The organism is Bradyrhizobium daqingense, assembly GCF_021044685.1.
GTDB lineage: Bacteria > Pseudomonadota > Alphaproteobacteria > Rhizobiales > Xanthobacteraceae > Bradyrhizobium > Bradyrhizobium daqingense.
Genome location: NZ_CP088014.1, coordinates 1,757,133 through 1,867,590, shown reverse-complemented (window position 1 = coordinate 1,867,590; position 110,458 = coordinate 1,757,133). Strand labels below are relative to the sequence as shown.

At 64.8% G+C, this 110,458-nt stretch carries 114 protein-coding genes, 2 tRNA genes and 5 pseudogenes (2 of these 121 only partly in view); 41 read left to right on the top strand and 80 right to left on the bottom strand.

Annotated elements, in window-relative coordinates; all coding sequences use genetic code 11:
• Together LPJ38_RS08830 and LPJ38_RS08825 are read left to right on the top strand one after the other, a co-directional pair.
• Positions 1–392, top strand: partial view of a peroxiredoxin gene (locus LPJ38_RS08830; RefSeq protein ID WP_008543132.1) — the 3' portion only. The gene continues 94 nt to the left of window position 1, outside the view; 392 of the gene's 486 nt are visible here — the last part of the coding sequence; its start codon lies off the left edge, out of view; it ends in the stop codon at positions 390–392.
• A gap of 175 nt (positions 393–567) precedes the next feature.
• Entirely contained in the window at positions 568–1,914 is a 1,347-nt protein-coding gene (locus LPJ38_RS08825) for an IS5-like element ISBj5_B family transposase (RefSeq protein ID WP_011084757.1), read from the top strand.
• Positions 1,915–2,060: 146 nt separating this feature from the next.
• On the opposite strand, the gene rnhA is transcribed toward LPJ38_RS08825, so the two are convergent.
• From rnhA to ispH, 3 genes are read right to left on the bottom strand one after another with little or no spacing between them, the layout of a single operon-like run.
• Positions 2,061–2,525, bottom strand: a complete 465-nt coding sequence (rnhA, locus tag LPJ38_RS08820; RefSeq protein WP_145640259.1) for a ribonuclease HI — start codon at positions 2,523–2,525, stop codon at positions 2,061–2,063.
• Complete coding sequence (locus tag LPJ38_RS08815; protein WP_145640261.1) at positions 2,522–3,505, bottom strand: homoserine kinase; 984 nt, start codon at positions 3,503–3,505, stop codon at positions 2,522–2,524. The genes rnhA and LPJ38_RS08815 overlap by 4 nt, the downstream gene beginning before the upstream one ends.
• Before the next feature lie 6 nt (positions 3,506–3,511).
• Positions 3,512–4,480, bottom strand: coding sequence for a 4-hydroxy-3-methylbut-2-enyl diphosphate reductase (gene ispH, locus LPJ38_RS08810; protein ID WP_008543125.1), 969 nt, complete (start codon positions 4,478–4,480; stop codon positions 3,512–3,514).
• A 263-nt stretch (positions 4,481–4,743) separates the two neighbouring features.
• On the opposite strand from ispH, the gene LPJ38_RS08805 reads away from it, so the two are divergent.
• Both LPJ38_RS08805 and LPJ38_RS08800 read left to right on the top strand, forming a co-directional pair.
• Positions 4,744–5,439 (top strand): DUF1013 domain-containing protein, encoded by a 696-nt coding sequence (locus tag LPJ38_RS08805; RefSeq protein WP_008543124.1) that lies wholly within the window; start codon positions 4,744–4,746, stop codon positions 5,437–5,439.
• Positions 5,440–5,578: 139 nt separating this feature from the next.
• Positions 5,579–5,764 (top strand): hypothetical protein, encoded by a 186-nt coding sequence (locus tag LPJ38_RS08800; protein ID WP_060734723.1) that lies wholly within the window; start codon positions 5,579–5,581, stop codon positions 5,762–5,764.
• An 86-nt stretch (positions 5,765–5,850) separates the two neighbouring features.
• Here LPJ38_RS08800 and LPJ38_RS08795 read toward each other — a convergent pair whose 3' ends face one another.
• The 4 genes from LPJ38_RS08795 to LPJ38_RS08780 form a co-directional block, all read right to left on the bottom strand.
• Complete coding sequence (locus tag LPJ38_RS08795) at positions 5,851–6,117, bottom strand: hypothetical protein (protein WP_145640263.1); 267 nt, start codon at positions 6,115–6,117, stop codon at positions 5,851–5,853.
• Positions 6,118–6,301: 184 nt separating this feature from the next.
• Complete coding sequence (locus LPJ38_RS08790) at positions 6,302–8,212, bottom strand: propionyl-CoA synthetase (protein ID WP_145640265.1); 1,911 nt, start codon at positions 8,210–8,212, stop codon at positions 6,302–6,304.
• 362 nt (positions 8,213–8,574) lie between these two features.
• Positions 8,575–9,960: a tetratricopeptide repeat protein gene (locus tag LPJ38_RS08785; RefSeq protein WP_145640267.1), complete on the bottom strand. Its 1,386-nt coding sequence runs from the start codon at positions 9,958–9,960 to the stop codon at positions 8,575–8,577.
• Positions 9,961–10,146: 186 nt separating this feature from the next.
• Positions 10,147–10,908: a tetratricopeptide repeat protein gene (locus LPJ38_RS08780; protein ID WP_145640269.1), complete on the bottom strand. Its 762-nt coding sequence runs from the start codon at positions 10,906–10,908 to the stop codon at positions 10,147–10,149.
• 117 nt (positions 10,909–11,025) lie between these two features.
• On the opposite strand from LPJ38_RS08780, the gene LPJ38_RS08775 reads away from it, so the two are divergent.
• Positions 11,026–12,603 (top strand): cation:proton antiporter, encoded by a 1,578-nt coding sequence (locus tag LPJ38_RS08775; protein ID WP_145640271.1) that lies wholly within the window; start codon positions 11,026–11,028, stop codon positions 12,601–12,603.
• Between the two features lie 68 nt (positions 12,604–12,671).
• The gene (locus tag LPJ38_RS08770) at positions 12,672–13,442 is read left to right on the top strand and encodes a hypothetical protein (RefSeq protein ID WP_145640273.1); all 771 of its coding nucleotides are present in this window, start codon (positions 12,672–12,674) and stop codon (positions 13,440–13,442) included.
• A 179-nt stretch (positions 13,443–13,621) separates the two neighbouring features.
• Here LPJ38_RS08770 and LPJ38_RS08765 read toward each other — a convergent pair whose 3' ends face one another.
• From LPJ38_RS08765 to LPJ38_RS08755, 3 genes and pseudogenes are all read right to left on the bottom strand, one after another.
• Positions 13,622–14,428, bottom strand: coding sequence for an SDR family NAD(P)-dependent oxidoreductase (locus tag LPJ38_RS08765; RefSeq protein WP_145640276.1), 807 nt, complete (start codon positions 14,426–14,428; stop codon positions 13,622–13,624).
• 56 nt (positions 14,429–14,484) lie between these two features.
• Positions 14,485–14,688: pseudogene (locus LPJ38_RS08760) on the bottom strand (DUF1850 domain-containing protein); the annotation flags it as partial.
• A gap of 70 nt (positions 14,689–14,758) precedes the next feature.
• Entirely contained in the window at positions 14,759–15,238 is a 480-nt protein-coding gene (locus LPJ38_RS08755; protein ID WP_167520689.1) for a hypothetical protein, read from the bottom strand.
• 193 nt (positions 15,239–15,431) lie between these two features.
• Between LPJ38_RS08755 and LPJ38_RS08750 the strand changes: the two genes are divergently transcribed.
• The gene (locus tag LPJ38_RS08750; RefSeq protein ID WP_145640279.1) at positions 15,432–15,737 is read left to right on the top strand and encodes a hypothetical protein; all 306 of its coding nucleotides are present in this window, start codon (positions 15,432–15,434) and stop codon (positions 15,735–15,737) included.
• Between the two features lie 166 nt (positions 15,738–15,903).
• Here LPJ38_RS08750 and LPJ38_RS08745 read toward each other — a convergent pair whose 3' ends face one another.
• Together LPJ38_RS08745 and LPJ38_RS08740 are read right to left on the bottom strand one after the other, a co-directional pair.
• A complete protein-coding gene (locus tag LPJ38_RS08745; RefSeq protein ID WP_145640282.1) occupies positions 15,904–17,118 on the bottom strand; it encodes a hypothetical protein in 1,215 nt (404 codons plus the stop codon).
• 55 nt (positions 17,119–17,173) lie between these two features.
• Positions 17,174–17,803, bottom strand: coding sequence for an NUDIX hydrolase (locus tag LPJ38_RS08740; RefSeq protein WP_145640285.1), 630 nt, complete (start codon positions 17,801–17,803; stop codon positions 17,174–17,176).
• Between the two features lie 63 nt (positions 17,804–17,866).
• Between LPJ38_RS08740 and LPJ38_RS08735 the strand changes: the two genes are divergently transcribed.
• The 6 genes and pseudogenes from LPJ38_RS08735 to LPJ38_RS08710 all read left to right on the top strand — a co-directional run bounded on the left by LPJ38_RS08735 (position 17,867) and on the right by LPJ38_RS08710 (position 22,518).
• Entirely contained in the window at positions 17,867–18,292 is a 426-nt protein-coding gene (locus tag LPJ38_RS08735; RefSeq protein WP_167520691.1) for a PaaI family thioesterase, read from the top strand.
• A gap of 203 nt (positions 18,293–18,495) precedes the next feature.
• Positions 18,496–19,506 carry an aldo/keto reductase gene (locus LPJ38_RS08730; protein ID WP_145640291.1) on the top strand — a complete coding sequence of 337 codons (1,011 nt, stop codon included), beginning with the start codon at positions 18,496–18,498 and terminating at the stop codon, positions 19,504–19,506.
• A 15-nt stretch (positions 19,507–19,521) separates the two neighbouring features.
• Positions 19,522–20,835: a tetratricopeptide repeat protein gene (locus LPJ38_RS08725; protein ID WP_145640293.1), complete on the top strand. Its 1,314-nt coding sequence runs from the start codon at positions 19,522–19,524 to the stop codon at positions 20,833–20,835.
• 195 nt (positions 20,836–21,030) lie between these two features.
• Positions 21,031–21,609, top strand: coding sequence for a hypothetical protein (locus LPJ38_RS08720; RefSeq protein ID WP_145640295.1), 579 nt, complete (start codon positions 21,031–21,033; stop codon positions 21,607–21,609).
• A gap of 56 nt (positions 21,610–21,665) precedes the next feature.
• Positions 21,666–22,012, top strand: a pseudogene (locus LPJ38_RS08715) (DUF3088 domain-containing protein).
• Between the two features lie 191 nt (positions 22,013–22,203).
• Entirely contained in the window at positions 22,204–22,518 is a 315-nt protein-coding gene (locus LPJ38_RS08710; RefSeq protein ID WP_167520701.1) for a hypothetical protein, read from the top strand.
• Positions 22,519–22,568: 50 nt separating this feature from the next.
• On the opposite strand, the gene LPJ38_RS08705 is transcribed toward LPJ38_RS08710, so the two are convergent.
• From LPJ38_RS08705 to LPJ38_RS08605, 21 genes and pseudogenes are all read right to left on the bottom strand, one after another.
• Entirely contained in the window at positions 22,569–23,846 is a 1,278-nt protein-coding gene (locus tag LPJ38_RS08705; protein ID WP_145640297.1) for a flavin monoamine oxidase family protein, read from the bottom strand.
• Positions 23,847–23,854: 8 nt separating this feature from the next.
• Positions 23,855–24,564: pseudogene (locus LPJ38_RS08700) on the bottom strand (RibD family protein).
• Positions 24,565–24,579: 15 nt separating this feature from the next.
• Positions 24,580–25,242, bottom strand: a complete 663-nt coding sequence (locus LPJ38_RS08695; RefSeq protein WP_145640299.1) for an FABP family protein — start codon at positions 25,240–25,242, stop codon at positions 24,580–24,582.
• Positions 25,243–25,447: 205 nt separating this feature from the next.
• The gene (locus LPJ38_RS08690; RefSeq protein WP_167520692.1) at positions 25,448–25,987 is read right to left on the bottom strand and encodes a hypothetical protein; all 540 of its coding nucleotides are present in this window, start codon (positions 25,985–25,987) and stop codon (positions 25,448–25,450) included.
• A 146-nt stretch (positions 25,988–26,133) separates the two neighbouring features.
• Entirely contained in the window at positions 26,134–26,382 is a 249-nt protein-coding gene (locus tag LPJ38_RS08685) for a hypothetical protein (RefSeq protein WP_145640301.1), read from the bottom strand.
• 252 nt (positions 26,383–26,634) lie between these two features.
• Positions 26,635–29,262 carry a bifunctional diguanylate cyclase/phosphodiesterase gene (locus tag LPJ38_RS08680; protein WP_145640303.1) on the bottom strand — a complete coding sequence of 876 codons (2,628 nt, stop codon included), beginning with the start codon at positions 29,260–29,262 and terminating at the stop codon, positions 26,635–26,637.
• 285 nt (positions 29,263–29,547) lie between these two features.
• Positions 29,548–30,327, bottom strand: a complete 780-nt coding sequence (locus LPJ38_RS08675; protein ID WP_231088594.1) for a DUF2182 domain-containing protein — start codon at positions 30,325–30,327, stop codon at positions 29,548–29,550.
• Between the two features lie 59 nt (positions 30,328–30,386).
• Positions 30,387–31,019 carry a DUF1326 domain-containing protein gene (locus LPJ38_RS08670; protein WP_145640305.1) on the bottom strand — a complete coding sequence of 211 codons (633 nt, stop codon included), beginning with the start codon at positions 31,017–31,019 and terminating at the stop codon, positions 30,387–30,389.
• Positions 31,020–31,261: 242 nt separating this feature from the next.
• Positions 31,262–31,337, bottom strand: a tRNA-Phe gene (locus tag LPJ38_RS08665).
• 186 nt (positions 31,338–31,523) lie between these two features.
• Positions 31,524–31,706 carry a DNA gyrase inhibitor YacG gene (gene yacG, locus LPJ38_RS08660; RefSeq protein ID WP_145640307.1) on the bottom strand — a complete coding sequence of 61 codons (183 nt, stop codon included), beginning with the start codon at positions 31,704–31,706 and terminating at the stop codon, positions 31,524–31,526.
• 144 nt (positions 31,707–31,850) lie between these two features.
• Entirely contained in the window at positions 31,851–32,483 is a 633-nt protein-coding gene (locus LPJ38_RS08655) for a Maf-like protein (protein WP_145640309.1), read from the bottom strand.
• A gap of 155 nt (positions 32,484–32,638) precedes the next feature.
• Positions 32,639–33,106, bottom strand: coding sequence for an arsenate-mycothiol transferase ArsC (locus LPJ38_RS08650; protein ID WP_060734707.1), 468 nt, complete (start codon positions 33,104–33,106; stop codon positions 32,639–32,641).
• A gap of 6 nt (positions 33,107–33,112) precedes the next feature.
• Entirely contained in the window at positions 33,113–33,610 is a 498-nt protein-coding gene (locus LPJ38_RS08645; RefSeq protein ID WP_008543010.1) for a UPF0262 family protein, read from the bottom strand.
• Positions 33,607–34,902: a histidinol dehydrogenase gene (gene hisD, locus LPJ38_RS08640; protein ID WP_145640311.1), complete on the bottom strand. Its 1,296-nt coding sequence runs from the start codon at positions 34,900–34,902 to the stop codon at positions 33,607–33,609. The genes LPJ38_RS08645 and hisD overlap by 4 nt, the downstream gene beginning before the upstream one ends.
• 125 nt (positions 34,903–35,027) lie before the next feature.
• Positions 35,028–35,477, bottom strand: coding sequence for a DUF2948 family protein (locus LPJ38_RS08635; RefSeq protein WP_145640313.1), 450 nt, complete (start codon positions 35,475–35,477; stop codon positions 35,028–35,030).
• Positions 35,478–35,559: 82 nt separating this feature from the next.
• Positions 35,560–36,219: an NAD(P)H-binding protein gene (locus tag LPJ38_RS08630; RefSeq protein WP_145640315.1), complete on the bottom strand. Its 660-nt coding sequence runs from the start codon at positions 36,217–36,219 to the stop codon at positions 35,560–35,562.
• 56 nt (positions 36,220–36,275) lie between these two features.
• Positions 36,276–37,100, bottom strand: a complete 825-nt coding sequence (locus LPJ38_RS08625; RefSeq protein WP_145640317.1) for an alpha/beta fold hydrolase — start codon at positions 37,098–37,100, stop codon at positions 36,276–36,278.
• A gap of 151 nt (positions 37,101–37,251) precedes the next feature.
• Positions 37,252–37,761, bottom strand: a complete 510-nt coding sequence (locus tag LPJ38_RS08620; protein ID WP_145640319.1) for a hypothetical protein — start codon at positions 37,759–37,761, stop codon at positions 37,252–37,254.
• Between the two features lie 289 nt (positions 37,762–38,050).
• The gene (locus LPJ38_RS08615) at positions 38,051–38,359 is read right to left on the bottom strand and encodes an EthD family reductase (RefSeq protein ID WP_145640321.1); all 309 of its coding nucleotides are present in this window, start codon (positions 38,357–38,359) and stop codon (positions 38,051–38,053) included.
• Positions 38,360–38,485: 126 nt separating this feature from the next.
• Positions 38,486–40,192: an FAD-dependent oxidoreductase gene (locus LPJ38_RS08610; protein ID WP_145640508.1), complete on the bottom strand. Its 1,707-nt coding sequence runs from the start codon at positions 40,190–40,192 to the stop codon at positions 38,486–38,488.
• A gap of 66 nt (positions 40,193–40,258) precedes the next feature.
• Positions 40,259–40,447 (bottom strand): hypothetical protein, encoded by a 189-nt coding sequence (locus LPJ38_RS08605; RefSeq protein WP_145640323.1) that lies wholly within the window; start codon positions 40,445–40,447, stop codon positions 40,259–40,261.
• A gap of 313 nt (positions 40,448–40,760) precedes the next feature.
• Here LPJ38_RS08605 and LPJ38_RS08600 point away from each other — a divergent pair.
• Positions 40,761–40,835 (top strand) — tRNA-Thr (locus LPJ38_RS08600).
• A 45-nt stretch (positions 40,836–40,880) separates the two neighbouring features.
• Complete coding sequence (locus LPJ38_RS08595) at positions 40,881–41,231, top strand: RidA family protein (RefSeq protein WP_145640325.1); 351 nt, start codon at positions 40,881–40,883, stop codon at positions 41,229–41,231.
• Positions 41,232–42,304: 1,073 nt separating this feature from the next.
• Here LPJ38_RS08595 and LPJ38_RS08590 read toward each other — a convergent pair.
• From LPJ38_RS08590 to LPJ38_RS08575, 4 genes are all read right to left on the bottom strand, one after another.
• Complete coding sequence (locus tag LPJ38_RS08590; RefSeq protein WP_145640327.1) at positions 42,305–42,781, bottom strand: cyclic nucleotide-binding domain-containing protein; 477 nt, start codon at positions 42,779–42,781, stop codon at positions 42,305–42,307.
• Between the two features lie 21 nt (positions 42,782–42,802).
• Positions 42,803–43,591: a class I SAM-dependent methyltransferase gene (locus tag LPJ38_RS08585; RefSeq protein ID WP_145640329.1), complete on the bottom strand. Its 789-nt coding sequence runs from the start codon at positions 43,589–43,591 to the stop codon at positions 42,803–42,805.
• A gap of 105 nt (positions 43,592–43,696) precedes the next feature.
• Positions 43,697–44,326 carry a ferric reductase-like transmembrane domain-containing protein gene (locus tag LPJ38_RS08580; protein WP_145640332.1) on the bottom strand — a complete coding sequence of 210 codons (630 nt, stop codon included), beginning with the start codon at positions 44,324–44,326 and terminating at the stop codon, positions 43,697–43,699.
• A 12-nt stretch (positions 44,327–44,338) separates the two neighbouring features.
• Positions 44,339–44,839 carry a peptidase associated/transthyretin-like domain-containing protein gene (locus LPJ38_RS08575; RefSeq protein WP_145640334.1) on the bottom strand — a complete coding sequence of 167 codons (501 nt, stop codon included), beginning with the start codon at positions 44,837–44,839 and terminating at the stop codon, positions 44,339–44,341.
• A 213-nt stretch (positions 44,840–45,052) separates the two neighbouring features.
• Between LPJ38_RS08575 and LPJ38_RS08570 the strand changes: the two genes are divergently transcribed.
• Positions 45,053–46,060: an LLM class flavin-dependent oxidoreductase gene (locus LPJ38_RS08570; protein ID WP_145640337.1), complete on the top strand. Its 1,008-nt coding sequence runs from the start codon at positions 45,053–45,055 to the stop codon at positions 46,058–46,060.
• 109 nt (positions 46,061–46,169) lie between these two features.
• On the opposite strand, the gene LPJ38_RS08565 is transcribed toward LPJ38_RS08570, so the two are convergent.
• The 6 genes from LPJ38_RS08565 to LPJ38_RS08540 are packed head-to-tail and all read right to left on the bottom strand — an operon-like array spanning position 46,170 to position 50,788.
• Positions 46,170–47,045, bottom strand: coding sequence for an amidohydrolase family protein (locus LPJ38_RS08565; protein WP_145640339.1), 876 nt, complete (start codon positions 47,043–47,045; stop codon positions 46,170–46,172).
• A 12-nt stretch (positions 47,046–47,057) separates the two neighbouring features.
• On the bottom strand, positions 47,058–47,453 hold the full coding sequence (locus LPJ38_RS08560; RefSeq protein ID WP_145640341.1) for a RidA family protein: 396 nt from the start codon (positions 47,451–47,453) through the stop codon (positions 47,058–47,060).
• 25 nt (positions 47,454–47,478) lie between these two features.
• Positions 47,479–48,282, bottom strand: a complete 804-nt coding sequence (hpaH, locus tag LPJ38_RS08555) for a 2-oxo-hept-4-ene-1,7-dioate hydratase (protein ID WP_145640344.1) — start codon at positions 48,280–48,282, stop codon at positions 47,479–47,481.
• Positions 48,283–48,285: 3 nt separating this feature from the next.
• Positions 48,286–49,146 (bottom strand): fumarylacetoacetate hydrolase family protein, encoded by an 861-nt coding sequence (locus LPJ38_RS08550; protein WP_145640347.1) that lies wholly within the window; start codon positions 49,144–49,146, stop codon positions 48,286–48,288.
• A gap of 55 nt (positions 49,147–49,201) precedes the next feature.
• Positions 49,202–49,819 (bottom strand): flavin reductase family protein, encoded by a 618-nt coding sequence (locus LPJ38_RS08545; RefSeq protein ID WP_145640350.1) that lies wholly within the window; start codon positions 49,817–49,819, stop codon positions 49,202–49,204.
• 3 nt (positions 49,820–49,822) lie between these two features.
• Positions 49,823–50,788, bottom strand: coding sequence for a Bug family tripartite tricarboxylate transporter substrate binding protein (locus LPJ38_RS08540; RefSeq protein WP_145640352.1), 966 nt, complete (start codon positions 50,786–50,788; stop codon positions 49,823–49,825).
• Positions 50,789–50,916: 128 nt separating this feature from the next.
• Between LPJ38_RS08540 and LPJ38_RS08535 the strand changes: the two genes are divergently transcribed.
• The 4 genes from LPJ38_RS08535 to LPJ38_RS08520 all read left to right on the top strand — a co-directional run bounded on the left by LPJ38_RS08535 (position 50,917) and on the right by LPJ38_RS08520 (position 54,441).
• Positions 50,917–51,708 (top strand): IclR family transcriptional regulator, encoded by a 792-nt coding sequence (locus tag LPJ38_RS08535; protein ID WP_145640355.1) that lies wholly within the window; start codon positions 50,917–50,919, stop codon positions 51,706–51,708.
• A gap of 81 nt (positions 51,709–51,789) precedes the next feature.
• Complete coding sequence (locus tag LPJ38_RS08530) at positions 51,790–53,085, top strand: O-acetylhomoserine aminocarboxypropyltransferase (RefSeq protein WP_145640357.1); 1,296 nt, start codon at positions 51,790–51,792, stop codon at positions 53,083–53,085.
• A gap of 3 nt (positions 53,086–53,088) precedes the next feature.
• On the top strand, positions 53,089–53,871 hold the full coding sequence (locus LPJ38_RS08525) for an alpha/beta fold hydrolase (RefSeq protein ID WP_145640360.1): 783 nt from the start codon (positions 53,089–53,091) through the stop codon (positions 53,869–53,871).
• Between the two features lie 66 nt (positions 53,872–53,937).
• The gene (locus LPJ38_RS08520) at positions 53,938–54,441 is read left to right on the top strand and encodes a DUF6496 domain-containing protein (RefSeq protein WP_145640362.1); all 504 of its coding nucleotides are present in this window, start codon (positions 53,938–53,940) and stop codon (positions 54,439–54,441) included.
• Positions 54,442–54,455: 14 nt separating this feature from the next.
• On the opposite strand, the gene LPJ38_RS08515 is transcribed toward LPJ38_RS08520, so the two are convergent.
• Both LPJ38_RS08515 and LPJ38_RS08510 read right to left on the bottom strand, forming a co-directional pair.
• Positions 54,456–55,409, bottom strand: a complete 954-nt coding sequence (locus LPJ38_RS08515; RefSeq protein ID WP_145640364.1) for an aliphatic sulfonate ABC transporter substrate-binding protein — start codon at positions 55,407–55,409, stop codon at positions 54,456–54,458.
• A gap of 21 nt (positions 55,410–55,430) precedes the next feature.
• Positions 55,431–55,664 (bottom strand): hypothetical protein, encoded by a 234-nt coding sequence (locus LPJ38_RS08510; protein ID WP_145640366.1) that lies wholly within the window; start codon positions 55,662–55,664, stop codon positions 55,431–55,433.
• Between the two features lie 390 nt (positions 55,665–56,054).
• On the opposite strand from LPJ38_RS08510, the gene LPJ38_RS08505 reads away from it, so the two are divergent.
• On the top strand, positions 56,055–56,786 hold the full coding sequence (locus LPJ38_RS08505; RefSeq protein ID WP_145640368.1) for an SDR family NAD(P)-dependent oxidoreductase: 732 nt from the start codon (positions 56,055–56,057) through the stop codon (positions 56,784–56,786).
• A 155-nt stretch (positions 56,787–56,941) separates the two neighbouring features.
• On the opposite strand, the gene LPJ38_RS08500 is transcribed toward LPJ38_RS08505, so the two are convergent.
• Genes LPJ38_RS08500 through phnG form a run of 9 tightly spaced genes read right to left on the bottom strand, consistent with a single transcriptional unit; the run spans position 56,942 to position 63,909 of the window.
• On the bottom strand, positions 56,942–57,553 hold the full coding sequence (locus tag LPJ38_RS08500) for a pyridoxamine 5'-phosphate oxidase family protein (RefSeq protein ID WP_145640370.1): 612 nt from the start codon (positions 57,551–57,553) through the stop codon (positions 56,942–56,944).
• 23 nt (positions 57,554–57,576) lie between these two features.
• Positions 57,577–58,173: a phosphonate metabolism protein/1,5-bisphosphokinase (PRPP-forming) PhnN gene (gene phnN / locus LPJ38_RS08495; RefSeq protein WP_145640372.1), complete on the bottom strand. Its 597-nt coding sequence runs from the start codon at positions 58,171–58,173 to the stop codon at positions 57,577–57,579.
• On the bottom strand, positions 58,170–59,327 hold the full coding sequence (locus LPJ38_RS08490) for an alpha-D-ribose 1-methylphosphonate 5-triphosphate diphosphatase (RefSeq protein ID WP_145640374.1): 1,158 nt from the start codon (positions 59,325–59,327) through the stop codon (positions 58,170–58,172). The genes phnN and LPJ38_RS08490 overlap by 4 nt, the downstream gene beginning before the upstream one ends.
• 5 nt (positions 59,328–59,332) lie before the next feature.
• Positions 59,333–60,031, bottom strand: a complete 699-nt coding sequence (phnL, locus tag LPJ38_RS08485; protein WP_167520695.1) for a phosphonate C-P lyase system protein PhnL — start codon at positions 60,029–60,031, stop codon at positions 59,333–59,335.
• Between the two features lie 22 nt (positions 60,032–60,053).
• A complete protein-coding gene (phnK, locus tag LPJ38_RS08480; protein WP_145640379.1) occupies positions 60,054–60,845 on the bottom strand; it encodes a phosphonate C-P lyase system protein PhnK in 792 nt (263 codons plus the stop codon).
• The gene (locus LPJ38_RS08475) at positions 60,838–61,728 is read right to left on the bottom strand and encodes an alpha-D-ribose 1-methylphosphonate 5-phosphate C-P-lyase PhnJ (protein ID WP_145640381.1); all 891 of its coding nucleotides are present in this window, start codon (positions 61,726–61,728) and stop codon (positions 60,838–60,840) included. The genes phnK and LPJ38_RS08475 overlap by 8 nt, the downstream gene beginning before the upstream one ends.
• Complete coding sequence (locus LPJ38_RS08470) at positions 61,725–62,828, bottom strand: carbon-phosphorus lyase complex subunit (protein WP_145640383.1); 1,104 nt, start codon at positions 62,826–62,828, stop codon at positions 61,725–61,727. Before LPJ38_RS08470 ends, LPJ38_RS08475 begins: the two co-directional genes overlap by 4 nt.
• Positions 62,829–62,831: 3 nt before the next feature.
• Positions 62,832–63,440: a phosphonate C-P lyase system protein PhnH gene (gene phnH / locus LPJ38_RS08465; protein WP_167520696.1), complete on the bottom strand. Its 609-nt coding sequence runs from the start codon at positions 63,438–63,440 to the stop codon at positions 62,832–62,834.
• A 4-nt stretch (positions 63,441–63,444) separates the two neighbouring features.
• Entirely contained in the window at positions 63,445–63,909 is a 465-nt protein-coding gene (gene phnG / locus LPJ38_RS08460) for a phosphonate C-P lyase system protein PhnG (protein ID WP_167520697.1), read from the bottom strand.
• 107 nt (positions 63,910–64,016) lie between these two features.
• Here phnG and phnF point away from each other — a divergent pair, with 107 nt between their 5' ends.
• The gene (gene phnF, locus LPJ38_RS08455) at positions 64,017–64,745 is read left to right on the top strand and encodes a phosphonate metabolism transcriptional regulator PhnF (RefSeq protein WP_145640389.1); all 729 of its coding nucleotides are present in this window, start codon (positions 64,017–64,019) and stop codon (positions 64,743–64,745) included.
• A gap of 124 nt (positions 64,746–64,869) precedes the next feature.
• Here phnF and phnE (LPJ38_RS08450) read toward each other — a convergent pair whose 3' ends face one another.
• From phnE (LPJ38_RS08450) to phnC, 4 genes are all read right to left on the bottom strand, one after another.
• Positions 64,870–65,685 carry a phosphonate ABC transporter, permease protein PhnE gene (gene phnE / locus LPJ38_RS08450; protein ID WP_167520702.1) on the bottom strand — a complete coding sequence of 272 codons (816 nt, stop codon included), beginning with the start codon at positions 65,683–65,685 and terminating at the stop codon, positions 64,870–64,872.
• Between the two features lie 26 nt (positions 65,686–65,711).
• Positions 65,712–66,596 (bottom strand): phosphonate ABC transporter, permease protein PhnE, encoded by an 885-nt coding sequence (gene phnE, locus LPJ38_RS08445; RefSeq protein ID WP_145640393.1) that lies wholly within the window; start codon positions 66,594–66,596, stop codon positions 65,712–65,714.
• 75 nt (positions 66,597–66,671) lie between these two features.
• Complete coding sequence (phnD, locus tag LPJ38_RS08440; protein WP_145640395.1) at positions 66,672–67,607, bottom strand: phosphonate ABC transporter substrate-binding protein; 936 nt, start codon at positions 67,605–67,607, stop codon at positions 66,672–66,674.
• Between the two features lie 65 nt (positions 67,608–67,672).
• Positions 67,673–68,482 carry a phosphonate ABC transporter ATP-binding protein gene (phnC, locus tag LPJ38_RS08435; RefSeq protein ID WP_145640398.1) on the bottom strand — a complete coding sequence of 270 codons (810 nt, stop codon included), beginning with the start codon at positions 68,480–68,482 and terminating at the stop codon, positions 67,673–67,675.
• A 173-nt stretch (positions 68,483–68,655) separates the two neighbouring features.
• On the opposite strand from phnC, the gene LPJ38_RS08430 reads away from it, so the two are divergent.
• The 3 genes from LPJ38_RS08430 to LPJ38_RS08420 are packed head-to-tail and all read left to right on the top strand — an operon-like array spanning position 68,656 to position 71,231.
• Entirely contained in the window at positions 68,656–69,324 is a 669-nt protein-coding gene (locus tag LPJ38_RS08430; protein WP_167520698.1) for a transferase hexapeptide repeat family protein, read from the top strand.
• Positions 69,321–70,514, top strand: coding sequence for an alpha-D-ribose 1-methylphosphonate 5-triphosphate diphosphatase (locus LPJ38_RS08425; protein WP_145640400.1), 1,194 nt, complete (start codon positions 69,321–69,323; stop codon positions 70,512–70,514). Before LPJ38_RS08430 ends, LPJ38_RS08425 begins: the two co-directional genes overlap by 4 nt.
• A gap of 18 nt (positions 70,515–70,532) precedes the next feature.
• Complete coding sequence (locus LPJ38_RS08420; RefSeq protein WP_145640402.1) at positions 70,533–71,231, top strand: DUF1045 domain-containing protein; 699 nt, start codon at positions 70,533–70,535, stop codon at positions 71,229–71,231.
• Between the two features lie 9 nt (positions 71,232–71,240).
• Here the strand turns inward: LPJ38_RS08420 and LPJ38_RS08415 are convergent, their stop codons facing one another.
• The 6 genes and pseudogenes from LPJ38_RS08415 to LPJ38_RS08390 form a co-directional block, all read right to left on the bottom strand.
• Complete coding sequence (locus tag LPJ38_RS08415; protein WP_145640513.1) at positions 71,241–71,828, bottom strand: hypothetical protein; 588 nt, start codon at positions 71,826–71,828, stop codon at positions 71,241–71,243.
• Between the two features lie 83 nt (positions 71,829–71,911).
• Positions 71,912–73,312, bottom strand: a complete 1,401-nt coding sequence (locus tag LPJ38_RS08410; protein WP_145640404.1) for a selenium-binding protein SBP56-related protein — start codon at positions 73,310–73,312, stop codon at positions 71,912–71,914.
• A gap of 314 nt (positions 73,313–73,626) precedes the next feature.
• Positions 73,627–74,568: a dihydrodipicolinate synthase family protein gene (locus LPJ38_RS08405; RefSeq protein WP_145640406.1), complete on the bottom strand. Its 942-nt coding sequence runs from the start codon at positions 74,566–74,568 to the stop codon at positions 73,627–73,629.
• Positions 74,569–74,691: 123 nt separating this feature from the next.
• A pseudogene (locus tag LPJ38_RS08400) lies at positions 74,692–76,772 on the bottom strand (methyl-accepting chemotaxis protein).
• Positions 76,773–76,896: 124 nt separating this feature from the next.
• On the bottom strand, positions 76,897–77,667 hold the full coding sequence (locus LPJ38_RS08395; protein WP_145640409.1) for an enoyl-CoA hydratase: 771 nt from the start codon (positions 77,665–77,667) through the stop codon (positions 76,897–76,899).
• Positions 77,664–78,113, bottom strand: a complete 450-nt coding sequence (locus LPJ38_RS08390) for a MarR family winged helix-turn-helix transcriptional regulator (protein WP_145640411.1) — start codon at positions 78,111–78,113, stop codon at positions 77,664–77,666. Before LPJ38_RS08390 ends, LPJ38_RS08395 begins: the two co-directional genes overlap by 4 nt.
• A 123-nt stretch (positions 78,114–78,236) precedes the next feature.
• On the opposite strand from LPJ38_RS08390, the gene LPJ38_RS08385 reads away from it, so the two are divergent.
• Positions 78,237–79,604 (top strand): AAA family ATPase, encoded by a 1,368-nt coding sequence (locus LPJ38_RS08385; protein WP_231088593.1) that lies wholly within the window; start codon positions 78,237–78,239, stop codon positions 79,602–79,604.
• A gap of 32 nt (positions 79,605–79,636) precedes the next feature.
• On the opposite strand, the gene LPJ38_RS08380 is transcribed toward LPJ38_RS08385, so the two are convergent.
• From LPJ38_RS08380 to LPJ38_RS08350, 7 genes are all read right to left on the bottom strand, one after another.
• Positions 79,637–81,298 carry a tannase/feruloyl esterase family alpha/beta hydrolase gene (locus tag LPJ38_RS08380; protein WP_145640413.1) on the bottom strand — a complete coding sequence of 554 codons (1,662 nt, stop codon included), beginning with the start codon at positions 81,296–81,298 and terminating at the stop codon, positions 79,637–79,639.
• Between the two features lie 77 nt (positions 81,299–81,375).
• Entirely contained in the window at positions 81,376–82,620 is a 1,245-nt protein-coding gene (serA, locus tag LPJ38_RS08375) for a phosphoglycerate dehydrogenase (protein ID WP_145640415.1), read from the bottom strand.
• Between the two features lie 150 nt (positions 82,621–82,770).
• Positions 82,771–84,003 (bottom strand): rhodanese-like domain-containing protein, encoded by a 1,233-nt coding sequence (locus LPJ38_RS08370; protein WP_145640417.1) that lies wholly within the window; start codon positions 84,001–84,003, stop codon positions 82,771–82,773.
• A gap of 74 nt (positions 84,004–84,077) precedes the next feature.
• Positions 84,078–85,268: a PepSY-associated TM helix domain-containing protein gene (locus tag LPJ38_RS08365; protein WP_145640419.1), complete on the bottom strand. Its 1,191-nt coding sequence runs from the start codon at positions 85,266–85,268 to the stop codon at positions 84,078–84,080.
• Positions 85,261–86,277: an extracellular solute-binding protein gene (locus LPJ38_RS08360; protein ID WP_231088592.1), complete on the bottom strand. Its 1,017-nt coding sequence runs from the start codon at positions 86,275–86,277 to the stop codon at positions 85,261–85,263. Before LPJ38_RS08360 ends, LPJ38_RS08365 begins: the two co-directional genes overlap by 8 nt.
• A gap of 8 nt (positions 86,278–86,285) precedes the next feature.
• Positions 86,286–88,628: a TonB-dependent siderophore receptor gene (locus LPJ38_RS08355; RefSeq protein ID WP_145640423.1), complete on the bottom strand. Its 2,343-nt coding sequence runs from the start codon at positions 88,626–88,628 to the stop codon at positions 86,286–86,288.
• 187 nt (positions 88,629–88,815) lie between these two features.
• Positions 88,816–89,700, bottom strand: a complete 885-nt coding sequence (locus LPJ38_RS08350) for a dihydrodipicolinate synthase family protein (protein ID WP_145640425.1) — start codon at positions 89,698–89,700, stop codon at positions 88,816–88,818.
• Positions 89,701–89,882: 182 nt separating this feature from the next.
• Here LPJ38_RS08350 and LPJ38_RS08345 point away from each other — a divergent pair, with 182 nt between their 5' ends.
• Positions 89,883–91,295, top strand: coding sequence for an FAD-binding oxidoreductase (locus tag LPJ38_RS08345; RefSeq protein WP_145640427.1), 1,413 nt, complete (start codon positions 89,883–89,885; stop codon positions 91,293–91,295).
• Between the two features lie 6 nt (positions 91,296–91,301).
• Positions 91,302–91,973 carry a GntR family transcriptional regulator gene (locus LPJ38_RS08340; protein WP_145640429.1) on the top strand — a complete coding sequence of 224 codons (672 nt, stop codon included), beginning with the start codon at positions 91,302–91,304 and terminating at the stop codon, positions 91,971–91,973.
• Positions 91,974–92,284: 311 nt separating this feature from the next.
• Here LPJ38_RS08340 and LPJ38_RS08335 read toward each other — a convergent pair whose 3' ends face one another.
• Positions 92,285–93,226 (bottom strand): DMT family transporter, encoded by a 942-nt coding sequence (locus LPJ38_RS08335; protein WP_145640431.1) that lies wholly within the window; start codon positions 93,224–93,226, stop codon positions 92,285–92,287.
• Positions 93,227–93,427: 201 nt separating this feature from the next.
• Between LPJ38_RS08335 and LPJ38_RS08330 the strand changes: the two genes are divergently transcribed.
• The gene (locus LPJ38_RS08330; protein WP_145640518.1) at positions 93,428–95,449 is read left to right on the top strand and encodes a YgiQ family radical SAM protein; all 2,022 of its coding nucleotides are present in this window, start codon (positions 93,428–93,430) and stop codon (positions 95,447–95,449) included.
• 17 nt (positions 95,450–95,466) lie between these two features.
• Here the strand turns inward: LPJ38_RS08330 and LPJ38_RS08325 are convergent, their stop codons facing one another.
• A complete protein-coding gene (locus LPJ38_RS08325; protein WP_145640433.1) occupies positions 95,467–95,760 on the bottom strand; it encodes an antibiotic biosynthesis monooxygenase family protein in 294 nt (97 codons plus the stop codon).
• 444 nt (positions 95,761–96,204) lie between these two features.
• Between LPJ38_RS08325 and LPJ38_RS08320 the strand changes: the two genes are divergently transcribed.
• Positions 96,205–96,663 carry an Rrf2 family transcriptional regulator gene (locus LPJ38_RS08320; protein WP_145640435.1) on the top strand — a complete coding sequence of 153 codons (459 nt, stop codon included), beginning with the start codon at positions 96,205–96,207 and terminating at the stop codon, positions 96,661–96,663.
• Between the two features lie 25 nt (positions 96,664–96,688).
• Positions 96,689–97,330: a class I SAM-dependent methyltransferase gene (locus LPJ38_RS08315; RefSeq protein ID WP_145640437.1), complete on the top strand. Its 642-nt coding sequence runs from the start codon at positions 96,689–96,691 to the stop codon at positions 97,328–97,330.
• Here LPJ38_RS08315 and LPJ38_RS08310 read toward each other — a convergent pair.
• From LPJ38_RS08310 to LPJ38_RS08300, 3 genes and pseudogenes are all read right to left on the bottom strand, one after another.
• Complete coding sequence (locus tag LPJ38_RS08310; protein WP_145640440.1) at positions 97,275–97,733, bottom strand: nuclear transport factor 2 family protein; 459 nt, start codon at positions 97,731–97,733, stop codon at positions 97,275–97,277. The two genes, LPJ38_RS08315 and LPJ38_RS08310, sit on opposite strands and share 56 nt — an antisense overlap.
• A gap of 136 nt (positions 97,734–97,869) precedes the next feature.
• Positions 97,870–98,343 carry a methyltransferase family protein gene (locus LPJ38_RS08305; protein WP_145640520.1) on the bottom strand — a complete coding sequence of 158 codons (474 nt, stop codon included), beginning with the start codon at positions 98,341–98,343 and terminating at the stop codon, positions 97,870–97,872.
• A gap of 21 nt (positions 98,344–98,364) precedes the next feature.
• Positions 98,365–99,262, bottom strand: a pseudogene (locus LPJ38_RS08300) (NAD(P)/FAD-dependent oxidoreductase).
• Positions 99,263–99,376: 114 nt separating this feature from the next.
• On the opposite strand from LPJ38_RS08300, the gene LPJ38_RS08295 reads away from it, so the two are divergent.
• Complete coding sequence (locus LPJ38_RS08295; protein WP_145640442.1) at positions 99,377–100,060, top strand: TetR/AcrR family transcriptional regulator; 684 nt, start codon at positions 99,377–99,379, stop codon at positions 100,058–100,060.
• Positions 100,061–100,297: 237 nt separating this feature from the next.
• Here the strand turns inward: LPJ38_RS08295 and LPJ38_RS08290 are convergent, their stop codons facing one another.
• Complete coding sequence (locus tag LPJ38_RS08290; RefSeq protein ID WP_158644793.1) at positions 100,298–101,326, bottom strand: phosphatase PAP2 family protein; 1,029 nt, start codon at positions 101,324–101,326, stop codon at positions 100,298–100,300.
• A 308-nt stretch (positions 101,327–101,634) separates the two neighbouring features.
• Here LPJ38_RS08290 and LPJ38_RS08285 point away from each other — a divergent pair, with 308 nt between their 5' ends.
• A complete protein-coding gene (locus LPJ38_RS08285; protein WP_208750622.1) occupies positions 101,635–103,596 on the top strand; it encodes a fused MFS/spermidine synthase in 1,962 nt (653 codons plus the stop codon).
• Positions 103,593–103,862, top strand: a complete 270-nt coding sequence (locus LPJ38_RS08280) for a hypothetical protein (RefSeq protein ID WP_208750623.1) — start codon at positions 103,593–103,595, stop codon at positions 103,860–103,862. The genes LPJ38_RS08285 and LPJ38_RS08280 overlap by 4 nt, the downstream gene beginning before the upstream one ends.
• A gap of 900 nt (positions 103,863–104,762) precedes the next feature.
• On the opposite strand, the gene LPJ38_RS08275 is transcribed toward LPJ38_RS08280, so the two are convergent.
• Complete coding sequence (locus LPJ38_RS08275; protein WP_145640446.1) at positions 104,763–105,185, bottom strand: hypothetical protein; 423 nt, start codon at positions 105,183–105,185, stop codon at positions 104,763–104,765.
• A gap of 228 nt (positions 105,186–105,413) precedes the next feature.
• Between LPJ38_RS08275 and LPJ38_RS08270 the strand changes: the two genes are divergently transcribed.
• The 7 genes from LPJ38_RS08270 to LPJ38_RS08240 all read left to right on the top strand — a co-directional run bounded on the left by LPJ38_RS08270 (position 105,414) and on the right by LPJ38_RS08240 (position 109,844).
• On the top strand, positions 105,414–105,875 hold the full coding sequence (locus tag LPJ38_RS08270; protein WP_231088658.1) for a hypothetical protein: 462 nt from the start codon (positions 105,414–105,416) through the stop codon (positions 105,873–105,875).
• Between the two features lie 169 nt (positions 105,876–106,044).
• On the top strand, positions 106,045–107,067 hold the full coding sequence (locus tag LPJ38_RS08265) for an LLM class flavin-dependent oxidoreductase (protein ID WP_145640450.1): 1,023 nt from the start codon (positions 106,045–106,047) through the stop codon (positions 107,065–107,067).
• A gap of 314 nt (positions 107,068–107,381) precedes the next feature.
• Entirely contained in the window at positions 107,382–107,726 is a 345-nt protein-coding gene (locus tag LPJ38_RS08260) for a DUF1236 domain-containing protein (protein ID WP_145640452.1), read from the top strand.
• Between the two features lie 113 nt (positions 107,727–107,839).
• Positions 107,840–108,214 (top strand): hypothetical protein, encoded by a 375-nt coding sequence (locus LPJ38_RS08255; protein ID WP_145640454.1) that lies wholly within the window; start codon positions 107,840–107,842, stop codon positions 108,212–108,214.
• 235 nt (positions 108,215–108,449) lie between these two features.
• Positions 108,450–108,983, top strand: a complete 534-nt coding sequence (locus LPJ38_RS08250; RefSeq protein WP_060734670.1) for a hypothetical protein — start codon at positions 108,450–108,452, stop codon at positions 108,981–108,983.
• A gap of 58 nt (positions 108,984–109,041) precedes the next feature.
• A complete protein-coding gene (locus LPJ38_RS08245; RefSeq protein ID WP_145640456.1) occupies positions 109,042–109,395 on the top strand; it encodes a hypothetical protein in 354 nt (117 codons plus the stop codon).
• A gap of 20 nt (positions 109,396–109,415) precedes the next feature.
• Positions 109,416–109,844, top strand: a complete 429-nt coding sequence (locus LPJ38_RS08240; protein ID WP_145640458.1) for a hypothetical protein — start codon at positions 109,416–109,418, stop codon at positions 109,842–109,844.
• Between the two features lie 68 nt (positions 109,845–109,912).
• Here the strand turns inward: LPJ38_RS08240 and LPJ38_RS08235 are convergent, their stop codons facing one another.
• Together LPJ38_RS08235 and LPJ38_RS08230 are read right to left on the bottom strand one after the other, a co-directional pair.
• Positions 109,913–110,371: a hypothetical protein gene (locus LPJ38_RS08235; RefSeq protein WP_145640460.1), complete on the bottom strand. Its 459-nt coding sequence runs from the start codon at positions 110,369–110,371 to the stop codon at positions 109,913–109,915.
• A 10-nt stretch (positions 110,372–110,381) separates the two neighbouring features.
• Positions 110,382–110,458, bottom strand: the 3' portion of a protein-coding gene (locus LPJ38_RS08230) for a hypothetical protein (RefSeq protein ID WP_145640462.1). The gene runs 142 nt beyond the window's last position; the window shows 77 of its 219 coding nt (coding positions 143–219); the start codon falls outside the window, past its right edge — the gene reads right to left on this strand; it ends in the stop codon at positions 110,382–110,384.

Sequence of the window (110,458 nt, the reverse complement as noted above, 5' to 3'; positions counted from 1 at the left end):
AGGGCAAGAAGGTGGCGCTGTTCGCGGTGCCGGGCGCCTATACCGGCACCTGCCACAAGATGCACCTGCCGAGCATCTTCCTCAACGCCTACGCCATGAAGGACAAGGGCGTCGACACCATCGCCATCGTCTCCGTCAACGACGCCTTCGTCATGAACGCCTGGAAGCGCGACACCGACCAGCGCGACGAGGCCATCTTCCTCGCCGACGGCAATGCCGAGTTCGCCAAGGCGATCGGCATGGAGCTCGACGCCTCCGCCAACGGCCTCGGCATCCGCTCCAAGCGCTATTCGATGCTGGTCGAGGATGGCGTGGTGAAGAAGCTGAACCTCGAGGCGATGCCGGGCAAGGTCGAGGTCTCCGGCGGCGATACGCTGCTCGGGCAGCTCTGAGCTTTAGTCGTCCGTGAAGAAGGACTAAGCCACTGATCGGGAATCTCGATTTGGGCTAAGGGGCATTTCCAGATTGCAAGGTTTTGATGCTTTGGGCGTCAGAACCTTGCGATTTGGTTTTCGTGGATTCCCTCGAAGCGGGAAGCATGATTCCTTGTCTGCATCGGAGGGAACGATGCGGCCGAAGAAGCACAAGACGACGGGATCGAACGATCTGTTCCGGGCTCGGCTCGACCAGATCATCAATATGAAGCACGAGCTGGTTCTGCTCGCCGGCAAGGTCGATTGGGACTGGATCGACGGCGAGATCGCGCCGCTCTACAGCGAGAACGGCAGGCCCGGGATCGAGACGCGCTTCATGATCGGTCTGCTGTTGCTCAAGCACATTTACGGGCTGTCCGATGAGGAGGTGTGCGAGCGCTGGGTCCATGACCCATACTTCCAGTTCTTCACCGGGGAAGAGTTCTTTCAGCACACGTTCCCGCACGAGCGCTCGGACCTGAGCCATTGGCGCAAGCGGCTTGGCGACAAGCTGGAGTTGCTGCTGGCCGAGAGCTTGCGGGTAGCGCACGAGGCCGGTGCATTACGCAGCCAGGACCTCAAGCGGGTTACGGTCGACACCACGGTGCAGCCGAAGGCCATCACCTTTCCGACCGATGCCAAGCTGCTGCATGCGGCCATCAAGGGGCTCAACCGCCTGGCGATCAGGCACGGCGTCAGGCTGCGGCAATCCTATGCTCGCATCGCCAAGGCCGCCGCGATGATGGCCGGCCGCTACGCCCATGCCAAACAGTTCAGGCGGCATCAGCGGCAGTTGCGTATCCTGCGTAGCCGGCTGGGCCGGATCATCCGCGACATCCGCCGCAAGATCGAAGGCCAGCCAGCACTGGAGCAGGCGTTCGCCCTCCCGCTCGGCCGGGCCACGCAGATCCGCTCGCAGCAGCAGCGCCAGCGCGGCTGGAAGCTCTATTCCTTCCATGCCCCGGAAGTGGAGTGCATCGGCAAGGGCAAGGCCAGCGCGCCTTACGAGTTCGGCGTGAAGGCCTCCATCGTCACCAACAACCGCCGGGCTCCCGGTGGCCTGTTCGTGCTGCACGCCAGCGCACTGCCCGACAACCCCTACGACGGTCACACCTTGCGGGACGTCATTGACCGCACCGAGACACTCACCGGCTGTCCGATCGAGCGGGCCTATGTCGACAAGGGATACCGCGGCCACGACGCACAAAATCCCCGTCGCGTCTTCATCTCCGGCCAGAAGCGCGGCGTTTTCGGTGTCATCAAGCGCGAGCTGCGCCGCCGCTCCGCCATCGAGCCCATCATCGGACACCTGAAGGCGGAAGGCCACCTCGGGCGCTGCTACCTCAAAGGCCGCGCCGGCGATGCCGCCAACGTCGTCCTCTCAGCCGTCGGACACAACTTCCGCCGCATCCTCGCCTGGCTGAGATATCTCTTGTGCCTGTTCCTGGCCCAGCTATGGCGCACGCTCGCCCGGCCAGCCTCGATCAATCCGGCTTCTTAACGGACGACAGCTTTAGGCACGCTCTATCCAAGGACGACGTCATGCCCGGGCTTGTCCCGGGCATCCACGTTCTTGGCTCCGCGCGGCAAGGCTTGGATGGCCGAGTCAAGCCCGGCCATGACGAATGGAGAGAGCCAGCCCCCTCGCTACTCGCTGATCCGGGTCTGCAGCCTTGCCTTCACGATCCCGTCGCGCGCCAGCTGATCGGCGCGCTCGTTCTCGGGGTGACCGGCATGGCCCTTGACCCAATGCCAGCGGACCTCGTGCTGCTTCAGCGCAGCGTCGAGGCGTTGCCATAACTCGACGTTCTTCACCGGCTTCTTGTCGGCGGTGCGCCAGCCGTTGCGCTTCCAGCCGAAGATCCAGCCGGTGATGCCCTGCCGGACATACTGGCTGTCGGTGTAGAGATCGACCGTGCACGGCCGCTTCAGCGCTTCGAGCGCGGAGATCGCCGCCATCAATTCCATCTGATTGTTGGTGGTGTGCGGCTGGCCGCCGTTCAGCTCCTTCTCCTTGTCGCCGAACTTCAGGATCGCGCCCCAGCCGCCGGGCCCGGGATTTCCCGAGCAGGCACCGTCGGTATAGATCGTGACGTTGGGAAGCTCGCTCACGCCACCAGTCCTGACGGCATCAGCCCGTAATCGCGTGCGCTCGTCACGCTCTGGTGGAAGCGCAGCTTGCGGACATATTCCAGGGGATCCTTCGGCTTCACCAGCGCCCCGGGCGGAACGTTAAGCCAGTCCACCAGCCGCGTCAGCAGGAAACGGATCGCGGCGCCGCGCGCGAGCAGCGGCAGCGCCGCCTCTTCCGACGCCGTCAGCTTTCGCACCCGGCCATAGGCGTTGAGGAAGGCGCGCGCCTTGGTGACGTTGAAGGAATGATCCGGCTCGAAGCACCAGGCGTTGAGGCAGATCGCGACGTCATAGGCCAGCATGTCGTTGCAGGCGAAGGTGAAGTCGATGATGCCCGAGAGCCGGTCGCCGAGAAAGAAGACGTTGTCGTTGAAGAGATCGGCGTGGATCACGCCCTCCGGCAGATCGGTGGGCCAGACCCCGCTCGAGAGATGATCGAGCTCGGCGGCCAGAAAACCGCGCAGGCCTGGTTGCACCTCGTCGGCACGGCTCGCAGCCGCATCGAACAGCGGCCGCCAGCCGGAGACGGAGAGCGCATTGGCGCGCTTGATCGTGAAGTTGGCGCCGGCCAGATGCATCTTCGCCAGCGCCTCGCCGACGCCGGCGCAATGGCTCACGTTCGGCTTGCGCGGCCACATGCCTTCGAGAAAGGTGATGATCGCGGCCGGGCGGCCCGACAGCTCGCGCAGCGCCTCGCCGTCCCTCGCCTTCACCGGCAGGGGGCAGTTGATGCCGTGCTCGGCCAGATGCGTCATCAGCGCGAGGAAGAACGGCAAATCGTTCTTCGCCACGCGCTTCTCATAGAGCGTGAGGATGAACGAACCCGCGCTCGTGTGCAGCAGGAAGTTGGAATTCTCGACGCCCTCGGCGATGCCCTTGTAGGAGAGCAATTCGCCGAGATCATATTGCTTCAGAAAATCCGCAAGCTCGTCGGCGGCAACGTCGGTGTAGACCGCCATAAAGGTCTACTCGGCGGCGGCTTCGGGGCGCACCTGACGGGGCAGCGGGAAGAACTCGTTCTCTTCCGCGGCCGAGACCGTCTCCACATGCAGGGTGTAGCGCTCGGCGAACGCGTCCATGATCTCCTCGACGATCACTTCGGGCGCGGATGCGCCCGCGGTGATGCCGAGGCTGGTGATGTTGCCGAACTTGTCCCAGTCGATGTCGGTGGCGCGCTGCGCCAGCACCGCGATCTTGCAGCCCTCGCGCTCGGCGACCTCGCGCAGGCGCTGCGAGTTCGACGAATTGGGAGCACCGACAACGATCAGCGCGTCCACCACCGGCGCCACCTTCTTCACCGCGAGCTGGCGGTTGGTGGTGGCGTAGCAGATGTCTTCCTTGTGCGGACCGTTGATGTTCGGGAAGCGTTCCTTGAGCAACGCCACGATCTCCGCGGTGTCGTCGATCGACAGCGTGGTCTGGGTCACGAAGGCGAGGTTGTCGGGGTTCTTCGGCGTGATGGTCTTGGCGTCCTCGGCGGTCTCGATCAGGGTCACGGCGCCGACCGGAAGCTGGCCGAGCGTGCCGACCACTTCGGGGTGGTGCGAATGGCCGATCAGGAAGATCTCGCGGCCGCGCTTGAAGTGGATCGCGGCCTCGCGGTGCACCTTGGTCACCAGCGGGCAGGTCGCATCCAGCGAGAACAGATTGCGCGACTGGGCATCGGACGGAACCGATTTCGGCACGCCATGGGCCGAGAACACCACGGGGGCGGTGGTGTTTTCGGGGATTTCGGCCAGCTCTTCGACGAAGATGGCACCCTTCTTCTTCAACCCGTCGACGACGTATTTGTTGTGCACAATCTCGTGGCGAACATAGACGGGGGCGCCGTATTTATCGAGCGCCCGTTCCACGGTGTCGATCGCCCGGACCACGCCGGCACAGAAGCCGCGGGGAGAACAAAGCACGATCTTGAGGTCTGGTTTGGCTGACATTGAGCGATCTCGGGACCGAATCACCCGTTTCGCCTTCTGGCGGGGGCGGTCGATGGATGGAATTGGCTTGAAAGGGTCGGCTCGAACCGTACGGCGGTTCAAAGGAATTGGGCCCCCCTTTCGGGCGCTGTCAAGGCACTATCTATAGCAGAACCATTGCGTGTCCACCCCCTCCGGGCTTATATAGCGCGAATTCCCTGTCATCGCTGATGACCACCGGTTTCGCCTCCAGAGGGGTGGGCGAAGCACAAAGGAGATTTGCCATGAGCAACGCACCTCTGATGCCCAAGGCGACCGCCGTTTGGCTGCTCGACAACACCGCGCTGACCTTCGACCAGGTCGCCGATTTCACCAAGATGCATCCCCTCGAGGTGCGCGCGATCGCCGACGGCGACGCTGCCCAGGGCATCAAGGGCATGGATCCGCTCTCCAATGGCCAGCTGACCCGCGAGGAGATCGAAAAGGGCGAGAACAACCCGGATTATCGGCTCCGCCTCCAGGAGAGCAAGGTGGTGCTGCCGCCCCAGCCCAAGCGCAAGGGCCCGCGCTACACCCCCGTCTCGCGCCGCCACGAGCGCCCGAGCGCCATCCTCTGGCTGCTGCGCAACCATGCCGAGCTCAAGGACGCCCAGATCATGCGCCTGGTCGGCACCACCAAGAGCACGATCGCCAGCGTGCGCGACCGCACCCATTGGAACACGTCGTCCCTGACCCCGATCGACCCCGTCACCCTCGGCCTGTGCTCGCAGATCGAGCTCGATTTCGAGGTGCAGCGCGCGGCCAAGGAAAAGCCGATCGACGCAGCCTATGGCGGCGCCACCCTGCTGCCGGCCTCCGAGACCACCCGCAAGGACGAGTACGAGCCCGCGGAGAAATCCAGCGACGACCTCAATGTCGACGCCGTGTTCGCCAAGCTGAAGACGCTCGGCGGCAAGAAGCAGGAGGACGAGGAGGAGTAATTTTCCTCCCTGCACGGACATCGGTTCGAACGCGGCGGAGCGATCCGCCGCGTTTTTGTTTGCGAGCGCAGCTTTTGCGATGCCGCGAGCAGGAACGATGTAGCCGAGCCTGCATTGTTTTCAGCGCGGAGGATCAGCGATGCAGCACGACGAAGACCATTTTGCTCCGATGCTGGGACGCGCCGTTCTGGCAGCGTGGGGCGACATGCCCCGAGATATCCAGGAAGCCTTGTTCGAAATCGCCGTCAAGGACCGCCCCGGCGATCGTGACGCTCTGGCGAAGCTGCTGCATGAGCGGCATCCGCGGACAGTGCACGCGAGCTAGTCTGCGCCCTCCTTCAACCAACTCTTCTCGCAACAGAAAACGCAATCACAGGCCAGCGCTGCGGCACGATAGTGCCGAACCGCACATCACGGCCGCACCGGATTGTTCAGCATGTATTCGCCGAGATCGCGCTGACGGCGGTCGGCGCGGGCGGTGGCGGCATTGCGCTGGACGTCGCGGTCCTTGCGGCAGGCCGCATATTCCGCCGAGCCCTGCGCATAGCCGCGGCTCTGGCACACGGCGTCATCGTCGTCGCCGCCCACCGCAACCGGCGTCTGGTAGCGCGAGGAGCAGGCGGAGAGAGCGATGGCGAGCAGCGAGATGGCGCCGTACCGCACGAGGTTGGCTGACATTGATCGGTCCTGTCTCATGGTCATTGCCGGGCTTGACCCGGCAATCCATCGAAATCAAGGCATTTGCTTGCTCATTGATGGATGCCCGGGTCCCGGCGCGCCAAGGCCATGCCGGGCAATTCAGTTCGGGGCCGGCGAAGCAGATGCGACGACGGCAAGCCCGGGCCTGACGGAAGAGCAAACCTCACACCCGCCCCTTCAGCGCCTCGCCGATCTCGTCCAGCGCCTTGGGATCCTCGATCGTCGCCGGCATGGTCCAGGCTTCGCCATCGGCGATCTTCTTGATGGTGCCGCGCAGGATTTTTCCCGATCGCGTCTTGGGCAGGCGGCCGACGGTGATCGCGAGCTTGAAGGCGGCGACCGGGCCGAGCTTGTCGCGCACCAGCGCGACGATCTCCTTCTCGATTTCGGCGGGCGCGCGCGTCACGCCGGCTTTCAGCACCAGGAAGCCGCAGGGCACCTCGCCCTTGATCGCGTCCTTGACGCCGAGCACGGCGCATTCGGCCACATCCGGATGCGAAGCCAGAATCTCCTCCATGCCGCCGGTGGAGAGGCGATGGCCGGCGACGTTGATGATGTCGTCGGTGCGCCCCATGACGAAGACATAGCCGTCCTCGTCCTTGTAGCCGGCGTCGGAGGTTTTGTAATAGCCGGGGAATTCGCTCAGATACGCTTCCTTGAAGCGCGTATCCTGATTCCATAGCGTCGGCAGGCAGCCCGGCGGCATCGGCAGCTTGATGACGATCGACCCCATGGTGTTGGGGCCGACCGGCTTTGCCGCTTCGTCGACGATGTCGACCTGATAGCCCGGCATCGGCACCGTCGGCGAGCCGTGCTTCACCGGCAGCATGCCGAGCCCGACCGGATTGCCGGCGATGCACCAGCCCGTCTCGGTCTGCCACCAATGGTCGATCACCGGCACCTTCAGCTGCTGCTCCGCCCATTCCACCGTCGGCGGATCGGCGCGCTCGCCGGCGAGGAACAGCGTGCGGAATTTGGAGAGATCGTATTTCCGGATGAATTTTCCTTCCGGGTCTTCCTTGCGGATCGCGCGGAATGCGGTCGGGGCAGTGAAGAAAGCCACCGCCTTGTGCTCGCTGATGACGCGCCAGAACGCGCCGGCGTCGGGCGTGCCGACCGGCTTGCCCTCATACATGATCGAGGTCGCACCATGCAGCAGCGGGCCGTAGACGATATAGCTGTGGCCGACCACCCAGCCGATGTCGGAGCCGCACCACCAGACCTCGCCCGGCTTGACGCCATAGAGGTTGAACATCGACCATTTCACCGCGACGAGGTGCCCGCCATTGTCGCGCACCACGCCCTTGGGAATGCCCGTGGTGCCCGACGTGTAGAGGATGTAGAGCGGATCGGTGGCGGCGACGGGTACACAAGGAGCCGCCTTGCCGTCATTCAGCGCCTTGCGGCGCAGGCTCGCCCAATCGTAGTCGCGCCCCGGCGTCAGGTCGCAGGTGTGCTGCGGACGCTGCAGCACGATGCAGGCCTTCGGCTTCGTGCCCGCGAGCCTGATCGCCTCGTCGAGCAGCGGCTTGTATTGCACGATGCGACCGGGCTCGATGCCGCAGCTCGCGGAGAGAATGAGCTTCGGCTCGGCGTCGTCGATGCGGGTGGCGAGCTCCTTGGCGGCGAAGCCGCCGAACACCACGGAATGCACCGCGCCGATGCGCGCACAGGCGAGCATCGCGACCACGGCCTCGGGCACCATCGGCATATAGAGGATGACGCGTTCGCCCTTGGCGACGCCGAAATCCTGCATGATGGCGGCGAGCGCCTGCACTTCCTTCAGGAGTTCGGCGTAGGTGAATCTGGTGACGCTGCTGGTCAGCGGAGAATCATGGATCAGCGCGACCTGGTCGGCGCGGCCACGTTCGACATGGCGATCGAGCGCATTGTAGCAGGTGTTGACCACACCGCCGGCGAACCAGCGGCCATAGGTTCCTCGGCTGGCATCGAAGATGGACTTCGGCGGCTCGATCCAGTCGATGTCCTTGGCCGCCTCGGCCCAGAATCCTTCCGGATCCGCCAGCGAGCGCGCGTGGACCTCGTGATAGATGCTCTTGCCCTGGACGTTCATGCCCGCGCTCCCGTTCCTTTGTGCGCCTGGCCCTGACCTGACGACAGGACGGGCGTCCCGCCATGACCAGGATCAATCGCCGGCCTCGTTTGGAGAGTATTCTCCCGGGAACGGGCCGCGGTTCAAGCTGAAAAGGATGGTCTCTTGGGAGAGAGACGGTCGCGGCCGCGTCGGCGGTGCGCTCCCTCTCCCGCTTGCGGGAGAGGGGTGGGGAGAGGGCTGTGTCCGCGTCGGGATTGCGCGAGTGTCATAGAGAAAGTCCCCGAGAGGAGAGAGCCCCCACCCGCCGCGCTCTACGAGCGCGTAGACCTCCCCCGCAAGCGGGAGAGGTGACCGAGCAGTCGGCGCGACTTCGTGTCCTTCTAGCTCTCCATCGCATTCAGCCGCTGCAAGCGGTCCTGCATGATCTTCTTCAGATCGTAGCCGGGGCGGCGGAAGCTCGCATTGCGCGTCATGAGGAACTCGCGCTGGGTCTTGCGCAGGTCGCTGGCGGAACGTCCCTTCGAAGCCCTCAGCACGCGTTCATAAGTCTCGGCGATCTGGCGGTCGAGCACGCCGAGCTGCGCATCGGCACAGATCACCTTCTCGACCTCGCGCCTGGCGGTGGCACAGTTGAAGGACGGGCCGTTACCCGCCTCCGCATTCAGGGCACGCGGCGGCTCGGCGCCAAACTTCGCGATCTCGGCGATCATTGCACGGCGGCCGTTCGCGGCATTCTCGTTACCGGGATCGAGCTTCAGCGCGGTCTCGTAGTCGGCCAGCGCTTTCTTGCGCTCCCCCATCTTCTTGTAGAGCACGGCGCGGTTGTTGTAGGTCTTCGCGAAATTCGGATCGAGCTTCAGCGCGGCCTCGTAGTCGCTCAGCGCCGCCCCGAGCTCGCCCTTGAACTGATAGGAATCGCCGCGGTTGGTCAGGAAGTTGGCGCGCTGCTCGCGCCGGATCGCCTGGTCGTAATCGGCAATCGCCTTGTCGTACTCGCCCATCGCGGCATAGGTCAGGCCGCGATTGTCGTAATACTCCGGAACCTTCGGATCGAGCCTGATCGCCTCGCCGTCATCGGCGACCGCCTTGTCGAGCTGGCCGAGCTTCTTGTAGGCCGCCCCACGATTGGTGTAGGTGCGCGCGCGGTTGGGATCGAGGCGCAATGCCTCGTCGAAATTCTTGACCGCCTTCTCGTTGTCGCCGCCGAGATAATAGGCCACGCCGCGATCGGACCAGGCCTGCGCATCGTCCGGCTTCAGCTTGATTGCCTGGTCGTAATCAGCGAGCGCGCGGTCGAGCCGGCGCTGATTGGTGTAGACCACGCCGCGCAGCTCGTAAGCTTCCGCATCCTTTGGGTCGAGCTCGATCGCCTTGGTCAGATCCGCCGCGGCACGATTGAGGTCGCCGCCCGCCTCGCGCAGGAGGTCACCGCGCACGCGCCAGGCCTTTGCGTTCCTGCCGTCAAGCGCGATGGCGCGGTCCAGGTCGCGCAGCGCCTGCGACAGGCCTCCGGAGGTTCGCGCATTGGCTTCGGCGCGCGCAACGAGCGCCAGGGAACGTTCAGACGCGGAATTTGTCGTCTGGTCGATGATGACGCTGCATGCGGAGATCAGGTCTGCGGGAGCAGCTTTGCTGTTCAGGACGCAATCAGCGTCGGCGAAAGCCGGGCCGATGAGGGCCACGCTCATGGCGGCGCCGAGGAGGAAGGCGCGAAGCGAGATTTTGGCAAACGCGGGCATTTGCGCGGAAGAATGCGTGCCGCACATGGCGTAGGTCTCCGGGGCGTCGGGTTCTCACCATTGTCGCGGCTGGCAAGGGATGGGTTCAAATCGGTGGCTGTCGGCGCCGTCATGGCCGGGCTTGTCCCGATCCACGCCTTGGCCGCGGACCAAAGAACGTGGATGCCCGGGACAAGCCCGGGCATGACGACCTCTCACGAGGCGAAGACCGCCTCAATACCCATCCACCCCGTTGATCCTCTGCAAGCGCTCCTGCATCGCCTTCCTTAGATCATAGCCCGGCCGCCCGAATTCTGCATTGCGGCGTGCAATGAAATCGTCCTGCTCGCGCTGAAGCGCTTTCGCCCCGGCAGGATTTCGCGCCTCGCGGATCACGCGGGCATTCGCTGCAAATATCTCCCGGTCGAGATCGGCGAGCTCACGATTGCCGCAGATCGCCCTTTCCACCGTCTTGCGCGCTCGCGCGCAATTGAAGCTGGGCTTGCCGGCCAGCGCCATCTGCGCCCCGAGCCGCTCGAGCTCACGCGCCATCGCCTTGTGATTGGCCTTGGCCTTTTCGTGATTCGGATCGATCTTGAGCGCCGCGCCGAAATCCTGCACCGCCTTGGGCTTGTCGCCCTTCTTCAGCCACAGCTCGCCGCGTGCATTGAAGACATCGGCGAGGCCCGGATCGAGCAGAAGCGCGCGGCTGTCGTCGGCGATCGCGCGGTCGATCTGGCCGCGCCGCGCATAGAGCGCGCCGCGCGCGATGAGCGCCTTGATCAGATCTTCCTTCGCGGTCTTCTCGTTCTCGATCACCGCCGCGCAGGCCGGCGCCGCCTTGTCCATGTCGTCGGCTGCGGCTGCCGCAAGGCATGGCGCGAGGTCGATCTGCGGCACCGCGACCGGCTCACCGCCCGTCCTGGCATGGGCCTCGGCGAGCGAGAGCACGCAAATGAGTCCGGCACCTGAGAGGCGAATGAGAAAGGAACGCATGCTCGTTGCAGTCGGAGATCTTGCCTTCAGCGTCGTCGTCAGGTTTCCGCCAGTCTCGCCTTCAACCTTGCTTTGCGGCCGCATGATCGAACAATACGGCCGGATTGGTGCTAGCTTGTGGCGCCGCTCACATCGGTTTCGGGGATCATCGTGTCGACATTCGAATGGATCATCGTGCTTCTGCTCGGCGCGGTTGGCTTATCGGCGCTGGCGCGGCGGATCAAGGTCCCCTACCCGACCTTCCTCGCCATCGGAGGCGCCCTGATCGCCTTCGTGCCGTCGAGCCCGTCCTGGACGTTGGAGCCGGACCTGGCATTGGCGCTTTTTGTCGCACCGGTGCTGCTCGACGCCGCCTTCGACACCTCGCTGCGGGACCTGCGCAACAATTGGGTTCCGGTCTCCACCCTGGTCGTCGCCGCGGTCGGGTTGACCACAGCGGGCGTCGCCTTCGTCGCGCACCGGCTGATGCCCGACATGCCCTGGGCCGCTGCGATCGCGCTCGGGGCCATCGTGGCACCGCCGGATGCGGCGGCGGCGGTCGCGATCCTGAGCCAGGTGAAGCTGCCGCATCGCATGGTCAAGGTCCTGGAGGGCGAGAGCCTGCTCAACGACGCCACCGCGCTGCTGATCTATCGCATCGCGGTTGGCGCGGTTGCCACCGAGCACCTGACATGGAGCCAGGTCGCACCGACCATGGCCCTCGCGCTAGTCGGCAGCGTCGTCGCAGGACTCGCTGCAGGCCGCATCATTCCGTTGTTCATGGAGCGGGTGAAGGAAGCGCCGAGCGCCATCATCTTGCAGTTCGCCACCACCTTCCTGGTCTGGATCGCGGCCGAGCATCTCGGCCTCTCCGGCATCCTCACCATCGTGGTCTATGGCATCACGGTTGCGCGCACAGCGCCAGCGCGCATCCCGGCACGGCTGCGGGTGCCGTCCTATGCGGTCTGGGAGACGATGGTGTTCGTGCTCAATGTGCTCGCCTTCATGCTGATCGGCATGCAGATGCGGCCGATCTGGACGCGGCTCGATGCCGAAGTGCGCTGGGAATACTGCGTCGCCGCCGCCTGGATCCTGCTCACCGTCGTCCTGGTCCGCCTGTTCTGGGTGACGTTCTACCGCACGACGCTGCGGGCGCTGGTCGCCCAAGGCATCTATCATCCGAAGGATCCGAAGCAGGTCGCTTCAGTCAAAGGCGGGCTCATCATCTCCTGGTGCGGCATGCGCGGCCTCGTCACGCTTGCGGCCGCCTTCGCCCTGCCGGAAAACTTCCCCTATCGCGACTTCATCGTCTTCATCGCCTTTGCGGTGGTGCTGGGATCACTGGTGATCCAGGGCCTGACGCTGCGGCCGCTGATCCTGGCCTTTCGCCTCCAGGACGACGATCCGGTCGGCACCGAGGTCGCGCGTGGACGCGCGGTCGCCTATCGCGCGGCGCTCGATGTCATCGAAAGCGATCCGTCGGAGGAAGCGGAAATCCTGCGGCTCGAATATCGCGCCATCCTCATGCAGACCGAGAACGATCCCAACGGCGGCATTGCCAATGGCGAACTGCCCGCCGATCCCCTGCGCCGCCGCGCCATCGAGGCCGCCCGCAAATCCATCTTCGATCTCCGCGCCACCGAGGTGATCGGCGACGATGCGTTTCATCGGCTCGAGGAAGAGCTCGATCGCGCAGAGTTGAGCGCGGGAGGATGATGTGAGCAGCCGCTTCGAAGTCGACAGTGGAGCTTGAACCAAACCGTTCCTCCCCAGACACACTCCAGATGACGACTCTGATCGACGACCGTCGTGTTCGCGCGCGTGATGCGTCGCCTGCACGATATTTCTACCTCCACATGTCGCTGGCCTGCGCTGCCACCGCGTTCCTCGGCTTCGCACCGACCTATTGGATCCCCCTCGCCAACCGGACACTTTCGGCCAGCCCGGTGGTTCATTTTCACGGATTGTTGTTCTTCACCTGGTCGCTCTATTTCGTGCTCCAGAGCTGGCTCGCCGCCTCCGGCCGCGTAGTCAATCATCGTTCGCTCGGCATCGCCGGCGTCTCGCTGGCAACCGCGATGACAATCTTCGGATTCCTCACCTCCGTGCACCTGATGAAGCATGCCGCCGCGCTCGGCCAGAAGGAAGCGGGCATCACCTTCTCGATCGTACCGATGAGCGGAATCGCGTTCTTCGCGGTCGTGTTCGCGCTCGCGATCGTGAGCACGCGCAGGCCGGAGATCCACAAGCGCCTGATGCTGCTCGCCGCGATCTCGATTCTCGACGCCGCCATCGCGCGCTGGTTTCTCACCTTCCTCGCGCCTCCAGGACCGCCGGGCCCGCCCCCGGTGCCGGTCACCATCGCTCCCGCCGTCGTCGCCTCCCTACTGCTCGTCGTCGCCATGGTGCGCGACTGGCGCAGCGAAGGCCGCGTGCATCCGGTCTACATCTACGGCACGCTCGCGCTGCTGGCGCTGAAGGTGCTGAACTGGCCGGTCAGCGAGACGGCGGCGTGGCATACGTTTGCCGGCGGGATATTGGCTCTGGCGCAGTAACTCTCGGTGTCGTCCCGGACAAGCGCGCCGCAAGCGCGCGCCGATCCGGGACCATAGCCACTGCCCACGGTTGGGCGAAGACTCGGAGCTACCAGGCGGCAAAAAACTGCTCGCTGTGGTTATGGGTCCCGGGTCGCGCTTTGCGCGCCCCGGGACGACGGCGGAGAGTGAGGCGACGCCTACGCCCCCGCCTTGCAGGTGATCCCGCCGTCGACCACCAGTTCGATCCCCGTCACATACTTCGACTCGTCCGAGGCCAGGAACAGCGCGGCGTTGGCGACGTCGAAGGCATCGCCCATATGGCCCATCGGCACCTGCGCGTCGCGGGCGCGCCACATCGCTTCGACATCGCCCTTGGCGTAGCTGTTGGCCAGCCCTGCGGAATGCTCGACCATCGGCGTCTTCATCAGGCCGGGCAGGATGGCGTTCACCCGCACATGGCTCTTCGCGAATTCGATCGCGGTGGAGCGCGTCAACTGGTTCATCGCCGCTTTGCTGGCGTTATAGCTGACATAGGAAATCCCGACGTGGCGAATCGAGGCGATCGAGGAGATGTTGATGATCGAGCCGCCGCCCTGCTTCACCATCACGGGGATGACATGCTTCATGGCGAGATAAGCGCTCTTGAGATTGACGGTGAAGACGCGGTCCCAGCTCTCCTCGGCGACATCGACCACGCTGCCCATTTCGGCGATGCCGACATTGTTGTCGAGCACGTCGATGCGGCCATAAGCTTTCAGACATGATGCGATCATCGCCTCGATCTCGGTCGGCCGCGAGACGTCGGCCGTGAACGCGGTCGCCTTGCCGCCTTCGCCGGCGATGATCTTGGCGGTCTCCTCCGCCGCCGCGCCATTGCGATCGACGCAGAACACCTGCGCGCCCTCGCGCGCGAAGGTCACCGCGGTGGCCTTGCCGTTGCCCCAGCCCGGACCGATCGAGCCGGCCCCCACCACCATCGCAACCTTGCCCTTGAGCCGATCCATCCCGTGTTCTCCTTGTTGTTGTTCTTGTAGCCCGCATGTCGCTCCGCTCATGCGGGCTACGGATTGTCGCAAACTTTCATCGTGGTGACGTTAGCACCGATCCGATGCCCGACAATCTCCGACAGCGTCCGGCACTGTCCATCATGGCACAGCCGCCACTCCCCCGCCGCGCCCGAATTGCCGAGCACGACCTCCGGCAACGGCGGACGCCGCGGCGTCCATTGAAACCAGCGATCGATCAGCCGATTTTTGGGAACCGGACGGTGCGGCGAGGGTAGCGCGGCGGTCGCGCCGCACGCCCAGTCCATCACGTCCGGGCGCGCGCTCCCCTCACTGGAACGTCATGTCCAGGCATTTGGAGATGTCGGAGCCAAGGCCCGAGGAGATGATGATGCAGCCGCGCACCTTCTGCGCGCCCACGTCGGCGGCCCAGACCGAATAGCCGCCGGGGCCGAAGAACGAGTTGGTGTTCGGCGGCTCGGTCTCGGTGGCGTCGAAATCATATTTGCCGTCGGTCTCGAAGATGCGCGGCTTCCTGGTGCAGCCGCCGTCGGTCTGGACGTTGATGACTTCCTTGTTGTCGCGGGTCAGCGCCAGCGAGACCTGGCAGCGGAAATATTCAGAGGTCTTGGTGTTGAAAAGATAGGTGTAGGACTTGCAAGTCGCGGTGTTCAGCTTGCCCGGAGCAAGGCCGCGGCTGCACGAGATGCGTTGATTGTGGCTGAGCTGGTAATCATCGGCACGCGCAGCCGGCGCCAGCGCAGTCAGCGACAATGCAGCAGCCCAGCAGAGTTTGATCACATGGCGCATCCGAATCATCCCTAACCAAAATTTTGTGGAGTTGCGTTCTAGACGGAAAGCGGAACATAGTCGCGAGGGAACGAAGGGAAAATCACAAACTGCTGGGCAAGCTGTGATGCGCTGCGGCGCTTTCGCGAATTGACCTTGAAGCGCCGTTCGTGATTTGTTCAAGCCTGGATGTCCCGACCGTGGGAGGATGGGAATGACGGCATTTTCAATCAATTCATTTGCAATCGCAGCCGCGCTCGGCACCTTTGCCGCGCCCGCATTGGCGCAGGCCCCGGCAACACCGTGGGAGCTCAAGTCCGATATGGGCTACGCCTATGACAAGGAGGGTAAGACCTACTCCTACAAGATGGGCACCAGCAATGCCGGCGAACTGCTCAAGGGCGCCAAGAAAGTGCCGAAGGGCACGCTGTTCTTCATCGGACACAACGGCCAGCTCTATATGCGCACGGGCCCTTATCTCGAAGGCGACGGCAAGTTCAAGTTCGGACCGGATCAGTAGCCGGTAAGGGCGAGCGTCGGCGTCGCCACTTACTCGGTGTCATCGTCCGCGGAGGCGGACGATCCAGTATTCCAGAGGCCGCAGTGATGAATCGAGAGCCCGCGGCGTACTGGATGCCCGCCTTCGCGGGGCATGACAGCGGAAGATGCGGCAAGAGCGAGCGATCTTAGAACGCGCCCGCCAGCTCCTTCGCGCCGGGCTTGCCGCTGTTCACGTCCATCCGCTCATCCGTCACCGCGAGCAGCTTCGCCACCGTGTTGTGGCGGATCGCGACCGGGTTGCGCTCGTAGCCGCCGCGCTGGAAGAAATTCGAGGTCGGCACCCGCTCGCGCATCGCCTGCGGCATCGTCACCATGTCGAGGCCGGTGCCGTCGCCGGTGAGATTCATCATCTCGAGCTCGGCGGCGGAGAGCGGGCGGGTGTAGCCCTTGGCGCGCGCGAACAGCACCGAGGTCAGCAGCTTGTGGGTCTGCAGCATAGGGCCGATGTCGACGTCGAGCACCATCGCATGCATGGCCCAACCCTGCGGGGTGGCGCCCATCTTCTCGTGATCCGACCAGGTATCGGGCACCGACTTGGCGTGTGCGACCATCTTCTTCAACACAGTGAGCTTGTGCTCCAGCGCATGCCGCGCCGGCCCCGACGTCCGCGCCACCTTCTCCGAGAGCGCGCGGATGAGTTCATGGCCCTGCTCGGCGAGCAGCTCGACGCTGTTGGTGGTGAGAAGCTGATTGTAACCCATCGCGGTGGAGATCGCGCGCTTGCCGCCGTGCTCGATTCCCGCTTGGACGTCGTAGGTCCCCGTGCCGCCGGTCTCGAACGAATAGACCCGCACCGCCTGCTCGCGCGTCAGGCCATGGGCCAGCGCGTAGCGCGCATAGGCGCGCTTGAACTCTAGCTCGCTGGAGGGACGCTGCGGCGTGAACTGGTAGAGCTCCTGCGCCGCGCGCAGGAAATCGGCGACGACGGGGATCGGTTTCCTCGCGGGACGGTCCGGCGTTTCCTCCGGCTCCGGGTTCACCGGCCGCTTCGGCCCGTTGTAGAGCGGCGGATGCTCCAGCACGTAGTCGTCGAGGGTGATCTGCTGCCCGCTGCGGCGCTTGGCGTTGCGGCCGCGACGCTTCTCGGAGATCTGGCTCCAATAGGCGCCGGCCTCGGCGTCGAAGGCCGCGCGCGCCGCCTGATATTCCGCCAGCTTGCGGCGATATTCGAGCACGGCGGGCGAGGCCCCGCCTTGCGCAAAGAACTGCGACAGCAGCTGGGCATTGGCATTGCGGACGGCCGGCGGCAGCGCGTCGGCCTCACGGCCCCGCGCGGCAGGCGCGAGCAGGACGAGCGCGAGTGGAACCAGCGCAAGGCGATGTCGAATCGAACGATGCATGCCGCCGTCTTAGCAGGCATCCGGTAACCGTCACGTTAACGTGCCGTTTACCATGTCATTTCCAGGCGAAAACCGGCTGTTCCAGCTCGGTCACGCGGGTGTGTCGCCCTGCCAGCACCTCGCGGAACTGGTAGATCAGGGCCGCCGTCGGCGCGTGGATCAGGCTCGTCTGGTGATGGAAGCGGATCACGCGTCGCGCGCTCTCGGGGATCGCGATGAAGTCGAAGGCGTCCTCGCGCTCGATCGTGGTGAGCGCGATGCGATGGACGGAGGCGACTTCGTCCGGGTTCGACCTGATCGCGGCGCTGTCGGCGGCCCAGACCACGACAGGTGTGATCAGATAGCCGGAGCGGGTCGGATAATCGTCGAGCGTGCCGAGCACGTCGGCGCTGGTGAGGCGAAGACCGAGCTCCTCGTCGAGTTCGCGCAGCGCGGCCTCGATCGGCGTCTCGCCAGCATCGCAGCGCCCGCCCGGCAAGGCCCATTGGCCGCGATGAGCGCGCAAGTGCGACGCGCGTAGCGTGAGCAGCAATGCAGTGTCATCGCCCTCGTCTGCTGCCGTCAGCGCGACCGCCACCGCGGCGCGCTTCAAGTACGACGGCGCGTTGCCCTCCGGCAGGCGCGCGAAGGCGGCGCAGGCATCAGCGATATTCCGCCGTGTGGCATCTTCGAACGGTCTCATGATGCTTGACTACACCACGTCCGGCCTCGATGAAATGAGCTCGCAAGCAGAGCAATGGACGACGGGATGACCAACAAAACCGCCGCAAGGCTGAAATCAGAGGGCTGGAGCATCCTGGAGACCACGGGCTTCCTGCACCTGATCGGCCCCTTGTGGGAGCGCAAGGTCGGCGGCCAATACGAGTTCGCGCTTGCCACCGAAGACAAGCACCACAATCGCCGCGGCATGGTCCAGGGCGGCGTGATGATGACCTTCGCCGATCGCACCTGCGGCATGTCCGCCCGCTACGTCTCCGGCAAGGAGTACTTGGCGACGGTGCAGCTCGACACCCATTTCGTCGAGGCCGGACAGATCGGCGACATCCTGATCTCCCGCCCGCGCGTGGTGCGCTCGACGCGCAGCCTGATCTTCATGAGCACCGAAGTGACGGTGGACGACCGCTGCATCGTGATGGCGAACGGCGTGTTCAAGATCCTGAAGGGGCCGGGATAGGCGCTCGGTCTGGCTGCCGCCGCGGCCAACCACACCCACCGCTGTCGTCGAGTATGGGCCCGAGCGTACCCTCACCGTCATTGCGAGCGCAGCGAAGCAATCCAGCATCTGTCCGCGGATGCATCTCTGGATTGCTTCGCTGCGCTCGCAATGACGGAGTGAGACAGCTATGCTGTTGTCAGCAGAAGCAGCAAGGACAGCCCATGCAATACCGCCAGCTCGGCCGCAGCGGCCTGAAAGTGTCGCCGATTTGTCTGGGCACCATGATGTTCGGCGGGCCGACCGATGAGGCCGGCTCCAGGCGCATCATCGCGAAGGCACGCGATGCCGGCATCAATTTCATCGACACGGCGGATGCCTATTCGAAGGGTGCGTCCGAAGAGGTCGTCGGTCGCGCCATCGCCAGCAACCGCCACGCCTGGGTGCTCGCGACAAAACTCGCCAATCCCATGGGTGAAGATCCCAATCGCGGTGGGCTGTCGCGGCGCTGGGTGTTGCAGGCCGCGGACGAGAGCCTGACGCGGCTCGGCACCGACCACATCGACGTCTACTATCTGCACAAGGAAGACCATGCGACGCCGCTGGAAGAGACGGTGCGCGCGATGGGTGATTTGATCCGCGCCGGCAAGGTGCGCTATTTCGGCGTCTCGAACTACCGCGCGTGGCGCGTCGCCGAGATCTGCAACATCTGCGACCGGCTCGGCATCGACCGGCCCGCGGTGAGCCAGCCTTATTACAACGCGATGAACCGCATGCCCGAGGTCGAGCATTTTCCGGCCTGCTCTTACTACGGTCTCGGTATCGTGCCCTACAGCCCGCTGGCGCGCGGCGTCCTCACCGGCAAGTACAAGCCCGATGCTGCGCCGGACAAGGAGACGCGCGCGGGTCGTAACGACACTCGCATGATGCAGACCGAATGGCGGCCGGAATCGCTTCAGCTCGCGCAGGAGATCAAAGCCCACGCCGAGAAGAGAGGCATCACCGCCGGCCAGTTCGCGGTCGCCTGGGTGCTGAACTCCGCGTTCGTGACCTCCATCATCGCCGGCCCCCGCACCGAAGAGCAGTGGGACGATTATATCCGCGCGCTCGACTACCGCTTCACTGCGGATGACGAACGCCTGGTCGATCGCCTGGTCGTGCCGGGCCATCCCTCGACACCGGGCTACAACGATCCTGCCTACCCGATCGAAGGCCGCCGCGCGCGGACGGCGTGAACCGAGGAGACGGCCATGCCGCTGGAAGATCGTTTGGGCCTTCCGCTCTCGACCTCTGCGCACGAGGCGGCATCCAGCTATCGCGAGGGCGTCGACCTCATGCTCGCGGGGTGGACCGGCACGGCGGAAGCGCTGGAGCGCGCGATTGCAATCGATCCGGATTTCGCGCTGGCCCATATCGCCCGCGCTCGCGTCCACGCGTTCTACCAGCAGGGCGATCTCGCACGGCAGAAGGCGGCGGTCGCGCGCAAGCTCGTCGCGCGGCGCGGCACGGAGCGCGAGCGCTCGCATGTCGAGACGCTGGCGCTGGCGATCGAGGGGCGGCTGCCCGAGGCGATTGCGGCGATGCGCGAACATGTCGAGGCATGGCCGCGCGATGCAGTGGTGCTGTCGCTGCCGCTCGGCGCCTTCGGCCTGTTCGCCTTCTCCGGCATGGCCGATCACGACCGCGCGCGGCACGAGCTGTGCGAGCGCGTCGCGCAGCACTATGGCGAGGACTGGTGGTTTCTCACCATGTATGGCTGGGCGATGACTGAGAATGGCGATGTTGCGCGTGGCCGTGGCGTTACCGAGCGCGGATTCAATCTGCGCCGCGCCAATGCCCACGCCGCGCATGCCGTGCTGCATGCGATGTTCGAGGACGGCTCGATCGAGGCGGCCGATCGCCTCGTCGACGACTGGATCCCCGGTTACGACCGCGCCGGAATTTTGCACGGCCATATCCGCTGGCACCAGGCCCTCGGCGCGCTCGAACAGGGCGATGCGGCGCGGGCGCTTTCGATCTATGCCGACGTGCTCCAGCCGTCAGTCACGCAGGCGCCGCCGCTCAATGTGGTCACAGACGGCGCCTCGCTGCTGTGGCGCCTGTTGGCCTACGGCCACGCCGTGCCAGACGCGCTCTGGCGCGATGCCGACGCCGCTGCGCAAAAGCTATTCCCGAAATCCGGCTTGCCGTTCGCCGACGTCCACATGGCGCTGTTTGCCGCGGCAACGCAGAACCACGAAGCCCTAGCCGCGCGCCTTGCCGTGATCGAACAGCGGCTGGCGGAGGGCAAGCTGCCGGCCGGCCCGGTGGTGCCAGCGATCTGCCGCGCGCTTCTGGCCTTCGCGGATGAGGACTACGCGGCCTGCGTGCAGGTGCTCGCGCCGGTTCTCACCGACGTCGTGCGCATCGGCGGCAGTCATGCCCAGCGCGAGCTGATTGAGGACACCTATATCGTCGCTCTCATGCGCAGCGGCGAGCTGCCTCGCGCTCGCGGCCTGCTGGAGGCCCGCCTGCATCGCCGGCCCTCCCTGCGCGATCGGCGCTGGCAGGCCGCGATGGGCTAGGCTCTGCCACGAAAAAAACACCAGACTGACGGCAAGTGACGACGGGTGGGGCTGGGCGATTTCGGCAAATCGCTTTGAGGTGGCGCGGTGGTATTCCAATCGGGTTCAGCAAGAAAAACGGGATCGCAACCAATTTGTGGTTCGATCGTTATCGAACGGAACTTTTCCATGGTTCCCTGGCATGTGAGCCCTCCGATGCGCCTCCGCTGGCCGGTCCTTGGTGTTGCCCTTCTCGCCGTGGCAAGCCCTTGTTTTGCCGAGCCTTCTGCTCCCATCCCGGTCAACAACCCGCCGGCGCAGCAGAACGACTTTATTGACCTGCTGGCGCTGATGTCCGGCCATTGCAAGACGCTGAAGATCGCCGGGCGGACCTTGGCGTGTAGGACGGTAGCCTACGCCCACGGCGATAAGGGCCGGGTCAATTTCGCGGTCGCGGTCGACGATCCCACTGACGCCAATCACGTGGTGTCGTTCTCCGGCGAGAACGGCAAGCGCGCCGACGACAATTCCTATGAGCTGCCGGTCGACCGCATGCTGCTCAACTCCAAGGACCGCCCCAAGGTCGACGGTCTGCCGGTACCGGCGCAGCAGACCTCCACCGGGGTCTGCCGCCAGACCGGTAATTTCGCCGCTAGGAAGGTGAACGACGTCACCTGCTCGGCGACCGACAGCGAGGGCCGCAAATATGAGCTCCTGTTCGTCTCCGATGGCACCCCCGTGAGCGTGCGCCGCATCCGCCAGTCGGCGCCGTCGATCCAGGATCCTTTCAAGTAGCGGCATGCTCTGCCGGCATCAGTGTGTACGATCGTGGTGATGCCACGGGACCAACCATGATGCGCGATCGCCTGTTTCTGCTGCGCCCCGATTTCGAGGATCCCGCCTATCCGGGCCAACGGTTCTATTGCTGGCATTGCGCGCTGATGGAGGGCGTGCTCGCCTCGTTTCCGTCGCTCGCAGCAAGCTCGACGTCGAACGCATCGCCTGGGCGCGGCCGCGGCAAGCCGTGATCGCACTGGTCGGCGAACAGAACCAATTACTGCCGCTGCTCGTGCTGGCGGATGGCGCGACGTCGCAGTACCAGACCGGCAGCCATCAGGGCCGCGCCTTCATCGCCGACAAGGATGCGATTCTCGCCGCGCTCTCCGAGCGCCACGGCTTTCCCGATCCGCATCCGTGAGGGATGCCCGAGATGGTTGCCTCATTCGCGACGAAGTGATGGCGACAACACGCCAGGATGCGGCAATAAACCTCCGCGAGACTCCGTTCATTCACATGAACGTCGCACTCTGCGTCGTTTCGACGCCCGCACTGGCCGGAACGCGCCGGATGCTCATCTGTTGTCACACGACATTCAACTGGAGTGATGACATGAAATATCTCTTTGTCGCGTTTGCCGTCGGTGCTGCGGCGCTCGCCGGCGGATCAGCGGCGAACGCGGCCGGTGGTTCCAGCGCGAAGCAGACCGCGCAGGAAAGCCAGACGACCGACATCAGCGCACACCGCAGGCATCATCATTGGCATGGTCACCGCCATCATTGGCGGCACCATCACAGCCACTACCGGCCCTATTATCGGAGCTATGGGTATTACCCGCGGCACCACGGTTATTACGGCGGCGGTCCGTACGGTTACTACGGCGGTGGTCCCGGCGTGACGTTCAGCTTCGGCGGCGGACGCTGGTAAGCCAGACGCAGCCGAGAGACAGGAGGCCCGCAGAGATGCGGGCCTTTTTCTCATCGCCTCAGCATCATTTCCGCCGTCGCGAGGCCGCTCGCCAGCGCCGCTTCAACCGTGCCCATGTCACGGCCGCGATAGAGCGCTTCTCCGGAAAACAGAATCATCCCGTCGGCGCGCGCAAGAACCGCCTGCGCCTGCCGCGTACGTGGTGTTGCCCAGGAATAGGCGCCGCGGGCGAAGGGATCGTGCGTCCAATTGATCGCCGCCGACGCCATGAGGTCATGTGCAATGACCTCGCGCGGTAGCTTGAAGATGGCGGCGAGCGAATCGAGCCCGGCCGCGATCAGTCCTTGCGGATCAAGACGCGACAGCTCCGCCGTCCGCGGGCCGCCGAACCATCCGGTGAGCAGCGGATGCTGGTCCGGATATCGCGTCCACCACACTGGAATCGTCTCCTCCGAGAGCAGGAAGGTCATGTCGGCGAGATATTCGCCTTGGTCGCGCCACCATGGTCGCGTGAAGCGGAGCAGGATCTTGATGACGTTGCCGAAGCCGATGTCGTCGGCGGCCGCGGCCCTCGCACGCGCGCTCGGCGGCAGCGCGATCTCGCGCAACAGAGGCAGGGGCACGGTGAGGATCGCGCGATCGCCGGCCAGCCCGTCGTCGCCGGCGCAGCGAATCGCCACGGCACCGCCCTCCTCCTCGATCGCCGACACCGTGCAACCGAGCCGGATCGCAACGCCGAGGCAGCGGCATTCGGCCGCCAGAACGTCGATCAGCGCGCCATAGCCGCCCTCGATGCGGGCCTGCGGCGCGTGACCGCCATCCATCCACTCCTCGCGCAGCGCCAACGTCGAGGCGCGCTCGGGGTCTGCCGCGTCATAGCCCTCGACCATGCGCTCGATCGATTGGCGCAGCGGTGCATAGTCCGCTCCGGCAAAATGACGGCGCAGGAAATCGGCCACAGGGAGATCGTCCTTCAAGACCCTGAGCATGGCTTGCAGCTCCGCCCCATGCAGATCGTGGCGGTCTTCGCGTGAAAGGCCCATGCCGTCGAAGCTCCATTGCGTGCCTGCGATCTCCCGGAGGGACAACCCGGCTTCGCGCAGCAAGGCCCGCGTGACCGGCGCCTCGCCATGGACGAACTCGGCGCCGCCATCGGCGGGGTAGCCGAACTGCGAGGCCGACAGCGGATGGATGCGCCCGCCGCAGCGCTCGCGCGCTTCCAGGATGGTCACGCGCCGGCCCGCGCGCGCCAGCTCCCGCGCCGCCGTCAGCCCGGCGGCGCCGGCGCCGGCGCCGACGATGACGATGTGCTCCGATTGTTGCGACATGCCGGCGCTCAACTGGCCCCGGCTTGCGGATCGTTCTGGATCAGATAGCGCAGCAAGAGGACACCGCCGCCGAGCTGACGCGTGCTCTCCAGCGTCATCGCCGCGAGTGGTGCACGCTTGTCGCTGTCCGCTTCCGTCGAGTCGAACACGAAGGGTGCACCCTTCGCGCCGTCGATGGCGGGGCTGAGGATCAGATTGAATTCATCGATGAGGCCGGCGCGCAGGAACGCGCCATTGGCAACGCCGCCGCCCTCCACCAGCAGGCGCTTCACGCCGAATTCGCGGCCGAGGATGTCCAGCGTGAGCGCCAGATCGATCTCGGACTTGCCGGCGAAAATGTAGGACACGCCTTCGCCGCGGAGCCCCGCGAGATGCGAATCCGGCACGCTTTCGGTGAGCACCACGACGATCGGATCGCCGCCGATGTCGGAGCGGCCCCAGCCGATCTTGCCCTGCGCATCGAGAACGACGCCATAGGTTTTCGCATCGCGTCGGACCAACCAGTTTTCGCGCGGAATTTTTCGCGCGCTTCGGTCGGGTACGGCTTGCCCTTGGCAAATTCCGAGCCAGTGACGCGGCCGATCACCCAGGCATCGCCGCCGAGTTCGTCATGGATCTTCTCGAACCAGTCCGTGCCCGCACCCTTCGGCCGCCAGCGGCTCGGATGGGTGCGGCCGTCCAGGCTCGAATGCATGAGACAAACGACGTAAGGCTTCATGTGCTTCTCCGAATCTCAAGCCGCCGACCCACCCGCCTTGGCGCGATCGTTCAGGATCACCGCCAGCGGATTGAGCTTTGGCGGCGCGACCAGCTCGAGCGTGTTGGTGTCGCGGTGATTGAACGGCGCGCCGCGCACGAACAACTCGGTCTGGATCAGATAGGTCCAGCTGCCGTCCTCGTTGAAGCTGATGTCGCAGCGATAGGAATCGGTGCGGAAGGCCTGCTCCAGGAAATCGGTCGAGCAGATCCCGTAAGCGGTGTCGCCGCGCTTCGCGCTGACGGAGATCTTCCTGTCGTCCGGTCCGGCCTTGCCCGAGGCGAGCAGCACCTGCCCGCGCGGGATCGCCAGCGTCTGCATGATCAGCCCGGTCGCCGGCTCCCACAGCCAATAGCCGACCTGGTCGTGGAAGGTGATGTCCTCCTCGGGCGTGTTGATGTGGATGTGATAGCGCAGCCCGTAGAACAGCTGCGGCCCGTTGGCCTGCGGATCGATCGGGTCCATGCGGATACGCTCGATGAAGGTGCGCCGCTCCGGTCCCGCCGCCTTCGGATTGACGTCGATACCCTTGTTCGCCTGCCAGCTGCCAGCCAGCGGGCGAAGCGGGCCGAGATTGGCAAGGCCGTCGGGCGAGACGTGCTCGGGCTCGGTGAAGATGTCGGCAGGAAGGGGAAGCATGGATGTCCTCGCGCAAGACTTACGAGAGCAGCCATAGCATGGAGGCGCGTCTGCGGCTCACGCGCGAGTCTCACAATTGCGAATGGGCTTAGGCGCTACGTGCAGACGGGCGCCGGAGTCGCGGAGCTGGCGAAGATGAGCCGAGCCAGCCTGGTTCGGCTCCGTCGCGATCCGTTAGCTTTCAGCCGCGCTCCGCGCGTCCACTTCAACGCCAGCCCGCCACGATCGCCACGCTGCTGCAATACGCCGATGTCTCGCCCGACCGCCAGCCGGTGAGCCGACCCGCCTCCTTGCACTCGTCATAGCTCTTGTAATTGCCGACGTTGCGGCATGTTGCCGAGTATACGCCGCCCGATACGTTACAGCCGACCCATGGCTTGTCGCCCGACTTGAAGCTCGACTGGCAGCCGCCGACGCAATTGTTCGTGGTGGCGGCGAGCTTGGCAAGCTTCGCGGCCTCGGAGTGCGGTGCGACCGTTGCCTGCGTCGGTGAGATTGCGGCAGACTTGGTACTGCGGCCGACCGCAGAACGCAGTGGCCTGTGAGGCCTCGCGATGTGCTTCGGCGCTTCGACCGTGACGCCAGGAAGCTCGATGTTGGCACCTGCCGGCGTCGGTTGCGACATTGCCGTGCCACCGAGGGAGCACACGAGCAGCGTGATCGATGAGACGGCGAGAGCGGGACGCGCAATCAGGCGTAACGGAAACGTCATGACGATGTCCTTCCCAACAAGAGGACGGTCCATTCCGCCCTCCATGACGAGGATATCGCATTCGCATGAAAGTTGAAGTTGGATCTCCTACAACCAGCCGACAACTCTGGTCCCGCGACAGATCAATCCGGCATCACCGGCGACGTGGCTGACGATGCCGGCGCGACCAAGGACTGCTCTCAAGCCGCTTCCGACATCGATCTCGCGCGCTGCTCGAGCACGCCGATCGTCGACACCAGATTGTCGCGTCGCGCGCGAAGGTTCAGCGCGAGCAGCGGGTATGTCGGCTGACTCGCGTCGAACACCCCGGCTCGGGCTTCTTCCTCGAGAATGTCGGTGTTGATGAGCCGGACGCGCCACCACAGATCCGCGATCAACGCATCGAGTTTGAGTTCGCCAACAGCACCAGAACGGGACACTTCCTGCATCGCTTTGCCTCAATCTGAAACGGGCCTCTCCACTGAGCCCGGCTTTGGTCACGATTGAGCAAGCAGAGTGCCAGACAGGGCGGGGCGATTGGGGGCGGAATCCGCTCCGCACGGTGCGGCCCTTCGGCGCTCAGCGGAAGCTGAACGTGCCAGGGGACCATCACGTCTTGCGTGCTTCCAAGTTGGCTTCACCTGCTCGGCTTTCCTACTCTTAGGCAGCGACGATGATGACAACGCCGGAGGGTATTCAGCTCACGCCGCCCGCCGTTTCCGTCGCGCCGGGGGGGCTTGCCACGACAGGCCAGCGAGCGGCACGGGCTTGCTGAAGTGAAATCCCTGGCCGAGCGGGATGCCGAGTGACTGGAGCCGCTTAACCTGCTCGGAGGCCTCGATCCCCTCGGCGACGATCGAGAGCTTCAAGGTCTTCGCGAGCTGCACGATGGACTTCAGCACGGCGACGGTCTCGCAGCGATCGATCCTGTCGATGAACGATTTGTCGATCTTGACCTTGTCGAAAGGAAAGGCCGTCAAATAGGACAAAGACGAGTATCCGACACCGAAATCGTCGAGGGCAATTGAGACGCCGAGCGCCTTGAGGCGCTGGAGCGTCTTGAGGTTCTCCTCGGTGTCGGCGAGGAATACGCTCTCGGTGATCTCGAGCTCGAGCCGGGTTTGCGGAAGGCCGCTCTGCGCCAACGCAAACGCTACGGTGTCGACCAGATTGGTGCTGGCAAATTGCAGGGCAGAGAGATTGACAGCGACCTTAACGTCGGCCGGCATGCTCATCGCATCGCGGCAGGCCCGGGCAAGCACCTGATTGCCGAGTTCGACGATCAAGCCCCCCGCCTCCGCAACCGCAATGAACTCAGCCGGAGGAATGTAGCCCCTGGTGCGGTGATGCCAGCGCGCCAGGGCTTCGACCGACTTTACCCGGCCGGTGCCGAGCTCGATCACGGGCTGATAAAACACCTCCATCTCATCGCGCCAGATCGCTTCGCGCAGCTCGATCTCGAGCACGTTGCGCTGATCCGCTTCCGCCTTGAGCTCCGCTGAATAGAGGTGGAAGCAGCTGCGGCCGGCATTCTTCGACCTGTAGAGCGCAAGATCGGCGTTGCGAAGGATCTCATCGACCCTGGTACCGTGCTCGGGCACGAGCGCAAGGCCAATGCTACAGCCGATCACGACGGGATGGCCATCGATGTCATAGGGCTCAGCAATGGCCTGGATCAGCCGCTCGGCTAGGCTTGCAGCGCCGTCGCGCGTCGCGGCCACGATCACGGCAAACTCGTCGCCGCCAATTCGCGCCGCCGTGTCGGCATCACGAATCTGCGCCTTGATTCGGTCGGCCACCTGCTTCAGCAACGCGTCGCCGCATTGATGGCCGAGCGCATCATTGACGGACTTGAACTTGTCAAGGTCGAGCAGGAGTACCGCGAACGCAGGCTCCGGCCGGCGCAAGCGGGCCAGCGCCTCGTCGATGCGCTCCTTGAACAGGTTGCGGTTGGCAAGGCCGGTCAGGCTGTCGTAATGCGCCAGCCGCTCGATGCGGTCCGCCGACGCCTTGCGCTCGGTGATGTCCTCATGAGTAGCGACCCAGCCGCCGCCCTCGCGCCGGCCGTAGGAGATGTAGACGACCCGTCCATCGGGAAACTGCACGGTGTTCGAGATCTGCTCCGACCCGGCGAGCCGGTTCTTCAAATCGACGAGATAGGCCTCGACGTCGAGCACGGCGGTCTGTTTTGCGAATACATCCCGGAAATGCATGCCGATCCGAATGTCTTCCGGCAGGAGGCCATAGAGTTCGAGCCATTGCCGGTTGAATGCGATCAGGCGGTCACGGCCATCGAACATGCTCAAGCCCTGGGGGAGATTCCTGAGCGCATCCTCGAACTTGCTGGCAAGATCGCGCCGTTCGCGGTGAGCGCGATCCAGCGCTTGCTGCCGTCGCCAATGGAACGTCGTCGCGGCGAGGATAATGAACGTAAGCAGCAGCGCGCCGCCGAGATAGACCTTCTGCCTAAAGGCGGAGCGAGAATAAATCTCCTGCTCCGAAATGCCGACGGTGAAGATGAGCGGAAAGGCGCGCGACCTGCGCGCCGTGATCAGCCGGTCGCTGCGGTTCGGTCGGTTCTCGTTCCAATATTGCACATAGAAGCCGTCACCGAGCTCGCGCTCAACGCGGCTGGGTGCGCGTTGTCCGAGCACAGAGCCCTGGTCCACGCCCCGGGCGGCGAGCACGACGTAGTTGGCATTTCTGAGCACCAGCGTTCCTCCCACGCCGAGCTTTGCCGTGTCGTAGAACTTGCCGACCACGTCGACGCTGATCGAGCCGACGACCACCCCGGCCGGATTCCGCGCGAGGTCGAACAACTTTCTTGCGAGCTGGATCGTCCATTTGTTCGAGGCCCTTCCCAGCACCGGCTTGGCGACGTAGAGGCGATCGTCCGCTTGCGCCGTGACACTGATGAAGTGCTCCCGGTCGCCAAGATAAAGCGGCGGGCCGGAATAGCCCGCGGTCGTCTCGATCATGTATCCGTCCGATCCGATCAGCGCGAACTGAACCACGTCGCCGGTCGCAATGCGGGCCTTGTCCGACCATGACTTCAAGCTGAAGGTGAGCGGATCCTGGGCGTAGAGCGCTCGTACCACCAGCAATGACTGATCGACGCGCTCGAAGATGCGTTCGGTGTTTTCCTCGAACAGTTCGGCGACGCTGTCGCCGTGCGAGCGCGCCTGCTCGACTGCGTCCGCCCGCTCTGATGAGGTGATCGCGAAGTAGCCGATCCAGACCAGCGGTAGGAAGAATAATGCGACCTGCAGCGGGGCATTGCGCAAGATCGTCTGCGCCGCCCTGCGGATTGCTCTCCCGAGCACCATCATGCCCGCTCCCGCGTCGACCGCAGAGGAAGTACAATGCGCATTGCCGGAAACAGCACCGCCTCTCTCCGTCTCGATTGCACAGGGACGGCCACGGCCGGAAACGGGACGCGGGCCTCTCCCTGGCCCGAAGCTAGTCAAGACATCCTTAAGTTTTGGTTGGAATCAAGCTCAATTCTTGGGCTTGCGACGCCCGTATGATCACGGAGGTTAGCCCGCTATTGAGCAACCGGGCGGTATTTGCATATTGGGCAGGCACTGTTTTTCCCGCGTGGCCGTTGCGCGGCCTCATCCCGCGCGCGCAAGAACAATCGCGCCGGACAGGATGAGGATGCCCCCTGCCGCATAGCTCAATCTTCGGCCGAACGGCAGCAGCTTCTCGCCGGCGACATAGAGCGCGATGCCGATGATCCAGGCCAGGTTCATCACGCCACCGACGAACAGCAATAGCATCAGAAACCAGCAGCAGCCGACGCAGTAGCTGCCGTGGCGAAGTCCCATTCGCAATGCGCCGCGCGTGCCGGGCCGCCAATGTCGGCTGAGAAACAACAGCGGGCTCTCGCAGTAGCGCAGGCACGCCTGCTTGAAAGGCGTGAACTGATAAAGCCCTGCTGCAATCAGAACGCAGCCGCCCAGAAGCGCGCTGGTGCTTGCCATCGCCATCGACAGCAATCCGAAGTGTTCAAACGCTCCTTGCACCAGGACCGCAGCGAGACTGAACCCCGCCCACGTCACGAGATAGCCGGCGAGAAAGATCCAGCTATCGATTGCGGCGCGGGAGGCCGTCTCCTGCTTGCGCTTGGCGGTCGCATACAAGAGAACGGTGGGCGCCGCGCTCGGCGCCATCATCGCGACCATCATCACCCACCACATCACGAACAGCAGCACGCCATAGAACGGCGTCCACGGCATCGGCGCCATGTCCGGCATGTCGGCCATCATCTCGGTGTCCATGCCGGCGCCCGCGGCAAGATAGGCCCAGGCGAGCGCCACCACTGTTACGGTCCCGATCGCGACGATCAGCCGATCGCGGTGTAGCAGGTGTTCCAGTATCGAGCGCCCGTGCATCGACTTGTCCAAGCGATAAGGAGCTGACACCGAGGTTTTGTGTCGGTGTCAGCGCCGTATCATGCGGCAACCCCCTCGGGCGTCTGCACGACATTGGCGAGCGAGCTATGCGTACCCCGGGCCTCGAACAGGATAGCGCCGGTCGAGCGGATGTTGGCGGATGCGACCTCGGCCGCCCGATGTTCGAATCCCTCCGGCATGACCACCTGAATGCGGTGCGGATCACCGGTGACCGGATTCTTGATCGGCTCGACTTCAGTCTCGAGCACGCCCTTGGCAACGAGTTTTGCGACGCGTCCGGCTTTGTCGAAGGAAAACTCGAACGGTGCGAACACCGGATCGTGGATCTTGGTAACGATCATGCTGACGATCTGGAAAAGCGTGCCTTCGGCCGAATGCTTGCCGGAAAAGATATCGAACAACGCCTGACGCTGCTCCGCCGTGGCGCGTTCGTCGATGATGGGCTGGATTGTCCCATTGCCCTCATGCAGCGGCCCTGGGAAATCGACCGTGATCGCAAAGCAGAGACCATCGAGCCTGGTCCCTTCGAAATGTCCCTTGGCGATCCGCATGGCGACCATTCCCTTGCAATAGCCTTGGGTCGGCCGTGCATTGAAATCGCAGGGGCAGCCAAACGCGCAGGTGCAGTTCTTCAACCATTCGCCTTCGAGACGCCAGTCAGACGCAGCCATGGCACATCTCCCAATGTGAGCGGGGACGCGGCAGCCTTGACGATTTGTTCAGCGTTCTATCGAGGCAAAAGGGCGCGAGCGGGATCGAGGTTCGATCAGAAGGCCGGCATCGCAGGAAAAGTATGGTGGCGAGCTGCCGTTTACCGTCCAAGGATCATATCAGCCGCCGCGGGTCACGTATAGCGAACGAGGGTCGTGCCTCAGGAGCAGCCACATCTCACGGACGTCCGACGTCACGGGCATGGTGCCCAGGGGCGGAATCGAACCACCGACACTGCGATTTTCAGTCGCATGCTCTACCAACTGAGCTACCTGGGCGTGCTCGAAGAGAGGGGCCAAAGCCCATCGAGCGGGCGGTTTATAGTGGGCTCGGGGCGGCCTGTCCACCCGGCTTCGCCAAGAGGCTTCGCCGGGCGCGGCCCGGCTGTGCACAAGGTCGGGCGGGGTTTTCGCGGCTGGCGGGCGGAGAGGCGCTCGCTAAGACAAAATATTGATATTATTCATCTATTCCACGTCGTCCACTTCATCGTCGCGGCCGGGGATGACGTAGGAGCCTTTCAGCCAGCGGTTCAGGTCGACGTCGCGGCAGCGCGGCGAGCAAAAGGGACGGGTAGCCTCTGACTGCGGCTTGCCGCAGATCGGGCAGGTTTTGAGCGGGGCGGCGGGCGGTTTGACATGATCGTTCATGGTCGCTGCAGCTTACATTGAGTAGGGCGATTCAAGCGCGTGCCGGCAAACGGGTTCCACCCGCTCCAGCGCGCCGGCATGCGGTAGCGCCATTCTACGGTGCAATGGGGTTGTTTTCGCGATTTGCGCCGCAGGCTTGCCGGCTCACACCGCGGTGGTGGCATTGAGCCAGCCGAAGCGGATCGGAAAGCCCTCGCCGCCGAGCAGCGTGGCGGTCTCGTAGAGCGGCAGCCCGACGACGTTGGTGTAGGAGCCCACCATCTTCACCACGAAAGAGCCGGCGATGCCCTGCACCGCGTAACCGCCGGCTTTGCCGCGCCATTCGCCGGAGCCGATATAGGCCTGGATGTCGTCCTCCGAGAGGCGCTTGAAGCGGACGCGAGTCTCGACCAGGCGCTGGCGGAAGGCCTCGCGCGGCGTGACGAGGCAGATCGCGGTGTAGACGCGGTGGTTGCGGCCCGACAGCAGCCGCAGGCACTGCGCCGCTTCGTCGACGAGGTTCGCCTTGGGCAGGATGCGGCGGCCGACCGCGACAACGGTGTCGGCGGAGAGGATGAAGGCGCCGCGCAGCTCGTCATCCAGCTGCACCGATTTGAGCGCCGCATCGGCCTTGGCCCGGGCGAGCCGGTTGGCGCAGGCGCGCGGCAGCTCGCCCCGCCTCGGCGTCTCGTCGACATCGGCCGGCCGGAGCGCGTCCGGCTCGATGCCGGCCTGGTTGAGCAGCGACAGCCGACGCGGCGAACCGGAGGCAAGTACGAATTTGGGGCGGCCGAGCATCAGGTGATTTGGGGGATGAAGCGGGGTGAATTGCGCGCGGAACCTATCGGAAGGGGGCTGATTTCACAACCCGGGAACCTAAAGGTTTGGTGATTCGAGCTTGCCATCACGCGTGTGCCCTTAGTCTGTGACGCGGGTGTTACGAACGCCGCTTGCTACCCGCTCGCCGCGCCCACCTTCGCGAATCGCCGGCGGATGCGCATCAACAGCTGATCGCAGACCTCGCGATAGGCGGCGAGCTTCTGGTCGCGGCTGCCTTCGATGGTGGTGGGATCCATGGTCGGCCAATATTCGACATCGGCCGCGAGGGTCCGCGTCAGCTCCAGGGCCTTGTGGTGCGCCTCAGGCGACAGCGTGATGATGAGGTCGAAGTTCAACCCCTCCCAGTCCTCCAGCTCCTCGAAGGTCTGCGGCTTGTGGGCGGAGATGTCCTGGCCGAGCTCGGCCATCACGGACACCGCAAACGGATCGAGCTCGCCCTTTCTGGTCCCGGCCGATTTGACGTAGAGCCCTTGCGGAAACATGTGCTGCAACAGGCTCTCGGCCATCGGCGATCGCACGCTGTTCATCGCGCAGGCGAACAGCACGGACTGCGGATTGCTTGCGCGTGGGGGCGCAGCCATCCGCGACTAGCCTTTCCAGTGCAGGACGGTGATGAGCGTGAACAGCCGGCGCGAGGTCTCGAAATCGACCCGCACCTTGCCCTTCAGACGCTCCTGCAGCGTGCGCGATCCCTCGTCATGGATGCCGCGGCGACCCATGTCGATGGCCTCGATCTTGTCCGGCGTCGCGGTGCGGATCGCCTGATAATAGCTGTCGCAGATCATGAAATAGTCCTTCACGATCCGCCGGAACGGCGTCAGCGACAACAGATGCGCGACGACGGGCGTGCCGTCCTCGCGGCGGATGTCGAACATCAGGCGGTTGCCCGTGATGCCGATATGCAGCGTGAACGGGCCCTGCCCCTCCGCGCCGTCGGGCGCGAACAGGTTCTGCTCGATCAGGTCGTAGATCGCAATCGCGCGCTCATGCTCGATGTCCGGGCCGGAACGGCCGATCGAGTCCTCGTCGAGCGTGACGCCGACGATGCGATTGGTCGAGTCGTCCTGTTCGGGCGGCTTTGTCATGACAGATTGAGGCGCAATCCAATCGAGCGCGAATGGGCATCCAGCCCCTCCGCTTGTCCGAGCGTCATCGCGGCAGGGCCGAGCGCACGCAGCTGGTCCGGGCCGCATTTCAGGATCGAGGTGCGCTTCATGAAGTCGTGTACCGATAGGCCTGAGGAGAATCGCGCCGAGCGCGCGGTCGGCAGCACGTGGTTGGAGCCGCCGACATAGTCGCCGATGGCCTCCGGCGTATGAGCGCCGAGGAACACCGCACCGGCGTTGCGGATCTTTGTAGCGAGCGCGTCGGGATCGACAGTCATGATCTCGAGATGCTCGGCGGCGATGGCGTCCGCGAGCGGGATGGCATCGGTCAGATTTCTCACCATGATGATGGCGCCGAAATCGTTCCACGAGGCGCCGGCGATCGCGGCGCGCGGCAGCGTCTTGAGCTGCGCCGCGACCGCCTTCTCGACGTCGGCGGCAAGCCGTGCGGAATCGGTGATCAGGATCGACTGCGCGCTCGCGTCATGCTCGGCCTGCGCCAGCAAGTCTGCCGCGATCCAGTCGGCATTGCCGGTGTCGTCGGCGATGACGAGCACCTCGGAGGGGCCGGCGATCATGTCGATGCCGACCTTGCCGAATACCAGCCGCTTGGCGGCGGCGACATAGGCATTGCCGGGGCCGACGATCTTGGCGACCGGCGCGATGGTCGCGGTGCCGTGCGCGAGCGCGGCCACGGCCTGCGCACCACCGACGCGATAGATCTCGGTGACGCCGCCGAGATGGGCGGCCGCCAGCACCAGCGGGTTGAGCTTGCCGTCAGGCGAAGGCACCACCATGACCAGGCGCGCGACGCCGGCGACCTTGGCGGGCACGGCGTTCATCAGCACCGAGGACGGATAGGCCGCGGTGCCGCCGGGCACATACAGGCCGGCGGATTCGATCGCGGTATAGCGCCAGCCGAGCTCGACGCCGAGCGGGTCAGTGAAGCGCTCGTCCGCCGGAAGCTGACGCCGGTGATAGGTCTCGATGCGGTCGCGCGCGAGCTGGAGCGCGCCCAGCGTCGCGGCATCGCAGGCCTTCGTCGCAGCATCGATCTCGGCGGCGGTGACGCGCAGGGACGCCGCATCCAGCGTCAGCCGGTCGAATTTCTGCGTGGCCTCGAGCAGGGCCGCATCGCCGCGCTTGGCAACGTCGTCAACGATCGCGCGCGCGGCGGCCTCCACATCGGCCGAGACCTCGCGCTTGGCGGCGAGGAAGGCCGAGAATCGCTGGTCAAAATCGGCGCTGCTGCGGTCGAGACGAACGGGCATTTTATGATGGTCTTTTGGCTGGGCTTTTGGAGAGCGGGCTGGCTGACCCGCCCCCCTGCTCAATGGCGCGACGGCCACCCGCCGTCAACCCTTCCACTGCTGTCGCCCCGGCGCTGGGGTCCACCTCACCCCTCCCCCTCGATCCCCACGCCCGTTCCCAGCGCGTCCGCCCCGAGGTCGGTCAGCTCGCATTCCAGGCATTCGACGTCGAGGCGGATGGCGCCGCCCTGGGCAAACAAGAGCAGGGCACTGCCGCCAGGCTCCTCGTTGCGGCCGTCCCGGGGGTGAAATTCGATGCCGACGAGGTCCAGAAGCTTGTCTGGCGCGGCGAGGTCGATATTGCGCGACTTGCAGGCGAGCACGCGGTCGAAGCGGAGCGCGGCAACCAGGCGGCGCGGCTCGGTCTCGCCTTCCAGCGTCTGCTCCCAGTCCAGCCGGCTCATGCCGACGACGAGCCGCTTCTCGTTCTGCCGCCAGATGATGTCGGAGGCCTGGACACGGGCGTCCTGCACATGGGTCGAGATGACCGCGAGATCGTCGGCGTCCAGTGCAATCAGTTTGAGCTGGGGAGACATCGCCGGCGCTCCTCCTTCAGGATGGGGGGACTCAACGCACGCGGGCGCCGAAATTTCCGCGACAAGCTAACGAGGCAGCGGCCTAGAGGCCATTGATATCCTCCATCTCCAGGACTTTCCGCTTATATCCCTCCCGGGCGACGCGGATCATGGCGCGGCCGATCTGCTCGGTCGAGGTCACGAGCGACGGCGCGATCCGGCGCAGCACCGACCAGAGTGGCCAGGTTGCGGTATACACGGCCTGCACCCAGGCGGTTTTGGACCGGGCGCCGTGCAGGGGCTGGATCGCACCGGGCCGGAACATGTAGGCGGCCCTGAACGGCAGCTTGAACAGATCGTTCTCGGTCTTGCCCTTGATCCGCGCCCACATCCGCGAACTCTGCTCGCTGGAATCGGTGCCGGCGCCGGTGACATAGACGAACGTCATCTGCGGATTGAGCTTCGCCAGCGCTGTCGCAGCGGCGAGCGTGAGATCATAGGTCAGGTGACGGTAGCGCTGCTCGCTCATGCCGATCGAGGAGACGCCGAGGCAGAAAAAGCAGGCATCGAAGCCCGTGAGCTCCGCCTCGATCGCCGAATAGTCCGTGAAATCGTCGTGGGTGATCTCGGCCAACTTGGCGTTGCGCACGCCGGTCGGGCTGCGTCCGACCACGAGCACGCGGTCGATGCCGCGATCAACCAGGCATTCGCGCAAGACGCCCTGCCCGACCATACCCGTCGCGCCGAAGACGATGACTTTCATCGGAACGGTCTCATGGGGCTCGCAGCTCCGACCGCGAGCCCCATCTTCTCGAAGCTTTACGCCTGGAAAAATGCCAGCAGGTCCGCGTTGATGATCTCAGCGTGCGTGGTCGGCATGCCGTGCGGGAAGCCCTTGTAGGTTTTCAGCGTGCCCTGCTTCAGCAGCTTGGCCGACAGCGGCGCGGAATCGGCGTAAGGCACGATCTGATCGTCGTCGCCATGCATCACCAGCACGGGCACGTTGATCTTCTTCAGATCCTCGGTGAAATCGGTCTGAGAGAACGCGACGATGCCGTCGTAGTGCGCCTTGGCGCCGCCCATCATGCCCTGGCGCCACCAGTTCTGAATCACGGCTTCCGACGGTTTTGCGCCGGGACGGTTGTAGCCGTAGAACGGGCCGGCGGGGAGGTCGCGGTAAAATTGCGTGCGGCTCGCGGCGAGTTGTTTCTGGAGATCGTCGAACACGCTCTTCGGCAGGCCGCCCGGATTGGCTGCGGTCTGCACCATCAGCGGCGGCACCGCCGAGAGGATCGCGGCCTTCGCCACCCGGCTCTCACCGTGACGCGCGATGTAGTGCACGACCTCGCCGCCGCCGGTGGAGTGGCCGACGTGAATGGCGTTCTTGAGGTCGAGATGCGCGGTGAGCGCGGCGAGGTCGTCGGCATAATGGTCCATGTCGTGGCCATCGGCGACCTGCGCCGAGCGGCCATGGCCGCGGCGGTCATGGGCGATCACGCGATAGCCGCGCGCGACGAAATACAGCATCTGCGCGTCCCAATCGTCCGACGACAGCGGCCAGCCATGGCTGAACACGATCGGCTGGCCCGAGCCCCAATCCTTGTAGAAGATCTCGACGCCGTCTTTGGTGGTGATGGTGGGCATTGTGGACTCCTTTGAATAGATAAGGTCATTCCGGGGCGCGCACCAGCGCGAACCCGGAATCTGGAGATTGCTGATCGAGATTCTCAGGTGCGCGATTGCGCACCAGGGCTCATCGCTGCGCGATGCCCCGGAATGACGAGAGATTGGGCGATCAGGCAAACGCCATCGGCTTGTAGCGGCGCCAGGCGCCGATGGTGAGCACGACGAAGAACACCAGCACGATGCCCTGCACCACGGCGAAGACCGGGCCCGATGGCGGCGCCGGTGGCACGGCGGGTGCGAGCGCGGCGAGCGCCGGCACCTTCAGGAACGACTGGATCACCAGCACGAACACGTTGAAATAGAGCGAGATCATCGCGGTCACGATGTAGACCGGACGCCAGACACCTTTGAGCTTCATGCTGTAGAGCGAGAAGCAGGCGATGGCGAGCAGCACCAGGGAGATGATGCCGATGACGTGCGAGGGCAACAGCTCCTTGAACGGAAACAGGAAGCCGGTGGCGCTGGTGAGAATGGTGAACAGCAGGAAGGTCGCGGTGAGGGCCGGCATCGGCTTCGAGCCGAGCAGGCCGAACATCACCACGAGGCCAGCAGCGATGGCGATCAGGCTGATGATGACATGGATCAGCGTCAGGGCTTGCAGGCTCAATCCAAGCATCATGGCATCTCTCCTACTCTCAGCATTGAGATGACGAGAGTAGTATTACGGTCCTCATCGGATTGCCACATGCGCTATCGCCGCATGAGCGCAACAAGCCATGCGCGGTCGTGCGAATTGACAACGCCTGCCCGGATTTTTGCAGTGCTGTCATGGATCGACAGCAGATTGTACCCCGGATGGAGCGCAGCGAAATCCGGGTTCTCGCGCTTGGATCGTACTGTCCCGGATTACGCTTCGCTCCATCCGGGCTACGAGCGCTCAGGCTTTCGACGAAAGTTGAATCGTTGCTTCAAACTTCCTTGGTGTCGAAGATCAGCAGATCGGCACCGCCGCTGGCGAATTTCGGCACGTCGGCGCCGGTCGCCTTGCCTTCCGGGCTGCCGAACGCCGCCTGGATGTCGGCGACGCTGTCGAAGGTGAGAATCGCGACGAGGTGGATTCCGGAGGGACCAGCGGGGGAGGCGACCGGTCCCTTGCTAACGGCATATTTCTTCAGGCCGGGAAGTTTCTTGGCGAGGGGAATGTGGGTCTCGGCATAATATTTGTCGAAGGCGGCAGCATCCTTGGGCGTCTTGTAGAGCACGACGATTTCGGCCATTTGGTCCTCCCGTGTGAATCTTTGTTCTTCGACGCGCCATTAGCCTCGCGACGAGGCGATAGTCTCCAGGATACGGCGCGTATGGCAAGCCGGATTCCGCTTGCCATTCGCTTGTCTTGTCCTTGCCTAAAGCGCCGGTTTTGCGGCGTCGCCGAGATAGCCGTGCAGGGACGCCACGACCTGCGCCCCTTCGCCGATGGCGCCGCCGACGCGCTTGACGGAGCCGGAGCGGACGTCGCCGACGGCGTAGACGCCGGGCACGGAGGTCTCGAGCGGCGCCACGAGCCGCCCCTGGTTCTGCTCGGACTGCGCGCCCGTCACGACGAAGCCGCCGCGATCGAGCGTGACGCCGCAGCCGTCGAGCCAGGCGGTGGCGGGATCGGCGCCGACGAACAGGAAGAGATTGCGGATGTCGGCAGCGTCCTCATCCGACGACAGCCGGCTCTTCCACCGGATGCGCCGCAGCAGCGAGGCCTCATCGCCTTCGAGCGCCGTGATCTCGGTGTTGAACATCAATTCGATGTTCGGCGTCGCTTCGATGCGCTCGATGAGATAGCGCGACATGCTGGCCCCTAAGCCGCCGCCGCGGATGATCATCAGCACTTTTTTGGCATGGCCCGAGAGAAACACGGCCGCCTGCCCGGCCGAATTGCCGGCACCGACCAGAGCCACCTCCTCGCCGGCGCAGAGCCGTGCCTCGACCGGCGAGGCCCAGTACCAGACGCCGCGTCCCTCGAACTTGTCGAGGTTCTCGATCTCAGGCCGGCGATAACGCGCGCCGCTCGCGACCACCACCGCGCGCGAGCGCAAGGGATCGCTGCCGTCGAGCGCCACCGAAAATGCGCCGTCCTTGCGCGTGCAATCGAGTGACTTCACCGTGACGGGGATCATGATGTCGGCGCCGAACTTCTGCGCCTGGGTGAAGGCGCGCGCGGTCAGGGCCTGACCGGAAATGCCAGTCGGAAAGCCCAGATAGTTCTCGATGCGTGCGCTGGCGCCGGCCTGGCCTCCGAAGGCGCGGATGTCGAGCACGGCGACGGACAGACCTTCGGACGCCGCGTACACGGCGGTGGCGAGCCCGGCCGGACCGCAGCCGACGACGGCAACATCGTAGATGCGATCCCCCTTCGCCCCGCCGATCATGCCGATGGCACGGGCAAGCGCGGTCTCGTTGGGATTGCGCAGCACCGTGCCGTCGGCGGCGACGACCAGCGGCCAGTCTTCCGGCTTCGGCGAATAGCGCGCGATCAATTCGGCGGCGTCGGTGTCATGCTCGGGATCGAGCAGATGATGCGGCTGACCGTTGCGGGTGAGAAAGCCCTGCAGGCGCACCACGCCGGCCGAATGCGACGGGCCGATCAGCACCGGGCCGCCGACGCCGCCCTGAATCAGATTGACCCGGCGCAGGATCAGCGCGCGCATGATGCGCTCGCCGAGCTCGGCCTCGGCCACCAGCAGCGCGCGCAGCCGGTCCGGCGGCAGCACCAACGTCTCGACATCGCCCTCGGCGCGGCCGTCGACCAGCGCCGGCTGTCCGGAGAGCTGGCTGAGCTCGGCCAGGAATTGTCCCGGCCCCTGGTCGATCACCGGGGTAACATGACCGAGCCCGTCGCGCTGAGTGATGGCGACATGGCCTTTCAGCACGACGAACATGCCGGGACCGGGCTTGCCGGTCTCGAACAGGAACTCGCCGTCCTGGTAGCTGCGGACCTCGCCGAAATGCCTGATGCGCTCGATCTCGGCCGGCGTCAGCGCCGGAAAGGTCTGCTCGGGGCGGGTGAACCGCGCCATCTGCGCGTCGCGGTCGGTTCGTTGCTGTTCGTCCTGCCCCATGGCCACTGTCATGCACTCCAAAAAAATTCGAGCCGGCCCCGATCGCCGAGCTTCGATTGCCGGACTTCAATTCCCGGTCTTGCCGGCGGCCCCCTCATCTAGGGAACCATCGTCGTTCTGCGAGGGGCCTGTCATTGCGGCGCGCTCGCGCGCCTGCAGCTTCCGCCGCTTCAGGTTTTCGCGCAGGGCCGATTTCAGCCGGTCCTGCCGCCCGTCCTGGCCGCGTGCCGCGGCTTTATCGGTGTCGTCGGTCATCTCTGGGCTCATCCAGATCGTCATGTAGCATGCCCAAGGAATACGACAGCTCAGGAGGCCTGCGAAGCTGATCGTGCGAACTTCAAAATGGGCCAAATCCGCCGGCACGGCCAACTGACCAGTTGGCTGGGACATCAGCGGGACCAAAATCGTCCAAAATCGGTCATTTCGGGGCAAACAGGCCGATTCCGGCCGCAACGCCGCCGATTTTCTCGATTTGACGGGGCCGCCAAGCTTGCACATGAGGGGGCCTTGTGGCATCCATCGCCCCGCTTGGCGGGCCCGGTCGCGGCCCGATTCTGTGCCAGCATTTGCTGCCGTAGCTCAGTGGTAGAGCACTCCCTTGGTAAGGGAGAGGTCGACAGTTCAATCCTGTCCGGCAGCACCAGCTTTCCCCCCATTGAAGCGTGCGCAACACCGTACGGATGCCATCGTGATCAAACGTTCCCTGCCCTATGAAGGACTGCTCCACGAGATCGTCGAGCACAATGGCGTGCTCTATCTCGGCGGCATCGTTCCCGAGGATACCGCCCTCGACATGGCGGGCCAAGCCGACGACGTGCTGCGCCAGTTGAAGACCTTGCTCGAAGGGGCCGGCTCCGATCTCTCCTGCGTTCTCCAGGTGACGATCTTCGTGACCGATCTCGCCGACAAGGCCGCGCTCAACCAGGTGTGGAAGCGCTATTTCACCGCGGACCATCTGCCGGCGCGCGCCGCGCTCGGCGTTGCGGATCTCGGCCCGGGCGTCAAGCTGGAGCTGACTGCGATTGCGGCGCGTCGCTGAGAAAGCGCACGAGGCGAGGCGCAAGCGCTCGGTCATTCTGATGTCCACACATGACGCAGCGTTCTCGCGGCTGGAAGCGCCCGAGTTTTGCCCGTTTCCTTGACCCTCTTCCTTGAAGAGGGCGCAGGGAAGGCCGGGTGCCGACAGGCACCCGCGGTCTGCTGCGCGAAATGCACACGCAGGAAGAACCGCACAGCAGCATACAGGTGGTGCCGATCACTCGGCCTTCCCTGCGCGATGGTCGGACGGCTTATGCCGTGCTCTCCCGGGAGCCGAGTTCCTTCTGGCCTCCCTCGCCCCGCGATTTGATGCAGTCTGCCCGGTTGGGCTCGCTCGCATCTCCGCGAAAGGCTTGACCGTAGCAACGACGGCCAGGACCACACGGTTTTGCCGTACGCGCATTCGTCGGCGCCACAGGGTTCGACGGCATTGTGCACATCGCCATCGAAATGTCGGCGCGACGAACTGAACAGCGCCGCTCGTCCGCACGCGGGTGTCGGGCTCACAGGGACTACCCGCCCTGCCCGCCCCAATCTCATGCCGACGCTGCCGCGTCCACCGCAAGCCCGGCTCGCGATCAAGACGACCTCGAGATCGCCCCTCTTGGTGGGCCGGGATGGGCGATACACACGCCAAAACCGAATTTCGGTAAAGTAGAATATTTTGAGGCGGGGACTTGACGGGGCCCTAGGTGTTTTGCCCGACGGGTCGCGATCGGCCGGCGCAGGTAAGGTTAATACTTCCTTTCGATTGTCGGTAAAATTTTATCCATTATCGTCTTTGTCATTCATGACGAACCAGGGGGCTCCGATAGTGCTTGCGTTTTGCCTGATCGTGATTGGGACCGCGTTGCTTCTTTCCGGCATTGTTGCCTTCGGCTTTCATCGGAACTCGCTGCATTCGATGGCGTTGCTGTAGCCGTATCGAGGCGCCGGCGCGCCGGATGAGTGCGAGCAATTTATGCGCCGGAGCGCAGCTCGTAGGATGGGTAGAGCGCAGCGAAACCCATCACCTCCTTACAGCGCGACCAAAAACGATGGGTTTCGCCAGCGCTCTACCCATCCTACGCATCGTCAATCGTCGCCGTGCACCTGACGCGCGGTGAACCGCTCATCCGCCCGGCGCAGCCGCCGGCTTAGCTCGCGGTTGATGTTCTGCAGGACGATCACATAGGCGTGGACGTCGGCCTTGTAGCAGGCGTAGAGATTCTGCGCGGTCAGCTCGTACAGCACCGTCGCACTTTCCGCGATTACGGTGGCGGAGCGGTTCTGCATTTCGATCAGCGTCATCTCGCCGAAGAAATCGCCTCGCTCCAGAACGGACATGCGGATGACGCTTCCCGCCTGCGTCCGCTTGCTCACCGCCAGCCGACCGGACCTGACGATGAACATCGAACGGCCCGGCTCGCCTTCCGCGACGACGCTCGCGCCGGCATCGAAGCGGCGCTCGACCAGCATCGAGATGAGGAGATCGAGGCTTCCGTCCGAAAGGCCGCCGAAGAATGGCGTCGCGAGCAGGAACGCTTTCAGGTCGGGAGCGCTGACAGCCATGACCATCCTCCGCGCTGCGAGCTATCCGGGCTTGCGCCCCTTGATCGCGTGCGCGCGCGCACTACAGGTGATGCGGCCATCGGCCCCCGCCGGCAGGTTCGCACGGACGCGTGAGATGAGCATCTCGACCTCGCCGGGCTTCATCGCGGCGACGGTAGGCCGAAGCGCGGGAGACTTCAGGCCTGTGATCCAGAAATCATCGAAATCTGCGAAAGTCCGGTGCACGGTGATCTCTCGCGTTTGCACCTCCTCCAGACCTGCTCCGATCCACAGGTCTTGCAACGCTTGCATCCGGGACGCGTCCATCCGCGGCGGACGGGTCGCCTCAAGACCCATGGCCTTTATCTGCTCGTAGATCGGATCAAGCGGAAAGCCGCCGCCCAACATGTCCCACATATACGTCGCGACGACGCCGCCGGGAGCAACGACTCGCACCATTTCGCTGATACCCTTGGCGGGATCCGGAACGAACACGAGAACCAGCGCCATCACAGCCGCATCGAAGCTGCCATCGGCGAAAGGGAGGGCCATGGCATCGCCCTGGCTAAAATTTGCCACGCGCGCGCCGGGCCGAGTACGTGCAAAAGCGAGTTGCTCCGCCGAGGGATCGATACCCTGGACTTCGGCGGGACTGCATCGCTCGACCAACAGCTCAGTAAAGGCCCCGTTGCCGCAACCGATGTCGATCCACCGCAAGCCCGCGGGAGGTGCCAGCCAGTCAAGGAATATATTGCCGGCGAAGCGGCTCCAAATTCCCATCATCTGCTCGTAGGCGGCACCGTCGTCGAAACGAATTGTCTGCTCTGCCATGTCGAGATCCTCCCGGCCCGATGACGATCCTTGACGCGCTCATTCTGCGCACAAAGGTTGGGATCGGGAAAGTGTCTGGTGGACCTTGGCCCGCATTGGCCTACTCTACTGCCGTGCGACACCCTCGCCGCGGAGCGTCCGCCTCCGCCAAAGATCGGCCATCACCTTTGCGGCCGCCATAACCACCAGCACGCACAGTGCCGCTTTCGAGATCGTCTCCATCGTCCCCTCGATCAAGAGGCAATGGACCACGCTGCCTGCGACGATGACGATGGCAAGCGGAATATGGATGATGCGCCAGGTTCGCAGCCGCAGGCCCAATCGCCGGCGCAGGAGCGCCAGAAGCGCGACGATGAAGATGGCCCACATCGCGGTGACGCCGAAGGGGGAGAACGGGGTCGGCGATGCATAGGTCAGCGCATCGATCATGTCGGGCGGGCTGGTGATCCAGAGGCCGGCGACGTGGATCACCACAGCCAGCACCAGCGTGCCGCCGATCCAGTGATGGGCGCGCCGGCCGCGATAGGCCGACAGGCCCGGCAGATATCCGCCGATCAGCAGCGGCTGCATCAGCACGAGACCGAGGGCGATGATCCCGGCGAAGCCGGCGAGGATGTAGACCGGACCGCGCCAAGCGAGCTGCTCGCTGGTCGCAGCCAGCGCGACCGGCACGCCGATGGCCAAGGCAAGGGCGACCCAGATCAGGATCCCCCGCGCCGAACTCCACCCCGTCATTCGCTGGCCCGATCAGGCCGGCTGCAGCACGAAGTGCGCCTCGAGGCTGGTTTCCTTTGCGCTGCGCATCACCGGCCGCAGGAACACCGTCTTGAACTCGCCGCTGTCATAGGCGAGGTGGCCGTGCGGCTGGCCGAAGATGGGAATGATCTGCGGCATTTCGAGCCGGAACTTGCCGTCCTTGTCGGTGAGCGTGGCGCCGTGGCTCTGCGGCTCGTGCTCCTGCCCTTCCACCGTGTGCGCCCAGATCTGGATGCGCTGGCCGGAGAGCGGCGCGCCATCGCCGGCACGGCGGACGGTGCCGCTCATCCAGAAGCCGCCCTTGCCGATCCGCTCCACGATCGCCGCGCCCTTTCGATAGTTGTTCGCTCCACCCGACATCGTTTCGGTCGGCGCGAGGCCTGCCGCACGGGCGGGCAACAAGAGGCCGGGAACGGCGGATGCCAAGACGCCGGTTGCGAGGACGGAGCCGCCGGCGACGAGGAGATTGCGGCGGTTGAATACCGTGGTCATGTCGGTTCCTCCTGGCACCCCTGCGGCTGCCTCCGCAGGCTACAACAACAGGCGCAAAACGCCCAGTTGCGACGAAGGGCGCCAAGGGTCGCAATAACAGTGTTGTGAACGGGGACGGGGGCTGTCCGAACCTTCAAGCGAGAGTGTCTTCCTGACACTACATGTGTCCTTACGCGCCTCGCCGCGCAGATCCCCTCACGTCAGGTTTCCCACATGATCCCCTTTTCCGTGCTCGACCTCGCGCCCATTCGCCAGGGCGGCGACGCGTCGCAGGCGTTTCGCAACTCGCTCGATCTCGCCCAGCATGCGGAGAAATGGGGCTACAAGCGGTTCTGGCTTGCCGAGCATCACAACATGACGGGGATCGCGAGCGCGGCGACGTCGGTGGTGATCGGGCATGTCGCGGGCGGGACCAAGACGATCCGCGTCGGCTCCGGCGGGATCATGCTGCCGAACCATTCGCCGCTGGTCATCGCCGAGCAGTTCGGCACGCTGGAATCGCTCTATCCCGGGCGGATCGATCTCGGGCTCGGCCGCGCGCCGGGCACCGACCAGTTCACGGCGCGTGCATTGCGGCGCGACCTCGCCACCACGTCCGAGAATTTTCCGCATGACGTGCTGGAATTGCAGGCGCTGCTCGGCGACGTGCAGCCTAATCAGGCCATCCGCGCCGTGCCAGGCATGGGCACCAAGGTGCCGCTGTGGATCCTGGGATCGAGCACGTTTGGCGCGCAGCTTGCGGCGATGCTCGGACTGCCCTTCGCCTTCGCCTCGCATTTCGCGCCGCAGATGATGATGCCGGCGCTACGCGAATATCGCGCGCGCTTCGAGCCATCGGCGCAGCTCGACAAGCCCTATGCGATGATCGGCGTCAACGTGTTCGCGGCCGACAGCGACGAAGAGGCGCGGCGGATGTTCTCATCGCTGCAGCAGCAGTTCATCAATTTGCGCCGCGGCACGCCCGGCCCGCTGCCGCCGCCGGTCGACGACATGGACACGCTGTGGTCGCCGGCGGAGAAGGCTGGCGTTGCGCAGTCGCTATCGTGCTCGGCGGTGGGCTCGCCCGCCGCGGTGGAAGAGAGGCTGAAGGCGCTGATTGCCGAGACCGGAGCGGACGAGCTGATGACGACGGGGCAGATCTACGACCATTCCGCGCGACTGCGCTCGTTCGAGATCGCGGCGGAGGTGCGGGAGAGGTTGGCGAAACAGCCGGCGGTGTGAGCGGGATCGTGCTTGTCATTACGAGCGAAGCGAAGCAATCCAGGCTGCCTCCGCGGAAACAGTCTGGATTGCTTCGTCGCTTCGCTCTTCGCAATGACGGCGGGGCCGTCTAATCCGTAAACCCGAACAGCCTGGCCGGATTGTGCACCAGAATCTTCTCCAGCTCGGCCTGGTCGGGCGCGTAGCGGTACATCAGCTCGAGCAGATCGGCATCGTTCGGCGGCTGCTTCACCGAGACCGGATGCGGCCAGTCGCTGGCCCAGACGCAGCGGTCGGGCGCGGCCTCGATATAGGCGCGCGCGATCGGGATGACGTCGTCGTAAGGAGCGCCGGCTTTTGAGGTTTTCTCGCCGAGCGACAGCATGACCCAGAAATTGCCCTTGGCGAGCAGCTCCAGCATCTTGCGCAGATTCGGATCGGCCTTGCCGGCTTCCGGATCAGGGCGCGCCATGTGGTCGATCAGCACGGGCACGTCCAGGTTCTCGTACTTGGCGACGCTGGACATGATGCCGTCCTTCTCCGGCTGGATCTTGGCGTACCAGCCGAGCTCGCGGATGCGGGCGATGGCGCGCGCAAAATCGGCGTCCGACAGCACCGCGCCGAGCTCCTGGCGGAAGCTGAAGCGGGCGCCGCGGACGCCGGCGTCATGCAGCCTGGCGAGATAAGAATCGTTCGCCTCGGCGAACACCAGCGCGTTGGCGCAGCCGCGATAGTTCGGGCCCATCGCTTTGAGTCCGTCGAGCACGACGGCATGGTCGGCGCCGTAAGTGGTGGTTTGCACGATGATGCCGCGCTCGATGCCGAGCTGCTTGTGCATGCGCAGCGCCGCTTCCCAGGTCGCGGTCGGCATCCGATAGGCCGCACCGGGCCGCTCCGGATATTTCTCGATCGGGCCCAGCACGTGAAACTGGCTGTCGATGGTCTTCGGCGGCGGAGCCTTGACCGGGCGGCGCGGATTGGGATCGAACGGCAGATAGGTCGGCATGCAGGCGCTCCTTCAGTCGATCACGGCGGTGAAGTCGCACTGCACCAGCGCGCCGCCGTCCATGTTGTCCATCGGCAGCGCGTGACGCGCGGGCCGGGAATGCTCGTCCGGAAACATCTTCAGCCACTCGACATTGACGGGCCCGCGCTGCGAGCGGTCCTTCAGCCACACCGTCATCTTGATGATGTCGTCGGTGGTGCCGCCGGCGGCCTCCACCGTCGCCTTCATATGCGCGAACATGTTGGCGCATTGGGCGTCGAGGCTCTCGGGCATCGCATTGGTCGCGGGATCGCGGCCGAGGATGACGCCCGACATCACGAGATTGCCGATGCGGCAGGCGTTCGGAATGGGGTTGACGTGCTTGAAGCCGCCGATGTGGATGCTCCTGCGCCGCTGGTGACCCGTCATGGTGCGCTCCCTGCTTGTTATTGCTTCAAACGAACCGGCACGACACCGAGCCGAACGCGCCGTAATCGGCATGGAAGGTGTCGCCGCGACGGATGTCGACCGGGCGCGTGAACGAGCCCGCCAGCACCACCTCGCCGGCCGCGAGATGTTCGTCATGCGGCGCGAGGCGGTTGGCGAGCCAGGCGATGCCGCTCGCCGGGTGATTGAGCACGCCCGCGGCAAGCCCGGTTTCCTCAACCTCGCCGTTGCGGAACAGCAGCGCGCCGATCCAGCGCAGATCCGCATCCAGGGGGCGGAACGGCCTTCCGCCGAGCACCAGCGCCGCATTCGCGGCATTGTCCGAGATCGTGTCCATCACCTTGCGCGTCTTGCCCGTCTCGGGGTCGACGCGATGCATGCGCGTCTCCAGGATTTCGAGTGCGGGCGTGACGTAGTCGGTGGCGTTGAGCACGTCGAAGATGGTGCAGTCGGGCCCGCGCAGCGGCGCCTTCAGCACGAAGGCGAGCTCGACCTCGATCCGCGGTGCGTGGAAGCGGTCGAACGGGATCGGCGTCGCGTCGGCGTAGAACATGTCGGCGAACAGCACGCCGTAATCGGGCTCGTTGATGCCGACCGCGTTCTGCATCGCCTTCGAGGTCAGGCCGATCTTGTGGCCCTTGATGACGCGGCCGCGCCCGAGCTGAAGCTTGGTCCAGGCGCGCTGGATTGCATAGGCATCCTCGATGCCGAAGTCGGGATATTCCTTCGTGAACATCGGGATCAGCGATTTGGTGCGCTCGGCCTCGTCGAGGCGCGCGGCGAGGCGTTCGATCGTGGCGGCATCCAGCATCGTCTATTGCTCCGCGGCCACGGTGTTGCGCAGCACGCCGATGCGGCTCGACTCGACCTCGACGACGTCACCCGCCTTGAGCCAGCGCGGCGGATCGAAGCGCGCACCCGCGCCCGTCGGCGTGCCCGTCACGATCATGTCGCCGGGCTTCAGCGTCGCGAAAGTGGAGAGATAGGAGATCAGGAAATCGAACGGAAACATCAGCCGCTCGGTGGTGTCCTGCTGCCGCACCTCGCCGTTGACGCGCGTGACGATGTCGTGCGGACCGCGCGGATCGAGCTCGTCCGACGTGACGATCCACGGGCCGATGCTGCCGGAGCGGTCGAAATTCTTGCCCTGCGTGACGTTGAACTTGCCGTGGCGCAGCCAGTCGCGGATCGTGCCCTCATTGCACAGCGTCATGCCGAAGATGTGCGACCACGCCTTGTCGCGCGGAATGTGGCGGCCGCCCTGCCCGATCACGATGACGAGCTCGCCTTCGTAGTCGAGCTGGTCGGAAACCTTGGGCTTCTCGAGCGGCTGGCCGGAGCCGGTCATCGAGGACATGCTGCGCACGAACAGGCTGGGATATTTGGGCAGGTCCGAATCGTCTTTGTATTCCGCATTGCGCTCGGCGTAGTTGACGCCGATGCACCAGAGCTTTTCCGGCGCCAGCACCGGCGGCAGCAGGACGAGCTCGTCGAGCGCGTGGTCCGGCTTTTGCCCGGCGACCGCTTCCTGCGCGTCGGCGAGGGCGTTGGCCGCAATCAGCGCCTTCACATCGGAATAGTCGCGGCCGATGCGCCCGGTCAGATCGACCACGCCGCCGTCGACGGCCGCGCCGTAGCGCGGCTCTCCGTCCAGGAGATAGCTCAGCACTCGCATTGTCATTTCCTCCGATGATCTCGAGGCGGCTGGGCGGGATGACCGGCCCGCGCACTCAGTCTTTTGATTTGGGCGTCTGGAACACGGTGTTGAGCGTCACGATGTCGCCGAGCCGGGCGTAGCGCGGGCCGCCGATGCGCGCGATCGGATCGAGCGCCTTGGTCTCGACCTTGCCGTCATTGACGAGCCCGTCGCGCAGGTGGAACATCACGACCTCGCCGACGATGAGCCGGCTCTTGGCATCGCCGAATTCGAGGCACTGCCGGAAGCGGCACTCCATCGCAACGGGAGCTGCGGCGAGCCTGGGCACCTTGATGCGCTCGCAGGGCATCGTCTCCAGACCGAGATGCTCGACCTCGCTGATTTCAGGCGGATGCTCGACCGATGAGTCGTGCACCGCATTCATCAGCGGCGTATCGGCGATGTGGATCACATATTCCTCGGTATCGAGGATGTTGTGCGCGGTGTCCTTGTAGTCGGCGCCCTTGCGGCCGACGCTGATGGCCAGCATCGGCGGCTTCTGCGAGACGAAGGTGAAGGCGCTGAACGGCGCGAGGTTGAGCACGCCGCTGCGCGACAGGCTGGTGACCCAAGCGATCGGGCGCGGCACCACGATGCCGGTCATCAGCCGGTAGATGCGCTCCGCGCCGAGCTCGGTGGGGTCGATCCGCATCGATCAATCAGCCCTGATGTTGGCCTTGCGCACGACCGGAATCCATTTGGCGTCCTCGCGCACGAGATAGGCCTTGAACTCGTCGGGCGTCATCGCGGTCGCTTCGCCGCCGAGCTTCTCGAACTTGTCGGCGATGGCCGGGTCCTTCAAGATCGCGACCAGCGTCGTGTGCAGCTTCTCGACGATTGGTGCCGGCGTGCCCGCGGGCGCGAACAGGCCGGTGAAGGTCTGGCCGTCGAAATCCTTGTAGCCGAGCTCGGCGAAGGTCGGCACATCAGGCAGCGACTTCAGGCGGTGCGGGCTGGTGACCGCGAGCGGGCGGAACAGGCCGGCCTTGATGTGCTGGAGGCTGACCGTGAGCTGGTCGAATGCGAACTGCACCTGGCCGCCGAGCAGATCGTTGATCGCCGGCGCGTTGCCGCGGTAATGCGCCGTGACCCATTGCAGCTCGAGGTTCGACTGCATCAGCTCGCTGAGCAGGTGGTTGGTGGTGCCGGGGCCGGGCGAGGCCATGGTCAGCTTGCCGGGCTCGCGCTTGGCGAGGTCGATGAACTCCTTGAAGCTCGTCGCCTGTACCGAGGGATGCACCTCGAGCACCAGCGGCGTCATCGAGATGGTCGAGATCGGCAGGAAGTCCTTCTTCCAATTATAGGCCTCGCGCTTGTTGATCTCGGTCGCGAACAGCACCGGGCCGTTGGCGCCGACGAACAGCGTGTAGCCGTCGGGCGCGGATTTCGCGAAGGCCTCGCCCGCGATCATGCCGCCGGCGCCGGCCTTGTTCTCGATGACGAAGGGCTGGCCGAGCTTTTCCTGGAGCTTGTCGGCGATGATGCGCGCGGCGCTGTCGACATTGCCGCCGGCCGGATACGGCACGATCAGCTTGACGTTGCGCGCGGGCCATTCCTGCCCAGAGGCGGGCCCCGCCAGCATCGCCGCCACGGCGGCAATGCCAATCCAGATTATTCTCATGTTAACCTCCCAGCAGCGCTTCTAAATTCCTTCGGTGCCCTGACGTCGTGCGGGGCAATCCGACCTCGGCGCAATCTTCAAATGCGTGCTTGTTCTGTCGAGGGAATTGTGGCGTTCTTGTCCATATTATGGACAGAACGGCACTCGCTCGCAATGCAACGGAACCGCGCGAGGGCGCGCAGGCGATCCGCCGCGCGCTCGCCGTGCTGCGCATTCTGGCCGCAGGGCGCGAAGACGGCGTCCCGCTGGCCGAGGTGGTTAGGGCCACGGGCCTCACCCGCCCGACCGTGCATCGCATCGTCCACGTGCTGATCGAGGAAGGCATCGTCGAGCGGCACGAGCGGACTGGCCGCTACGCGATCGGCAACCAGGTGCCGGAGCTGGCGCTCGCGCGTCCCCGGCCGTCGCGGCTCCTGGTTGCCGCCAATCCGTCGCTGCGACGCGCCTCGACCGAGATCGGCGACACGCTGTTCCTGACGGTGCGCACCGGCAACGACACGCTGTGCGTCGACCGCAGGATCGGCGTCTATCCGATCCAGGTGCTGTCGATCGAGGTCGGCGCGCGCCGGCCGCTCGGCGTCTCAAGCGCCGGCGTCGCGATCCTCGCCGCGATGCCGGCACAGGACGCGCGCAAAATCGTCGCAGCCAACGAGAAGCGATTCGAAGCCTACCGGACCGATGTGGCGACGGTGATGGGCGAGGTGACGGCCGCAAGACGGCTGGGCTACGGCAAGCGGGAGATCGGCCTCGTGCAGGGCACGAAATCGATCTCGACCTGGATCAAGACGCCGGACGGCCGGCCGGCCGCCGCGATGACGGTCTCCGCCGTTCGCACCAGGCTCGGCCCCCGCCGCGAGCAGGAGGTCGCGGAGATATTGCTGCGCGAGGCTGGGATCATCGAGCAGGCGATCCGAGGTTAGGCGGCGCTGTCAATGGGCTGACGCCGCATGCCATTTTGTGGCACAAGAACCACCTCCACCGATCGACCAACGAGGCCACGCATGCCCGCGCCGAAACCGCCTGCCTTCGAGACCCTGAGCCTGCATGCGGGCCAGCATCCAGATCCCGCAACCGGCGCCCGGGCGGTGCCGATCTTCCAGACCACCTCCTACGTGTTCCAGGATTCCGATCACGCCGCGGCGCTGTTCAATTTGGAGCGCGCTGGCCATATCTATACGCGCATCTCCAATCCGACCACGGGTGTGCTGGAGGAGCGGCTTGCGGCGCTGGAAGGCGGCGTCGGCGCGATCTGCACCGCCAGCGGCATGGCCGCGCTGCATCTGGCCATCGCGACGCTGCTCAATGCCGGCGACCACATCGTCGCGTCGAGCTCGCTCTATGGCGGCACCATCAACCTCCTGGCGCACACGCTGCCGCGCTTCGGCATCACCACGAGCTTCGTCAAGCCGCGCGACCTCGACGCGTTCCGCAGCGCGATCAAGCCGAACACCAGGCTCGTGATCGGCGAGACCATCGGCAATCCCGGGCTGGAAGTCCTCGACATTCCCAAGGTCGCGGCGATCGCGCATGAGGCGAAGATACCGCTGCTGATCGACAACACCTTCGCCACGCCCTATCTCAGCCGCCCGATCGAGCTCGGGGCCGACATCGTCATGCATTCGGCGACCAAATGGATCGGCGGCCACGGCATCGCGATCGGCGGCGCCATCATCGACGGCGGCCGGTTCGACTGGCGCGGGTCCGGCAAATTCGGCGTGCTGACCGAGCCCTATGGCGGCTATCACGGCATCGTCTTCGACGAGCAATTCGGTACCGCGGCTTTCATCATGCGCGCCCGCACCGAAGGCCTGCGCGATTTCGGCGCCTGCCTGTCGCCGACCAATGCATTTCAGCTGCTGCAAGGCGTCGAGACGCTCGGCGTGCGCATGGACCGGCATATGCAGAACACGCATCTCGTACTGGAGGCCCTCAAGGCCAACAAGGCCGTCGACTGGGTGCTGCATCCCTCGCTGGAAAATCACACGGACTATCAGCTTGCCAAGACGCTGCTGCCGCGCGGCGCCGGCTCCATCGTCTCCTTCGGCATCAAGGGCGGCCGGCCCGCGGGCCGCAAATTTATCGAGCAGCTGCGCATGATCAGCCATCTCGCCAATGTCGGCGACGCCAAGTCGCTGGTGATCCACCCCGCCTCGACCACGCATCAGCAGATGGATGCCGAGCAGCTCAAGGCCGCCGGCATCGGCGAGGAGCTGGTGCGGCTCTCGGTCGGCATCGAGACGGCAAGCGACATCATCGACGATCTCGCCCAGGCGCTCCGCATCTCGCAGAAGGTTTAAGCCATGAAGCTCTCCGTCAACGGCACCGAGGTGTTCGCCGCAACCGGCGGCCGCGAGTTCGACAAGTCCCTGCCCACGGTCGTCTTCATCCACGGCGCCGGCTTCGATCATTCGACCTGGGCGCTGCACACGCGCTGGTTCGCCCATCACGGCTTTGGCGTGCTGGCGCCTGATCTGCCCGGCCATGGCCGCTCGGCCGGACCGTCGCTGTCTGATATCGCCGAGATGGCCGACTGGACCGCCGCGCTGCTGGATGCGGCGGGAAGCGCAAGGGCGCATCTGATCGGCCATTCCATGGGATCGCTGATATCACTGGAAACGGCAGCCCGCCATCCCGGCAAGGTCTCCGCGCTGAGCCTGATCGGCACCGCCGCGACCATGACGGTCGGCCCGGATCTTTTGAAGGCCGCCGAGGCCAACTCGCAGGATGCCAACGACATGGTCTCGATCTGGGGCCTCGGCTTCAACGCCGAACTCGGCGGCAGCCTCGCGCCGGGCCTGTGGATGCATGGCGGCGCGCAGGCCGTGCTGAAGGCTTGCGAGCCGGGCGTGCTCTTTAGGGATCTGTCCGCCTGCAATGCCTATGCGAACGCGCTGACCGCTGCCGCGAGCGTGAAGGTGCCGACCACGCTCATTCTTGGCGAACGGGACATGATGACACCGGCCAAGGCCGGCAAGGCGCTTGCGGCCGCCATTCCGCATGCGAAGACTGTCGTAGTGCGGGGCGCCGGGCACATGATCATGGCTGAGCGCCCTGATGAACTGCTGGCGGCTTTAAGGAACTGAAAAGGATCAATCGATCATTTTGCGCGTTGCCGTGAGACATCCCTGCATCTTGAGGGAACTCGCCGCATGCCAAGTCAAGAAGTCATCCGCAAAGCGAAGCAGGACAAGCGCGCCGGAAAATCTGCGAGCACGCAGGCCGGCGAATTCGTCAAGGACCAGATCGACAAGATCAGGAAAGGAAAGCACGGCGCACGCTCGACCAAGCAGGCCATTGCCATCGGCCTCTCGGAGGCGCGCCGCGCCGGCGTCGATCTGCCGCCGCCGCGCAAAGGTCGAACCAAGAAATCGACACGCCGCAGCGCCAAATACGCTTACGAAGTCGGTCAGGGCAAGCGCACGCCGAAGCGTCGGCCAAAAGTGTCGCGCGCCGTCACGAACGTCCTGAAGAAGGAGCCGCGCTCCACCGCATCGCGCGGCGCGCTGTCGAAACAGGCCAAGCGTGCTGCAAGCCGTCGAACCGCAGCATCCCGCTCGGCCGCCGCGCGAAAGGCAAGCCACACCAAGGGCGCCAAGGTTCGCTCCGCTGCTGCCAAGAAGGCGGCACGCACCCGCGCGCGCCGCCGGAGCTGATCAGTCGCGCCGGTTCAAGAACCGGGCGTCCACTTCCAGACGATGTCGGAGACGTTGACGGGCTTCGGGATCAGGCCCAACTTTGCGAAACGATCGGCGACCGCCTGCTGGCTCCTGACCACCTCGGCGTCGAGCGGCACCACGCGGAAGTTGGAGCGATCCACGAAACGCCTGACCGCCTCGATGTCGACGCCGGTCGCGTCTGCCTGCGCTTTGGCGACGTCCTCGTGGTGTTCGTTGGCCCAGACCCCTTCGGAGGCGAAGGTGGTGTTGAGCTTCGCCACCAGCGAAGGATATTTATCAACGAAATCCGTGTTGGCGATGTAGAACGCATTCGGCCTGTGCACGTCCTTGTCGAAAGCGATGACGCGGGCGTTCTCCTTCAGCTCGGCGAGCGCCAGATACGGATCCCAGATCGACCAGGCGTCGACCGAGCCCTTGATGAAGGCGGCCGTCGCATCCGCCGGGGCAAGCGGTGCCGGCGTGATGTCGGACCAGGACAGGCCGGCCTTCTCGAGCGCAGCGACCAGCAGATTATGCGCGCTAGATCCCTTGCCGAAGGCGACGCGCTTACCCTTGAGATCGGCGAGCGTCTTGATGGCCGAATCCTTCGGTACGATGATCGTCTGGGTGTTGCCGTCCGATTTCACCGCGGCAACGTAGCGGATCCTGGCGCCGCCGGCCTGCGCGAAGATCGGCGGGGAGTCGCCGACATAGCCGAAATCGACGCTGCCGACATTGATGGCCTCCAGCAGCGGCGGACCGAACTGGAAGTCGATCCACTTGATCTCGATGCCGAGCGGCTTGAAGGCGTTTTCCAGTGTCTGGCGCTGGCGCACCGCCGGGAAAAAGCCGCCCTTCTGCGTGCCGATGCGGATTTCCGCCGGCTTGTCCTCGGCGCGCGCGGGTGCAGCTAGGGCCGTCGCAAGCGACAGCGTCGTTGCCAGAATGTGTCGTCGATTGATCATAACGCGGTCCTTTCGTTGGGATTAGTTGGCGAAAAGTTGCGAGCTCGCGCGACGGCTCCGCTCAGAGAACACCGCACGAGCGGCGCGCTCGGCCTCGCGCGCCGAGCTGAACTGGCGGCCTTCGAGGCTGTCGAACAGACGCTCGGAGGAGAAGAAGCGGAAGCCGCGCGCATCTCGCGTGACGATGCCGGCGGCGCGGTCGTGGATCTCGATGATGTAGGCGTTCGATTGGGCTTGATGCTGTGCTTGGGACATGACTGCTCATTCGCCGGAATTTCGGCGTTCCTGACTTGGATCGTGCGATGTTGGGAGCTGTTAGGAAGCGGTCAGCAACAACAACAGGCGCCCGTTGCCGCCGAGAAGCAGCGCCGCGTCATGCAGGCATGCATGTCGTTCTGATTGCGCTGGTGATCGGTTCTCATATCGCGGCGGGCTCGAGGAGCAGTTTCGTGGCCTGCGAATATCGTGCGATCGGCCTGGTTGGTCAATGAAATGGCTATCCATATTTGCCGTGAGGGCGCTTGAGCGTTTCTCCCGCGGCAAGCACCGGCAGCCGGATTCATCTCGCGATGAGTTCAACGCGTGCGCGCGGCTGGCGTGATACGTTTCAGCAGCCACAGAACAGAAGAACCGGGAGGTCCAGAGATGGCGAACGATCTGAAAGGACGCACTGCGCTCGTGACCGGCGGCTCGCGCGGGATCGGCGCAGCCGTCTGCCGCGCGCTGGCCGAGGTCGGCGCGGCCGTGGCGATCAACTGCCGCGAGCAGATCGGACAGGCCGAGCAGCTGGCAGGCGACATCGGCAAGCAAGGCGGCCGCGCCATCGTCGTTGCCGCCGACGTCTCGCGGCGCGAGGCCGTGGCCGGCATGGTCGAGCGCGTCACGGCCGGACTCGGGCCGATCGACATCCTCATCAACAATGCCGGCATTGCCATCACGCGCGGGGTCGACGATCTTACCGAGGACGATTTCGACCGGACCATCCTGGTCAATCTGAAGTCCGCCTTCCTGTGCACGCAGGCGGTGCTGCCGGCGATGCGCGCGCGGAAATGGGGCCGCATCGTCAACATCTCCTCGGGCGCGGCGCGTGGCGCCGGCTCGATCGGACCGCACTACAATGCGTCCAAGGCCGGTCTGGAGGGCCTCACGCGGGGCTATGCGGCGCGGCTGGTGAAGGACGGCATCACCGTCAACGCCGTGGCGCCGTCGCTGATCGAGACCGACATGATGAGCGGACAGACGCAGCTCGTAAGCCGCATCCCGCTCGGCCGCTTCGGCACGGCGGACGAGGTGGCGAAGGCCGTGATGCTGCTGGTCGACAACGCCTACATGACCGGGCAGACCGTCGCGCTGAGCGGCGGGATGGCGTTTAATTAGAGGGTACACCGTCATGGCCAGGCTTGTCCCGGCCATCCACGCCTTTCAGGTGGTGCGAAGAACGTGGATGCCCGGGCCTTCGCCTCGCCGAAGCGGCTTCGGCCGCGCAGGCGGGACACGCCCGGACATGACGATCATTTGGCAACTATGGGACTTCACCACATCGTCGCGGCCGCTCGTTCCGGCCAGATGCGGTCGTACTCCGCGCCGCCAACCTTGTTGTCGCTCATCTCGGCGAGGATCTGGCCGGGCGTCGGCAGCGTCTTCGGATCGACGCGCTTGTCGGGATTCCAGAGGTCGGAGCGGACGATGGCGCGGGCGCATTGGAAGTAGATCTCGTCCACATGCATCACCATGACGCTGCGCGGCGCCTTATCTTCGACCTTGAACGAGGCCAGCAGCTCCGGATCGATCGACAGATGCGCGCGGCCATTGGCGCGGACGGCGTTGCCGGAGCCGGGAATCAGGAACATCAGCGACACCCGGGGATCACGCACGATGTTGCGCAAGGAATCGACCCGGTTGTTGCCGCGGCGGTCCGGCAGCATCAAGGTCTTGCGATCATGGATGCGGACGAAGCCGGGCAGGTCGCCGCGCGGCGAGCAATCGATGCCTTCGGGACCGATGGTCGCAAGCGCAGCAAATGGCGCCTTCTCGATGAAGACGCGGTAGAGCGGCGTGACATGGTCGGCGACTTTCACGGTCGAGGCGTCATTGGTGGCAGCGTAAATGGCTTCGAGCTGCTCGACCGTTTCGATCACCGACATTCCGTTCTCCCTGGCCGTGCCGGCTATTCGTGCCAGCCTTCGTTCCTGATCACACGCAGCAGCTGGCGACCGTGATACTCCGCGCTGCCCGCATTGAGGATGGTGACATCGGCACGCGCCGAGGCGTCGTCGACGCTGCGGGTGAGACGCTCGGCAATGTCGCCGTCGCTCTTGCGCCCCCGCGCGGCAAGCCGCGCTGCCAGCACATCCGGCGGCGCGGTGATCGCGACGACGACGACGTTGGCATAGGCCTGGCGCAGTGCACCAAGCACGGTGCGCGAAACGTTGACCACGACCGTGCGTCCGGCGCGGATATCGTCGTTGATCTCGGCCGGCAAGGCGTAGGAATGCCCGTGTGCTTTCCAATGCATGGCGAAATCGCCGTGCTCCCGCGCGCGGCGGAATTCTTGGGGCGTCACCGCGACGTTGTCCTCGTCGGCGGAGGCTTCCCGCGTGACGATCCGGCGCGGAAAGACGATGTCGTGGTCATCGACGCACGCCGCCCGCGCCAGCCGCAGCAGCGTGTCCTTGCCGGCGCCGCTGGGGCCGACCACGAGCACGAGCCGGCCGGAACCGATCCCGCCTGCTGCATCCTGCGCCGTGGCGACGATCTCGCTCATGCGACGCGGTGTCCTTCGCGCCAGACGCTGCGGACCACGGGCACGCTGCCGGCCACGTGCACGCGGATCAGATCGGCGCGCTTGCCGATTGCGATCTCACCTCGGTCGGTGAGGCCGACGGCATCGGCAGGCGCCTTGGTCACGGTGCGGATCGCAGCCGGAAGACTGATCGCGGGCACGTGCTCGGGCAGCTGCAGCGCGCCCATCAACAGGCTCGACGGGATGTAATCGGACGACAGGATGTCGAGCAGGCCTTCGCGGGCGAGATCGACCGCGGCGATGTTGCCGGAATGCGAACCGCCGCGCACGACGTTGGGCGCGCCCATCAAGATGTCGATGCCGGCCTGGTGCAGGCCGCGCGCGGCTTCCAGCGTGGTCGGGAATTCCGCCACCGCGACGCCGTCGCGCACGGCGTCCGCGACGTTCTCCTCGGTGGTGTCGTCGTGGCTCGCGAGCGGGATCTTGTAGGCCTGCGCCAGCGCCACGATCTCGCGCATGTTGGTCGCGGCATATTGCTTCTGGTACTCGAAGCGCTTGGCGAACAGCTCGTCGAGCTCTGCGTCGGTCTTGCCGCCGCCCTTGCCGCGATAATAGTCGCGCAGCTTCACCTCGTCGCGGAACTGGCGTTGGCCGGGCGTGTGATCCATCAGCGACATCAGCTTGACGTCGGGACGGTCGATCAGCTCCTTGGCCTCCTCGACCACGCTCGGCATCGGGATCTCGCAGCGCAGATGCAGGAAGTGATCGGCGCGCAGCAAATTGGCGTCGCGCGCGGTCGTGATCGCGGCGGCAAGCACGCCGGAGCGGCCGTCGACTTCCTCGGCGCCGTCCTCGCGCCAGACCCGGAGCGAATCGAATACCGTGGTGATGCCCGAGGTGGCGAGCTGGCCGTCATAGGAGATGACGGCCGCGACCGGATTCCAGAACACTTTCGGCCGCGGCACGTAGTGCGCTTCGAGATGATCGGTGTGGAGCTCGATCAGGCCGGGCATGATCAGATCGCCGCCGGCATTCTCGGCGCCGGCGGGCGCCCTGCCCTCGCCGATCTCGGCGATGCGGCCATCGACGAGCGCGAGCCAGCCCTGCTCGATCACCTGGTCGGCGAGCACGATCCTGGCATTGGCGATGACGGTATCCTTGGCGTTCATGTCCATTTTCCTCAGGCCGCCGCGGCGAAGCTGGTGACGTCGACGATGCGGTCGGCAATCAGATGACGGATTTCGTCGTCATGGACAATGGCAACCATGGCGACGCCCCGGCGTTTCTTTTCAGCGACGAGCTCGACCACGACGGCGCGGTTGGCGGCATCCAGCGAAGCGGTCGGCTCGTCCAGCAGCAGGATGGGGAGGTCGGAGATGAAGCCCCGCGCGATGTTGACACGCTGCTGCTCGCCGCCGGAGAAGGTCGCGGGAGGCAGCTGCCAGAGGCGCTCGGGGATGTTGAGACGATGCAGCAGCTCGCCGGCGCGGACCTGCGCATCGGCCCGCGACATGCCATTTACGATCAGCGGCTCGGCCACGACATCGATCGTAGCAACCCGCGGCACCGCCCGCAGGAACTGGCTGACATAGCCGATGGTGGAGCGGCGGACGTTGAGGACCTGCCGCGGCTCGGCGCTGGCGAGATCGATCACCGCGCCGCGATGACGGATGCCGATGCGCCCCGAGTCACAGCGGTAATTGCCGAAGATCATCTTCAGGATCGACGATTTGCCGGCGCCCGACGGGCCCGACAGCACGACGCATTCACCCGGATTGACGTGAAAGGTCACGCCGCTGACGACGGGCAGCTCGATGCCGCCCTGCAGGTGCATCGTGAAGGCCTTTCGGGCATCGGTGACGTCGATCATGGCAGTCATCGGAACACTCATCTGGGAAAGTTCATGGCGGCAGGATCGAGGAGACGAGGAGCTGGGTATAGGGCTCGCGGGGATCGTCGAGAACCTGATCGGTGAGGCCGGTCTCGACGACGCGGCCGCCCTTCATCACCATCACGCGGTGCGACAACAGACGCGCGACCGCGAGGTCGTGGGTGACGATGATGACGGCGAGGTGCAGCTCGGCGACCAGGCTGCGCAGGAGATCGAGCAGGCGGGCCTGCACCGAGACGTCGAGCCCGCCGGTCGGCTCGTCCATGAACACCAGGCGAGGCTCGGTGACGAGGTTGCGCGCGATCTGGAGCCGCTGACGCATGCCGCCGGAATAGGTCCGCGGCGCGTCGTCGATGCGAGCTGTGTCGATCTCGACACGGGTCAACCAGTCCGACGCGGTATCGCGGATGCGGCCATAGTGATTCCAGCCGACCGCCATCAGCCGCTCGCCGACATTGGCGCCGGCCGAGACCGCCATGCGCAGGCCCTGGGCAGGATCCTGGTGCACATAGCCCCAGTCGGTGCGGAACAAAAAGCGCCGCTCCGCCTCGCCCAGCGTGGCGAGATCGCGGGTGATGCCGTCGCGCATCCGGTAGGACACATGGCCGGCGCTGGCTGCGAGCTGGCCCGACAGCATCTGCAGCAGCGTCGACTTGCCCGATCCGGACTCGCCGACGATGGCCAGCACCTCGCCGGGATAGAGCGAGAACGACACGTCGCGACACGCCGCGATGCGGCCGAAGGACTTGCTGAGCTTCTCCGCGATCAGAAGCGGCTGATCATTCTCAAGCGTATCAACCATGGGAGCCCGCCTTCTCCTTGTACGGCGCGGCGCTGAGGCTGCCGTGATGGCCTGCGGCCTGGCGGCCCTCGCAATAATCGGTGTCGGAACAGACGAACATGCGGCCGCCCTTGTCGTCGGTGACGATCTCGTCGAGATAGGAGTTCTCCGCCCCGCACAGCGCGCAAGGCGCGTTGAAGCGGTAGGGCTCGAACGGATGATCCTCGAAATCGAGCGACACCACCTGCGTGTAAGGCGGGATCGCATAGATGCGCTTCTCGCGGCCGGCGCCGAAGAGTTGCAGCGCCGCGCAATTGTCCATCTTGGGATTGTCGAATTTCGGCGTGGGTGACGGGTCCATCACGTAGCGCGCGTTGACCTTGACCGGATAGGCATAGGCGGTCGCGATATGACCGAACCGCGCGATGTCCTCATAGAGCTTCACATGCATCAGCCCGTATTCGGCCAGCGCATGCATGCGCCGCGTCTCGGTCTCGCGCGGCTCGAGGAAGCGCAAGGGCTCGGGGATCGGCACCTGATAGACCAGCACCTGATTCGCGTTCAGCTCCGCCTCGGGAATGCGGTGGCGGGTCTGGATCACGGTCGCATCATGGGTCGACGTGGTCGTGGCAACGCCGGCGGTTTTCGCAAAGAACTTGCGGATCGAGATCGCATTGGTGGTGTCGTCGGAGCCCTGGTCGATCACCTTCAGCACATCGTCAAGACCGAGGATCGCGGCCGTGACCTGCACGCCGCCGGTGCCCCAGCCATAGGGCATCGGCATCTCGCGGCTGGCGAACGGCACCTGATAGCCGGGGATCGCGATCGCTTTCAGGATCGCGCGGCGGATCATCCGCTTGGTCTGCTCGTCGAGATAAGCGAAATTATAGGCGGGCGCGTTCATTCCGCGGCCTCCTTCATGGCATCGGGCGTATTGGCTTCGGCAAATTCCTTCCGCAGCTTGCGCAGAAGACCCAGCTCGGACTGGAAGTCGACATAATGCGGCAGCTTGAGATGCTCGACGAAGCCGGTCGCCTGGACGTTGTCCGAATGGGACATCACGAATTCTTCATCCTGCGCGGGAGCGAGCGTCTCTTCACCGAGCTCGCGGGCACGCAACGCGCGGTCGACCAGCGCCATCGACATGGTCTTGCGCTCGCTCTGGCCGAAGGCGAGGCCATAGCCGCGGGTGAAGCACGGCGCTTCGGTCGCCGAGCCCTTGAACTGGTTGACCATCTGGCACTCGGTGAGCTCGATCGAACCGAGCGGGACGGCGAAGCCGACGTCTTCCGCGAAGAATTCGACCTCGACCTCGCCGAACCGGATCTCACCGGCGAATGGATGGTTGCGGCCATAGCCGCGCTGGGTGGAATAGCCCATCGCCAGCAGGAAGCCCTCGTCGCCGCGCGCGAGGTTCTGCAGGCGCAGGTCGCGATCCGCTGGAAAATTCAGCGGCTCGCGGGTGAGATCGCCAACGCTGGCGCCGTCCTCGGCCTCCGGCGATGATTCGATCAGCCCGTCGCGACCGAGAATATCAGTCACGCGCGGCGTGGCCGCGGTCGAGGCTTCGGCTGTCGCCGGCACCTCTGGCACAAAACCTTCCGCGAGCGAGGGATCGAGCAGGCGGTGGGTATAGTCGAAGGTCGGCCCGAGGATCTGGCCGCCGGGGATGTCCTTGAAGGTCGAGGACACCCGCCGCTGCACCCGCATCGCGCCGGTGTCGACCGGCTCGCTGGCGCCGAAGCGCGGCAGCGTGGCGCGGAAGGCGCGGACCAGGAAGATCGCCTCGATCAGATCGCCGCGCGCCTGTTTGATCGCGAGCGAAGCAAGCTCGCGGTCATAGAGCGAGCCTTCGCTCATGACGCGATCGACGGCAAGGCCGAGTTGCTCCGAGATCTGGTCGAGCGTTAATTCCGGAACGCTTTGGTCGCCGCGCCGCGCATGCGCGAGCAGGCGATGAGCGTTCTCGATGGCGCGCTCGCCACCCTTGACTGCGACATACATGGTTCAGCTTCCCTTGCTCGCGACGCGCGTGGTGCGGGGAATCGCGACCACCGCATCATCGGCGACCAGCACCAGGTCGATGCCGCGCGGAAACAGCGCTTCGTTGAAGCGCAGGCGCTCGAACAGATCGAACGGCTTGATCGACCCCTGCAGCGTCGCGACACCGTCGATGCCGGGGCCGCGCAGCTCGAAGCTGCGACCGGAATCCAGACGGTCGACCTGCAGGATCAACGTGGTCGAGCGATCCGGATATTCGTTGGTGCCGAGCGCGAAACGCTCGAGCGGCGGCAGCGCCGCGCCGTCACTGATCAGCGCGAAGCTCGCGATCGAGGTGTCCTGCACCACCGGTGCACCGGTGTGGAACTTGAGCCATTTCACCAATTCGGCGCTTTCCGCCATGCGCGCATCGAGCCAGAGCGGCGTGTCGTGATCGAACAGCGTCAGCGCGATCGCGGCGGCGCCGCGCATCATCGCCGCGGGCGCTCCCGCCATCGGCACGATGCGCTGGACCGAACCCGGCCGCGCCATCGCGTCCATCACCGAGCGAAAGGTCGACTGCGCCGACAACACCTTGTCGGCGAAACCCGGCGGCAGTTCCGCAATCGTGGTCATGATCTCACCCCTCACCGCGCACCATGGTGTAGAAATCAACCTTGGTCGCGGCGGTCTCGGCCGCGGCCTGTTCACGGCGAATCATAAGCTGCTCGCGCAACGGCGCGATTACGTCGCGCTCGACGACGGCGCCGAAATCACCGGATTGCACCAGCGCGTCGCAAAGCGCGATCAGCCGCGCCTTTTCACCGTCGCGGCCGAGCGTGTAGCCGAAGCCGACCTCGCCGCTGGCAAGCCGCACCGCAGCACGCGACACGGTGGCTTCACCGAGGTTGAACGGCGCACCGTCGCCGCCGATTCGGCCGCGCAGCATGACGAGACCGCTTTCGGGCGTCCGCAGATCCTGATGCTCCGGCAGGGCCAAGTTGCGGAGGCGGGCGGCGATCTCGCCCGCCTCCGCGTGCGCCAGCACGGCCATCGCGGCCTTGCGCTGGGCTTGTTGATTGTTGTGCAGGGTCACCTGATTCACCGAACTTGCCGCGTTCAAGTTGTCTATGATACTAGACAACTTCATACGGGAGCGCCATGACTGTTTCGTGACAAAGCCGTGATTTTCGGGCTAGGCTGACCAGCGATATGAGCATGCAAGACACTGCATCGTCGGGCGTGGCGTTGTGGCGCCTCGTCGCCGACGGCATCGAGCGCGGCATCGCCGACGGCCGCTTCGCCGCCGGGGACAAGCTGCCGGGCGAAGTGGAGATCGCGGAAACCTATCGCGTGAACCGCCACACCGTGCGGCGCGCGCTGGCGGCGCTGGCCGAGCGCGGCCTGGTGCGGGCCGAGCGTGGCAGCGGGACCTATGTCGAGGCCCAGAAGCTCGCCTATCCGCTGCGCTCGCGCACGCGCTTCTCCGAGATCGTCGGCGCGGAGGGACGCGAACCGCATGGCCGGCTGATCGAGGCGACCGACGATGTCGCGACGCGCGAACTCGCGCGGGAACTCGGCTTGAAATCCGGCGCGCCTTTGCTACGGATCGAGGCGATCCGCCTCGCCGACCGCACCCCGATCTGCGTCTCCACCACCTGGTTGTCAGCGGAGCGGTTTCCTGACGCGGGCGCCGTGTTCGCCGCGACGCGCTCCATGACCAAGCTGCTCGAACATTATGGTGTCCGCGACTACCGCCGCGGCGCGACCCGGATCACCGCCGGCATCGTCGACGCGACCGACGCCGCACGGCTGGATCTCGCGCTGGGCCGCCCGATCCTCGTGGTCGATGCGACCGACCACGATCTCGACGGCAAGCCACTGGTGACCAAGCACTCGCGCTTCGCGGCGGAGCGGGTGGAATTTCTCGTGGAGTCGTAGGGGATTCTATCCACGACACCGGAGCCGCAGGGTGGGCAAAGGCGCGACAGCGCCGTGCCCACGATCATTGTCGATCGCAAAGTGGTGGGCACGCTGCGCTTTGCCCACCCTACGGCACCGTCGATCACGCCACCGCGCGCCGCCCGATGATCGCAAAGCGCAGCTTGCCCGAGATGAAATCGATCGCGGCGACCGCGACCAGGATCATCAGGATCAGGAACGATACCTTCTGCCATTCCAGCACGCGGATCTGCTCGGCGAGCTGCAGGCCGATGCCGCCAGCACCGACGATGCCGATGATGGTGGCCGAGCGGGTGTTGGATTCGATGAAATAGAGCACCTGGCCTGCGATCACGGGCAGGACCTGCGGCAAAAGGCCGAAGCGGATCTCGTGCAGCGCGCTGCCGCCGGAGGCGCGGATGCCTTCGACCTGCTTCTGGTCGGCGCCTTCGATCGCTTCCGAGAACAGCTTGCCGAACGCGCCGAAATCCGCGACCGCGATGGCGAGCACGCCGGCGAACGGGCCGAGCCCGACCACGTTGATCCAGACCAGCGCCCAGATCAGCGTGTCGACGCCGCGGATCGAATCGAGGACACGGCGGACCGGGAAGCGCAGGATGTTCGACGCCACCACGTTGCGCGCGGCGAGCAGACTGACGGGGAGCGCGAAGATGGCCGCAAGCGTGGTGCCGAGCAGCGCGATCGACAGCGTCTCGCCCAGCGCCTTCAGATAGACCGGCAGCGAGGAGCCGGGATCCGGCGGGATCATCATCAGGCCGATCCAGCCAAGCTGGCTGAGACCGGCGAAGAAGCGTGACGGCGAGAAGTCGAGATCGACGAGGCCGTAGATGAGAATCGCGAACGCCGCCACGATCATCGCAGGCGTCGCCAGCCGCGCCGAGGCGGGCCGGTCGAACACATCAGGGTAGCGCGCACGCATCTCTCGCGTGTCGATCTCCTGCTTCGTCACGCCCGCGCCTCCTTGCCGAACAGGCGGCCGCGCAGCCAGCCGGTGGTGATGTCGATGACGAAGACGGTGACGATGATGGTGAGCAGGATCGCGCTGACGTCGGAGTAGTAGAATTTGCGGATCGCGACGACGAGCTCCTGGCCGATGCCGCCGGCACCGACGAAGCCCATCACCGAGGCCTCGCGGACATTGATCTCGAAGCGCAGCAGCGCATAACTGGCATAGCCCGCAGTCACCTGCGGCACGACGGCGAAGCGCATGCAGGAGAGCCAGCTCGCGCCGGTGGAGCGGATGCCCTCGACCGGCTTCATGTCGGCATTCTCGACGATCTCCGAGAACAACTTGCCGAGCGCGCCGGTGGAGTGGATGGCGATCGCGAGCACGCCCGCCATCGGACCGAGCCCGAAGGCGATGACGAAGACGAGCGCGAAGACGATGCCGGGAACGGTGCGGGCGAATTCGAGCAGGCGCCGCACGACGAAGCGCAGCCAGGGCGCGGGCGAGGTGTTCTCGGCCGCGAAGAAGTTCAGGACGAAGGCGAAGGTGGCGCCGATCAGCGTGCCGACATAGGAGATCAGCAGCGTCTCGGCGAGCATCTTCAGCCATTTGCGCCAGCCCCACAGCCACTCGCCGACATCGGTCCAGACGCGCTGGCCGCTGTCGAGCGTGAGGATGCGGTCGAAATAGCTGACGAAATTGCCGAAATAGGTGAACAGCGTGCGCAGATTCACCTCGGCGCCGACCGCGGCGAGAAGGAGCGCCGCGGCAAAGACCACTGTTCCCAGAAAGAGGCGCCATCGCCTGCGCGCGACCGCCTGACGATAGGCCGCGTTGAGCACGGCGAGCTGCTGCTCGGGAAGGATCGAAACCGCGACGGTCATCTTGTCAGGAACTGGCCCGTAAAAAAGAGAAAGAGCCGGGTCCATCGACCCGGCTCCAGTTGCATCGTCCTGAGATCAGGACGCCTTCTTCTTGCGTAGCGCGTCGACGAACTTGATCAGCTCGATCGTGCCGTCCCAGTCCTTGGTCGTGGCGGCATGAAAGCCCTTCTTCTGGCCGTCGGAGAGACGGTCGAACGCGGCCTTGTCCTTGGCCGGCGCATCGAAGAACGCTTTGGCGATGGCAGCTTTGGCGTCATCGGGCAGGTCGGAATTATAGGCATAGGGTCCGTTGATGATCGGCGCCGATTTGTGGACGATGCGGAAATCGTCCTTCTTCATCGGCGAGCCGTCGGCATTCTTCAGCATGCCCTTGGTCAGCATCTGCGCCAGCGTGGAATCGTTGTCGCTGGTCCATTGGTTGGCGGCGACGTCGACCGTGCCCTGCGCCAGGGCCAGCATCGCGTTCTCGTGGCTGCCGGTGAAGACGACCTTGCTGAAATAGGTGTCGGCGTCGTGGATGCCCAATTTGTCGAGCTCGAAGCGCGGCACGTTGTTGCCCGAGGTCGAGTTCGGGTCGACGAGGCCGAGGTTCTTGCCCTTGAGGTCGTCGATCTTCTTGTAGGCGCTGCCTGCCTTGACGAAGAACACCGAGTAATAACCGGTCGAGCCGTCGGCGTTGATGTCGTTGGCGAAGGCGTCGGTCTTGACGCCGGTCAGGCGGGCGCGGGCGAACGAGGCCGAGCCGTAGCTCGCGATCTGGATGTTGCCAGCGCGCTGGCCTTCGATGACGGCGGCGTAGTCGTTGGCAATGCGCAGCGTGACCTTTACGCCCAGTTCCTTGGAGAGATAGCTGACGAACGGCGCCCAGCGCTCGGTGACGCCGGAGGCGTTCTCGGCCGGAACAACCGCGAAGGTCAGCTCGGGATATTTGGCCTTCCAGTCGTTCGCGGAAGCGGAGGCCGTGAAAGCGAGCGCAGCGGCGCCGGCGAGGACTAATCTGCGAGTGATCATGATACCCTCTTCATCATCGTTTGGGGTCGGTTGACGCAAAAGACTTGCAACACAACAGGCGCGGCTCAGGCAGCCGCAGCCGTTCCAAGTGCCGGAACACCCTCAGGCGCCGGGACAGGCGCGCCGCCCATGACGTCGGCGGCTTCGAGATCGTAGAGCTCGCGCGCGACGCGGTCAGTCAGGGCGGCCGGTGCGCCGTCGAACACCACGCGGCCCGCGGCCATGCCGATCAGGCGATCGCAATAGCTGCGCGCGAGATCGAGCGAATGCAGGTTACAGAGCACCGTGATGCCGAAATGCTTGTTGATGCGCAGCAGCGCATCCATCACGATCTTGGTGTTGCGCGGATCGAGCGAGGCGATCGGCTCGTCGGCGAGGATGATGTCGGGCTGCTGCACCAGGGCACGGGCGATCGCGACGCGCTGTTGCTGGCCGCCGGAGAGCTGGTCGGCGCGCTGCGCGGCGAGCGTCGCGATGTCGAACTGCTCCAGCGCGGACATCGCCAGCGCCTTGTCCTGCTCCGGCCAGATTTGCGAGAGCGAGCGCCAGGCCGGCATCGTGGCGAGGCGCCCCATCAGGACATTGGTCAGCACATCGAGCCGGCCGACCAGGTTGAACTGCTGGAAGATCATCGCCGAACGCGCCCGCCACTGGCGCAGCTCCTTGCCGCGCAGCGCGGTGACGTCGAGGCCGTCGAACAGGATCTTGCCCTGCGTCGGCGTCACCAGACGGTTGACGGCCCGGAGCAGCGTCGATTTGCCGGCACCGGAACGTCCTATCACGCCGACGAAAGCGCCAGGAGAGATTTGAAACGAAGCGTCGTCCACCGCGGCTTTTGCGCCGAAGCGGCACGTCAGACCTTCAACCACCAGCATGCAGGGCTCCAGAGTAGCTGGGACCCACCGCTAACGCCGGCGCTTGACACTTGTGTGACATCCGCATTGCGGTGCGGCGATCCTGCACAGCTCGTCCACTGTCATCGCCTTGTCATGACATCGTCATCAAGCCACTCGAAGAGAAACGCCCGCTCTCCCGCTTCGGATACGACATGGCCGTCAAAGCTCTTTCGGTTCAGCCGACCGTCGACCCTTCGGCCACACTGCACGAGACGAGGCTCGGTGCCTATACCGAGGTCGGCGCGCGCACGATCCTGCATGAAGTGGCGATGGGTGATTACTCCTATGTCGTCAACGATGCGCAGATCACCTACACCACCATCGGAAAATTCTGCTCGATCGCGGCGATGACACGCATCAACCCCGGCAATCATCCGATGCACCGCGCGACACAGGCGCACTTCACCTACCGATCCAGCGCCTATTTCGAGGGCGAGAGCGACGACGCCGAATTCTTCGCCTGGCGGCGCCGGCATCACGTCCATATCGGCCATGACGTCTGGATCGGTCACGGCGCGATCGTGCTGCCAGGCCGCAACATCGGCACCGGCGCGGTGATCGCGGCCGGCGCCATCGTCACCAAGGACGTGCCGGCCTACAGCATCGTCGCCGGCAATCCGGCCCGCATTCTGCGGCGGCGGTTCTCGGAGGAGATTTCCGGACGGCTCGCGAAGCTGGCTTGGTGGGACTGGGATCACGACAAATTGCGCAAAGCGCTGCCCGATTTCCGCAAGCTCGGGATTGAAGATTTCCTTGCGACATACGAAGCACAGGCGAGCTCCTTCCCCGGTTCTCCCAGCAAACGAAGCGCGGTCGCGTGACAGAGATATTCCTCGAAGGCGGCCGGGCTCTGATCGGCACCGAGCTCGTCGAAACCTCACTCCTCGTGTCCGGAACGGACATTGCAGAGATCGATGGCTCACGCGGCCGTTCGCGGCTGGCGATCGATGCGCGCAACCTGCTCGTGCTCCCCGGCATCGTCGATCTGCATGGCGACGCCTTCGAGCGCCAGATGATGCCACGCGCCGGCGTCGACTTTCCGATCGACGTCGCGCTCGCCGACAGTGACCGTCAGGCGATCAGCAACGGCATCACCACCGTGTTTCACGCCACGACCTGCTCGTGGGAGCCGGGCCTGCGCAGCGCCGACAATGCGCGCGGCCTGATGGAAGCGATCGAGCGGCAGCGCCCGCAATTCGCCGCCGACACCCGCTTCCACCTGCGCCACGAGACCTACAATCTCGATGCGGAGCCCGAGATCAGCCAGTGGCTCGCCGAAGGCCGCGTCGACCTGTTCGCCTTCAACGACCACATGGACGGCACCGTCGCCGACATGGCCAAGCCCCGCAAGCGCAACCGCATGGTGGAGCGGACCGGCCTTTCGAGCGAGGATTTCGACCGGCTGGTCGAACGCGTGGTCTCGCGCGCTGACGACGTGCCGGCCTCGGTGGCGCGACTGGCCGCGACGGCTCGCGCCTCAGGGGTGCGGATGCTCTCGCACGACGATGCGACGCCGGCGATGCGTCAGGAGTTTCGCGAGCTCGGTGCATTGATCGCCGAGTTTCCGATCAATGAGGAGACGGCGCGTGCAGCCGCAAGCCACGGCGATGCCATCGTCTACGGCGCGCCGAACGTCGTGCGCGGCGGCAGCCACACCGGCTGGACCAAGGCGTCGGACATGATCGCCAAGGGCCTCTGCTCGGTGCTGGCGTCGGACTATTACTATCCTGCACAGCTGCTCGCCGCATTCCGCCTCGCCGCCGACGGCGTGCTGGCGTTGACGGAAGCCTGGGACCTGGTCTCCGCCGGCCCCGCGCGTGCCACCGGCCTGACCGATCGCGGTGTGCTCGCCGAGGGACGCCGCGCCGACATCCTGCTGGTCGACGACAGCGTGGCGCTGCGGCCACGGCTCATCGCGGTGATCTCGGGCGGCAAGCTCGTGCACCTCACCGATGCGACGCGGCTGCTCGCAGCAATGGCGGCGCCACGCGAGGCTGTCGTCGCGGCTTGAATTGGTTATGCTGAGGCGATGACAGGCTTTCCCCGCTACGCGATCTATTTTGCCGCCGGCTCTGACAGCGCCCTCTCCCGCTACGGCGCCGAGCTGCTCGGCTATGATGCCTACGCCGGCGACGAGCTGCCGTTTCCGCGTCAGGCACTGGATATCGCGCCGGATTGGCGCGACATCACCGCCGATCCCCGTAAATACGGCTTCCACGCCACGTTGAAGGCACCGATGGCGCTCGCGCCAGGCCAGACGGAGGCCGGGCTCGCGGTGGCTTGCGCGGCCTTCGCCGGGACGCCGCGGCCTATCCCGACGATCCGGCCGATCGTCGATTCCATCAGCGGCTTCATTGCCGTCATTCCGGCCGAGCCGACCAATACGCTGCAACAGCTCGCCGCCGATTGTGTCCGCGCTTTCGATTCCTTCCGCGCCCCGCTCACGGCAGAGGATCGCGCGCGGCGGAGACCTGAGAAGCTGAGCGAGCGGCAACACGACCATCTCGACCGCTGGGGCTACCCTTACGTGATGGAGGAATTCCGCTTCCACATGACGCTGACGGGGCGGCTGGATGCCGAGCGACGCGGGCCGGTTCTGGAGATGCTGCGGAAGCGGTTTGCGGCGCTGAAGCTTGATGCGCTGACGATCGACCGCATCGCGCTGTTCAGGCAGGACGATGCCAAGGCGCGCTTCCGCATCATCGGCGAGTGGGCATTGACGCGGTAGGCTTCCCTGTCAGCTCGCAGCATTGAAGGCGAGCGCGACCGCGCCGACCATAATGAGGCTGGTCGCCCAGACAGCATCCAGATTGAACCAGCTTCGCGAGACGAACTTCAATCCCAGATGTCGGTAGACCTGCCACGCCAGACATCCGCCGGCGCCGACCATGGCGATCACGTGCACCAGGGACACCAGCACCACCATCCCCAAGCTTGCCTTCATCAGCGCGCCCGCGGCCTGATGGCCGGCATCGAGCTCGAAGGCCTGGCAGAGTCCGAGATAGATCGGCACGAGCATCAAGGCGGCGCCATGTGCAATGGCAACGGCAAATGACCAGAGCGCCAATTGCGTCGGCGGAATTCGTGCCAGCGCGCGCGGATGGCGCCGCGCGACCAACCGATAGACGCCGAAGCCGATGACGAGAAGGCTTGCACTGATCTGGAGCGAACGCTGCCACTCGGCCAGCACGAGCAGGAACGCGAATGGCAGCAGCACGAGAAGCGTTGCCAGGAGATGGCCGGCCGACAGGGCCCACAACGCGCGGAAGAGCGCGCGTGGACTCTTGTCCATGAGCCCGGCCGAAACGGCGAGCGGCCATCCCATCCCCGGATTGATCCCGTGGTAGAGACCGCTCGCAACAAGCGCCAGCCAGAGCCAGCCAATCGCCGGGCTCGCCTGCCCCCAATCTAGACCGACGGGTAGCAAAAAGAGTCCGTCGAACAATCGCCGCCCTCGAGCCTGATCTGGTGCGCACGATATCCGTCGGGGAAACTTACGAAATAATCCTTGGCGAGTTCGAGACCGCCGTCGCGACCCGCATTGGCCATGACCTCAACGCCCGGAACCCCGTCGGGATAGAACTGGTCATCCCAGGTGGAATAGAGCGAATTGGTCCAGTAAACGCGCCGGCCGTCGCGGCTGATCTCGACCATCTGCGGACCGGCCGCAAAGGCCTTGCCGTTTGGATGCGCCGTGCGGCGCGCGATGCCGCCGATATGGACCGAGCCCGCAAGCCTCGGCTTTCTGGGATCGCTGACGTCATACTGGCGCATTTCACCCGTGCCCCAGCACGAGACATAGAGGAACCGGTCATCCATCGACAGGTCGATGTCGGTCACCAGCGGCGGCACCGCGCCAAAACCCTGCAGCAGCGGCGGGAGCTTCTCCTTTGGCGCGGGCTCGGGCGGGATCGTCGCCGTCTTCTCGGCATGGAATTTTCCGCCTTCGCGCCACCACGTCCAGATCGACGCCTCGAGGTTGGTGGTGTCGACCACGACACCAACGAAGCCGTATTCGCGAACCGGATCATGCGCCGGTCGTACTTCCAGCGCCATTTGATGATTTGCGCCGAGGTCGATGGTCTGGACGTTGCGACGGGCGCGAAGATCCCAGAAGTGGAGACGGTGGCCATATTTGTTCGCGAGCAGATCCTCAGGGACGATCCCGTTCTCGAACTGCGGCGGCAACGCCCACTCGCTCGTCACCATGTAGTCGCGCGGCAGGTTCCACCAGAAGTCATAATGCAGCGTCTGCGGACCGCGGTCGATCTCCCATCGTCCAAGAACTTCAAACGTCTCGCAATCCATGATGAAAACGCCTGGAGGTCCGCTGGTGCCGTCCTTGCCGCCGCCGCCCAGCGTGCTGACGTAAATGCCGTCCGGCCCGCAATGGATCGTGTGCGGCCGCGAGTAGCCGGTCTTCTTGAAGACTTCATCGGGCTCGATGATCTTGTGAATCTTGGCTTGGGTCGGATCGGGCTTGGTGTCGATGATGTAGATCCGCGACGAGCGCAGCCCGGGGATGATGAGATAGCGCCGCTCGATGAAGGCGTGGCCGGTGAGCGGCGACAGAGCGGAGGAGCAGGCATTCCAGCCGAAGTGATGAAATTCGTCGCCCTTGTTGGGCATCGTCACGGTGTGGACGATCTGGCTGTAGGTCGGCGATCCCGGCTTGACGTCGATGACCGCGAGAGCATCGGGCTTCGAGAAATCCGGGCTGAGCAGCAAAGTGTAGGCAAAGTTCTCCGCAGGTGCTTCCATCGCAAGCCTGGGCGATGCGTGGAACGTGGGATCCGGCCTCATCGTCATGGCACTGCCTCCCTGTTCTGTCGGTTCGCGCCAACCTGGCTCGGGATAACGGCATAATGAAGAGGTGTTGGGCGATGTCTTGAGACTGCTCCGCGGCTTGGTTGGCGAGCTTACGATACTTGATCGCCGGGCCGGGGGAAACTGGCTGAATCGCGCCGACTCGGCGCTTCAGCCCAAATTGGCGCCGTCGCCGCCTCGCTTGCCGGGACGACGTTGTGGAGGGAGATCGGCTCAACTAGTTCCGTCATTGCGAGCGAAGCGAAGCAATCCAGGTCTTCTCCTCCTAGACAGTCTGGATTGCTTCGTCGCTTCGCCTACTTCCCCCACCGCAGCGCCAGGGCGTCGCGCTCCTTGGCGAGCTCCAACAGGCCCGCGCGCGTCGCCGGATGCAGCGGCTGCAGTGGGTGGCGCACTGCGTCCGATCTGATCACGCCGCCGGCCTGCATCATGACCTTGCAGGCGATCAGGCCGCATTGACGGTTCTCGTAATTGATCAGCGGCAGCCAGCGCTCATAGGCGGCTTTGGCCTCCTCGCGCTTGCCGGCGAAATAGGGATCGATGATCTGGCGGATGCCGTCGGGATAGCCGCCGCCGGTCATCGCGCCGGTGGCACCGGCATCAAGATCGGCCAAGAGCGTAATCGCCTCCTCGCCGTCCCAGGGCCCCTCGATGTCCTTGCCCCCCGCCTCGATCAGGCTGCGCAGCTTCGAAGCCGCGCCGGGCACCTCGATCTTGAAATAGCGGATGTTGGAGAAATCGCGCGACAACCGCGCCAGCAGCTCGACCGAGAGCGGCGTGCCGGCGACCGGCGCGTCCTGGATCATGATGGGGATGTCGATCGCGCCGGAGAGCACCTTGAAGAACTCGATGATGCCCTTCTCGGGCACGCGGAAGGTCGCGCCGTGATAGGGCGGCATCACCATCACCATGGCGGCGCCCGCCGCCTCGGCCTGCTTGCTGCGCGCGGCGCAGACGGACGAGCTGAAATGCGTGGTGGTGACGATCACGGGAACCCGGCCGGCGACGTGTTCCAGCACCGCATGCATCACGGTCTCGCGCTCGGCGTCGGTGAGGACGAACTGCTCGGAGAAATTGGCGAGGATGCAGAGGCCGTGCGAGCCGGCGTCGATCATGAAATCGATGCAGCGGCGCTGGCCCTCGAGGTCGAGCTCGCCGCGCTCGTCGAAGATGGTGGGCGCGACCGGGAACACACCGCGATAGGGGCGCTGGGCCTTGTGTTGTGGCGTGACCGGCATCGAACTCTCCATCCCATGTTACGTCTACAGCAAGCGCTCACGCGCGCTGCGGACAGATGTACTCGCCACGCCGACCGGCGGCAATGCCGATCACATTACATCTGGACGGAGGTGCAATCGAGGCTACGCGGTCTTCACCGCGCCCAGGAAGCCCTCGACGCGACGCGGAGACGATCGGCGTCGGCCGACATCTTCCTGACGGAGTCCGACAGCACCGTGCCGGCGTTGCCGGTTTCCTGGTTGAGGCTGGCGACGCTGCCGATGGTGTCGGTGACCTCGCGGGTGCCCTGGGCCGCCTGCTGGAAGTTGCGCGAGATCTCGGTGGTGGCCGCGCGCTGCTCTTCGACCGCGGCGGCAATCGCGGTCATCTTCTCGTCGATGCCGCTGATGGCACCGCCGATCGAGCGGATGGCCGCCACGGCCTGGCCGGTGGCGCCCTGGATCTCCGCGACCTGGCGCGAGATCTCCTCCGTCGCGGTCGCGGTCTGCGCCGCGAGACTCTTGACCTCGCCGGCGACCACGGCGAAGCCGCGGCCGGCTTCGCCCGCGCGCGCCGCCTCGATCGTGGCATTCAGAGCCAGGAGATTGGTCTGGGCGGCGATGGCATTGATCATCTTGACGACCTCGCCGATGCGGCTTGCGGTCTGGTCGAGAATCTCGACGGTCGCGTTGGTCTGCTCGGCCTGCGCGACGGCCTCGCGGGCCTCGCGCGCGCTCGACTGCACCTGCGCGGAGATCTCGCCGACGGATGCGGAGAGCTCCTCCGTCGCGGCGGCGATGGTCTCGAGATTGTTGGTGGCCTGCTCGGCCGCCGAGGAGACCGCCGCAGTCTGGCTGCTGGATTCCGCGACCAGCGAGCGCACGTTGGTTGCGGTGGCATCGAGCTCCCGCGTGGACGCCGCAACGCTGTGGATGACGGCCTGCACCGTATCGTCGAAGCTGCGGCAGGCCGCATCGACCGTGCCGGAGCGGGCGAGCTGCAGCGCCTGCTGCGATTCGCGTTCCTGGCCCAGGCGTTCCGCGGTCGCCGCGCTCTCGCGCAGGCTTTCCAGCGCGGCAGCCATGGTGCCGAACTCGTCGGGATGACGGGATTGCGGCACCGGCGTCGCATAGTCGCGTGCGCTGATGCGGGCGATGGCATCGAGGATGGCGCGCACCGGGCGCATGAGGCGGTTGCGCACCACGTAGACACCGGCCAGGGTCACGGCCAGCGCCAGCACGAACGCGAACGATTGCACGATGAGATTGGTGAGGGCTTTCTCCTGAACCGTCTCCGCGCGCGCGATCGACAGGTCGAGCGCCTTGTGTGCGACCGCGACGATGGACGCAAACGGCGATTGGCACAGCGCGTTCCATTCCGAGGCCGGCATCGCCGGCCGGCCGCTGCCGTCGAGATTTTTGGTGATATCACCAATCTGCTTGACGACGCCGTCAGTCTTGGCGCGTGCCTCCTTGGCCGTGTTGACGAGGTCAGGCGTCACGTCGGGCGCGGCCAGCAGCTCCTCCATGCCGGTCCAGCCGGCGGTGACGATACCGTTCCAGCCGGCGACGGTCTGCTTTTGTGCGTCGTCGAGCGGCTTCGAGCTGTTGACGTTCGAGCGCAATGTCGAGCACTGGATGCCGTAGCGATCACGCACCTGCCAGGCGAGGCGGCGCGCCTGAATCATGCGGGCGATGTAGGGATCGTTCATCCAGGCACGGTTCGACACCGCGGTGGACGCGAGATTGGCGGTCTCGATCACCTTGGTGACCGCATCGTACCAGGGTGCGGTGCGCTCGACCTTGCGCTCGGCGCGCGGCAGCTTGGCCTCGTCGTAGAACAGCTGGAACTTCGGCGCGGCCTCGCTCCAGCGCTGCTTCAGCGTGCTTGCGAGCTCGTCGCGGCGGGCAAATTCGACGGTGGCGAGCGCGGCCATGATGGCGTCGAAGCCGGCCTGCTCCGACTTCTCGGCGGTGCCGAGCTTGGCGCGCGGATCGTCCTCGCCGAGCAGCGCGCTCTGGGCATCGCCGCGATTGTTGCGCAAGGACAGCACGCCCTGGAAGATCGCCTTGTCGGCGTTCGCCAGCCGCTCGGTCTCCAGGCTGTCGCTGTAGCGGCCGAACGCCCCGAACATCTGGATCGCCGTGCTGGTCAGCGCACCGACCGCCAGCAGGGCCATCAGGACGAGGAGAAGCGTGCTTACCGATTTCTTAAACAATGCCATGGGTGGGGCGGCCTACTCGTCACGAGGAGGCCACCCTGCACCGCGACATGCCAAGGTTTGGTTAAGACTTTAATCAAATACCTGCGGTTGCGCCGCTGCGCCCCTCCCGCAGGGCTGTGTTCCCTCACGCAACCCTGGTGAAATCCGGCGGCCGGCGCTCGGCAAAGGCGGTGAAAGCCTCGCGTGCTTCCGCGGTGCGCAGGCGCTGCGCGAACTGCTCGCCTTCGGCCTGCATCTGCGCGACAAGTGCCTCACCGTTTCGCATCAGCTTCTTGGTGGCCGTGAGCGCGCCGGCCGGCTGGCGGGCGAGGCGCTGCGCGAGTGCCAGCGCCTCGCCGTCGAGCCTGTCGAGCGGCACCACGCGGTTGGCGATGCCCCACTCCAGCGCCGATTTGGCGGCAACGGTCTCGCCGAGCGCGAACATCTCATAGGCGCGGGCATAGCCGATGCGCGCCGGCATCAACAGGCTGGACGCCGCTTCCGGCACCAGCGCGAGGCTGACGAAGGGCGTCGACAGTTGCGCGTTATCCGCGAGCACGACGAGATCGCAATGCAGCAGCATGGTGGTGCCGACGCCGACCGCGCGGCCCTGCACCGCCGCAACCAGCGGCCGGGTGCAACGCGCCAGCGACTGGATGAAGCGCACGACGTTGCGGCTGCCTTCCGATTTTCCGGCTGCGACGGCCGCGAATTCACCAACGTCGTTGCCCGCGGTGAACATGTCGCCCTCGCCGCGGATCAGGATCACGCGGGCCGATGGATCGAACTCGGCGGATTCGATGGCGTCGGCGAGCTTGCCGTACATCGCATCCGTCAGCGCGTTCTTCTTGTCGGGGCGCGCCAGCGTGAGGGTGAGAATTCCACCGTTGTTCTCGATCCGGACGTGGTCGGTCATTGCTCTGCTCCTCTTGGAAACTTGTCCTGAATGCTCGTCAGCCAGCGCGCGACGATGTCGATCTCGGCGGCCGTGAATCCTTCCGTCAGCGCCGCATTGACCTCCGCCGCGCCGGCCTTCGCCTGAGCCAGCGCGGTGCGTCCCTTCGGCGTCAGCCAGATCCGCCAGGCGCGTCCGTCCTCACGGTCGGCCCGCCGCTCTATCAGTTTCGCCAACTCGGTGCGATCGACCAGGCCGGAAATGCCGGCCGGCCCAAGATCCAGAGCCGCGCCCGCCTCGCCCATCAATACACCGTCTTGCCGGCCGAGGATGAACAACAGACCGGCCTGCGCCGGCGTCACCTCGCTCTCGGGCCGCGTCGCCATCCAGCGCTGCAGCCGGCGGTGTGCGACGCTCAGCAGGTAGATCAGCCGATGATGCCGCGCGCCGGCGTTATTATTTCGCATGCGAAATAGATAGCTGCTGCCGGTTTCCTTGTCAAAGGGCTTGACGTCATCGCACGCGTGTGTTCCTTATTTGTTCTGTACCCGTTTTAGTTGCAGACAAAGAGGCACACCCTGGTGGAGAGATTGGCGCAAGCGGAAGAGCAGGACCAGGAGCACGAAACGGAGGGTGAGCATGCCTATGCCTTCGGAGTTCTGGACGCGTACTTCGAAGGCTTCCCGCTCAGTAAGCTCGTGACCACCACCCGGCAGTTTCCCGGCCATATGCGGGTGGACGTCCAGGCCGCGCTCGACAAGCTGCTGGGAGCGCACATCGACTTGCTCGGACTTGCCGAGGAAAGCTATGACGCGCTGTCGTTTGCGCGCCTGCTCCGCGACGATCGAAGCGCCGTGCCGATCGCGCCGCTGCAATATTCCGACGTCGATATCGGCGAGGGCAATCCGTCCCGGTGCCTCGACAATGGTTTGTGGCTCTGCGAGCAAGACGGTTTGCGCCATGCGGTACTGCTCTGCGCCAATCGGGAATCCCGTCGCGAGCCCGGCATACGGATCGAAATCATGGTGTCCGCGGGAAGCGCGGGGGCGGCCGTGGTGCAGCGCTGCTTCGGCGCGCTCGAAGACGCCGTGCAGTCCGCGCGCACCTATCGCGGCAAGATCCTGTCGCTCGAGGAGTCTTCCAACTACCGCGGCGAATCCCGCGGCATCAATGTGCATCGGCTGCCGACCGTCGGGCGCGACGAGGTAATCCTGCCGGAGCGGACTCTGCAGCTGCTCGATCGCAACGTGCTGAATTTCGTCAACACGCGCGATCAATTGCGGCGGCTCGGGCAATCAACGCGCAAGGGCATCCTGCTTTATGGACCGCCCGGCACAGGTAAGACCCATACGATCCGCTATCTCGCAACACATCTGCCTGGACATACGACCCTGATTATCACGGCCGAGCAGATCGGCCTGCTCAGCGCCTATATGGGCCTGGCGCGGCTGCTGCAGCCTGCGATGGTGGTGATCGAGGACGTCGACCTGATCGCGCGCGACCGCCGCAACATGGGGCCATGCGAAGAACCCCTGCTCAACAGGCTGCTCAACGAGATGGACGGACTGAAGCAGGATGCCGACATCCTTTTCGTTCTCACCACCAATAGGCCGCAGGACCTGGAAGCTGCCCTGGCCGGTCGCCCCGGCCGCATCGACCAGGCCATCGAAGTGCCGCTCCCGGACGAGAGTGGCCGCAGCAAGCTGGTGCGCCTCTATGGCAAGGAATTGCCGCTCGACGACGCGATCGTCATCGAAGCTGCCCGCCGCAGCGAGGGGACAAGCTGCGCCTTCATCAAGGAATTGATGCGGCGGCTGGCGCAAGCCAGCCTGGCGCGCGACGGCGGCAACTCGACCGTCTCGGCCGACATCGACGAAGCCCTCGACGACATGCTGTTCTCCGGCGGCCGGCTGAATGCGCGCCTGCTCGGCGGGGCGCAGGCGATGGCAGCGGGGTAACGTTCGCCGTCATCCATTCGCCTCGTCGCCTCTCAGGGCGCGCAGGTAAAGCTCGAAGCCTCCGTCACCGAACCACTCTTGTAGTGCGGCCAGGACGGCCAGCGGCACAGCGGCAGCGCACGCGTCACTGCAAATGACGGCGCCTCTACCTTCTGCTCGGTGACCTCGAGATCGCCGGGCGCCTTGCCCTTCTCGACCCAGTCGACCAGCACACTCAGCATGTCGACATTGGCCGGCGCGCCGGAGCCGACATGGTCGACGCCGGGCGCGGTATAGAGGCGGGCGAACTCCGCGGTCTCGGCCTTGCCGAGCTTGCGCTCGACGCTCTCGAAATAGCGGATGCCGGCATAGGGGCTCTGCGCGTAATCGGCCATGTGCTCGAGCATGATAAGCCGGCCACCGCGCGCGCGAAAACGGCTGAGATCGGGATCGGTCGAATCCATCAGCCTGGAGACCTCGAGCAGCCGCGCCTTGTGGTCCTCCACCTTGTAGGTGGTGACGTCGAGCTTGGGATCGCGTGCGAACACATATTGAATGCCGCCGGCGCCGTAGATCCAGGCGATGCCGTTGTTGGGCGCAGGCGGCTGCGCGGGCGGCGCGGTGCCGAGCCACCAGGCGACCCAGCCGCCGGTCGGGCCAACGGCCGGGATGTCCTCGCCGGAGATGCCCCAACCCGGATAATCGTCGAGACCATTGGCGAGCGGGAACGGGAATTTGTAGGTCCCATGCAGCGTGTTGACGGCCTTGATCTGCGCCTCGGTGAGGCACTGATCGCCGCTCTGGCCCGCCGCGCAGCGCAGCGTCTCGATCTTGAACGCCGCCTTGCAGGAAACGGGATCCTGCACCAGCGCATCGTCGGAGCCGTCGGCCTTGTCGCAAGCCGAACGCACCGCATCGCCCACGAGCTTGACCTGCGCCGGATTGATCCAGCCCTCGCCCATGGTCGCAAGGCCCCCGCGCGTGCCGGCATGCTGCAGGCCGACCCAATTGATCACGGGCACGCGGGCGAAGATGCCGTCGAAATCGTCGGGATAGCGCTGCGCCATGGTGAGGCCCTCGCGGCCGCCCTCGGACGAGCCCATGAAATACATCTTTTCAGGCATCTTGCCGTAAGCACGCTGCATCAGCGCGACGGCGGCATCGCGCACCTTCTTGTAGGAACGATGAGCAAAGTTCTCGAACGCTTCGTCGTTGAGCGCGAAAACCTGCGGCGGCTCGCCCTGCTTGGTCTCGTGGCCGGAATCGGTGCCGTAGGTGACGAAGCCGCGCGCGAGCGGCGACGGCTTGTCGAAGGGATAGGCCGGCGGCAGCGCCAAGCCGGTGATCAGCACGCCGTTGAAGCCGCCGCCGCCATATTGCAGCGAGCGGCCGTTCCACTCGACGGGAAGATTGACCTGGAATTTGATCGGCGGCGCCTTGGGATCGGCGGGGTCGATGTGTCCGAGCACCTTGCAGAAGACGGGATTGGCCGGCGTGACGCGCCCCGACGGGGTCGGTCCGCGCTCGGCGACGGCGAGAGGCGATGGCGACTGCAAAGTCGCGGCATCGATCTTCACGGCGTCAGCGCCGCCAACGAGACCCTTGCAGACGGCCTCGGCGTCTTCAGCCAGCGTCGCCGCCGAGGCGCAGTTTGCAGCCAGCAAGGTCGCCGCGCCGACGGGCAATGCACAGAGCTTCGCACGCAGTTGCGCCATTGTTTCCCCCCGGTTCTCTTCTGGTTCGATCAGGAGGCCGCATTGAAGTCGACCGCCGGCCGGCCGTCAATGACGCTCTAGTGCTCGAACACCAGCCGCGCTCCGACCGTGCCTTCGAGGCTGCGGATCTGATCGAGCAGCGCCGCCGAATCCTGGCCGGCGAGATCGGCATCGAGCACGACATAGCCGAGGTCGCCGGCGGTCTCGAGATATTGCGCGGCGATGTTGATGTCGCGCTGCAGGAAGACCTCGTTCAGGCGCCGCAGCATGCCCGGCACGTTGCGATGGACATGGCTGAAGCGCGCGCCGGAGGGGCGAAGATGCAGCTGCACCTCGGGGAAGTTCACCGCGCCCATGGTCGATCCCGTGATGAAATAGTCGACCAGCTTGCGTGCGACCTCCCCGCCGATGCGCTCCTGCGCCTCCTCGGTCGAGCCGCCGATATGCGGCGTGAGGATGACGTTCTCCACGCCCTGCACCGGGCTGTTGAAACGATCCGAATTCGAGGACGGCTCGACCGGAAACACGTCGACGGCGGCGCCGGCGAGATGACCCTCACGCAACGCGCGCGCGAGCGCATCGAGATCGACCACGGTGCCGCGGCTGTTGTTGATCAGGAACGAGCCCGGCTTCATCGCCCGTAGCTCCTTCTCGCCGATCATCCCGGCGGTTTCCGGCGTCTCGGGCACGTGCAGGCTGACGACGTCGCTCTGCGCCAGCAGATCTTCCAGTCGCTCGACCGGCTCGGTGTTGCCGTGGCGAAGCTTGTCGGTGCGGTCGAAATAGATCACGCGCATGCCCATGGCTTCGGCGAGCGTGGACAGCTGCGAGCCGATATTGCCGTAGCCGACGATGCCGAGCGTGCGGCCGCGCACCTCGCGGCTGCCGGTCGCCGACTTGTCCCAGCCGCCCCCATGCGCCGATACCGAGCGCGGAAAGATCCGCCGCAGCAGCATCACGATCTCGCCGATCACGAGCTCGGCGACGCTGCGCGTGTTGGAGAACGGTGCGTTGAACACAGGAATGCCGCGCTTGCGCGCCGCCAGGAGATCGACCTGGTTGGTGCCGACGCTGAAGCAGCCGACCGCGAGCAGCTGGTCGGCGGCGCCGAGCACGTCATCGGTGATCTGGGTGCGCGAACGGATGCCGAGCAGCGACACGCCCTTGAGCGCTTTGCGCAGATGCTCTCCGTCCAGCGCCTTGGTCAGGCGTTCGACATTGGTAAAGCCCGCGCTCTTGAACAGCTCGACAGCGCTATCATTGACGCCTTCGAGCAGCAGCGCCTTCGCAGTCCGCTCGGGGCTTTGGCCTGGGGCTGGCATGGTGTCTCCGTCAGTCACAGCTTTGCCGCAGCTCTTAGACCGCGGACGGTGCGCGGCACAATAGGGCGTGGATACGGGGAGAAGATGGCGGGCGGCAGGGACGGCCTACCAAACGGCATCGCCTTTGCGCGGAGTTGACGGACGACAGAATCAAATCACGTAGAATCCGTGCGTCGCGTCGAGCCGGAGCTGTTCGACCAAGCCGTACTCCCAGTCGAGATAGGCTTGCATCGCGGCTTCGGCGACGTCGGTACCTTCATAGGGCCGGCGGTAACGATGCGCCGGGTCGGGCTTCGGCAGCACCAGCGGCGGGGCGATCTCGAGCGCGCCGTCATAGCCGCCTTCGAGCACATAGACCTCCCAGCCCATCTGGGCGAGCCATGATGCCGTCATGTCGGCACGGACGCCCTTGTCGTCGGTCAGCAAAATTCGCGCGCCGCGGACCGGCGCCGCCATGTCGGTCTCCTGAACGAGCTGGCCGCCGGGATAATGACGAAAGCCCGGCAGATGGCCGGCGGCATATTCCTCGGCGTCGCGCACGTCGAAGCGATAGAGCGTGTGATCAGTTTGCGCGAGCAGCGCCGCCATCTCGCTCGCACCGATATGACGAACGCCGGCACGATAGGCGACGTCGCGGGCATTGGCCGGACCGCCCTCGAACGGTCCGATCGCGCCGCGCCTGTCGGCACCGTGGTCAAGCGTGTGTCTCGCCAGCGTCCAGCCGATCGTGCCGTTGCGCAGCGCGCGCACCTTGTTGGGCACACCGGCATTGATCAGCGACTGGGTGCCGATGATCGAGCGCGTGCGGCCGGCGCAATTGACGATGATGGTGGTTTCAGGATCGGGCGCAGCCTGCCCGGCCCGCAAGACCAACTCGGCGCCGGGCACGCTGACCGAGCCCGGAATGTTCATGGTCGCGTATTCGTCGAAGCGGCGGACGTCGAGGATGGCAATGTTGGCCTTGTCAGCGATCAGCTTTGCCACTTCGTCGGCACTGAACGAGGGCGTGTGACGGCGCGACTCGACCAGTTCGCCGAATGCCTTGGAATAGGAATTGACGTCCTCGAAGACCTGATAGCCCGCCGCGCGCCAGGACTTCAGTCCACCGTCCAGCGCGCTGATATTGGTGTAACCCAGCGCCGCAAGCCGCTCCGCACCCACAGCGACGAGGCCTTCGCCGTCATCGTAAAGTACGATCGGAACGTCCTCGCGCGGCAGCCTGATCTCGGCCTCGACGGCGATCCGGCCGGCCGCCATGTTGGCGGCGAACAGCGGATGTCCGGTCGCGAACGCCGCCTCATATCTGAGATCGAGCAGCGCGATCTCTTCGCGCAGCAGCAGCGCGCGGCGGATCTCGGCGGGAGTGACGGTGGAAAGCTTCATGGCGCGGACCTTGACGAGAACAGGCCATGGGCTTTTGAACGATTGTCGCGCGCTTGGCTAGCCTTCGTGTCCGCTCACTCGCCCGGAACGAGCCGGCCGAGCGGCGGCTGCGCCGGGCGCCGCAGCCTGCGGCGCGACAGATAGAGCAGGACGCCGGTGACCGAGAACAACGGCATCAGCGCCGCCGCGATCATGAAGGCGAGCTTGCCGGGCCAGCCCAGGATGGCACCGCGGTGGATGTCGAGCATGTTAGCGATGATCTTCTCGCCAAAAGACTTGTCGGCGTACCGCTCCGCGGAAACCAATTGTCCCGAGACGGCATCGATGCGGAATTCGTCGCGCGAGGTGTCGAGCGTCGTCTCCTTCGACCACGATCGGATCCGGATCGCTGTGCCGGCGCCGGCCGGCAGCGTCAGCAACGCCTTCGAGAAGTGGCCGCCCTCCTCGCGCCGGAACGTCGTCCACGCCTGGTCGAAACCGATCGCTTGCGCCTCGATACGGCCGGCCTCACGCGGCGGCTTTGCAGACATCTTGGGCTGCATCTTGGCCGCGGCGACATGCGGCCGCGACAGCAGCCAGACCACGCCATCCTTGTACCAGTCGAACGAGTACCAGAGCCCGGTGAGCGTCATTAACAGATAGACCGGAAACACCCAGGTGCCGATGACGGCGTGCAGCGAGCGATGCAGACCGCGCCCACTGAGACCGAGATTGGGTTTGAGCCACATCTTCACGCTGCCGGCGCGGCGCGGCCAGCGCAGCACGAGGCCGGAGATCAGCATCACGATCAGGCCGAGCGCGGCGACGCCAGTGACCTGGCGCCCCCAGCCCTTGGCATCGCCGGGGATGAGCAGCCAGCGATGCAGCCTGCGCACGGTCGCGAAGAATTCCTCGCCGCGCGGGGAGCCCAGCACGCGCGCGTCATAGGGGTCGACGTAGAGCGAGGACGGCCTTGCGCCCTGCTCGTCGCGGCCGAAGCGAACCCGCACCGCTGCCGACGGGTCGCTCGACAGCGCGACGGCGGAGACTTTGCCGGCGTCCTGCGCCGCCTTGAGCCGCGCGACCAGTTCGTCCGGCATCAGCGCCGACGCTGGGCGTGGCGCGACGTGCATGATATCGGCGTTGAGATGATCGAGGATTTCATCCTCGAAGCTCATGACCGCACCGGTCAGCGCGATCAGGGCGAGCAGCAGCGCGAGCACGAGGCCGGCGATGGAATGGACCTGAAGCAGGGCCGCCTTGATTGTGTGGCCCGCTCTACTCATCGAAGCCGACCTTCTTGATCAGGACGATCGCGGCCTGCTGATGCGCGGCGATCTCATCGATCGGCAGTGCATCTGCTGTGAACGCGCCCATATCGGCGACGATCGGGGCCTGCCTTGCCGAGGCCAGCACAGGGTATTCGAGCTCAGCGGCAGCGAAAATCCGCTGCGCCGCCGGCGTGACGAGGAACTCGACGAATTTCTGCGCAGCCTCCGGATGTGGCGCATGCTTCGCGAGGGCTGCGCCGGCGAGGTTCACATGCGCGCCGCCACCTTTGAAGGCGGTCGGAACAGCCCTGACCGCCTCGGCCCAGGCGCGCCAGTCAGGCCCCTCCCGTCCGTCGCGCAATTGCGCCAGCGCAACGGTGTTGCCGATGCCGATCTCGCATCTGCCCTCCGCGATCTCGCGGATTACGTCATTGTCCTTGCCCTCAGGCCTGTGGGCGAGGTTAGCCTTCAGCCCGGCGAGCCAGACCTCGGTCGCGGCATCACCGTGATGGACGTGATAGGCCGCAACCAGCGCGACATTGTTCTGATGCAGCGCCGAGCGCATGCACAGCTTGCCGCGCCATCGGGGATCGACCAGATCTTCATAGTCGATCTGAGCAAGCGCGCTGTCCTTGCGCACGAATGCGACGCGGGGGCGGATCGCAAGCGCAACCCATTGCGCGCCGTTGCCGCGCAGGTTTGCCGGCACGGCCCGTTCGATATGCGTCGAAGTGAAGACCTGGGTCAGGCCATGCGCGGCAAGCTGGGTGGTCTTGTCGAGCCCGATGGTCAACAGGACATCGGCGGGCGATGCCTCGCCTTCCGATACGAGACGCCTGATGAGACTGTCCTCGATGAAGACGATTTTCACGCCGATGCCGCTGGCTTCCGTAAAAGCCCCAGCAACCGGCGCGACCAGAGCGGCCTCCCTGGTCGAGTAGAGCGTCATCTCTTCGGCGCGGCTTGGGGCCGTCGTGCAGGCAGCCGCCAGGGCGATCAGGATCGCGATGGCTATGTGCCGCATCGACATCGCTAGAACTTCACCGTCGCCGAGAGCGACACGCGCCGGGCATCGCCGACGGCGACGTTCAGATTGTTGACGGCGGAGGGATAATAGACCTTGTCGAACAGGTTCTTGACGTTGAATTGATAGATCACCGGGAATTGCTCGTACCTGGTCTCGTAGGTCGCGAAGATGTCGGCGACCACGTAGGACGGCAGGAAGAAGGTGTTGATGGCATCACCGGGACGGTCGCCGACATAGCGGGCGCCGCCTCCGAGGCGGAGCTGACCTGGCAACGCCGTCCCGAAGTCGTAGACGAGATAGAGCGAGGCCGTGTTCAGGGCGACGTTTTGCAGCTTCTTGCCGAGCAGCGTCAGATCCTGGGAAGCCGTCACTCGCGCATCGGTATAGCCATAGCTTCCGATCACGGCCCAGCTGTCCGTGAGCCTCCCGGTGACGTCGATCTCGACCCCGCGCGCGCGTGCCTTGCCGGCCGTCGTATAGACGTTTAGGCCGAGCGCGGGGTTAAATTGGCTGACCAACACGTTCTGCTTCTCGACCTCGTAGACCGCAAGCGTACCTGAGAGACGCTTGTTATCGAACTTGAGACCGGTCTCGTACTGCGTGCCTTCTTCCGGAGCGATGTTCGAACCCAGCACGAAGCCGCCGCTATTTGCCAACGGAGCAATCGTCGAATTCGGCTTCAGCGACTGGGTATAGCTCGCATAGAGCGAAAGCTCGTCGGTGAGCTTGAGGATCGCACCTCCGAGCGGCAGCACCTTGTCCTGGGAGACGTTGGTGTTGACGATGAAAGGCTTTCCACGCCCGGCGATCTGATCGTAGTCCATATAACGCACGCCGCCGACCAGCGCGAACCGCTCGGTCAGATGCAGCGTGTCCTGGAAGAACAGTGACCACTGGCCGAGCTTGTCGGTTTGGGCGCTGTCGCTGTTCGAGACGGTTGTCCCCGGTCCGATCAAACCGTAAATGGGATTGTAAACATTGATGGGCGGCGTGGCCTGCCGGATCAGATTGTCGCGGTAGATGGTGCGATACTGGCCGTCGCCGCCGAACAGCACCTCGTTGCGCATGTTGCCCAGCCAGAAGCCGCCGGAGACGTAGGACGTTCCGTAGCTGACATTGCTGAGCGAGCCCTGCGTGCCGTCATTGCTGCGCGTCTCGTTGCCGGTCGTGAAGTTGATACCGGTGATGCGGAGCTGGTTGGCGCTGAAGGTTTCGGTGTTGTAGCTGTAACCGGCGTAGAGCTTCCAATCCTGATTGAAACGGTGCTCGACCGAGGCCTGGATCAGGTCGGAGGTTCCCCAGGTGTTGTTGAACGGCTCGTCCAGCCTTCGCGTGGCGGGCACGGCGAGCGGCGCCTTGGTCACCGGATTGAATGCGGTGCCGCGGTCGAATGGATAGATGAACTCGCGATGCTCGTAGTTGAGCTGCACCGTGGTGTCCTGGCCGTACCAGGCCAGTGACGGCGCCACCAGCATCTCGCGGTGCCGGCCGAAATTGCGCCAATAGTCCTCACTGACGCCGTAGCCGATGAAGCGATAGGCGAGGCCCTGGTCGCCGATCGGACCGGTGACGTCGAGCAGGCCGTCGGCGCCGGTTTTCGAGGCGCTGTAGGCCGAGCCGAGCAGCGTGACCGAGCCGTGCTGGTAGAGCTCGGGACGCTTGCTGATGGTGTTGACGATGCCGCCGGGATCCATGATGCCGTAGAGCAGCGAGGCCGGTCCCTTGAGCACCTCCACGCTTTCGACGGCGGGATTGAAGCTGCGGCCCTGCACCAGCGGCATGCCGTTGCGCATGATCGAGCCGTCGCGGTTGTCGCCGAAGCCGCGGCGGATCACGGCGTCCTGGCTGCCCGCGAGTGTATTGGTCTGGGTGATGCCGGAGACGTTGATGAGCGCATCGTCGATGTTGCGCGGCAACTGGTCCTTCAACACCTGCTCTGGCACGACGTTGACCGCCTGCGAGGTGTTCAGCGGCGAAGCGCCGCTGCGTAGCGTGGTCGCGCTCGGCATCGCGCGATAGCCGAGCTTCGCGGCCTGTTGCGCGGCGGCTTCCGCCGCAGCGCGCTCCGAGAGCGTCGGTACGGTGGGCGCCGGACTGGAAGTGCGACTGCGCTGGCGCGTGGCAGTTTGCGCGCGGCGTGGCGATTGTTCGGATGCGCGCGCCGGCCGCGGTCGCTGCACGGGGGCCTCCACCGTCACCGGCGGCAGTGCCGATTGCGCCTGCGCAATCGTCGTGCTGGAGGAGGATTCAGCGAGCAGCACGGCCGCGCCAATGAGAAGACTTGCACGGCTCTTGCCGCCACGAGTTCGACGGCCATCGACAGGTTGGCCGTCCAGATAAGCAGGCACGATTCACTTCCAGGTCAGACGCAGCATTGAAGCTGGCGCGTCTAACAGTCGCAGCGCGTCAAGAGAACCGTAAGTCGGCTTGAATAGCTCTAGTATTGAAGCGTTCTAAAGACACAGCGCATCGGACCGCAATCAGCAATTGCGGCCGCGGCTTCCGCGGCACGCAACGCGCGAATTTGCTGCGTAATCACGCGATGACGGGCGCCGTCAGGTCGTCGAGCTGTCGCTTGAACGCGGCACCGTCGGACAACGCACGAAGCGGCGGACGCACGCGCAGCCAGCCCGCATCGCCCGTCTGCGCCGCCAGGATCGCCTTCAGCGTCGGGAGGAAGGACGGCGTCTTCAACACGACGTCAATCGCGGCCTGCATGCGCGCCTCGACATCCCCGCCGTCGAGCATGCCCTTGACCAGCTCGGGCACGATGTTGGCCATGCCGCAGATGGTGCCGGCGCCGCCGGCGGCGACCGCACGGGCGATATCAGCCTCGTTGCCGACGGTGATGGCGAGCTCGGGCGCGGCCGCACGGAACGCCTGAAACTGCTTGAAGTCGCCGCTGGAGTCCTTCAGGCCTGCAACGATCTTGCCGTAGCGTTTGCGTAAGTTGGCGGCGACACTGGTCGGGATCGCAACGCCCGAGACCTGCGGGATGTGATAGAGATAGGCGCGCAGGCGATCGTCGGCGACGCCGTCGATGATCGCGGCGAAGGCGTCCTCAACGCCCTCGGGCGTGACGCCGCGGTCGAAGTATGGCGGCAGCACCAGCACGTGGCGCAGGCCGAGGCCGAGCACGGTGCGCGACAGCGCGACGCCGTCGGTGATGGCGGGGAAGCCGCCGCCGATGCCCATGCGCTCCGGCGCGACGCCCGCCTTGAGCAGGGCTTCGATGGTCGCAACGCGCTCAGTGACATTGAACGAGGTGCCCTCGCCGGTGGTGCCGAACAGCACGACACCGTCGACGCCCTTGCCGAAGAGCTGCTTGGCATGAGCCGCGAGCTTGGCCGCGTCCACGCTGCCGTCCGCCGCCAGCGGCGTCGCCGACGCCACCCATAAGCCGCGAATTGCCTCCGTCATCCCATCGCCCTTTTTGCTGCGAGCCGGGACCCAAGCCTTTGATTCGGAAGGATCTTAGGCTGTGTCCTGAGTCACTATTTTTACTTTACTTTTGACCTTGTACCTTACATACAAGAGTGGCGCAATTCCTTTCCACCCTCGCGGCGCGCATAAGGCGCAACTGATTTTAGCGGAGGTCTCGCATGGACATGGCAACTCCCCCTGGGCGTGCCGACCACCTGCTCGGCGCACTGCGTGACAGGCTCGGCGCGGCTGCGGTGCTGACCGGCAGCGAAGTGCCGGCGCGCAATTGCAACGATTGGAGCGCGAGCCTGCCGCAGACGCCGCTGGCGGTGATCCGTCCGCGCGATGCGCAAGGCGTTGCCCATGCGATCGCGACCTGCCGAGAGGCCCGGCTGCCGTTCGTGCCGCAGGGCGGCTTGACCGGGCTGTGCCGCGGCGCCTCGCCTGAAGCGGGCTGGGTCGCGATCTCGCTGGAGCGCATGACCGGGATCGAGGAGATCGATCCCGCCTCGGCGACGATGACGGTGAAGGCGGGCACGCCGCTGGAGACGATCCAGAAGGCCGCCGACGAGGCCGGCTTCTTCTTCCCGCTCGATCTCGGCTCGCGCGGCTCCTGTGCGATCGGCGGCAATCTCTCCACCAATGCCGGCGGCAACCGCGTGATCCGCTACGGCATGACGCGCGAGCTGGTGCTCGGTCTCGAAGTGGTGCTGCCCGACGGCACCATCATCACCAGCCTTAACAAGCTGATGAAGAACAATGCCGGGTACGATCTGAAGCATCTCTTCATCGGCTCGGAAGGCACGCTCGGCATCATCACCCGCGTGGTGCTGAAACTGTTTCCAAAGCCGCGCTCGACCATGGCCGCGCTCTGCGCGCTCAAGGATTATGCTGCGGTGGTCGCGCTGCTCGGCGCCGCGCGCAGCGGGCTCGGCCCGTTGCTGTCGGCCTTCGAGGTGATGTGGCCGGACTACTGGGACGTCATCACGACTCGCGCCGGCGTGAAGCCGCCGGTCGCGGCGGGCCACGGCCTCTACGTGCTGGTCGAAGCGCAGGGCACCGACGAAAGCCTCGATGCGCCGCGCTTCCAGGCCTGGCTCGAAGAGCTGATGGAGCGCGGGCTGCTGGCGGATGCCGCCGTGGCGCAGTCGCTGGCGCAAACGCAGAGCTTCTGGCGCGTGCGCGACATCTGCGCCGAATTCGGCCAGGTGCTGGGTCCGCACATCTCCTACGACATCGGCCTTGCGGTGGCGCGGATGGACGAGTTCACCACGCGCTGCAAGGCCGCGCTCGCCGCCGGCATCAAAGGCTGCGAGAGTGTCTATTACGGCCATATCGGCGACGGCAATCTGCACCTCGTCTCCTGGGTCACAGGACTTCCGGTCGAGCAGCAGCCGAAGGAAGAGATGGATGCGATCATCTATGGTCTGGTGCGCGAGCTTGGCGGCAGCGTTTCCGCCGAGCACGGCATCGGCACGCTGAAGAAGCAATGGCTGGGGCACGCCCGCAGCGAGGCCGAGATCGCGCTGATGCGGACGCTGAAGGCTGCGCTCGATCCTGATCATCTGCTCAATCCCGGCAAGGTGATCTGAGGGCATATGCGCTCGCTCAAGCTCGATACGCCGAAATCGCTGTCCCAGCGGGTGATGCAGCGGCTGCGTCAGGCCATCATCGACGGCGAATTCGCGTTAGGGGCTGCCATCTCCGAGGAGATGGTGGCGAACTCCTTCGGCGTCAGCCGCACGCCGGTGCGCGAGGCGATGGGCCTGTTGCAGGCACAGGGGCTGGTGGTGATCCGGCCGCAGGTCGGCAGTTTCGTCTTTACGCCGAGTGCGGAAGACATCACCGCGCTCTGCACCTTCCGGATCGCACTCGAACCCAGGGCGGCCGAGCTCGCCTTTCGCCATGATCGCGACGGCGCCATTACGGCGATGAACGACGCGATCGCGGCGATGGAGCCGGCGATTGCCGCAAAGGACAACATCGCCTATGGCCGGGCCGATACCGCCTTCCACGAGGCGCTGTTCACCCATTGCGGCAACCGCTATCTCGCCGAATCCTATCAGCTCGCCTCCAGCCGCGTCGCCGCGCTGCGCACCAATCTGACTTCGCCGATCGACGTGCGCACCCGCACCTCCTTCGACGAGCATCGCAAGCTGCTCGACCTGTTCGCGCGCGGCGAGCACGCTTCATTCGAGGCGCTGATGACGATGCATATCACCAATTCGGGCGTGGTCTATGCCAAGGCCCTGAAAGTGGGAGCGGACTGAAGGCGCCTAGTGAGCGTCCTTGGATCCCGGCCTGTCCAGGAAATCCAGAGCGGTGTTGATCTGCTCGAGCTGGTGCTCGATCTTGTCGCGGTCCTCGACCGACGGCACCCTTTCGAGCTGTTCCACAAGCTTCTGCTTCCGCAATAGCAAGTTCTCAATGACTGTACTCACAGGTCCCCCATCGCCAGAGGCGACGCCGCGAACGCCGACATGATGGAGGCGCGCGCAACCGGGCCCGCACGGACCCCTAATCAGAATGTTCGCAGCCGCGGATGGTTCCTGCGCTTGAACCAGGACTCGTTCAGATGGAACTATCGGCGCAGGCTGGCCCAGACGCCGCCGAGGATCAGCAGCCCGCCGACGAGATGAATCAGCCCCGGCGGCTCACCGAGGATCGCGAAAGACAACAGGGCGCTTGCAACCGGTCCGAGGTAGAGGACGAGCGAGGTCCGCACCGAACCGAATTTGGCACCGAGCCAGGCAAAGCCGGCATAGGCAAGCAGGCCAGGAACGATCCCGGCGAAGACATAGGCCGATAGCGCCTTGGTGCTGAAGATTTGGGCGGGCATGGCCCACATTTCCCAGGCCGCGAGCGGCAGCGAGAACAAGGCGCCGGCGGCCGAGAACAGGCTGATGCGTGCAAGCAGCGACGCCTTCGGTGCGGCGCGCGATTGCAGCAGCGTATAGCCGGACCAGCCCAGCATCGCGATCACGACCAGGCCGTCGCCGGCCGCCGTCTCCAGTTCGAACAACGTGGCCGGATGGCCGCCGGAAATGATCAGCAGCGCACCCGATAGCGCGAGCGCCGTACCGAGCCATTGCAGCAAGCCGACATGCTCGATCTTGAGCGCCGCAGAGATCATCAGCACCGTGATCGGCGAGAGCGCCATGATCAGCGCGATGTGGATCGCCGTCGTCGACACGCCCGCGGCATAGACCGGACCGCCGCACAGAAACATGCCCATGAAGCCGGCGGCAAGAATCGGCCAGATGTTGCCGAGCGGCACCTGGCCTTCGCGGATCTCCTTGAGCGCGATCGGCGCGAGCCCGATGGCGACGATGCTCCAGCGAAAGAAGGCGAGCGCAAAGGACGGGACCGAGCCCGCAAGCCCGCGCGCGAGAATCTGATTGGAGGCCTGCGCGGTCGCCACCACAATGAAGCCGATCAGCGCAATCGCGCCGAGCCAGGTGCCGGTGGATGGCGCTGCGCTCGCGACCGCACCGCTGCCGCCGTCTGATGATCCCTTGCCCATGGAGCGACCGAATACGCCATGGCCGCTACGGTGAGAACCCGGATCGCCGCATGCGACGATTGCAGCGCTCAAAGCCGATCGGGCTCACCGCGCATGGATACGGTGCTTGACGCGGACACGGGCGGACGACATGAGGCGGAACCGCCGATTTCACGCGCCCGTCGGTTGAATTCGCGGGCCTCGAGTCCTATGCGTAAGCGCATGGACATCCAGATCATCGCCGCCGAAAAGCCCCTGATGGCCCAGGCCCGGCCGCGCAAGCCGGCGCCGTTCCTCCCCATGAGCCGCGCCGAGATGGACGCGCTCGGCTGGGACGCCTGCGACATCGTGCTGGTGACCGGGGACGCCTATGTCGATCATCCCAGTTTCGGCATGGCCATCATTGGCCGGCTGCTGGAAGCGCAAGGCTTCCGCGTCGGCATCATCGCGCAGCCGGATTGGCACTCGGCCGAGCCGTTTAGGGCATTGGGCAAGCCGCGCGTATTCTTCGGCGTCACCGGCGGCAACATGGATTCCATGGTGAACCGCTACACCGCGGACCGGCGCCTGCGCCATGACGACGCCTACACGGCCGGCGGCGAAGGCGGCAAGCGGCCGGACCGCTGCACCATCGTCTACGCCCAGCGCTGCCGCGAGGCGTTCAAGGATGTGCCGATCGTGCTCGGCGGCATCGAGGCCTCGCTGCGCCGGATCGCGCATTACGACTACTGGTCCGACAAGGTGCGCCGCTCGGTGCTCGCCGACGCCAAGGCCGACCTCCTGCTCTACGGCAATGCCGAGCGCGCCGTCGTCGAGGTGGCACAGCGCCTTGCCGCCGGCGAGGCTCCGCGCGAGCTCGATGACATCAGGGGCGTCGCACTGTTCCGCCGCGTGCCGGAAGGTTACACCGAGCTGCACGCCGACGATCTCGATTCTGCCGACGAGGGCGCAACGCGCCAGAAGGGCGCGATCGTGATCCGGCTGCCCGCGCTGGAGCAGGTCGAGCAGGACAAGGAAGCTTACGCCCGCGCCTCGCGCGTGCTGCATCGTGAGAGCAATCCCGGCAATGCCAGGCCGCTGGTGCAGCGTCATGGTGATCGTGATCTCTGGCTCAACCCGCCGCCGATCCCGCTGACCAGCGACGAGATGGACGCGGTCTACGATTTGCCTTACGCGCGCGCGCCGCATCCATCCTATGGGGACGCGAAGATCCCCGCCTGGGACATGATCAAGTTCTCGGTGACGATCATGCGCGGCTGCTTCGGCGGCTGCACCTTCTGCTCGATCACCGAGCACGAGGGCCGCATCATCCAGAACCGCTCGGAAGGCTCGATCCTGCGCGAGATCGAGAAGATCCGCGACAAGACGCCGGGCTTCACTGGCGTGATCTCCGACATCGGCGGCCCCACCGCCAACATGTACCGGATGGCCTGCAAGGACCCCAAGGTCGAGGCGGCATGCCGGCGGCCGTCCTGCGTCTTCCCCGAGATCTGCCCGAACCTCAACACCTCGCATGACGACCTGATCCGGCTCTATCGCAAGGTGCGCGAGACCAAGGGCATCAAGAAGGTGATGGTCGCCTCCGGCGTGCGCTACGACCTTGCGGTCGAGAGCCCCGAATACATCAAGGAGCTCGTCACCCATCACGTCGGCGGCTATCTGAAGATCGCGCCCGAACATACCGAGCGCGGCCCGCTGGACAAGATGATGAAGCCGGGCATCGGCGCCTACAACAAGTTCAAGCGGATGTTCGATGAAGCGGCCGAGCGCGCCGGCAAGAAATATTACCTGATCCCCTATTTCATCGCGGCGCATCCGGGCACGACGGACGAGGACATGATGAACCTCGCGCTCTGGCTCAAGAAGAACCGCTATCGCGCCGACCAGGTGCAGACCTTCCTGCCCTCGCCGATGGCGACCGCGACGGCGATGTATCACACCGGCGTCAATCCCTTGCGCGGCGTGCGGCATGGCGGCAGCGACAAGGTGGAGGCGATCAAGGGCCTGCGCCAGCGCCGCCTGCACAAGGCGTTCCTGCGCTATCACGATCCCGACAATTGGCCGGTGCTGCGCGAGGCCCTGATCGAGATGGGCCGCCGCGACCTGATCGGCTCGCAGCCGCACCAGCTCGTGCCTGCGCACCAGCCGCCCGGCACCGGCAAGGCCGCCGGCACCAAACGCCCCGTTCGCCCCGGCGGCAAGACGCAGCGCTTCACGACCAAGGGTCTGCGGGTGATGAAGTAGCGGGCGCTACGCGCCTGCTACAGCGCGAGCACGACCTCGCCCGAGACCGCATCCGTCACGCCGCGTCCATTGCCCTGATCCTCGAGCACGGACCTGAAACTGTCGAGGGTCTTGATCATCGCAGGGCGGGCCGCGACCATCGCATCCTGGCTGGCCCAGGTGCCGATGAGGCAGAAGGTCTGATCGCCGGTCTTGATGATGACGCCGTGCTCCAGCCCGGGCCATTTGGCCTTGCCGTTCCGGTGCGCGTCGAGGAAGGCGGCTTCCTCGCCCGGCTTCACCTTGAACTTGACCACGTTGTAAACCTGCATGATGCGCCTCCGAAAAAAATGAATGGATGAAAACGGGCGCCACGCGAGGTCGGGAACGAAAAGTCCACATGGTCGCCCAGCCGATTGTCGCCCTCGCGCGCGGCGCCGTCACCGTGACAAATCAGCGTGGCGATCTCGGTCTTTTCAGACCGCCGAAAACAAAGTGCGAAAACAACCCCATGCACAGTAGACGGCATGAACGGGATCAATGACTTAGCCGCAGCGCTGCAACGCTGACGCGTCGGGCAGAGCGGCGTTGCCCCGTCGGGCAAAGCAGCGGCATGATGGCATGATCGGACGCAGATGCGTGACGTCCAATTGGCGCTCTACTAGCAGTGCCGCTCATCCCGACAATCGCACGGCATCCTCGTTGCTCGGCAGGCCGCACTGACGTGCGACAGCGGGCCGTTGACTTTGGCCCCTATATGCAACATATGAAGTTACATGAGACGCGATTCCCGATTGTCCGGCGTGCTCCACGTGCTGCTGCACATGGCGCAACAGCCCGGCCCGTTCACGTCCGAGACCTTGGCGAAGGCGATGGACACCAACCCGGTGGTGATCCGCCGCATCATGGCGGGCCTGCGCGAGCTCGGTTACGTCCGCTCCGAGAAGGGGCATGGCGGCGGCTGGCGGCTTGCGTGTGACCTCGCGAAGGTGACGCTGCGCGACGTCTACGCCGCGCTCGGCAGCCCAGCGCTGCTGGCCATGGGCAACAGGACGGAGTCGCCGGGCTGTCTCGTCGAGCAGGCCGTCAATGCCGCGCTCGACCAGGCCTTTCACGATGCGGAAGCGTTGCTGCTGTCGCGCCTCGGCGAGGTGACGCTGGCGATGCTGAGCGAGGATTGTCGCAAGCGCCTCGGCTCGCGCAAACATCAGGGCCTGCGCGCCCATGGCGCGTGACCGCCGCATCAGCAAGGACGACGCCATGACCAACATTCAAGACATGTTCTCCGATCCGCAGGCCGTGGCGCGCTACACGGAAGGCCCGCCGCGCTTCGTGCCCGGCTACAATGCGATGCTGTCGATGGCGGCGATCCTGCTGGCCGAGCGCGCGCGTAACGATGCGCGGATTCTCGTCCTCGGTGCCGGCGGCGGCCTGGAGCTGAGGACGTTTGCGCAGGCGCAGCCGCGCTGGCGCTTCGACGGCGTGGACCCGTCCGCGGCGATGCTGGGGCTCGCGAAACAGACCCTGGGCCCGCTGGCGCCGCGCGCGCATCTTCACCAGGGCTATATCGACGATGCGCCGGCGGGACCGTTCGACGGTGCCAGCTGCCTTTTGACGCTGCACTTCGTCGACGTCGCAGAGCGCCGCCGCATCGCCTCCGAGATCCGCCGCCGGCTGAAGCCGGGCGCGGCTTTCGTGGTAGCTCATTTGAGCGCGCCCAGTGGCGAGGAGGAGCGCCCGCTATGGCTGTCGCGGTATTCCGCGTTCCTGGCTGCGACCCGATCGGCATTGTGCTGCGCCATGACATATCCTTGTTCTGATGGCGGCATCACACGAATGATCCGCGTTAGCTCACGATTGGTCCAGCCGCAGCTTCTTCCAAACCGGCACGAGCCTGGATAGCGAGGCTTCGTTCTGCAGCCTGCGAGTCGAAGTATTCCTCGATCGAATAAACCTTGCCCCATCGCAGCTTGAAGACGTGGACACCCCTGTTCACATACGAGCTTTGGCCGTCGAGTAGCCTCGCATTGGCCCGCCACTTGACGAACACTGTGGTGTTCCATGGCCAACCCGTCACTTCGACCTGCTCAATATCTATGTGAAGCTTCGGGAAAACACGGCCCATGCGCTCGAACCATTGCTTTACCGATTGCTTTCCATGTCGCTCACCCCCCAACGCATGATCTCCGGCAACCCAGTGATACGCGTTTGGTGTTAGGTCCTTTGCAGCATCATCCCAACGCTGGTTGTTGACATGATCGAAGCTCCTGCGGATCTCTTTTTTGACAATGAGACTGTAGACCATTGATGCCACCTGTTAGCCGACGGCTCTGCAAGACGGATGGATACTTCCAGATACTGACAGCTGCTCCGGGTCACGACGGCGATCTGTTCGGACAGCTGGCTGACGGGCGGCCCCGCAGGCGGCGGCGGCGCAATAGTCAGAGCCAGCGGCGAACCTCGGCCTTGTAGCGGCGGTAGTCGTCGCCGAACTTCGCTTCGAGATAGCGCTCCTCGCGGGCGATCACCTGCGTCTGGATCGCGATCAGCACCAACGGGAGCAAGGCCAAGGCGATCGGCCCGTCGAAGCCGATCGCAAGGCCGGCATAGACAAGCGTCATGCCGAGATACATGGGATTGCGGGTCCACCGATAAGGACCGGTCGTTGCGATGAGGGTCGTTGGCTGCGACGGCGGAACGTTGGTGCCCAGCCGCCGGAACAGCCCCGCCGCCGCAAGCATCATCGCCGCGCCGGCAACGAACAGCAGCGCGCCCGCCGCGAGCAGCAACCGCCAGTCGATGCCGAAAGAGCGCAGGGTGACGAACCGCTCCGCCGCCAGCCCCAACAGCAGCGCGCCCAGATAGACGAGGGGCGGAGGGAAGCGCACACCCGCGCTGTCTCGTTCGACGGCCATGCTCATCCTGCATCTGAGCTGTCAAACCACCATCGACTGCTGGGCGAAGATACCCGCCATCGCGCCGTGCGACGATGCCAGGGTGACCGATGGCGGCGTGATGGGGTTGGCGAGGTCGCCGGCGGCGTAGATGCCGGGCATGCTGGTTTCGCGGCGCTCGTCGACCTTGAGAATGATGCCGAGGGGTGTCTTCACCGTGGCGAGGCCCAGTGATTCATGCAGGCTTGCGGACGGCTTGTTGCGCGGATGCGCGAACAGGATGTCGACCGCGACATCGGGGCCGGTATCGAGCTTGACGGTGGCGTTACGGGCCCCGCGTTGGGCGATCCCGGTGATCCGGCCATCGACGACAGGGACGTTGCGGCGAGCCAGATCGGCCCGGATATCGGGCGGAATGTCGTGACCATCGGCGAAGAGCGTCAGCTTGTCGGTCCAATCGCGGAACAGCCTGACCTGATTGTGCGACTGCGGGCCGGACCAGACGAGGCCCCAATGCTGGCCGGCGACTTCAAAGCCGTCGCAATAGGGGCGAGGCACGATAGACCCGCCCCAGCCTTCGGCAAAACCCGGAACGTCAGGCATCTGGTCAACGATGCCATAGCTCAGGATGAGGCGGCGCGCCCCAAGGCTTTCGCCATCGCCAGTGAGGACGGAGAATTTGTCGATGGTGCCAGAGATGCTGTCAGCCCGGGCGTTGACCAGCCTGACCGTGGGATAACGCGCCAGCTGCTGCCGCGCCTCGGCCAGGATGTCCAACGGTGGCTTGTGGATCGTGGCCGAGCAGACCATGCGAGTGCTCAGCGAAGCGGTTGCGCGGCAGGCCGGTATCGAGAACGGTCACCTTGCGGCGGGCACGGCCGAGCTGCAGGGCGCCGGCGAGACCGGCAAAGCTGCCGCCGATGATGATGACGTCATCCATGGTCGAGACTCCGTTTGGAGGACTGGTTGAAACCTGCCGATTGGCTTGCACATTTCAGATACTACGTGGTATCTTAATGTCGGGATTAGAACACTGTCAAGTACTGGAATTGTCGTGACCGAAAACAGCCAGGGCCGGCGCGGCCGGCCCGCCAACGAGGCGCTTGGCCAAACGATCGTCGACGCTGCGCGCGAACTCTTTGTGGAATTGGGTTTTCAAGCGACGACATTGGACAAGGTCGCGCAGCGGGCGAAAATATCCAAGCTCAGCATCTACAGGCACTACGAGAACAAGGAGGCGCTGTTCGGTGCGGCCATGGCGGCCGGCTGCCGTCAGTTGTTCGCACCACAGGCTCTTCCTGAAGGAGGCGACGGTTCGGTCGAAGATCAGCTCATGGCGATTGGATCATTACTGCTTCGCACGCTGTTGAGACCGGACGTGCGCAGTGTCGAAGCCATGGTCATGGCCGACAAGACCAGTCAAAACGCGTTGAGCAAGCTCCATTTCGAAGCCGGCCCCGCCCATGTCATCGCCCAGATCGAAGCCGTGCTGCGTCAGTTGCACGCGAAGGCGCTTCTGAATGTGCCCGATCCTCTCCGGTCCGCCCGCTTGTTTGCCGCGCTTTTCAAAGGATCCGATCTCCTGATGATCGCACGTTTCGATCAGGCGAGAGCAGAGGACGACAACGAGATCGAATCCTATTGCCGGTCGGCCGTCGCCATGTTCATCGCCGCGCACGGTGGCAGCGGCCGCGCGGGCGGATATTTGCCTGCCCCAAGATCAAAAAACAAAACTTGAATCGCGCGTGACCGCGTCGGCCAGCAGGTCAAGGCAGGCCGGCCGATCATGGAAATTGACGAGTCGGCCGTACGGTCCGACTAACGTCCCCCCGGGGGCTTTCTTCCCGACCGAGAGGTTGATGACGCTGAAATACGCCCGGCCCTCACTTTGCCTGAGAAGACAAGCAGAGCCCAGGTTGGTTTCGCGAGCGCAGCCGCCAGATGTGCAACGCGGGTGTCTGCGCTGATGATCAAATCAAATCCGGTTTGCTGATGCATGCGAGGGGACCAATACCGGCTGCTGCTTCTGCGATTGGCCCCGTGCGAAATAATTCCCAAGCCGATGCGTCGCATAGATCGTCGCAAACGCGATGCCCACGCCGGCAATGACGTCGACGAAGAAGTGTCCACCACCAATCGGGGTCGCCGCCAACACGACGGCATTCCACAAGGTCCCTGCGACTCTCAGCCAACCGATCGGCCATAGCGCCCATGCGTAAAGGACGGCCGTGATGGCGTGGAAGCTCGGAAATGTCAGAAGGGGACCCAGGCTGAACGCGTCCAGCACCCTGGTGGTACCATCACGCACAAGGGGAAGCTCGCGCAGGGTGTCATAGTAAACGGAAGGCTCGATGTTCGGATGATCCGCCGGCAGCAGGCCCAACGCATGATAAACGCCTGTGGCAGGAACCAGTGTTGAAATGACCGTGGTGACGATCAGCGTCAGTGCGAAGCAGAGAACGAATTCTGCAGCCCGTCGATAGAAACCGCACAAGGGCAGAAGAACGACCAGCACGGCAAGCTGCACGAATATGGAATTGTAGGTCGGGGCAAGCGCGCGGATCAATCCCGGCCGGTCGTTCACAAACGACAGATATGCTCGAAAATCCAACCCCAGCGCTCGATCGAATGCAAGCAGTCTGGCTTCCTGCATTGGGAGAGCCGCCGACGCCGCGATATAGCCCAGCGATGTGACGAGTATGAGGATCAGGATGATCTGCGCTAAGGTGAACAGCGTCGCATAGACTCGCGGATTGCCGCGCCCGGATCTCGCGTTGCGATGTCCGATGTATCCGTAAAGCCCGGTCATTCCCAGGATAACGATGTAGCCCTTGGGTTCCATCCGGAAGCTGGTCAGCAGAACGCCGAGTGCGAGCAAGACCAAGACCACGCCGATGATGATCCAGTTCAGCTGGAACAGCCTCAGGGAAAGCTCCACGTCTCCCTTTACGTTTGAGAGCATCCTGGCTGATCCGAAACGTCGTCCACCCTTTGTGGTTGTCATCTGACATTCCTGCATTCCAGGGGAATGTTTCTGCCAATACAACCATTAATAAACGTACAACACAGGCGTGCATCACAGATCGGGAACAACTTGCAACAATGGATGCCAATTTTTCCCGAGCTTGGTCCGGAAAGGCGCCGGTGCCACGTGGCGAAGCGGTCATTTCTTGCCCGCGGTTCGCAATGGGTTAACCTTGCGCATCGCGTTGCCGGATTGAGCCGTCAATCCCAGCGCGGTTCAGCAACCAACCGCAACATTTGATTACCTTTCTCCTCTAGGTTGCAATGGTCTGGGAGAAGGGTTCCGTCATGACCACCGTCGAATTGCCCGCGGATACGCCGGCGCAGACATCCGCTGCGCCCCATGTCCGCATTCTTTGCATCCTCTTCTTCTTCTCCGGCTTTCCGGCGCTGATCTATCAATTGACCTGGCAACGGAGCCTGTTCCGGATCTTCGGCGTCAATTCGGAATCGGTGACGATTATCGTGACCGCGTTCATGCTCGGACTCGGACTCGGCAGCTTGTGTGGCGGCTGGATATCCCGGCGCACCAACGTCAGGCCATTGTTGCTTCTAGGAGTAATCGAGCTTGCGACTGCTGCATTCGGATTGGCCTCCCTCCAGATCTTCGAAAAGGTGGGCGCTCAGGTGGCTGACCTGCCGTTGCCCGCCCTTGCCGCCATCAACCTTGTCCTGGTGCTGGTGCCAACCCTTCTGATGGGCGCAACGCTGCCGATCCTGGTCGCCTATCTGGCACGACTTTCCGGACAGATCGGCGACGCCGTCGGCACTCTCTATTTCGTCAACACGCTCGGTGCCGGTGCCGCGTGTCTCGTATGCGCCATCCTGATTTTCCCCTTTCTCGGCATGCATGCGGCGATCACGATCGCGGCTGGAATCAATATTGCGGTCGGCGCCGGGGCAATCGCGGCGCACGTCCTGCCTGGCCGCAGCACGACGAACGGTTCGCCAAAGTCGGGCAACGCATCAGGAACACCGCCAATTCTCGGCACGGGCTTGGTCGTGCTGCTCGCAATGGCGGGGGGATTCATCTCGCTGTCCTACGAGATCTACCTGTTCCGCGTGATGTCGTTCGCCTCGGGATCGAGTTCGCTGGCTTTTGCGATCACGCTATATGCTTTTCTGACCGGGATCGCGGTCGGCGCCCGACAGGCCGGACAGTCCTGCAGGACACTCGCGCCGCAGGCTGCGCTCCGCAAAGCCGCGAGCGATCTCATCTGGGCCAACTTGTTCGGTGCGCTGTTTCTTCCTTTGATGACGCAATTGGCATGGACCGGCGCCGGCGCAATCAGCGTTGCAGTCGTCATTACCTACCTGATAGCGCGGCAATGGGGCGCACTGCTCCCCTATCTCTCGCAATTTGGCATCGCTGCGGACGAACAGGTTGGTCAGCGGACGGCGCTCCTGTATTTCGCCAACATCGTAGGCTGCGCCAGCGGGGCTATCCTCACCGGCTTCGTGCTGACGGACTACTTCGGAATCCGGCAAATCTCGGCAATATTGCTCGTTGGCGGCACGATGTCCGCATTTGCATTGATTGCGGTCAGCGAAACAACCCGGCAGGAGCGGTATCTTCTTGGCCGACTTGCCATTGCGGTTCTCGTGCTCGGCCTCGGCGCAAACTCCTTGTTGAGCCAGCGGCTATTGGAGAATTTGCAGGCGAAGGCGGTCAGCGACCGCGACTTCCTCCATGTTGTCGAGAATCATAGCGGCATCATCACCGTCGACAACGAGGGCACCGTCTTCGGCAACGGCATGTATGACGGCCGCTTCAACACAGACCTGAAGTCCGATCGCAACGGCATCGTCCGCCCCTACGCGCTGAGCCTCTTCCACCCTGCGCCACGACAGGTGCTGATGATCGGTCTCTCCTCCGGTTCGTGGGCCCAAGTCATCGCCAACAATCCGGATGTGGAATCGCTCACGATCGTCGAGATCAATCGCGGATATGTCGAGTTGATCGCCAAACACGACAATGTCAAATCGATCCTGAACAATCCCAAGATCAGGATTATCGAGGATGACGGACGCCGTTGGCTGCGCCATCATCCCGACGCTCAGTTCGATGCGGTCGTCTCCAACACGACGTGGCACTTTCGGGCCAACGCCGCCAATTTGCTCTCGTCGGAATTCCTGGGCCTCGTGCAGCAACACCTGAAGCCCGGTGGAGTCTACTTCTACAACACCACCAATTCGCGGCGGGCGCAGCGCACGGGCTGCACTGCATTTCCCATGGCGCCCGGTTCTTGAATCATATGGTGCTGTCGCAGACGCCGATCGCTTGGGATCATGCTCGCTGGCGACGAACGCTGGAAACCTACAGCATTGACGGAAAACCCGAGTTTGCTTCCGATGAGGCTGACCGCGCTCGGCTGGATGCGCTGATGGCCGACTTCCGTCAGGATGGTCCTACGATCGAACCATGTCCGCAGCTGCTGGAGGCTACTGCCGGCCAAAAGCTCATTACGGACGACAATATGGGTACGGAGTGGCGCTACTTTCTCGGCTTGGAGTGACTTAGCGTTCCGATACGAGTATCCGGCAACGCGAGCCGCAAGATCGCGTGCCTCTGTGCCTCAGCACAGGGGCAAAATCTGCGACAGCTTCCGCAAACCAGCTCCGACAAGCCTTTGGCTCTGGATTCGTCATTTGAGCCGCCGAGTTTGGTGCCCGTTTGCATGCCGACAAACCTGGCTGACCGATATCGACTTTGCAGTGCGACGGCGGGCCGCGCGCCGCACGTTCACGGGGCTGGCACCCCTGAGAGGGTTCTCTGCTCTAACATTACAAATTTATGACCGCGACACTGAGGCGACCCTATTTCGGGCCTTCTTCCTGCACCAACTCGGTCGCTAGTGCCCAAAGCACGTTTTCAGAAACGCGGCAGGTGAAATATCTTTCCTGCCGCATGTGTGCCGTTTCACATCTTTTACGTGAAACAACGCTACGATCCAATCGAACGCCCTTTTACCAATGTCAGTGTTTTTCAGCAGTTGCAGCTATTGGGGCTCCTAATGAGTAGTGGTCGGATTTGCGACCGTATGGTCATTTTGAACCAACGGGTCTGTTTTCTCAACTCTCAACTTGCAGAACTCCGAAACCTCCGCGTTCGTATATCGAAGACCGTCGAGAGAAGCAGCGGCAAACGATCGGAAGTCCGAGGTATTTGGGCCAAGCGGCGCAGGCGACCGCTCTAATAAAGTTCTTGTGGTGTAGTGTCCGGTTAGGGCCAATGACGACCCGCCGCCCCGTCACGGCTGCTTCAGCAAGCGCCGATGGAGGGTTGCGGCTTTGGGCTGCCTGGCAGCCCACTCCAGGTTACGTTCGCCATCGATCTTCACCCAGGACCTACGGGTCGGCGCATCGCGCGCGCCGACGACCGCTATGGGCTATGACCGGGCATTCGCCGCGACTGGTCAGGAACGAGTGCCTCCGTCCCTGCCCCGAAAGAAGTAAAGCTTGGCCAAAAAGCAGAGCGCGGCAATAAGGAGGCTCTCGGTAAACAACAGCGTGGCCGTGAACAGGACCGGCTCTCGGGACGGAACAATCGTTCTGACGAGGCCCAGATTTTCCCAGCCGATCGTCAGGCGTCCGAATAGATAGGGATACAGGGCAACCGAAATTGCGGCTGTTACAAGCCCTGCTATCGCCATGCACTTCTCCCAAAGCGGGCGAGCAGCCAAGCGGTCGAGAACCTCTGATCTCATCTTCCGGCGCTCGGCGTCGCTCATGAGCAAGACGCGGCGATCGAGAACACCGACCTTGGCAAACCACCGTTTCCATCGCGGCCAATTTGCGAACCGTTGAGCCTGGCTCTCTTCGTATCGTGCTTCGTTCATGGCGGGCTTGCGAATATGCGCGTCGGTCCCTGGCACTGACGACGGGGAGAGCACGACGTTATCTGTACAGGCTTAAGAGATGTTTTTCGAAACGCTAACGCCACGCGCGGGAGCAGCACCGACGTTAACCCTATCGGCAAATGATTCCGCAGCCGCCGACAGATTGCCTCATTGGCGCGGAGAATTTTCAGCGGCACGAACCTCTGTCAGAGGCGCATTATGCTGAGAATGGCGTTGTTGGGCCTCCTCATCCTGTTGAGTGCAGGCGTGCTGTCGGCGATGGAGCTGAGCGCACCGCCGCGTCGCGCGGCTGCGATCGTGCAACCGCTTGCCGAGCAAGACGCAGGCATGTCCGCTTCACACGACGCCTTGGCGAAGGCCGATCGCCTCGACCTTACCCCTGCGATCAGCGCGATGCCGGCACAGGCTCCGGTCGAAAGCAGCATGGCTCCGGCGGAAGAGACCCATGCCGGCTCTCCCGGACCGGAGCCGGCCGTTCGTCCTCGGCATACTCCGAAAAAGATCGCGGCCGCAGAACGTCCCAAGCCGAAGCCGAAGCCGAAGGCGACCGTCGTCAAGCGAACCGCCGACGTCCCGCGCTCGAAGACCGCAGGAAATGCCGAGCCCTGCCGGCTGAAGGCGTTTGGCGGCTTGCTCAAGGCATTGAATTTCAACGGCTGCGAAATCTGAGCGCGCGTCCCGGCGCGGCAGATCGAAGCCGAGCGCTCTGAGTTCGGAAGCATCAGCTGGCCAGGGGCTGGTTCATCCCCAAGGGGCGCTTACGGTTGCACACCCGTGTCGCCATCTTTCCTCCGATCGACGCCTCGCAAATGCTTCCGATCATCCATATGTTGCCCTCATGAAAAAGATCGGATTTCTTTCCTTCGGGCACTGGACCCCCTCGCCGCAATCGCAGACCCGCTCTGCCAGCGACACGCTGCTGCAATCGATCGAGCTTGCGGTTGCCGCAGAACAGTTGGGGGCCGACGGCGCCTATTTCCGCGTGCATCATTTCGCGCGCCAGCTCGCCTCGCCGTTTCCGCTGCTCGCGGCCGTCGGCGCGAAGACTCATAGGATCGAGATCGGCACGGCCGTGATCGACATGCGCTACGAGAACCCGCTCTACATGGTGGAGGACGCGGGGAGCGCCGACCTCATCGCCGGCGGCCGGCTGCAGCTCGGCATCAGTCGCGGCTCGCCCGAGCAGGTGATCGACGGCTGGCGCTATTTCGGCTATCGGCCGGCCGAGGGCCAGAGCGATGCCGATTTGGGGCGGCGCCACGCCGAAGTCTTCCTCGACCTGCTCCGCGGCGAAGGCTTTGCCGAGCCCAATCCGCAGCCGATGTTTCCCAATCCGCCCGGGCTGTTGCGCATCGAGCCGCATTCGCAGGGCTTGCGCGAGCGGATCTGGTGGGGCGCCGGCTCGAACGCGACCGCGGTGTGGGCCGCCAAGCTCGGCATGAATCTGCAGAGCTCGACGTTGAAGAACGACGAGACCGGCGAAGCCTTTCACGTGCAGCAGGCGGCGCAAATCCGTAGCTTTCGCGCGGCATGGAAAGAGGCGGGGCACAGCCACGAGCCGCGCGTCTCCGTCAGCCGCAGCATTTTCGCGTTGCTGGACGATCGTGACCGCGCCTATTTCGGCAGAAGTGGCGAAGGCGAAGACCAGATCGGCTTCATCGACCCGCGCACGCGGGCGATCTTCGGACGCTCTTATGCGGCGGAGCCGGAGGTGCTGATCGAGCAGTTGCGGCAGGACGAGGCGATCGCGGAAGCCGATACGCTGCTGCTGACGATCCCCAACCAGCTCGGCGTCGATTACTGCGCGCATGCGATCGAGGCGATCCTGACGCATGTGGCGCCGGCGTTGGGGTGGCGGTGAATTGCGTGGGCGATCGTCGATTTATCCGCATTCGTAGCGATGATCGAACAGAAAGAAAGTAAGGGCCCGATTTTCTCTATTGTCGAAAACGGGCCCCTTCACATCAATGCATGTGGCTAATGAGATAGATGCCACCGCCGACGACCAGGATCGCCGGCACGGCCCAAAGAATCAATACGGGCATTGTCCTCTCCTCCAATGACTGCTCCCGGCAAGGTAACGGGAAAAAGTAGCAAATGTTCCGCGCTGCTCGGAACGGTCATGCTGGTAGCGAGTTCATCGCTGCGCCGCATGAAGCGGCGAGGGAGAATGCGATGAAGAAGTTCATGCTGATATCAGCCGCCGCCCTGCTCGTGTCGACGAGCGCGATGGCACAGTCCACCGTCGTCACCACCACGGGCGCGGCTCCCGGCGCGACCGTGCAGATCGAGCCGGAGTATCGCACCAGGATCCGCTCCTACGTCACCGAGCAAAAGATCCGTCCGGTCGAGACGCGCGAGAAGATCGTCGTCGGCTCGCCGGTGCCGCGCGACGTCGAGCTCGTGGCCGTTCCGAGCGACTGGGGCCCTTCGCTCACCAAGTATCGCTACGTCTATTCGGGCAGCCGCGTGATGCTGGTCGATCCCGAGACCCGCATGGTCGTCCAAGCGGTGGACTAGCTGCGTCGCCTGGCGGGCCGTCACACGGCGGCCCGCCCACCCGCCCTTGGTTCGTTTCGCGGTAGCGCCTGATGCCCATCATTCGATATTTCATCTTTGCAGGCGCATTCGTCGTGGCGCTGCTGTTCCTGCTCGAGCGCAATCTGGCGCCGACGGCGAAAGCATCCGCGGTGCCTGATGTCGACCGGACGACCATTCGCATCCACTCCGCCCGCGCTTGGCCAGAGAAGATCATCCTGGACACGTCCACCGGGATTGTTGCCGCGGCTTCCTCACCTCTGATCGCCGAGGCCCCAAGCCACACTGCGGGCGATGCATTGGCGTTGGCCGACTCGCCGAAGCCGGAGACGAAAATCATACCCGCACCTCGACGCAACGCGACGCGGGCAGCCGACCTCCGCCCAAATCGCACGGCCCGCTCGGCGGCCTCGCGTCGGCTCTACGATCGCCAAGTGATGGATCGCCATGTGATGGTCGGCGCATTCTGAACGGCGCTGGCGTCGCGTGATTGCGCGGCAACAGACGCACGGCCCGAACACCCGACCTGGATGAACAGTGGATGAATGAACGGGCATCGCGCCAACGTTATGCGTCCCGGAACGGCATGATGCAGCGATCATTGGCGTCAAAGTTCTCGACATGAGGAACGTTTGCGCAATTGCCAGTTTATCCCGAGCCTGATCTGGCGCTTTTGTTTTGGAAACCCACTGGAGGAAAACGGACATGAGGATCCTGAAGCTTTCTGCGGCTGCGGCCGCGCTGTTGGCGGGCACGGCGCTCGCCGTTGCGCAATCGAGCTCGACGGTCGGTACCGGCGGTTCGTCGGCCGGCGGCGGCACCAGCAACTCGACCGTCGGCACCGGCGGCTCTTCGGCTGGCGGCAGCGGCTCCGGCTCGGCCTCGACACTCGGCACCGGCGGCTCCTCGGCGGGCGGCGGCACCAGCAGCTCGACCGTCGGCACCGGCGGCTCCGCGGCGGGTAGCGGCTCCGGCAGCGGCTCGGCTTCGACGCTCGGTACCGGTGGCTCATCGGCCGGCGGCGGCAAGAGCTCGTCCAGCGTCGGCACCGGCGGATCCGCAGCGGGCTCGGGCTCGAACTCCGCATCGACGGTCGGCACCGGTGGCTCGTCAGCCGGTGACGGCAAGAGCGGCTCGACTGTCGGCGCCGCCGGCTCGTCTGCCGGTCATGCCAGCGACAAGGGCATGGAGAAGGGCAAGGGCCACAACAAGGACGAGTGGAAGAAGGACAAGAACTAGTCCGATCCCGGGAGCGGCCACGTGCCGCTCCCTTCGTCCATGTTGAGGAGGACACGCAATGAACAGATCAATCGTTGCGATTACGGCACTGGCTCTGATGAGCAGCGCTGCATCGGCAGAAACCATGGAAAAAACCGGCAAGACGGCATCCGGCCAGAACTGCAAGGTCACGGTCGAGAAACATGCGGACGGCAGCATCACTGCAGCCGGCTCGTCGCGTTCGGGCACGACCGGATCGACCTCGTCGAGCGGCTCGCTGTCGAGCTCGAGCTCGGCAGGCGGATCATCGGTGAACGTGCAGGCCGGCGGCGGCAGCGTTTCGAGCTCATCGTCGACGGCGGGCGGGCCTGGCTCCACCAGCGCCAGCACCATCACCGTCAACGGCTGCACGATCTCGACCTCGTCACCCTGACATTCATGAAGGATGGAAACATGAGAACGCTCCTGACGACTTCGGCAGTGGCAATTCTGCTCGCTGCCGCGACACCAGCTCTTGCACAGACCAGCATGACGGGCGGAACGGGCGGCTCGGCCGCAGCGGGCGGCACATCCGCCTCCACCGTCGGCACCGGTGGTACCTCAACCTCTGCGACCGGCCGCACCGGCTCGTCGATTGCGGCCGGCGGAAGCGCCGCCGCCGTGGACGGCAAAGCCAAGACCGGCGTCAGCATGAACAAGGGCAACGGTCCGGTGATGAACTCCAACGCGCGGGCGCAGGCCCATGAGGGTGGCACGTTCAGCCGCTCGCATACGCGCACCAAGGTCAAGGCCGGCGAAGAGGTCGGCTCCACCACCAAGACCATGTCGCATGTGCCGGGCTCGAAGCCGACCATGTCGAGGACGACAACGACTGCGCGCTAGACGCAATTCGTGCATTCATTCCGCAGCTGCTGCCCGACTTGTTCGGGCAGCTTTTGTGTTGTGACCTGTCAGCCGCCGTGCAGGCTGTGGCTGATCCGGGTCACCACGGCGTCCCAGCGACGCTTCTCGGCGGCGGGATAATTGATCAGGACGCAGTGGACATAGCCGCGAGTGAAGTTACAGCGGTTGTACCAGACCTTGTCGCGCTTGATGCTGGACACCACGAAGAAGTTCGACGTGATCCGCTTGTAGATGATTCCCGACGGAGGGTTCTTCCGGGCCAGGAATTCAGCCGGCGAAACGCCTTGCTGGTTCACGACGGCCTGAACGGTGAGGTCTGCGCTGCCGTCGGAGCTGCGAAAATGCTGGCCGTATCCGTCGGGCCGGCCGGCCGGCTCCGTGAAGATCGAGGCGGGGATGTCGACCGAAGTTCCGGATTCCGGGATGCGGTAGGTGGTCCAGCCGTTGGCGCTGGCGACAGATGATGTCGCACAGAGCGCGACGATCGCAGCAGCAAGTCGCTTCATGTCGGCCTCATCAATTGCGGGGCGCCAGTTGCAGCTCCATCAGGGCGATGCGCTGGAGCGCAGCGGGATTGCGTTCACCGGCGCCGG

Coding starts and splice junctions, on each gene's coding strand:
- LPJ38_RS08540 (WP_145640352.1), bottom strand. CDS start 50,788: ATGAGAATAATCTGGATTGGCATTGCCGCCGTGGCGGCGATGCTGGCG.
- LPJ38_RS08735 (WP_167520691.1), top strand. CDS start 17,867: ATGACCAACAAAACCGCCGCAAGGCTGAAATCAGAGGGCTGGAGCATC.
- LPJ38_RS08260 (WP_145640452.1), top strand. CDS start 107,382: ATGAAGAAGTTCATGCTGATATCAGCCGCCGCCCTGCTCGTGTCGACG.
- LPJ38_RS08785 (WP_145640267.1), bottom strand. CDS start 9,960: ATGTGCGGCACGCATTCTTCCGCGCAAATGCCCGCGTTTGCCAAAATC.
- LPJ38_RS08505 (WP_145640368.1), top strand. CDS start 56,055: ATGGCGAACGATCTGAAAGGACGCACTGCGCTCGTGACCGGCGGCTCG.
- LPJ38_RS08490 (WP_145640374.1), bottom strand. CDS start 59,327: ATGGACATGAACGCCAAGGATACCGTCATCGCCAATGCCAGGATCGTG.
- LPJ38_RS08710 (WP_167520701.1), top strand. CDS start 22,204: ATGAAATATCTCTTTGTCGCGTTTGCCGTCGGTGCTGCGGCGCTCGCC.
- LPJ38_RS08330 (WP_145640518.1), top strand. CDS start 93,428: ATGGACATCCAGATCATCGCCGCCGAAAAGCCCCTGATGGCCCAGGCC.
- LPJ38_RS08515 (WP_145640364.1), bottom strand. CDS start 55,409: ATGATCAATCGACGACACATTCTGGCAACGACGCTGTCGCTTGCGACG.
- LPJ38_RS08325 (WP_145640433.1), bottom strand. CDS start 95,760: ATGCAGGTTTACAACGTGGTCAAGTTCAAGGTGAAGCCGGGCGAGGAA.
- LPJ38_RS08245 (WP_145640456.1), top strand. CDS start 109,042: ATGAACAGATCAATCGTTGCGATTACGGCACTGGCTCTGATGAGCAGC.
- LPJ38_RS08625 (WP_145640317.1), bottom strand. CDS start 37,100: ATGCCCACCATCACCACCAAAGACGGCGTCGAGATCTTCTACAAGGAT.
- LPJ38_RS08350 (WP_145640425.1), bottom strand. CDS start 89,700: ATGACGGAGGCAATTCGCGGCTTATGGGTGGCGTCGGCGACGCCGCTG.
- LPJ38_RS08650 (WP_060734707.1), bottom strand. CDS start 33,106: ATGGCTGCGCCCCCACGCGCAAGCAATCCGCAGTCCGTGCTGTTCGCC.
- LPJ38_RS08415 (WP_145640513.1), bottom strand. CDS start 71,828: ATGGGATGGCCGCTCGCCGTTTCGGCCGGGCTCATGGACAAGAGTCCA.
- LPJ38_RS08360 (WP_231088592.1), bottom strand. CDS start 86,277: ATGCGGCACATAGCCATCGCGATCCTGATCGCCCTGGCGGCTGCCTGC.
- phnN (WP_145640372.1), bottom strand. CDS start 58,173: ATGAGCGAGATCGTCGCCACGGCGCAGGATGCAGCAGGCGGGATCGGT.
- LPJ38_RS08545 (WP_145640350.1), bottom strand. CDS start 49,819: ATGCGGATCGACCCCACCGAGCTCGGCGCGGAGCGCATCTACCGGCTG.
- phnE (WP_145640393.1), bottom strand. CDS start 66,596: ATGACCGTCGCGGTTTCGATCCTTCCCGAGCAGCAGCTCGCCGTGCTC.
- LPJ38_RS08690 (WP_167520692.1), bottom strand. CDS start 25,987: ATGGACCGTCCTCTTGTTGGGAAGGACATCGTCATGACGTTTCCGTTA.
- LPJ38_RS08310 (WP_145640440.1), bottom strand. CDS start 97,733: ATGGTCTACAGTCTCATTGTCAAAAAAGAGATCCGCAGGAGCTTCGAT.
- LPJ38_RS08285 (WP_208750622.1), top strand. CDS start 101,635: ATGACCACCGTCGAATTGCCCGCGGATACGCCGGCGCAGACATCCGCT.
- LPJ38_RS08405 (WP_145640406.1), bottom strand. CDS start 74,568: ATGCCGGTCACGCCACAACACAAGGCCCAGCGCCCCTATCGCGGTGTG.
- LPJ38_RS08560 (WP_145640341.1), bottom strand. CDS start 47,453: ATGACGGGTCACCAGCGGCGCAGGAGCATCCACATCGGCGGCTTCAAG.
- LPJ38_RS08685 (WP_145640301.1), bottom strand. CDS start 26,382: ATGCAGGAAGTGTCCCGTTCTGGTGCTGTTGGCGAACTCAAACTCGAT.
- LPJ38_RS08470 (WP_145640383.1), bottom strand. CDS start 62,828: ATGTATGTCGCAGTCAAGGGTGGCGAGCGCGCCATCGAGAACGCTCAT.
- LPJ38_RS08570 (WP_145640337.1), top strand. CDS start 45,053: ATGATCCCCTTTTCCGTGCTCGACCTCGCGCCCATTCGCCAGGGCGGC.
- serA (WP_145640415.1), bottom strand. CDS start 82,620: ATGCCAGCCCCAGGCCAAAGCCCCGAGCGGACTGCGAAGGCGCTGCTG.
- LPJ38_RS08765 (WP_145640276.1), bottom strand. CDS start 14,428: ATGGATCGGCTCAAGGGCAAGGTTGCGATGGTGGTGGGGGCCGGCTCG.
- LPJ38_RS08590 (WP_145640327.1), bottom strand. CDS start 42,781: ATGGCTGTCAGCGCTCCCGACCTGAAAGCGTTCCTGCTCGCGACGCCA.
- LPJ38_RS08630 (WP_145640315.1), bottom strand. CDS start 36,219: ATGAAAGTCATCGTCTTCGGCGCGACGGGTATGGTCGGGCAGGGCGTC.
- LPJ38_RS08475 (WP_145640381.1), bottom strand. CDS start 61,728: ATGAACGCGCCCGCCTATAATTTCGCTTATCTCGACGAGCAGACCAAG.
- LPJ38_RS08530 (WP_145640357.1), top strand. CDS start 51,790: ATGCCCGCGCCGAAACCGCCTGCCTTCGAGACCCTGAGCCTGCATGCG.
- LPJ38_RS08730 (WP_145640291.1), top strand. CDS start 18,496: ATGCAATACCGCCAGCTCGGCCGCAGCGGCCTGAAAGTGTCGCCGATT.
- LPJ38_RS08645 (WP_008543010.1), bottom strand. CDS start 33,610: ATGACAAAGCCGCCCGAACAGGACGACTCGACCAATCGCATCGTCGGC.
- phnK (WP_145640379.1), bottom strand. CDS start 60,845: ATGGTTGATACGCTTGAGAATGATCAGCCGCTTCTGATCGCGGAGAAG.
- LPJ38_RS08500 (WP_145640370.1), bottom strand. CDS start 57,553: ATGTCGGTGATCGAAACGGTCGAGCAGCTCGAAGCCATTTACGCTGCC.
- LPJ38_RS08290 (WP_158644793.1), bottom strand. CDS start 101,326: ATGACAACCACAAAGGGTGGACGACGTTTCGGATCAGCCAGGATGCTC.
- LPJ38_RS08575 (WP_145640334.1), bottom strand. CDS start 44,839: ATGACCACGGTATTCAACCGCCGCAATCTCCTCGTCGCCGGCGGCTCC.
- LPJ38_RS08535 (WP_145640355.1), top strand. CDS start 50,917: ATGGACAGAACGGCACTCGCTCGCAATGCAACGGAACCGCGCGAGGGC.
- LPJ38_RS08320 (WP_145640435.1), top strand. CDS start 96,205: ATGAGACGCGATTCCCGATTGTCCGGCGTGCTCCACGTGCTGCTGCAC.
- LPJ38_RS08240 (WP_145640458.1), top strand. CDS start 109,416: ATGAGAACGCTCCTGACGACTTCGGCAGTGGCAATTCTGCTCGCTGCC.
- LPJ38_RS08815 (WP_145640261.1), bottom strand. CDS start 3,505: ATGGCGGTCTACACCGACGTTGCCGCCGACGAGCTTGCGGATTTTCTG.
- LPJ38_RS08725 (WP_145640293.1), top strand. CDS start 19,522: ATGCCGCTGGAAGATCGTTTGGGCCTTCCGCTCTCGACCTCTGCGCAC.
- LPJ38_RS08550 (WP_145640347.1), bottom strand. CDS start 49,146: ATGCGAGTGCTGAGCTATCTCCTGGACGGAGAGCCGCGCTACGGCGCG.
- LPJ38_RS08755 (WP_167520689.1), bottom strand. CDS start 15,238: ATGCGCCATGTGATCAAACTCTGCTGGGCTGCTGCATTGTCGCTGACT.
- LPJ38_RS08265 (WP_145640450.1), top strand. CDS start 106,045: ATGAAAAAGATCGGATTTCTTTCCTTCGGGCACTGGACCCCCTCGCCG.
- LPJ38_RS08780 (WP_145640269.1), bottom strand. CDS start 10,908: ATGCGTTCCTTTCTCATTCGCCTCTCAGGTGCCGGACTCATTTGCGTG.
- LPJ38_RS08365 (WP_145640419.1), bottom strand. CDS start 85,268: ATGAGTAGAGCGGGCCACACAATCAAGGCGGCCCTGCTTCAGGTCCAT.
- LPJ38_RS08345 (WP_145640427.1), top strand. CDS start 89,883: ATGGACATGGCAACTCCCCCTGGGCGTGCCGACCACCTGCTCGGCGCA.
- LPJ38_RS08695 (WP_145640299.1), bottom strand. CDS start 25,242: ATGCTTCCCCTTCCTGCCGACATCTTCACCGAGCCCGAGCACGTCTCG.
- LPJ38_RS08585 (WP_145640329.1), bottom strand. CDS start 43,591: ATGGCAGAGCAGACAATTCGTTTCGACGACGGTGCCGCCTACGAGCAG.
- LPJ38_RS08370 (WP_145640417.1), bottom strand. CDS start 84,003: ATGAAGCTTTCCACCGTCACTCCCGCCGAGATCCGCCGCGCGCTGCTG.
- hisD (WP_145640311.1), bottom strand. CDS start 34,902: ATGCCCGTTCGTCTCGACCGCAGCAGCGCCGATTTTGACCAGCGATTC.
- LPJ38_RS08410 (WP_145640404.1), bottom strand. CDS start 73,312: ATGACGATGAGGCCGGATCCCACGTTCCACGCATCGCCCAGGCTTGCG.
- LPJ38_RS08790 (WP_145640265.1), bottom strand. CDS start 8,212: ATGAACGTCCAGGGCAAGAGCATCTATCACGAGGTCCACGCGCGCTCG.
- yacG (WP_145640307.1), bottom strand. CDS start 31,706: ATGAACGATCATGTCAAACCGCCCGCCGCCCCGCTCAAAACCTGCCCG.
- LPJ38_RS08335 (WP_145640431.1), bottom strand. CDS start 93,226: ATGGGCAAGGGATCATCAGACGGCGGCAGCGGTGCGGTCGCGAGCGCA.
- LPJ38_RS08825 (WP_011084757.1), top strand. CDS start 568: ATGCGGCCGAAGAAGCACAAGACGACGGGATCGAACGATCTGTTCCGG.
- phnC (WP_145640398.1), bottom strand. CDS start 68,482: ATGCTGGTGGTTGAAGGTCTGACGTGCCGCTTCGGCGCAAAAGCCGCG.
- LPJ38_RS08795 (WP_145640263.1), bottom strand. CDS start 6,117: ATGTCAGCCAACCTCGTGCGGTACGGCGCCATCTCGCTGCTCGCCATC.
- ispH (WP_008543125.1), bottom strand. CDS start 4,480: ATGTCAGCCAAACCAGACCTCAAGATCGTGCTTTGTTCTCCCCGCGGC.
- phnE (WP_167520702.1), bottom strand. CDS start 65,685: ATGCGTGCGCGCTACCCTGATGTGTTCGACCGGCCCGCCTCGGCGCGG.
- LPJ38_RS08655 (WP_145640309.1), bottom strand. CDS start 32,483: ATGCTCGGCCGCCCCAAATTCGTACTTGCCTCCGGTTCGCCGCGTCGG.
- LPJ38_RS08635 (WP_145640313.1), bottom strand. CDS start 35,477: ATGTCTCCCCAGCTCAAACTGATTGCACTGGACGCCGACGATCTCGCG.
- LPJ38_RS08580 (WP_145640332.1), bottom strand. CDS start 44,326: ATGACGGGGTGGAGTTCGGCGCGGGGGATCCTGATCTGGGTCGCCCTT.
- phnF (WP_145640389.1), top strand. CDS start 64,017: ATGAGCATGCAAGACACTGCATCGTCGGGCGTGGCGTTGTGGCGCCTC.
- hpaH (WP_145640344.1), bottom strand. CDS start 48,282: ATGCTGGATGCCGCCACGATCGAACGCCTCGCCGCGCGCCTCGACGAG.
- LPJ38_RS08620 (WP_145640319.1), bottom strand. CDS start 37,761: ATGATGCTTGGATTGAGCCTGCAAGCCCTGACGCTGATCCATGTCATC.
- LPJ38_RS08340 (WP_145640429.1), top strand. CDS start 91,302: ATGCGCTCGCTCAAGCTCGATACGCCGAAATCGCTGTCCCAGCGGGTG.
- LPJ38_RS08510 (WP_145640366.1), bottom strand. CDS start 55,664: ATGTCCCAAGCACAGCATCAAGCCCAATCGAACGCCTACATCATCGAG.
- LPJ38_RS08525 (WP_145640360.1), top strand. CDS start 53,089: ATGAAGCTCTCCGTCAACGGCACCGAGGTGTTCGCCGCAACCGGCGGC.
- LPJ38_RS08770 (WP_145640273.1), top strand. CDS start 12,672: ATGACGACTCTGATCGACGACCGTCGTGTTCGCGCGCGTGATGCGTCG.
- phnD (WP_145640395.1), bottom strand. CDS start 67,607: ATGATCACTCGCAGATTAGTCCTCGCCGGCGCCGCTGCGCTCGCTTTC.
- LPJ38_RS08610 (WP_145640508.1), bottom strand. CDS start 40,192: ATGGGGCAGGACGAACAGCAACGAACCGACCGCGACGCGCAGATGGCG.
- LPJ38_RS08520 (WP_145640362.1), top strand. CDS start 53,938: ATGCCAAGTCAAGAAGTCATCCGCAAAGCGAAGCAGGACAAGCGCGCC.
- LPJ38_RS08670 (WP_145640305.1), bottom strand. CDS start 31,019: ATGGCTGCGTCTGACTGGCGTCTCGAAGGCGAATGGTTGAAGAACTGC.
- LPJ38_RS08250 (WP_060734670.1), top strand. CDS start 108,450: ATGAGGATCCTGAAGCTTTCTGCGGCTGCGGCCGCGCTGTTGGCGGGC.
- LPJ38_RS08305 (WP_145640520.1), bottom strand. CDS start 98,343: ATGGCCGTCGAACGAGACAGCGCGGGTGTGCGCTTCCCTCCGCCCCTC.
- LPJ38_RS08705 (WP_145640297.1), bottom strand. CDS start 23,846: ATGTCGCAACAATCGGAGCACATCGTCATCGTCGGCGCCGGCGCCGGC.
- LPJ38_RS08235 (WP_145640460.1), bottom strand. CDS start 110,371: ATGAAGCGACTTGCTGCTGCGATCGTCGCGCTCTGTGCGACATCATCT.
- LPJ38_RS08800 (WP_060734723.1), top strand. CDS start 5,579: ATGCAGCACGACGAAGACCATTTTGCTCCGATGCTGGGACGCGCCGTT.
- LPJ38_RS08805 (WP_008543124.1), top strand. CDS start 4,744: ATGAGCAACGCACCTCTGATGCCCAAGGCGACCGCCGTTTGGCTGCTC.
- LPJ38_RS08680 (WP_145640303.1), bottom strand. CDS start 29,262: ATGATGGTGCTCGGGAGAGCAATCCGCAGGGCGGCGCAGACGATCTTG.
- LPJ38_RS08270 (WP_231088658.1), top strand. CDS start 105,414: ATGGCGTTGTTGGGCCTCCTCATCCTGTTGAGTGCAGGCGTGCTGTCG.
- LPJ38_RS08675 (WP_231088594.1), bottom strand. CDS start 30,327: ATGCACGGGCGCTCGATACTGGAACACCTGCTACACCGCGATCGGCTG.
- LPJ38_RS08745 (WP_145640282.1), bottom strand. CDS start 17,118: ATGCATCGTTCGATTCGACATCGCCTTGCGCTGGTTCCACTCGCGCTC.
- LPJ38_RS08420 (WP_145640402.1), top strand. CDS start 70,533: ATGACAGGCTTTCCCCGCTACGCGATCTATTTTGCCGCCGGCTCTGAC.
- LPJ38_RS08275 (WP_145640446.1), bottom strand. CDS start 105,185: ATGAACGAAGCACGATACGAAGAGAGCCAGGCTCAACGGTTCGCAAAT.
- LPJ38_RS08430 (WP_167520698.1), top strand. CDS start 68,656: ATGGCCGTCAAAGCTCTTTCGGTTCAGCCGACCGTCGACCCTTCGGCC.
- LPJ38_RS08390 (WP_145640411.1), bottom strand. CDS start 78,113: ATGCGAAATAATAACGCCGGCGCGCGGCATCATCGGCTGATCTACCTG.
- LPJ38_RS08615 (WP_145640321.1), bottom strand. CDS start 38,359: ATGGCCGAAATCGTCGTGCTCTACAAGACGCCCAAGGATGCTGCCGCC.
- LPJ38_RS08380 (WP_145640413.1), bottom strand. CDS start 81,298: ATGGCGCAACTGCGTGCGAAGCTCTGTGCATTGCCCGTCGGCGCGGCG.
- LPJ38_RS08395 (WP_145640409.1), bottom strand. CDS start 77,667: ATGACCGACCACGTCCGGATCGAGAACAACGGTGGAATTCTCACCCTC.
- phnL (WP_167520695.1), bottom strand. CDS start 60,031: ATGACTGCCATGATCGACGTCACCGATGCCCGAAAGGCCTTCACGATG.
- phnH (WP_167520696.1), bottom strand. CDS start 63,440: ATGACCACGATTGCGGAACTGCCGCCGGGTTTCGCCGACAAGGTGTTG.
- LPJ38_RS08720 (WP_145640295.1), top strand. CDS start 21,031: ATGCGCCTCCGCTGGCCGGTCCTTGGTGTTGCCCTTCTCGCCGTGGCA.
- LPJ38_RS08605 (WP_145640323.1), bottom strand. CDS start 40,447: ATGACCGACGACACCGATAAAGCCGCGGCACGCGGCCAGGACGGGCGG.
- LPJ38_RS08315 (WP_145640437.1), top strand. CDS start 96,689: ATGACCAACATTCAAGACATGTTCTCCGATCCGCAGGCCGTGGCGCGC.
- LPJ38_RS08565 (WP_145640339.1), bottom strand. CDS start 47,045: ATGCCGACCTATCTGCCGTTCGATCCCAATCCGCGCCGCCCGGTCAAG.
- LPJ38_RS08750 (WP_145640279.1), top strand. CDS start 15,432: ATGACGGCATTTTCAATCAATTCATTTGCAATCGCAGCCGCGCTCGGC.